The sequence below is a fragment of the Janthinobacterium sp. GW823-FHT01H08 genome (genome assembly GCF_058797855.1).
In genome coordinates, this window is the sequence record NZ_CM179504.1 from 286,397 (window position 1) to 398,890 (window position 112,494).

Consider the following 112,494-nt stretch of genomic DNA (forward strand, 5'->3'; position numbering starts at 1 on the left):
TATCGCTGCTGACGGGCGAGAGCGCGGCGCAGCGCCGCAAACTGGGCGAGCGGGTGCCGGGCGGCGCAATCAATGCCAGCGCGGCACTGATCTTGCGCGTACTGAAACCGGCGCGCGAAAGCACCTTGTCCGACCTGTTGAAGCTGATCGAGCGGGCCGGCAGCGGCAAGCCGCAGATCGCGCAGTGGGCCGACAAGGTCGCCGCCTGGTTCGTACTGGGCCTGCTGCTGTTTGCCGTCGCCGTGTTCGCCTTCTGGAGCTGGCACGACCCGTCGCAGGCGTGGCCCGTGGCCATTGCCGTGCTGGTTGTCTCGTGCCCGTGCGCGCTGTCTCTCGCCACGCCGACGGCGCTGGCGGCCGCCACCGACAGCCTGCTGCGGCGCGGCGTGCTGATCGTCCAGCCGCACGTGCTGGAAACCCTGCACCGCGCCACCCACATCGTCTTCGACAAGACGGGGACATTGACCCTGGGCCGGCCCGTGCTGAAACAGATCGAGGGCCTGGACGGCATGACGGAAGACGACTGCCTGCAGGTGGCCGCCGCGCTGGAGGCGGGCAGCGCCCATCCGCTGGCACAGGCGATCCTGGCAGCAGCGGGAGAAACACCGCGCACGCATGCGGAACAATTACAGGAAGTGCAGGGGCAGGGCCTCGAGGGCCTCGTCGACGGCGTGCGCTACCGCCTGGGCAATGCGGCCTTTGTCGCCGCCATCGCGGGTCCGCCGCTGGGTGACACGGCCGTCGGCATGCAGGGAATGACGCCGCTGTACCTGGGCACGCAGGGGCGCTGGCTGACGCGCTTCCTGCTCAGCGACGCGCTGCGCCCGGAAGCGCGCGACGTGGTCGCGTATTTCCACCGGCACGGCAAGCAAGTCGTGCTGCTGAGCGGTGACCAGGAAGCGCTGACGCAAAGCGTGGCGGCGGAGCTGGGCATCGCCACGGCCTGCGGCGAATGCCTGCCCGATGAAAAGCTCGATTTCGTGCAGCAATTGCAGGCGACGGGTGCCGTGGTGGCGATGGTGGGCGACGGCATCAACGACGCCGCCGTGCTGAGCGGTGCCGACGTGTCCTTCGCCATGGGCTCCGGCGCCGCGCTGGCGCAAGCGCATGCGGACACGGTGCTGCTGTCGAGCCAATTGGTGTCCGTGCTCGACACGGCCAAGACGGCCGCGCGCAGCATGCGCATCATCCGCGAGAACCTGGGCTGGGCCACGCTGTACAATCTGACGGCCATCCCGGCCGCCGCGCTGGGCTTCTTGAACCCCTGGCTGTCCGGCGTCGGCATGGCTGCCAGCTCGGCCGTCGTCATCGCCAACGCCCTGCGCCTGCGGAAAGCCTGAACATGGAAGCACTGTATCTCCTCATCCCCCTGAGCGTCGTGGTCGTCTTCATCGCCCTGTGGGTGTATTTCACGGCCTCGGACAGCGGCCAGTTCGACGACCTCGTCGGACCGGGCCTGCGCGTGCTGCAGGACGACGATACGACGGTCAAGCCGGCGCCCGGCGAACCGCATCCCTGACTTCATCGCCCGGCCGGCGTCCCGCACGCCATGGCCGGCGCGTCTGCTCCACATGCCCTTTTTGCAGGGATCTTGTACGGCTTTTTTGATCGAAATATCACTTTATTTCGATGCCAGTTCGCTACGCTTATTTCATCCGGGGAATTTTGATCCACATCAAAGTTTTTTCGCGGTCAAACACTTACTCTCTGGCCACCATCATAAATAGTAATTCCAGGGAGAGTCTTTGTGGATCAATCGCTGAACTATAACTACAAGATCGTGAAGCAATTCGCGGTCGCTACTGTGGTATGGGGCATCATCGGCATGCTGGTTGGCGTTATCATCGCCGCTCAGCTGGCCTGGCCTGCCCTGAACCTCGACATACCATGGCTGACATACGGACGCTTGCGTCCGCTGCACACGAATGCGGTGATTTTCGCCTTCGGCATCTGCGGCCTGTTCGCCACCTCGTACTACGTCGTGCAACGCACCTGCCAGGTGCGCCTGTTTTCCGACAAACTGGCCGCCTTTACCTTCTGGGGCTGGCAAGCGGTAATCCTGTGCGCGGTCGTCAGCCTGCCCATGGGCCTGACCCGCGGCAAGGAATACGCCGAGCTGGAATGGCCTATCGCCATCCTCATCGCCGTCGTCTGGATCGCCTACGCCATCGTCTTCTTCGGCACCCTGATCAAGCGCAAGGTCAAGCACATCTATGTGGCCAACTGGTTCTTCGGCGCCTACATCCTGGCCGTGACGATTTTGCACGTGGTCAATGGCGCCGTCATGCCAGCCTCGTTCACCAAGTCGTATTCCGCGTATGCGGGCGTGCAGGACGCCATGATCCAGTGGTGGTACGGCCATAACGCGGTGGGCTTCATCCTGACCGCCGGCTACCTGGGCATGGTCTACTACTTCATCCCGAAACAGGCCGAGCGCCCCGTGTACTCGTACCGTCTGTCGATCGTCCACTTCTGGGCGCTGATCTTCACCTACATGTGGGCGGGCCCGCATCACCTGCACTACACGGCATTGCCTGACTGGACGCAATCGATCGGCATGGTCTTCTCGCTGGTCCTGCTGGCACCAAGCTGGGGCGGCATGATCAACGGCATCATGACCCTGTCGGGCGCCTGGCACAAGCTGCGCACCGATCCGATCCTGAAATTCATGATCGTCTCGCTGTCGTTCTACGGCATCGCCACCTTCGAAGGTCCGATGATGTCGATCAAGACCATCAACTCGCTGTCGCACTACACCGACTGGACCGTTGCCCACGTGCATGCGGGCGCCCTGGGCTGGGTGGGCTTCATCACCATGGGTTCGATCTACTACCTGCTGCCGCGCCTGGCGGGCCGCACGCAGATGCACAGCACGCGCCTGGTCGACGTGCACTTCTGGGTGGCCACCATCGGCATCGTGCTGTACATCGCCGCGATGTGGATCGCCGGCGTGATGCAGGGCCTGATGTGGCGCGCGGTCAATCCGGACGGCACCCTGACCTACACCTTTGTCGAGAGCGTGAAAGCAACGTATCCGTACTACGTGGTGCGCGTGGCCGGCGGCCTGCTGTACCTGTCGGGTATGTGCATCATGGGCTACAACACCTGGATGACTCTGCGCGGCAGCAAACTCCCCGTCGCCCGCATTCCGGAACTGAACGCGGCGCACGCCTGATAGGAGCGAAAGCAAATGAAATTTTCACATGCATGGATTGAGAAAAACCCCTGGCTGCTGATCGCCCTGGTCACGGTGGTGATCAGCATCGGCGGCGCCGTCGAGATCGTCCCCCTGTTCTTCCAGAAGAGCACGACGGAGCCCGTCGCCGGCCTGAAGCCGTATTCGCCGCTGCGCCTGGCGGGCCGCGACATCTACGTGCGCGAAGGCTGCTACAACTGCCACTCGCAGATGGTGCGTCCGCTGCGCGCGGAAACGGAACGCTATGGCCACTATTCGGTCGCCGGCGAGTTCGTCTACGACCGTCCGTTCCAGTGGGGTTCCAAGCGCACGGGGCCGGACCTGGCCCGCGTGGGCGCCCGCTACAGCGACGAATGGCACCGCACGCACTTGAACAACCCGCGCGACGTGGTGCCCGAGTCGAACATGCCGGCCTACCCATGGCTGGCGAAGACCAAGCTGGTGCCTGACGACATCATGCCGAAGATGCGCGCCCTGAAACGCCTGGGCCAGCCGTACAGCGACGAAGAGATCGCCGCCGGCCCCGCGCAGCTGCAGGACAAGACGGAAGAAGACGCCCTGGTCGCCTATCTGCAAGGCCTCGGTACATTAATCAAAACAAGGAATTAGCATGGCAATCGAAAACCTGTTTGACAGCGCCAGCAGCGTCATGACGGTGGTTTCCTTTATGACATTCGTGGGCATCCTGTGGTGGACGTTCAGCCGCAGCAATGGCGACTTCGACGCGGCGGCACGCCTGCCGTTCGCCGACGAGGCGCTCGACTATCCGGCCGATGCCGCGCCGGCACAAGGGGAGCGCAACCATGGCTGACTTTACCAATGGCTTCTGGAATATCTACATCGTCGTGCTGTCCCTGCTGGGCATCATCGGCTGCGGCGTGCTGCTGTACTCGCAGTCGAAAGTGAAAGTGGCCGCCGGCGCCCCCGCCGACGGCACCACGGGCCACGTGTGGGACGAGGACTTGAAGGAACTCAATACGCCGATGCCGCGCTGGTGGATGTGGCTGTTCTACATCACCATCGTCTTCGCGCTGGCCTACCTGTTCCTGTACCCGGGCCTGGGCACCTACGCCGGCAGCCTGGGCTGGAAATCGACGGGCCAGTACGAGGAAGAGCTGAAGAAGGCGGAAGCCGACTACGGCCCCCTGTTCAACAAGTACCTGAGCCAGGACTTGAAGACGGTGGCCGCCGATCCGCAGGCGCAAGCGATCGGCCAGCGTCTGTTCCTGACCTACTGCGCGCAGTGCCACGGTTCGGATGCCCGCGGCAACAAGGGCTTCCCCAACCTGACGGACAAGGACTGGCTGTATGGCGGTGATCCCGACATCATCAAGACCACCATCATGCATGGCCGCAATGGGCAGATGCCGCCGATGGGCGCCGCGCTCGGTTCCGAAAAAGATGTCGAGAACGTGGCCCATTACGTGCTGAGTCTGTCCGGTTCCACGTCGGACCCCGTCAAGTCCGTGCTGGGCAAGGCCAAGTTCGGCGCCTGCATGGCCTGTCACGGTGCCGATGCGAAGGGCAACCAGATGCTCGGCGCGCCTAACCTGACGGACAAGATCTGGCTGTACGGCGGCAGCGCCGATACCATCATGGAAACCGTGCGCAAGGGTCGCAACAACACCATGCCGGCCTTCAGCGACTTCCTCGGCGAATCCAAGGTACACGTGCTGTCGGCGTATGTCTGGAGCCTGTCGAATCCCCAGACGCCCGTGAAATGATGTAATGGAACCTCAAGTCATCAAGATGTATGCGGCCCGCGAGCAAATCTACCCTCGCGAGGCCAAAGGACGCTACGCTACCTGGCGATGGGTATGCGTATGGCTTACCCAGCTCGCGTTCTACGGCTTGCCGTGGTTGACCTGGAATGGCAGGCAAGCCCTGCTGTTCGATTTGACCACGCGCAAGTTCTACATTTTCGGCGTCGTGCTGTGGCCCCAGGATTTCATCTATCTGGCGGCCCTGCTGATCATCTGTGCGTATTTGTTATTCCTCGTCACGGCCATTGCCGGGCGGGTGTGGTGCGGGTTTTCTTGCCCGCAAACGGTATACACGGAAATCTTCCTGTGGGTCGAACGCCGCATCGAGGGCACGCGCAGCGCGCGCATGGCCCTCGACAAGCAGGGCCCCTCCGTGCGCAAGGCGTTCAAGAAGACGGCCAAGCACCTGGTATGGGGCGCCATCGCCCTGTGGACGGGCTTTACCTTTGTCGGCTACTTCACGCCGATCAAGGAACTGGCGCGCGAGGTGACCACCCTCAATTTCGGTCCCTGGGAATGGTTCTGGGTCTTGTTCTACAGCCTGGCAACCTACGGCAACGCGGGCTGGCTGCGCGAGCAGGTGTGCAAATACATGTGCCCCTACGCGCGCTTCCAGAGCGCCATGTTCGACCAGGACACGCTGATCATCACCTACGATGCCAAGCGCGGCGAACCACGCGGCGCCATGAGCAAGAAGGCCGGCAACAACGACAAGCTGGGCGACTGCATCGATTGCACCCTGTGCGTGCAGGTGTGTCCGACCGGTATCGATATCCGCAACGGCCTGCAGTATGAATGCATCGGCTGCGCCGCCTGCGTCGATGCCTGCAATACGGTGATGGACAAGGTCGAGCGGCCGCGTGGCCTGATACGCTACAGCACCGACCATGCGATGGAAAACAACTTCAATTCGAAGCAGATCCGCCAGCGCGCCATGCGCCCGCGCGTGCTGATCTACACGTCCATCCTGGCCCTGATCATCATCGCCGTGTGTACCTCGCTGGCCCTGCGCACGCCCCTGAAGATGGACGTGATCCGCGACCGCGGTTCGATGGGACGCGAGGTGGAAGACGGCATGATCGAAAACGTCTATCGTCTGCAGATCATGAACACCTCGGAGCAAAGCCAGCATTTCAAAATCAGCGCTTCCGGCTTGCCGGGTCTGACCTTGCTGACGCGCGACGAAGTGACCTTGCAGCCGACGGAAACGCTGGGCTGGCCGATCCGCCTGCGCGTGCCGCACGGCGTCGGCGAGAAGGGCTCGAACAAGATTGCGATCGAATTGCACTCGCTGGACGACCCGTCGCTGCATGTGCGCGAAAGCGCGGTGTTCATCGTGCCGCGGTGACGTTGATTTGGGGTCGGCCCCTCCGGGTCCGACCCCGTTATTTCGCCGTAGGGGTATCATCAATCATGCGTTAGGGTCACTTGATTTTCAACCCGGAAGCAAAAGCTGGAGTCGGACCCAAAGGGTCCACCCCCAAGGAGAACACAATGTCCGACAGTCTGAAACTGCAACCTCCCGTTGCCCCCTGGTACAAGCATCGCTGGCCATGGCTGCTGATGATCGGTCCCGGCCTGTCCGTGGTCGTCGGCAGCTTCATGGGCTATATCGCGTTTACGCAGCCCGACGCGCTGGTGGTGGGCGACTATTACAAGCAGGGCAAGGCGATCAACCAGGATTTGAAGCGCGACACGATCGCCAGCGACCTGGCCATGGATACGACCCTGTCGTATGACGTCGCTGCAGCGCGCCTCAGCGGCTCCGTGCACAGCTTCGGCAAGGCGTACCAGGGGCCTTTGCAGCTGCACCTGGCGCATGCGACCCTGCCGGAAAAGGATATCAAGCTGCTGGTGCAACCCGATGCGGCCGGCAATTTTTCCGTGACGCTGCCGATGCTCGAGCGCAGCCGCTGGCAAGTGCTGGTGGAAAACGACAAACGCGAGTGGCGCCTGTCCGGCATCTGGACCTGGCCTGTGCAACGCAGCATCGCGCTGCACGCGGATGAAGAGCTATAACGTACAGCGCCGGGAAAAAACCGTAGCGAGCGGCAGTGATTTGTGGCTGAGAAGCACAGCTGTGCTATAGCACAGCGAGCATCGCAGGCCGCAAAGCACGACGCGCAGTAGGTTTTGACGGTGCTGTTACTTGCAGACGTCGGTGCCGGCTGTAATAGCTTTTAACTTGGCCGGCTGCAAGATCTCGATCTCACGGTTGGAAACGCGCAGCCAGCCTTCCTTCTTGAATTTCGACAATAAACGGCTGACGCTTTCGATGGTCAGGCCCAGGTAGTTGCCGATTTCCTCGCGCGACATGCGCAACTGAAATTTGCTGGCCGAATAGCCGCGCGCTTCATAGCGCGACGCCAGGTTGACGATAAAGGCGGCAAAACGCTGCGTCGCCTGCATGTTGCCCAGCAACAGCATGACACTTTGCTCGCGCGTGATTTCCTGGCTCATCATGCGGTGGAAATGGCGCAGCAGGGTCGGCATATTGCCCAGCAATTGTTCCAGGCTGGAAAACGGGATTTCACACACTTCGCTGTCTTCCAGCGCCACCGCATTACAGTGGTGGCGGTCGGCGCTGATGGCGTCCATGCCCAGCAGTTCGCCCGCCATCTGGAAACCCGTCACCTGCTCTTCGCCGCCCGGATTGATCTGGTAGGTCTTGAAGTGGCCCAGACGGATCGCATACAGGTTCTGGAACGAGTCGCCGATGCGGAACAGCGAAGCGCCGCGCACGATCTTGCGGCGGCGGCCAATGATCTGGTCCAGTCTGTCCATGTCGCCCACGTCGAGGCCCATCGGCAGACACAATTGATGCATGCTGCAGGTCGAGCATCGCGCACGCAACGCTTCCACGGTCACTGTGGGCGAGGTTGGAGTGAGTAGCGCTTCAGTCATGTCGGTACCTTTTAGAAAATGCAACAACAAGTTTACTGCATACAGGGTTGCCGTGTGCCAATTTCACCGCAATTTCGCTGAATAAACGACGTTCCGACTTTAATTATATGGCAACATCGTCAAAAGCCCATGCGGAGAGGGCAATTTGCGTGGCGGCGCTTGCCAAGCTGGGGTATTGATAGGAAAATTCCTGACAGCATTATCTGCCGCCTGTGCCGCCCGGTACTGAAAAGGAAATCATGAAGCCTCTCGGCATCAAAGCAAAAGTCGCGCTGGCCACCAGCCTGACCTCGATCGCCATGATCGCGCTGGTCACCATGATCCAGGTGCAGCACATGCGCGACGATTTCACCAAGGTACTGTTGAGCCAGCAGTCGTCCCTGATCAGCCGCACCGCCGCCGAGCTCGACGACAAGCTGGGCATGCTGCTGCAGATCGTCACCCTGACGGCCCGGCAGCAGCCGCCAGAACTGATCACCCAGCCCGCCCAATTGCGCGAATACTATTCGCGCCGCTCGATGCTGGTGCTGTTCGACGACGTGCTGGTGCTCGACGCGCACGGCGCCGTCGTGGCCGACATGCCGGAAGTGGCGGGGCGCGCCGGCATCAACGTCGCCGAGCGCGAGTATTTCCAGACCGTGCTGCGCACGCGCCAGCCCATGATCACCGAGCCGATGCTGGGCAAATCGAGCGGCATGCCCATCGTGCAGATGGTCGCGCCCGTGCTGGGCGCCGATGGCCAGGTGGCCGGCGTGGTGATCGGCGTGCTGCGCCTGTACAAGGATAACCTGCTGGGGAGGTTGCGCTCGGAAAAGATCGGCAAGAGCGGCTATTACTTCGTCCTCACGCGCGGCGCCGTGCCGCGCTATGTGCTGCATCCCGACACCAGCCGTTTGCTGCAGCCGCGCCTGCCGAACGCCAACCTGACGACCACCCGGCTGCTGAAGGACGATGGCGAAGGCACCATGGTCAGCACCAACAGCCGCGGCATCACGGCCGTCAACAGCTTCAAGCGCCTGAAATCCGTAAATTGGCTGCTGGCCGCCTCGCTGCCCCTCGACGACGCCTTCGAACCGTTCGACGGCGTGCTGTACCGGCTGGTGCTGTGGAGCATCCTCGCCTCGCTGCTGGCGGCAGCCGTGCTGGGCTGGGTCACCGTGCGCCTGCTCTCGCCGCTGGTGCGCCTGCGCGACACCCTGCAGGCGCTGCGCACCAGCGGCAGCCGTTTCACTCCCGTGCCCGTGCAGCAGCGCGACGAGATCGGCGAGCTGACGGAAGCGTTCAACGGCCTGATGAGCGAGCGCGACCGCTTGCAGCAGGAGCTCGAATCGCGCGCGGCGGAGCTGGAACAGGAGCGCGACCGGGCCGAGGCGGCCAACCGCGCGAAGAGCGATTTCGTGGCGAACATGAGCCATGAAATCCGCACGCCCCTCAATGCCGTGCTGGGCATGGTGTATTTGCTGGGCAATACCAAGCTCGATACGGAACAGCGCAAGTATCTGACCATGGTGCGCGTGGCGGGCCAGTCGCTGCTGGGCATCCTCAACGACGTGCTCGATTATTCGAAGATCGAGGCACGCCGCATGGAATTGTCGCCCGTCGAATTCGACCTCGACGAAGTCATGAACACGCTGGCCACGACGATGACGATGAATGCGGGCGAAAAGGAGCTGGAACTGGCGATTGCCGTCGAGCCCGACGTGCCGCGCCGCCTCATGGGCGACGCCCAGCGGCTGCAGCAAATTCTCGTCAACCTGGCCGGCAACGCGATCAAGTTTACCGAGAGCGGCGAAGTGGTGGTGGCCGTCAGCCTGGCCGAGAAAGACAAGGGCCGCGCCTGGCTGCGCTTCGAAGTGCGCGACACGGGCATCGGCATGACGGAGTTGCAGCAACAGCAGCTGTTTGCCGCGTTTTCGCAGGGCGACCAAAGCATCACGCGGCGCTTCGGCGGCACGGGCCTGGGCCTGGCCATCAGCAAACAGCTGATCCACATGATGGGCGGCGACATCGCCGTCGCCAGCAGCGAAGGCAAAGGCAGCCGCTTCTGGTTCAGCGTGCCGTTCGAGATGCTGGCGCAGCCGGCCGAAACGCGGCGCACGCCCACCCTGGGCCAGCTGCGCCTGCTGGTGGCCGACGACAACCGCACCACGCGCGAACTGATCGTCAAGCTGATCGAGGCGTGGGGCTGGCTGGCCGACGAAGTGGACTCCGGCTTTGCCGCTATCGAACTGTACCGCGAGCGCCTGGCGCAGCAGCAGCCGTACGACGTGGTGCTGGCCGACTGGCACATGCCCGTGATGGACGGCCTGGCCACGGCCAAGGCCATCCGCCAGGCGGCCAGCGGCCAGCGCCAGCCCATCGTGGTGATGGTCAACGCCTTCGCCCGCAACCACCTCGAGGAAATCTCCAGCGCGGCCGAGGCCGACGTCGTGCTGATGAAGCCCATCACGGGCTCGAGCCTGTTCGACGCCCTGCACCAGGCGCTGATTACCAAGCACGACGGCGGCGAGCAGCGCATGCTGCAACAGCCGCTGGGCACGGAACTGGCCGGCGTGCATTTCCTGCTGGTGGAAGACAACCATTTGAACCAGGCCGTGGCGCGCGGCATCCTCGAACACATGGGCGCCACCCTCGACGTGGTGGGCGACGGCCTGCAAGCGGTGGAACGGCTGCGCACGGAAGCGCTGCGCTACGACATCGTGCTGATGGACATGCAGATGCCCGTCATGGACGGCTTCAGCGCCACCCACATCATCCGCACGGAACTACGCTTGAGCCTGCCCGTGATCGCCATGACGGCCGGCGTGCTGGCGTCCGAGCGCGAGCGCTGCATGACGGCCGGCATCAGCGATTTCATCGCCAAGCCCGTGGTGGTGGAAGAGATGATGGAAGTGATCCTGCGCCACCTGCCCAAGCGCCCGCCAGTGCAGACGGCCGGGCCGGCGCCCGTCGCCGATGAGGAAGTGTTTTCCATGGCGCCGCTGATGCGCGTGATGGGGCGCGACGCGAAAGGGCGCGGCGTGCTGCGGCGCATGGTGGAAGACGCGCTGAACAAGGGCATGACGCCCATGCGCGACGCCGAAACAGCATTGCAGGCAGGCCGCCACAGCGACGTGGCGCGCATCCTGCACAGCGTGCGCGGCTCCGTCGGCACCCTGGGCACGAAACGCCTGATCCGCACCGCGTTCGCCACCGAGGAAGCCATCGATGCGGGCCGCCTCGACGCAGTGCCGGCGCTGCTGGCGCAGACGGCGCAGGAACTGGAGCAGGCGCTGGCGGCGGCGGCCGATTGGTTGTCCAGGCTGAAGGATTAAGCCTGCAACGTAAAACTGGGGTCAGACCCGCCGGGTCTGACCCCGGAACCTTGTCGGATTACGCGCTTGCGCGCTAATCCGACCTACCCCATTTACGCTGGCACGCCCAGGATCACGCTGGACGCCTTGAAAATCGCCGTCACACTGCTGCCGATCTCGATGCCCAGCTCGGTGCTGCTCTGGTTGGTGATGATGGCGGCGATGGTGCCGCCGCGCGGCAAGTCCAGCACCACTTCCGTGTTGACGGCGCCCGTCTGCACCCGCGTCACCAGCCCGGCCAGCTGATTGCGTGCGGAAAAGCGCGCGCCTGCGCTGTCGGCCACGAGGATGATCGACGATGCCTTGATCAGCGCAAACGCTTCCGCGCCCGGCACCAGGCCCAGACTTGCGCTGCTGCCTTGCGTGACGATGGCCACGATGTGCTGGCCACCGGGCAATTCCAGCGTGACTTCGTCGTTGACGGCGCCCTGTTTCAGTTCAGCCACCTTGCCCAGGAATTGGTTGCGTGCCGTGGTTTTCATGGCCATTCTCCGTATGAGTAAAAGATCGTCGGCGATGCCTTCGGCCTGGCTGCCCAGCTGGCGCAGGTAGCGCGCATGCTCGCGCTCGATGATGCGGAAATTGTCGACCAGCTGGCGTCCCCGTTGCGTCAGCCGCGTGCCGCCGCCGCCCTTGCCGCCCGTCAGGCGTTCGACCAGCGGCTCGCCCGCCAGATTGTTCATCGCGTCGATCGCGTCCCAGGCCGCCTTGTAGCTCATCTTGACGAGCTTGGCTGCCTGCGTGATGGAGCCGCACTCGGCGATGGCGCCCAGCAATTCCACCCTGCCGGCGCCGCCCAGGTGCTCTCCGCCCACCGTCATCCATACCGAGCCTTGCAGGCCGATTTCCGCTGCCGCTGATTTATCCAATGCGTTCACCCAATGCCATGTGTTCTTCCCTGTTATCGATCTGTCCGTCGCGCAAGTACAGCACATGCTCGCCCAGGATGCGCGCATCTTCCGGATCATGGGTGATCAGGATCATGGGCACGTCCAGGCGCTGCTGCCACTGGCTCAGTTCCAGGCGCATTTTGACACGCAGGGCCGGATCGAGGGCGGCGAACGGCTCGTCGAGCAGCAGCGCGTTCGGCTCGGCCACGAGCGCCCTCGCCAGCGCCACCCGTTGGCGCTGGCCTCCGGACAACTCGTCGGGAAACTGGTGCGCCAGTTCCTGCAAGTGGAAGGCATCGAGCCAATGCTCGACCCTCTGCAATTTTTCGCGCGCACGCGGATTGAACCAGCCCCGCGCCAGGCCGAAGCCCACGTTCTGGCGCACCGTCAGGTGCGGGAACAGCGCGTAATCCTGGAACAGGTAGGCGACATTGCGCTGCTGCGGCGGCAAGTTGATGCCGGCGGCCGAGTCGAACAGGGTGCGCCCGTTCAGGCGGATATGGCCCGCATCCGGTGTAAACAGTCCGGCAATGGCTTTGAGGGTCATGCTCTTGCCGGCGCCGGACGGGCCATACATGGCGATGCGCTGGCTGCCTGAGGTGCATTGCACGTGCAGGTCGAAACGGCGTTTGCCGGAGCGCAAGGTAGCGCGAATGTCGAGGTCGAGTTGCATGGACGTCATCATAGGCCTCATTTGTGCGCGACGCGCCCCGGCGCCAGGCGGCCAGCCGACAGCAGCACCACGATGCAGACAGCGGAGGTGATCAGCACGAGGGTGTTGGCCACGTCGTCCTGGCCCGCCTGCACGGCTTCATACACGGCCACCGACAGGGTCTGCGTCTTGCCGGGAATGCTGCCGGCCACCATCAGGGTGGCGCCGAACTCGCCCAGCGCGCGCACGAAGCCCAGCAGCACGCCCGCGAGGATGCCGCGCCAGGCCAGCGGCAAGGTGACGCGAAAGAAAATCGCCAGCTCCGAGATGCCCAGCACGCGGGCCGCCTGCTCGAGCTGGCCGTCAACGGCCTCGAAGGCGGCGCGCGCGGGCTTGAAGACGAGGGGAAAGGCGACCACCGTGGAAGCGATCACGGCGCCCTGCCACGTAAAGATCAGGTTGATGCCGAAGTTGTCCTGCAGCCAGACGCCCAGGGTGCCGCGCCGGCCCAGCAGCACCAGCAGGTAATAGCCAAGCACGGTGGGCGGCATCACCATCGGCAGGGTCAGCAGGGCGTCGAGCAGCTCGCGCCCGGGAAAACGCGTGCGCGCCAGCAGATAGCCCGTACCGATGCCGAACAGCAAATTGAGCGCCGTGGCCCAGGCCGCCACTTTCAGCGACAGGGCCAGCGCGGTCCAGGCGATATCCATGCGGGCGCGGTGGCGTTAGGGTTTCTTGAAGCCGTACTTGGCCAGGATGGCTTGCGCCGGTGCCGTCTGCAAATAGCTGACGAAGCGCTTCGCTTCGGCGGCATTGCCGCTGCCCTTGATGGTGGCGATCGGGTACAGCACGGGCGCGTCGAGCGGCACGTCCAGCACCACGTTCACCTTGTCTTTCATGATGGCCGCGTCGGTGGCGTAGACAAAGCCCGCATCGACTTCGCCGCGCGCCACATAGTCGAGCGACTGGCGCACGTTTTGCGTGCCGATGGCTTTCGGCTGCACGGCTTCCCACAGCTTCGCCTTCTTCAGCGCGCCTTCCGAATAGCGGCCGACGGGCACGCTGGCCGGGTTGGCGATGGCCACGCGGGTCACGCCCTTGTGCGTCAGGTCGGCCAAAGCTTTGATGCCCAGCTTGCTATCGTGCGGCACGATCAGCACCAGGCTGTTGCCGACGAAGTCCATGCGGTCGGCCGGCAATACCAGGCCCTGCTTTTGCGCCGCATCCATGGTTTCCTGGTCGGCAGAGGCAAACACGTCGACGGGCGCGCCCTTGACGATCTGCTGCAGCAGCACGCCCGAGGCGGCAAAGTTCAGGGACACCTTGCTGCCCGGATACTGCGCCTCGTAGCTTTGCGCCGCATCCTTGAACGCGTTCGTCAGGCTGGCTGCGGCCGACACGACCACTTCGCCGGCAAGGGCGGAGGTAGCGGCAGTGGCGAGCAGGGTGACGCCAAGCAGGCGGGCGAGGGAGGTGAGGCGCATGATCGTATCCTTGATGAGAAGAGAACCAGGCCCGTAATATACACCGATATATAGCGTTCTGCCATTGCACAGATCAAGCCGGTATCAGGCCGATTCCCTGATATACTGTATATAAACACAGTATATCGAGGTGAGCCATGGAATTGACGGACAAGCTGGAAATCCTGGCCGACGCGGCCAAGTACGACGCTTCCTGTGCCAGCAGCGGCGCGCCGAAGCGCGATTCCATCGGCAAGGACGGTTTTGGCGCCACCTCGGGCATGGGCATTTGCCACAGCTACACGCCGGACGGACGCTGCGTCTCGCTGCTGAAGATACTGTTGACCAATTACTGCCTGTACGATTGCCAGTACTGCGTCAACCGCCGTACCTCGAACGTGCCGCGCGCGCGCTTTACGGTGGCCGAAGTGGTGAAACTGACCAGCGACTTTTACCTGCGCAACTACATCGACGGCCTGTTCCTCAGTTCCGGCATCATCCAGTCGGCCGACTACACGATGGAGCAACTGGTGCAGGTGGCGCGCGAGTTGCGCGAGGTGCACCAGTTCCGCGGCTACATCCACCTGAAAACCATCCCCGACGCCGATCCGGCCCTGGTCGCGCAGGCGGGCCGCTATGCCGACCGGCTCAGCGTCAACATCGAACTGCCGACCCAGGACAGCGTGCAGAAACTGGCGCCGGAAAAGAGCGTGCACACGATCAAGCTGGCCATGGGCGCCATCCGCCGCAAGCTCGATGAAAAGGCGGAAGAACCGCGCTCGCCGCGCTTCGCGCCGGCCGGGCAAAGCACGCAGATGATCGTCGGCGCCGACGCCAGCGACGACCAGCAGATCCTCGCCACGGCCGAAACCCTGTACGGCAGCTATAAACTCAAGCGCGTGTACTACTCGGCCTTCAGCCCCATCCCCGACAGCCCGAAAAGCGTGCCGCTGGCGCCGCCGCCGATGCTGCGCGAACACCGGCTGTACCAAGCCGATTTCTTGCTGCGCAGCTATGGTTTCCAGGCCAGCGAACTGCTGCCCGCCAGCGGCGGCAACCTGGCGCTCGACATCGATCCGAAACTGGCGTGGGCGCTGGCGCACCGCGAACATTTTCCGCTGGACTTGAACCGCGCGGCGCAGCACATGATCGCGCGCGTGCCCGGCATCGGCCTGCGTAACGCGCAGCGCATCGTCGACCTGCGCCGTTTGCGGCAAGTGCGCTATGCCGACCTGTCGCGCCTGCGCTGCAGCATGAAAAAGATTGCCCCGTTCATCATCACGGCCGATTACTTTCCCGCACGCGACACCACCGCCTCGGAACAATTGCGCCGCGCCATGGCGGACGCACCGCAGCAATTGAACTTATGGCCGGAGCTGCAGGCAGCATGAGCAGTGTCGTCCGGCTGGCGCAATCGTTCGACGCGTGGCGCGCGGCCGCGCGCGAACTGATCGCGCGCGGCGTGCCGCCTGCCGATGTGGCCTGGCAATCGCAGCCCGGCGACGGCGACCTGTTTTCCTCCACGCCAGAGGCCACGGATACCGGCGCGCCACCGCTGCGCCTGCCCCGCCAGCTGGTGGAACTGCTGGAGAGCGCCGCCTGTTTCAACGTGCATGACCGCTGGGCCTTCCTGTATCAGGTGCTGTGGCGCTGGCAGCAGGGCCAGCACGACGTGGTGTCGCCGGCCGACGCGGACGGCGCGCGCCTGCACGCCATGGTCAAGGCCGTGCATCGTGAAGAGCACGACATGCATGCGTATGTGCGCTTCCGCGAACGCAGCGAGGCCGAGGGCGCGCCCCGTTTTGTCGCCTGGTTCGAGCCCACGCACGAGGTGCTGCCGCAGGTGGCGCGCCACTTCGCGCGCCGCATGGGAAAGGCCAGCTGGCTGATCGCCACGCCCGGCGCCAGCATGCTGTGGGATGGCGCCACCTTGCACGCGGGACCGGCCCTGCTGCGTGGCGCGGCCGACATCGACGATGCGGGCGAAGCGCTGTGGCTGACGTATTACCGCAGCATCTTCAACCCCGCGCGCGTGAATGCGGACTTGCTGCACAGCCATATTCCCTCGCGTTTCTGGAAAAATTTACCCGAAGGCGCCATCGTGCCCGCCATGCTGAGCGGCGCGGCGAACGGCGAGCGGCGCACGGGCCAAACGGCCAGCGTGGGACAGCGGCAGGGTGCCGCCATGATCTCGATCAGCGCAGAGCGGGCCCAGCCGATGCGCGAGGTAGCAACTACCCTGGACCAGTGCCGACGCTGCGCGCTGTGGCAGCACGCCACGCAAGCGGTGCCCGGCATAGGCCCGCTCACCGCCCGCATCATGCTCGTCGGTGAACAACCGGGCGACCAGGAAGACCTGGCCGGACTGCCGTTCGTCGGCCCGGCCGGTACACTGCTGGACCAGGCCATGCAGGAAGCGGGCCTGGCGCGCGACAGCATCTATCTGACCAATGCCGTCAAGCATTTCAAGTGGGAACCGCGCGGCAAGCGCCGCCTGCACAAGACGCCTGCGCAGCGCGAGATCCTCGCCTGCCATGGCTGGCTGGAAGAAGAGATCGAACGTGGCAAACCACAGGTGATCGTGGCGCTGGGCAGCACGGCATTGAAATCCGTGCTGCAGGATGGCGCGGCCTGCATGACGCCGCTGATCGGCACGCCCATCGAACACGACGGGCGCTGGGTGGTGACCGTGTATCACCCGTCGTACGTGCTGCGCGCAGCCGATGCGGCGAGCCGGCGCCAGGCCTACGCGGTGATTGTCGATGGCTTGCGGCAGGCGCTGCGGCTACTGCAGGAGCCGCATCACGGCGTCGCCGCCGGCACTTCCTGCGCCTCGTCGCGCCGCGCATAGCGCTGCGCAATCACGGCGCAGATCATCAATTGAATCTGGTGGAACAGCATCAGCGGCAAAATCACCATGCCCAGCGAGTGCGTGGCAAACAAGACCTTGGCCATCGGTACGCCGCTGGCCAGGCTTTTCTTCGAACCGCAGAAAACGATGGCGATTTCATCTTCCTTGCTAAAGCCCAGGCGGCGGCTGATGAACGTCATCAGGCCCAGGACCAGGGCCAGCAGCACGATGCTGAACACGCCCAGAGCGACCAGGGTTTCCACCGAGATCGTGTGCCACAGGCCTTCACTGACGGCTTCGCTGAAGGCCGTGTAGACCACCAGCAAAATGGAACCCTGGTCGACGAACTTGAGCATGGCCTTGTGGCGGTCGACCCAGCGGCCTATCCAGCGGCGCAGAAATTGGCCGGCCAGGAAGGGCAGCAGCAATTGCATGACAATCGACAATACCGCGTCGACCGACGACTTGCTTTCCGCGCCTTTCGCCACCAGCAAGCCCACCAGGATGGGAGCAAGGAAGATGCCGATGAAATTCGAGGCCGAAGCGCTGCAGATGGCGGCTGGCACATTGCCGCGCGCCATGGCGGTCAGCGCGATCGATGATTGCACGGTCGACGGCAAGGCGCACAGGAACAGGATGCCCACGTACAGCTCGGGCGTGAGGAAGGTCAGCGCCAGCGGCCGCAGGGCCAGGCCCAGCAGGGGAAACAAAATGAACGTGCTGGCCAGCACCAGCAAATGCAGGCGCCAGTGCATGATGCCGGCCACCACGGCTTCGCGCGACAGCTTGGCGCCATGCAGGAAGAACAGGGCGCCGATGGCGACGGTGGTGATATTGCCGAAGACCACGGCCGTCTGGCCCGTGCAGGGCAGGAAGCTGGCCAGCGCCACGGTGACGAGCAGGGCGATGGTGAAGTTGTCGGGTTTCAGATTGCGCAGCAGGGCGGCGGAAGAAAAAGAAGACATGCGGTGGCCTGGTAGCGGCCCAGCCTTGCAACACTGCGCCATGGATGACAAAAAGCGCCGGAATCGGCGCCAGTGCTGGCTATTCTAACCCTATCGCCGGACTACCTGCCTGGAAGCAAGCGTGGCTTGTGGACACAATGGCACAAAAAAAATGCCCTGTCCGCAGACAGGGCAACCCGGAGTAAAGTACAGCGCGAGGGATTAACCGGCGGCTTTGACTTTCAGCTCGTTCTTGATTTCTTTCACGCCGCTCACGGAAGCGACGATCTGCACGACGCGGTCACCCGCTTCGGCGCTCGGCACGTCGCCCGACAGGACGACCACACCTTGCTGGGTTGCTACCTTGACTGGCAGGGCAGCGGCTTGCGCATCGGCGCTCAGGGCGGCCTTGGCCGAGGAAGTGATGGTTTCATCAGGGACGGCAGCGGCGGCGTTGGCGGCCACGACGGTGTCAGCAGGAGCTTGTGCTTTTGGGGCGGAGTCAGCTGCATGCGAAGCGGTGATCGAGGCGCCCGACAGTACGATAGCGGCAACCAGGGTATTGAACAGTTTCGATGTTTGCATGGTAGTTCCTCTCAATGAAGTTAAAAGCTTCTTACTTGGATAAAGCAACACTTTGAAGCGTCACATCTACCCATACAGCAAGCACCGTGCCAGCTTTTAAATTTCATTAAAAATCAACGACTTACATGCAAACTCGATTTTTCCAGCCCGTTTCCGCCGGATCCGGCCCGAAAAACGGGGCTTTTTGTCGCCTGTCAGCGACAGAATGTGGCAACAATATCAATGTTTCAGGCTAAGCCGCTGATTTTTAACGCTTTATTTTTGTCGCTAATCAGCGACAGGGTCGCCGTCGGCCCGGAACAGGGCCGGCGTCAGCTCGTATTTCTGCAATAAACGGTAGAACTCCGTGCGGTTGCGGTCAGCCAGGCGGGCCGCGTCGGCCACGTTGCCGTCCGTCAGGCGCAGCAATTGGATCAGGTAGTCGCGCTCGAAGCGCTGCTTGGCTTCGTTATAGCTGAGCGCTTCGAGCGACGGCACGCGCAAGGCCCGTTGCACCAGCGACAAGGGCACCAGCGGCGCCGTGGCCAGCGCGCAGACTTGCTCGACGACATTGACCAGCTGGCGCACGTTGCCGGGCCATGGCGCGGCCACCAGGGCCGTGAGGGCGTCGGGCGCGAAGCCGTTCAGGGTTTTTTGGTACTTGGCGGCCAGTTTCTGCAGAAAATGGTTCGCCAGCAGGGCGATGTCTTCGCGGCGCTCGGCCAGCGGCGGCAGGGTCAAGGTCACGACGTTGAGGCGGTAATACAGGTCTTCGCGGAATTGCCCTTCCGCCATGGCCACATCGAGGTCGCGGTGCGTGGCGGACAATAAGCGCACGTCGACGGGCCGCGTCTGGTCGGCGCCCACGGGCCGCACGGCCCGTTCCTGCAGTACGCGCAGCAATTTGACTTGCAGCGGCAGCGGCATGTCGCCGATCTCGTCCAGAAACAGGGTGCCGCCATCGGCCGCCTGAAACAAACCTTCGCGGTTGCCCACGGCGCCCGTAAACGAGCCTTTCACGTGGCCGAACAGTTCCGATTCCAGCAGTTGTTCGGGGATGGCGCCGCAGTTGACGGCGATGAACGGCGCCTTGGCGCGGCGGCTGGCGTTGTGCAGCGCGCGCGCCAGCAATTCCTTGCCCGTGCCGCTGGGACCGCGGATCAGGATGCTGGCGTCGGACCCCGCTACCAGCTTGGCTTCGGCCAGCAGCTCGGCCATCTGCGCACTGCGGCTGATCAGTTCGGCACGCCAGCTTTCATCGCCGGACGCGGGCGCCGGCATGACGGTGGACAAGTTGATGGCGTACGCCACCTTTTCCATCAGCAACTTTCCGTCGAACGGCTTCGTCAGGTAGGCAAACGCGCCGCGCGCCGTCGCATCGACGGCATCGGGAATGGTGCCGTGCGCCGTGAGCAAAATGACGGGCAGGGCAGCATGCTGGCGGCGGATCTCATCGAACAGGGCCAGGCCGTCGCGGCCCGGCAATTGCACATCGGTAATAACCAGGGCCGGCAATTCCACGGCCAGGCGCGCCAGCGCCGCTTCCGCGCTGCCCACGGCCGTCACGCGGTAGTTGCCCGCCTTCAAGCGGATGGTCAGCAAACGCAGCAGGTCGGGATCGTCGTCGACCAATAAAATGTGGGCGTGCTCGCTCATTTCGCCGCTCCCGCGGCAGGGCGCACGGACAGGCTGCGCTCGATGTTTTTCAGTGCTTCCAGCTTTTCATTGAGCTGGTCGATGCGGCGCTGGGCATCGCGCAGCTGCGTGTTGAGCTTGTCGATGCTGTCTTCCTGGCGGCGCAGTTCCGCATACTGGCTGCCCAGCAATTGCGCCAGCGGCGCCAGCAGTTGCGCGTCCTTGCCCGTGGCCGTGGCCAGCGGTTCCAGCAAGGCTTGCGCGCGGGCCAGGTCGCCGGGGCCGCGCACGGTCGCCTGCAGCATGGCGCGGCGGATCGTGTTGTGCGGCGCGTGATCGGCCTTGGCCAGGTCCAGCTGCGCTTTCGCCAGTTCCGACGGCGTCATCAGGCGCAAGGCGCTTTGATACGCGAGCAGTTCGGTCAGCTGGGGATCGGCCACCACCACCACGCGCGGCGGCGTCTGCACCAGCACGGGCGTCTGGGTGGGGGGCTTGGCGGCGCAAGCGCCCAACAGCAGCGCGCAGGCGGCCATGCCGGCCAGGGAAGTTCTCGTCATCATAAGGGCAGTTCTATCCGAAAATGCGCGCCAGCCTGGCGCGGTAAAAGAGTGACGCTGCCGTCGTGGGCGGCGATATATTCGCGCACGATGGACAGGCCGATGCCATTGCCGTTGCGCGCGCCGGCCGCCTGGCGCACTCCCTGGTAAAACGGTTCAAAAATGCGCGCGGCATCCTCGGGCGCCACGCCGGCCCCCTCGTCGATGCAATCGATGCGCACACGGCCGCCTTCGCAAGCCAGGCTGAAGCGCACGGTGCCGCCTTCCGGGCTGAAGCGCACGGCATTCGACAGCAGGTTTGCCAGGGCGGTGGCCAGCTTGTCGCGGTCGGCCTGCACGATCAGGGACTCGCCCTGCACCTCGACCGTCAAACGGCGCGCCAGCCATTGCAGGCGCTGCGCGGCCACCACATCTTGCAGCAAGACCAGCAAGTCGACCTTGCTGTGCGCCAGATGCTGGGCGTCAAAAGCGGCGGTATTGTAGCGCAGCAAGTCTTCGATCTGATTTTGCAGCGAGGCCGTGTTTTGCTGCAGGATGCCGGCGATTTCGCGCTGGCCATCGCTGAGCTTGCCGGCCACCTCGTCTTCCAGCAAGGCCACGCCTTCGCGCAGGGCCGCCAGCGGCGTTTTCAGCTCATGCGAGATATGGCGCAGAAAACGTTCCTTGTCGGCATCGAGGTCCGCCAGGCGCTGGCGCAGCCAGTCCAGCTGCTGGCCCAGGCGGCGCGTGTCGGCCGGGCCGCCGACGACGATGGGCTGGTCGTAGCGCTTCTCGCCCAGGCGCTCGATGGCCGTCTCGATGCGGCGCAGCGGGCGCGACAATAGAAAACCGAAGCAGGTGGCCAGCACGGCCGCCAGCAGCACGGCGCCGCCCACCAGCATGCCCAGCACGCGGCGCTGGCGTTCCAGCTCGGCCAACAGGGCGTCGTTGCGGCTGCCGATTTCCGTCTTGCTTTCGCGCGCCAGGCTGTCATTGATCTGCGTCATGCGGGCAAACGCGCGGTACACGACGGCGTGGCCATCGCGCTTGCGGCGTTTTCCGGCCTGCAACACTTCCCACGCCGATTGCGCCTGCGCCGTCCACTCGTCGGCCAGCTGCGAGGCAAACTCGGGCGTGGCGCGGTTCAGCACTTGCAGCGCCGCCGTCGCTTCGTCGCGCGCCGCCGCGTAGCGCTCGCGGAACACGGGGTCGTCCAGCACGAGGAACTGGCGCGCGCTGCGCTCCATGGCCAGGGTGCGCTCGGACAGGCGCTGCGACTGTTCCGTGAGGGCAATCGCCTGCGCCGCCGTCTCGCGCCCCAGCCGGGCCAGGTGCTCCAGGGTCAGCAGGGCTTGCACGGAAGTAGCCGTCAAGATACCCGTCGTCAAAATGAAGGCGGCAAATAACAGTTGGCGAAAGGAAAGTCGGGACAAGGTAGGCGCCTTCGGTTCAGTCTGGAGTGCAAAAGGCGCATGGTACGCTAAGCCCCCATCCCGGGGCGCCACCTGTCCAAAAATAGTTTATTTTGCAACATTGTTGCTTTTCCGGCGAACAAGCGGGGCCCGGCGGCGGCGCACGAATACTCCTAGTACAATAGGGAAAAACTTCACGCAGGCATCAAAGTGGCCCCGCCCCTGGCATTGCGCCACTTTGCCCCCACATGTGATGCAGCCCCACCGACACTCCGAATCACCTACCGCAGAGATCCCATACCGCATGAGCACATTTGAAAAAGTCAGCAGCAACTTCATTCCAGTCTTGCAGGCAACCATCGAGCAATATGTCGAGCCAGCAACGGGCATGCGCCATATCCACATGCATACCGAGCAGGCTGAGATGGTGTTCCTGGTGGCATTTCCCACTGTGCCGGAAGTGAGCGACGGACGCGCCCACATCCTCGAACACCTGGCCCTGTGCGGTTCGTCGCGCTACCCGGTGCGCGACCCGTTCTTCTCGATGCTGCGCCGCTCGACGGCCACCTTCATGAATGCGATGACCTATCCGGACCGCACCGTGTACCCGTTCGCCAGCACCGACCGCAAGGATTTCTTCAACCTGCTCGACGTGTACCTCGACGCCGCCTTCTTCCCGAATCTCGATTACCTGAATTTCCGCCAGGAAGGCTGGCGCCATGCGTTCGAAGGCGACAAGCTGGTGTACCAGGGCATCGTCTTCAATGAAATGAAGGGCGCCTTCAACAGCCCCATGCGTGCGCTCGACAGCGGCATCGCCAGCGCCTTGCTCAAGGGCACGACGTATGAAGTGGAATCGGGCGGCGATCCGCTCGACATCCCCGAGCTGACGCATGCCATGCTGAAAGAATTCCACGCCAGTCACTACCATCCTTCGCAAGCCGTGATCATGACCGCCGGCAATATCGAAGCGTCGGCCGTGCAAGAGCAAGTTGCGGAACGCGTGCTGTCCAAGCTCAGCGGCTTTAGCCCGCGCCGCCTGCCGCAGCTGGCGCCCGCGTGGACGGCACCGCAGGAAAACATCGTCAAGATTCCGTCGCAGGAAGCGCGCGACGATGAATTCGGCCTGCAATTTGCCTGGCTGATGGGCGAGTCGAGCGACCCCATCGCTTACTACCACGCGCATTTGCTGTCGCACGGCTTGCTCGGCGAATCGTCGGCGCCCGTCATGCGCGCCATGGAATCGGCCGGCTATGGCCGCCCATCGGACATGAATGGCCGCGACGCGGGCATCCGCCAGATGGTGTTCCACATCGGCATGGAAGGTTTGACGCAGGAACAGATCGCCGATGCGCACCAGCGCATCTGGACGGCCTTGGAAGAAACGGCGGAAGAGGGCATACCCGCCGCCGTGCTGCACGCGGCCTTGCGCGACATCAAATACAGCCAGCGCGAAATCAGCAGCGGCCGCATGCCTTACGGCCTGGGCCGTTTGCTGCACGCCTTGCCGCTGGCCATGTACGACGGCAACGTGATGGATGCCTTCGACAATGCGGCCATCCTGGAAACCCTGGAACAGCAGATCGAAGACCCGGCCTTCTTCAAGCAGCTGGTACGCGAGCTGATCGCCAACCCGACCCGTTTGACGACGCACGTGGTGCCCGATGCCGCCTATTTCACGGACCGCGCCGCGCAGGAAGACGCCAAACTGGCGGCCCTGCAGGCAAAGCTGACGGATGCCGAGCGCGAACACATCGTGGCCGAGTCGGCGGCGCTGGAAGCGCATCAGCAGCTGCCGTCAAATTCGGAAGTGCTGCCGCGCATCCGCCCTGGCGATGTCAGCGCCGCGCCGCGCCCGGCCCTGCCGATTCCACCGGCCGTCGATGGCGCCGTGGCGTTCAGCATTGCCTCGAACGGCATCAGCTATGCCAACGTGCTGTACGACGTGTCGGGCTTGCCGGAAGCGTCGTGGCCATGGCTGCGCCTGTACACGGACCTGGCGCCGGAACTGGGCGTGGGCGACATGTCGTTCGATGACGCCAGCGCCTGGCGCCAGAGCATGGTGCCGTCGTTCCACATCGGCCTGGAAGCCATCCCGCGCCCGCAGCAAGCGATGCGCGTGGAATTGTCGTTCTCGGCCAGCGGCTTGCGCGAAGAACACGCGGCGATCGCCGCCGTGCTGTCGGCCTGGATCGCCAAGCCACGCTTCGATGAAGAAGAGCGCCTGGCCTTCCTGATCGAAAGCCTGGTGCAGGACAAACTCTCCAGCCTGGCCGAATCGGGCAACCGCTACGCCATGCTGGCGTCGGCGGCCCCGCTGTCGCCAACGCGCCGCTTCGACGACATCGTCGGCGGCCCGGCAGCTTTGCCGTTCTACCGCCGTTTGCAGCAGTTGAGCAAGACGTCGGCAGGCTTGCAGGAAATCGCGCGCGAACTCGACACCCTGCATGCGCACATCATCGCCCAGCCGCCGACCGTGCTGTGCGCGGGCCTGGAGCAGGATGGCATCACCCTGGCACGTCTGCTCGAGTTGCCAGCGGCCAGCAAAGATGCGGCCGCGCCAGCCGTTGCCGCCGCTCCGGCTGCCTTGCCACTGGCCAACACGGCCCTGCATGCGACGAGCCAGATCAACCATTGCTTCGTTTCCTGGGCCGTGCCTGGCGTACACAATCCGGACGCGTCCGCCCTGGCCGTCGCCGCCGAACTGATGACCAACCAGGTGCTGCATACGGCCCTGCGCGAAAAAGGCGGCGCGTATGGCGGCAGCGCCAGCTACGCGGCCGGCGCCGGCACGTTCACGCTAAGCTCCTACCGCGATCCGCGCCTGGCCGGCACGTTCGCCGACTTCGGCACGACGCTCGACCAGATCCTCGACGGCGATTTCTCGCAAGAGCAGGTGGAAGAAGCCATCATCTGCGTCATCAAGGGCCTCGACAAGCCGCACTCGCCGTACGCGGAAGCGCTGACGGCCTGGAACATGCAGCAGCGGGGCACGACGGAAGCCGTGCGCCAGCAGTTCCGTACCGGCGTGCTCAATTGCACCCTGGCGCAGATCAAGGACGTCACGCGCACCTGGCTGAAAAACGGCCAGCAAAGCCGCGCCGCGTTTGCGGGCAATACGACGCAAGACCTGGCCGGGCTGGACGTGGTCGATCTGCTGGCGCTGGCTTCCTAAGCTGGCCGGAGACGTCGGATTACGCGCGGCGTTGCCGCGCTAATCCGACCTACCCGATCTGCCTGAGCCGTAGCGTAGGTCGGATTAGCGGCGGCACGCCGCGTAATCCGACACCACCACCGATCAGCCAGGTACGGCGCCTGCTTCCATGTACATCAATTCCCACTGATGCCCATCGGGGTCCTGGAAACTGTGGCCATACATGAAGCCGAAATCGATCGGCTCCTTGTAGATGCTGCCGCCCGCCTGGACGGCTTTTGCCACCAGCGCATCGACTTCGCCCCGGCTCTCGCCCGACAAACACACGAGCACTTCCGTCGCCACCTTGGTGTCGCACAGCTGCTTGGGCGTGAATTGCTTGAACTTGTCGTGCGTCAACAGCATCACGAAGATATCGTCGGCAACGATCATGCACGTCGCCGTTTCATCCGTGAAATGGGCATTGAAACTGAAGCCCAGCGCCGTGAAAAACGCCACGGAGCGTTCCAGCGACTGGACGGGCAGATTGACAAAGATTTTGCGGGCCATCATGTCTCCTTGTGGGTCGTAGTTATGGATGCTGCCCGCCGATTCTACACCGGCTTTTTACGCGCCCGCGCGTCCCACGGTCTTCGGCGCGTAGCCGAAATAGCGGCTGAAGGCGGCACTGAAATTGGCCGGGTGACGGTAGCCCGTTTGCCAGCCCGCCTGCGCCACCTGGCAACCATTTTCCAGCAGTAACTTTGCCCGCTGCATGCGCAGCGCCAGCAGGGTACGCTGGGGGCTGTCGTTGTAGCGGTAGCGCCATCCCTGCTTGAGCTTGAACAAACTCAAGCCCGCTTGCGCGCACAGGTAATCGAGCGTGAGTGCCTGCGCCATCTGCTCCTGCATCAGCGCGTAGACGCGTTCCAATTTGACGATGTCGGCCTCGGACCAGCGCGGTACAAGAACGGGCGCAGGCCGCAGTCCCCGCAACTGTTCCGCCAGGATACTGAGCACGCTGATATGCACGGCCAGCGGGTCCGTCGCGCGCAGCAGCGAACGGGCGTGCAGGGCGGAAGTCGCCGTGGTGGTGGCATGCGCCAGCTGGCGCGCGCCGCCGTGGGGCAGCAGGGACGCCAACCCCTCGGGCCAGTAGCGCGCCAGCGCGTCTTCATCGACCAGCACGCGCAACTGCGCCGCCCGTTGATGCGCCTCGAAACGGCGCTCGCCGCTGACGTGGCGAAACACCGTCATCGTCGTATGGCCGCCCTGGAAGCGCAATTGTTCGCCATCGCGCGTGGCGTAGGCGGACGCGCCTTCCAGGCCGATGGTGATCACCATGCCGCCCCCGTCGTCATGCTGCGATGGCTCGACGAGCGCAAGCCGTGGCCGGTAGTCGGAATGCACGAGCAGCAAACCCTGGTCGACCTGGCGCTGGTCGGCGCGGCACTCTTTCAACCCCGGGTCCAGCTGGCGCCGCGTCCAGCCTGCCGCTTCCCTCTCCTGTCCCCTCATCGCTCCTCCCCGTTTTCCCGCGCGCCGTCCCGCATACGAAATACGCCGCCGCGCATACAAATGCAAATGATAATTATTCTCATTGTTGCATAAAATGATGCTGATGCCCACCTCGCCGAAAGGAAGATCATGTCATTCGATACGCAACACGCTTTGCAACCGTACTGGGACCTGGCCGTCGCGCCCGTCCAGGCCGATGGACTGGCCGCCGCCCTGGAACTGGGTATTTTCGAGGTGCTGGCAACGCCGCACACGCCGGCGCAACTGGCGGACGTCCTGTCGCTGCATGGGCCGCACACGGCCTTGCTGCTGGAATTGCTTTGGAGCATGCAGGTGCTGGAGCGCGACGGCGCCGATACTGAGGCACTACGCTACCGCTGCACGGCCACCACCTTGCAGTATTTCTGCCGCGACGCTGTTGCCTTTTGCGGCGACGCCTGGCTGTACCGGCTGCACGCGCTGCGCCATTTCGCCACACAGCTCAACACCCTGGTGCGCGACGGCGGAAAAGTAACGCCCTACAGCACGGCGAGCGGGGTCAACTGGGCCGCCGCCGCGCAGCAGCAGATCGGCCAGGAGCAGCGCGCCGTCACCATGCGCGCCGCCCTGTGCGTGATGCAGCGCGTCGCCCCGTTTGCGGACGGCAACACGCCGCTGCGCCTGCTCGACGCGGGCGGCGGTCCCGGCTGGGTGGCCATTGCGCTGGCGCAAGCCCATGCGGGCGTGCACGGCTGCGTTTTCGACTGGCCGGAAACGGTGGCCGTGGCGGCCGCGAACATCGCCCATGCGCAACTATCCGACCGCCTGGAGACCCTGGGCGGCGACCTGGACAGCGACGATATCGGCGGCGGCTACGACCTCATCTGGTGCTCGTCCGTGCTGCATTTCGTGCCAGACATGGCGGCTGCCTTGCGCAAGATGCAGGCAGCCTTGAAGCCAGGTGGCGTGCTCGTCTGCATACAGGCGGAAATCGCGGCGGCGCCGGGCGACGCGGCGCGCGTGCTGCCGTATTACTTGCCAATGCGCATGCTGGGCCGCACGGTGACACGGCACGGTGAATTGGCGCAGCTGCTGCGCGACACGGGCTGGCGGCAAGTGGAGCAATATGGCGCCAGCGATTTTCCCATGGCCCCCGTGCAGGTGCTGATTGCTCGTGCCTAACAATTACCATTTAGCAATTATCTTTTTTATAGCAAAAAAGGACGCAAATGCGCTAAGCTGTGCCGGCATTGATCGATGTCATCCGCAGCACTGTGCTGCCTTCACAAGGAACCCATCATGAGTCAAGCTATTGCAGGGAAAGTCGTCCTCATCACCGGTGCCAGCAGCGGCCTGGGCGAAGCCACCGCGCGCCATCTGGCCGCGTTGGGCGCCTGCGTCGTGCTCGGTGCGCGCCGCATGGATTTGCTCAATACCATCGCCGAGGAAATCACGGCCGCCGGCGGCCAGGCCGCCATTGCCCAGACCGACGTCACTCAGGCGGGCGACCTGAAGCGCCTGGTCGACACGGCCCTGGCCGTGTTCGGCAAGGTCGATGTGATGATTAACAATGCGGGGCTGATGGCCATCGCGCCGATGAGCGCCTTGCAAGTCGACGAGTGGAACAACATGATCGATATCAACATCAAAGGCGTGTTGAACGGCATCGCCGCCGTCCTGCCATACTTCCAGGCGCAAAACAGCGGCCACTTCATCAATATCTCGTCGGTGGCGGGACAAAAAGTCTTCAGCCCGGGCGGCACCGTCTACAGCGGCACCAAGTTTGCCGTCAGCGCCATTTCGGAAGGCTTGCGCCACGAGCTGGCGGCCAGCGGCGGCACCATCCGCACCACCGTCATTGCGCCGGGCGCCGTCGACACGGAATTGAGCCAGGGCAGCAGCCACGCCGAGAGCGCCAAGGCCGTCAAGGAGTTCTACCAGATCGCCATTCCCGCCGATGCCGTGGCGCGCGCCATCGCGTATGCGATCGAGCAGCCGGCCGACGTGGCTATCAATGAGATCGTGCTGCGCCCGACGGCGCAGGCGTTTTAAGCGGCATCCTGTTGCAGCGATTCGATGATCAAGCCGGCCAGGCGCTCGACGGGCGGCCTGGACACGCTTGAGGCGCGCAGCAATTCCAGCGACAGCGGAGGCAGGGCGGGCAAGCCCGCTTCCACGTGATCGAGCGCGCGCACGGTCGAGGGCAAGCCCAGGCCCGTGCGCACCGTCACGCCCAGCCCGGCCGCCGCCGCCGCCCACAGTCCCGCCAGGCTAGGACTGGTAAACGCCGTGCGCCAGGCGATGCCGGCCCCATCGAGCGCCTGCGTGGCGCAGCGCTGGAACAGGCATTCGCGGTCGAACGTAATGAGCGGCAAAGGCTCGCCCGACTCGGGGCGCCAGGCCAGGCTGGACGAGGCGATCCAGCGCATGGACGGTTCGGCAATATGCTGGCGCTGCTGCTGCGGATATTCGGCCACGTCGGCGATACAGGCGCCGCCCCACAGCAGGGCCAGGTCCAGCTGGCCCATTGCCAGCCCTTCCATCAAGGCCGTGTTGCGCGCCACGTGCGCCTCGATGCGCACTTTCGGATGCGCGCGGGCAAAACGCCCCAGCACGTCGGGCAGCAAGGCTTCGCCAAAATCCTCCTGCAAGCCCAGCCGGATCCACCCTTCCAGCTCCGCGCCGCGCAAGGCGACGGCTGCCTCATCGTTGAGTTCCAGCAGGCGGCGCGCATAGCCGAGCAGCACGTCGCCGGCCGGCGTCAGCGCCAGGCCCCTGCCATCCTTGCGGAACAGGGGCATGCCCGCCTGCTCCTCGAGTTTTTTCAGCTGCGCGCTGACGGCCGAGGTGGAGCGGCCCACCTTGTCGGCCGCGCGGGCAAAGCTGCCCAGCTCGATGCCAGCCACATAGCTGCGCAGAAAGGCGATGTCGAAATTAAGCAGGCTCATGGCGTGGAAGCAATCGTCCGGTTTTTTGGGATGGCACAGCGTAAATTATCTGATATTCAGAATGATCGTAGCGCGCGACACTGTCAGGGTCAACCACTTTTCTCTCCCTGCCATGAACACCAGTTGCCAAGCCATTCCTGTTCCTGTCCCCGTCACCGCGCCCGTGCTGGGCGACGCCCACCGCTGGAAAGTGCTCGCCGTCGGCGTGGCGGCCAATGCCAGCTTTTCCGCCGCCGCCAACGGCATGCCCACCACGGCCATCTGGCTGCGCAGCGGCTATCACCTGAGCAATACAGAACTGGGGGTGGCGCTGGGCGCCATGGGCCTGGGCGTGGCCCTGACCGAATTGCCATGGGGCATGGCCACCGACCGCTGGGGCGACCGCCCCGTGCTGCTGACCGGCTTGCTGGGCACCATGCTGGCGCTGCTGGCCTTGCTGCTGTGGATTACGCCCGCTGGCGGGTCCGTGCCGCCCTTATGGGCGCTGGCGGCGGGGCTGGCGCTGGTCGGCGTGCTGGGAGGCAGCGTGAACGGCGCCAGCGGCCGCGCCGTGATGCGCTGGTTCGGCCCCGGCGAACGGGGTTTTGCCATGAGCATCCGCCAGACGGCCGTGCCGCTGGGCGGCGGCCTCGGCGCCCTCATCCTGCCCAGCCTGGCATCGCGCTACGGCTTCATGCCCGTGTTTGGCGCCCTGGCCCTCGTATGCGGCCTGTCGGCGTTTTTTACGTGGCGCTGGATGCATGAGCCCGATTTCTCTGCCGAGGCCGCCAAGGGGCCGCACAATGCGTCCAAAAGCCTGTCCGGGGTCAAGCCACTGCCACCGTTACGCAATCGAAAGGTCTGGCGCATGGTGGCCGCCATCGGCTTGCTGTGCGTACCGCAGTTTGCCGTGCTCAGCTACGCCACCGTCTTCCTGCACGACCATGGCGGCCTGGGCCTGGCGGCCATCACGGCCGTGATGGTGGCCCTGCAGGCGGGCGCCATGGTGATGCGCATCTGGAGCGGACGCCATACGGACCGCCACGCGAACCGGCCCGCCTACCTGCGCGGCTCGGCCCTGGTGGCGCTGGCTGCATTCATTTTGCTGGGATGCATCGCCTGGCTGGAGTCGCCGGGCTGGCTGCTGATGGCCGCCGTGGTGCTCGCCGGCATCGCCGTGTCCGCCTGGCATGGCGTGGCCTACACGGAGCTGGCCACGGAAGCGGGCGGCGCCAACGCGGGCACGGCCCTGGGCATGGCGAACACGGCCGTCTACGTGGGGCTGTTCCTCACGCCGATGGCCATCCCGCACCTGCTGGCGGCCAGCAACTGGCCCGTCGTATGGTGGCTGGCGGGACTGGTGGCGCTGCTGACCTGGCCGCTGTTTCCGAAGCCTTAAGAAAGCGGCGAAATCCTGTAAACGCAGCGCATCGCGTTCGCCAGCACGTGCTGCTCGCGCACGATGCTGGCGCTTGGCCCCACCACTTCCTGGAACAGCTGCAGTTCGGAGCGGCAAAAGCCCTGGCAGGTGCGCGCCGCGGCGCAGATGGGGCAGTGGTCTTCGATCAGCAGCCAGTCGTCGCCGTCCACTTCCACGCGCGCCATATACCCCTCTTCATCGCGCACGGCGGCCAGCTGCTGCAGCCGCGTGGGCAAGTCCGGCGCCGAACACGCCAAGGCGTACGCGCTGCGGCTTTCCTCTTCGCGCTGCGTGATCAGTTTATCCAGCCCCGCCTCGCCGAACAGCTGGCGCACGGAACCGATCAGCTTGATCGTCAGCTGCGCATGCGTGTCGGGAAAGCGCGCATTGCCCGCTTCCGTCAAGACCCAGTTCTGGCGCGGCCGTCCCGCGCCCGCCTGCGCCTCCTGGCGTCCTTCGATCAGGCCCGCCGCCACCAGCTTTTGCACTTGCTGGCGCGCCGCCTCGCCCGTCATGTCCAGGGTCTTGGCCAGGGTCGCCGTGGAGACGGGTCCCTTGGTCTTGATGAAATACAGGATGCGCTCCGTCGTTTGCGGCGCTTCGCTATTATCCAAACGTTTACTTGTGTAATTCATTTCGCTCAACTATCATGGGGCCAGTTAACCAACTAATTGCTTGCATAATAGGCCGGTAGCTCCCCGCTGTCGAGGAGTTTCCACGTCCGCTTGCCGGCAAGACACTCTTTTGGACTGGAATCCCATGCAGCTGCAACACTCGATCTGGCTGTTTCACGCCATCCTCGCTACCGGCCTGGCCACTTGGCTGACCCTGGCTGCCATCAACAACCTGCACGCCTTCCACGGCTCCGTCTGGGCCATCGGCAACACCATGCGCATGGACCCGCTGCGCCAGGACCCGACCATCCAGACGCCGCTGCTGCGCCGCGCGCTCACCTCATTGACCTTGCACCGGCTCTCGCTGGGCGTGGTGCTGGCGCTGCAACTGCTGGCCGCCATCGCCGCCTGGACGGGCGTGGCGCTGTTGTTCGGCGGCGGCCTGGCCGCTGGCTTGCCCTGGCTGAACCTGGCCTTGTGCGCGATGGCCACCTTTTTGCTGCTGATGCACCTGGGCGGCCTGTGGTTCGGCTACTGGATCGCGCAGGAAGGCTTGCAGACGACGCACCTGGTGCTGCTGCTGTGGACCATAGCCCTGTTTGTACTCTTCAACGCGCAGCGGACCTGACCAGCCTCCGCTGCGCCTCTTCTTCCCTTTGTACTTTTCCCTCTTTGTACTTTTCCCTTTGTACTGCTGTAAAGGACTTCATCATGAATACGAAAATCGTCGGCGCCTCCGCGCTGGCCATCGCCCTGGCCGTCGCCGGTGCCGCGCTGTATCCCCGCGCAGACTCGCATGCGGCCGATGCCGCCGCCTCCCCCGCCACCAAGGTGGCGCTGGTCCCTGTCGTGCTGGGCACGCAGGAACGCTTTTTTGCGGGCGTGGGCGAGCTGGAAGCGGCGCGCCAGGTGCAGGTGGCCGCCGAAACGGGCGGCCGGATCACGCACATCCGCTTCGAATCGGGCCAGAACGTGGCGGCCGGCGCCGTGCTGGTACAGCTCAATGACGCCCAAGAACAGGCAATGCTGCTGCGCCAGCGCGCGCAGCTGAAAAACGCGGAAAGCAGCCATGCGCGCACGCTGCAGATGGTCAAGGAAAAGGCGGCCACGCAGGAGCAATTGGATAGTGCCCTGGCCGCGCGCGATGCGGCCCTGGGCGACGTGCGCCAGACGGAGGCGCTGATCGCGCAAAAGACCATCCGCGCGCCGTTCGCGGGGCAGCTGGGCATCCGCAAGGTGCACGCGGGCCAGTACCTGAACGCGGCCGACACGGTGGCCAGCCTGATCGACAAGAAGTCGCTGATGGTGAACTTCGCCCTCGATGAACAGAGCAGCGCCAAGCTGGCGCCGGGCCAGGCCGTGCAAGTGCTGGTGGACGCGTATCCGGGCGACGTCTTTACGGCGAAGATCAACGCCATCGACCCGCTGATCGCCCGCTCGCGCATGGTGCAGGTACAGGCGGCGCTCAGCAATCCGCGCGGCGCCCTGAAAGCGGGCATGTACGCGAATGTGCGCGTGGCGCGCGAAGCGGGCCAGCAGCTGACGGTACCGGAAACGGCCGTGACCTACAGCGCGTATGGCGATACGGTGTTTGTCGCGCAGCAGGAGGGCAAACAGCCGCTCACCGTCAAGCGCGTGGGCGTCAAACTGGGCGAGCGGGCAGGGGGCCGTGTCGCCATTATCGATGGCTTGCGCGAAGGGCAGCGCGTGGTCGCTTCGGGCCAGCTGAAACTGGCCGACGGCATGGCCGTGCAAGCCGTGGCCAACACCCTGGACGAGGCCAAGCGCGCCGCGCCCAAGGCCGGTTCGTAAGGAAAGGCCGCCATGAAATTTACCGACCTATTTGTGCGCCGCCCCGTGCTGGCGCTGGTGATCAGCACCCTGATTTTGATGCTGGGCGTGATCGCCATCCTGCAACTGCCGATACGCCAGTATCCGATGCTCGAATCATCGACCATCACGGTGAAAACCACGTATCCGGGCGCCTCGGCGGAACTGATGCAGGGTTTTGTCACGCAGCCGATCGCGCAAGCCGTGTCGTCCGTGGAAGGCATCGATTACCTGACCTCGTCGTCGGTGCAGGGCAGCAGCACCGTCACCGTGCGCATGGAACTGAACCGCGATTCCACGCAGGCGTTGACGGAAGTGATGGCCAAGGTCAACCAGGTGCGCTACAAGCTGCCCGAAGGTGCTTTTGACCCCGTCATCGAGCGCTCGGCCGGCGATTCCTCGGCCGTGGCCTACGTCGGCTTTGCCAGCGAGAGCGTCTCGGCGCCCGCACTGACGGACTACCTGGCGCGCGTGGTGCAGCCGATGTTCGCCACCATCGACGGCGTGGCCAAGGTCGACGTGTATGGCGGCCAGCAGCTGGCCATGCGTTTGTGGATCGACCCGGCAAAATTAGCGGCGCGCGGCTTGACGGCAGCCGACGTGGCCGACGCCGTGCGGCGCAATAACTACCAGGCGGCGCCGGGCAAGGTGAAGGGACAATTCGTCGTCTCCAACATCAGCGTCAACACGGATCTGACCAGCGTGGCCGAGTTCCGCGACATGGTCATCCGCAAGGGCGGCGATGACAGCGCGTCGCTCGTGCGCCTGAAGGACGTGGGCACGGTGGAACTGGGCGCGGCCGCGACGGAAACGAGCGGCATCATGGATGGCGTGCCGGCCGTGTACCTGGGCCTGTCGCCCACGCCGGGCGGCAACCCGCTGGTGATCGTCGACGGCATCAAGAAGCTGCTGCCCGAGATCCAGAAAACCCTGCCACCCGGTGTGAAAGTGGAGCTGGCGTTCGAGACGGCGCGCTTCATCCAGTCATCCATCGACGAGGTGGCGCACACCCTGCTCGAAGCGCTGCTGATCGTCGTCATCGTCATCTACCTGTGCATGGGTTCCCTGCGCTCCGTGCTGATTCCCGTCGTGACGATTCCGCTGTCGATGCTGGGCGCGGCGGCGCTGATGCTGGCCTTCGGCTTCAGCATCAATCTGCTCACCCTGCTGGCGATGGTGCTGGCCGTGGGCCTGGTGGTCGACGACGCCATCGTCGTGGTGGAAAACGTGCACCGGCATATCGAGGAGGGCAAGACGCCCGTGGCCGCCGCGCTGGTCGGTGCGCGCGAAGTGGCCGGCCCCGTGATCGCCATGACGATCACGCTGGCGGCCGTGTATGCGCCCATCGGCATGATGGGGGGCCTCACGGGAGCGCTGTTCAAGGAATTCGCGCTGACCCTGGCCGGCGCCGTGGTGGTGTCGGGCGTGGTGGCATTGACCCTGTCTCCCGTGATGAGCTCCTTGCTGCTGCAGCCGAAACAATCGGAAGGGCGCATGGCGCGCGCCGCCGAGCATTTCTTCGAAGGTTTGACCAGCCGCTATGCGCGCCTGCTGGACCGCTCGCTGCACCACCGCTGGCTGAGTGCCGGTTTCGCCGCGCTGGTGATGGTGAGTCTGCCGTTCCTGTACCTGCTGCCGCAGCGCGAACTGGCGCCGGCGGAAGACCAGGCCAGCGTGTTGACGGCGATCAAGGCGCCGCAGCACGCCAACCTCGATTACGTCGAGCGCTTTTCGTACAAGCTCGATGCCATCTACAAGCATATCCCCGAAACGCACTCGCGCTGGATCATCAACGGCGGCGAAGGTCCGGCATCGAGCATCGGCGGCATCAACCTGACGCCGTGGGCCGAACGCGCGCGCAACGCGGCCGTCATCCAGGCGGAATTGCAGCACGCCGTGGGCGACGTGGAAGGCACCAGCATCTTCGCCTTCCAGCTAGCGCCCTTGCCCGGATCGAGCGGCGGCTTGCCCGTGCAGATGGTGCTGCGCAGCGCGCAGGATTACGCCACCCTGTTCCGCACCATGGAAGACGTCAAGCAGCGCGCGCGCGACAGCGGCCTGTTTGCCGTCGTCGACAGCGACCTCGATTACAACAACCCCGTGGTGAAAGTGCGCGTGGACCGCTCGAAGGCGAACAGCCTGGGCATCCGCATGCAGGACATCGGCGAATCGCTGGCCGTGCTGGTGGGCGAAAATTATTTGAACCGCTTCGGCATGGATGGCCGCGCCTATGACGTCATCGCGCAAAGCCCGCGCGAACAGCGACTCACGGCGCAAGCCCTGACGCAGCAGTACGTGCGCGCCGACGATGGCAGCCTGCTGCCCCTGTCCGCCGTCGTCTCGGTGAGCGAACAGATCGAGCCGAACATGCTGACGCAGTTCAATCAGCAAAACGCGGCCACCTTCCAGGGCGTGCCGGCGCCCGGCGTGACCCTGGGCGACGCCGTCGCCTTCCTCGATAGCGTGGCGAAAACCCTGCCGCCCGGCTTCAGCTACGACTGGCAATCAGATGCGCGCCAGTTCGCCACGGAAGGCAATGCCCTTCTGCTGGCCTTCCTGGCGGCCGTCGTCGTGATTTACCTGGTGCTGGCGGCCCAGTACGAAAGCCTGACGGACCCGCTGATCATCCTGATCACGGTACCGCTGTCGATTTGCGGCGCCCTGATTCCGCTGGCGCTCGGCTACGCCACCATCAACATCTACACGCAGATCGGCCTGGTGACCCTGATCGGCTTGATCAGCAAGCACGGCATCCTGATGGTGGAATTTGCCAACGAATTGCAGGTGCATGAACAGCTCGACCGCATCACGGCCATCCGCAAGGCGGCGCAGATCCGCCTGCGCCCGATCTTGATGACGACGGCCGCCATGGTGGTGGGCCTCGTGCCGCTGCTGTTCGCTTCCGGCGCGGGTGCCAACAGCCGCTTCGGCCTCGGTGTCGTGATCGTCTCGGGCATGTTGATCGGCACCTTCTTCACCCTGTTCGTGCTGCCCACCGTGTACACCTTTCTGGCCCGCCGCCACACGGCCGACCATGCCACGCCGCGCGCCCGCGACCTGTCGCAGGCGCTGAAGGAATCCCCATGAAAAATTACCGCTATCTTATTGCCCTTTTCCCCGTGCTGGCCGGCTGCGCCGTCAGCCCCGCCTACGTCATGCCGGGCACGCCCGCCATCACCCTGGCCAGCCCGCAGCAAGCGCAATTCGCAGCTGGCACGGGCGCCGTCAGCGAGGCCGCTTGGTGGACGTTTTTCGATGATGCACGGCTGTCGCAGCTGATCGCCAGCGCGCTCGAACACAACCTCGATATCGCCCAGGCGCAGGCCAACCTGCTGGCCGCGCGCGCCGTCTTCGACGAACGTCGGCTCGACGAACTGCCCACTGTCACGGGCCAGGCCGGCTGGCAGCGCACGGTGCAGCAAAACACGCCCGACAGCCGCACCGCCAGCGCCAGCACGCGCGTGGGATTCGACGCGCAATGGGAGATCGACCTGTTCGGCCGCCTGGCGCACATGAGCCGTTCGGCGCAGGCGCGCGCCGATGCGGCGCAGGCGGACTTGCGGCAAGTGCGGCTGACGATCGCCGCCGAGGTGGCGCGCAATTATTACGAGGCGCTGGGCTACCAGCAAAACCTGGCGCTGACGCAGGCGCAGGTGCAAAGCTGGCGCGACACGGTGGCATTGATCGACGCGCGCATCCGTGCCGGCAGCGGCTTGCCGGAAGAACGCCACAACGCACTGGCCAACCTGGCGCGCAGCGAGGCGGCATTGCCACCGTTGCAGGCGGGCCTGCGCCAGGCGCAGTACCGGCTCGATGTGCTGAGCGGGCAAGTGCCTGGCGCCATCGCGCTGGCCACCAAGCCCCAGCAACAGGCGCCGCTGGCGGGCCAGCTGCCCCTCGGCGACGTGAATCAGCTGATCAAGCAGCGGCCCGACGTGGTGCGCGCCGAGCGCCTGCTGGCCGCCTCCAGCGAAGACGTGGGTGCCGCCACGGCCGACCTGTATCCGCGCCTCAGTCTCGGCGGCTTTCTGGGCTTCTTCGCACTGCGCGGCAGCGGCGTGTTCGACGGCGGCGCGCGCGCCTTTGAGGTGGCACCCTCCGTCAGCTATCCGGCCTTCCGCCTGGGCAGCGTCAGGGCACGCTTGCGCGGCACGCAGGCCGAGGCGCAGGGCGCGCTGGCACGCTATGAACACACGATGTTATTGGCGCAGGAAGACGTGGAAAACGCCGTCACGCAGCTGGCGGAAAACCAGACGCGATTGGCCTCCCTGCTGGAATCGGCGCGCCACGGCAACGCGGCCCTCGGCATCGCCAGCACGCGCTATGCGGGCGGTGCCGGCAGCTATCAGGCCGTGCTGGAAAACCAGCGCGCCTTGTACGATATCCGGCGCGAAGCGCTGCTGGCGGAGACGGCATCCTACATCGATGCGATTGCCCTGTACAAGGCGCTGGGATGGGGGCAAACTATGTAGCATTTTTCGATCAGGAGGAAATCCGATGTTCACGCAAGGCAGCTGGCTCAATCCACCGGAAAACTGGTCCGCCGACGGCGCGCAATTGCGCGTAACGACGGATGCGAACACGGATTTCTGGCGCAAGACCTCGTATGGTTTTATCCGCGACAGCGGCCACTTTTTCGGCACGGAAGTCGATGGCGATTTCACGGCGCAGCTGCACGTGGCGGCACAGTATTCCGCACTGTACGACCAGGCCGGCATGATGGTGCGCATCGACGAGCAACACTGGATCAAATGCGGCGTCGAATTTTCCGACGGCCAGCTGCTGTTGAGCACCGTGCTGACGGTGGATAAATCGGATTGGGCCGTCAGCATCGCGCCCGCCATGCCGGACGGTTTCTGGCTGCGCGTGACGGTGGAAAAGGGCGTCATCCGGGTGCAGTATTCGACCGATGGCAAGCTGTGGCCGCTGCTGCGCCTGGCGCCGTTTCCCGAGGCCAGCCACTACCGCGTGGGGCCCATGTGCTGCACGCCGGAACGCGGTGGCCTGGAAGTGGTTTTTTCGCAGTTTTCCACCGGTCCCGCGCTGCAAAAAGCGTTGCATGATTTAAGCTGATTTTCCAGCATAAAATCACGGCTGTTTATTCGTGCTGGTTGAGCGACCGGTGCACGTTTTTCGACTCGTTGCGCCCCGGCCTGTCATCTGCCAGCTTGCCCGCTTCGCTGTGCGGCTGCTGGGCCACGCCCTTGACGTGGTCGCGGTGTTCCGGCTGTCCCAGGCCAGGCAGGTTTTCCTGCTCCACGGCATCGGGCGGGCTCTGTGGCGTAATCACATTGTTCGCCCAGTGGCCGCTGGCGACATTGCCGCTGGCGGGCTTGCCGCCGCCCTGGTTGGCATAGGCGTCGCCATCCGCTTGCGCGGCAGCGGTCTTGTCCATGCCGCTATTGCGGGCCTGGTCTGCGGGCTTCGAGGGGGTATCGTTCATTGCGCTTCTCCTGCCAATAGTCGATAAAATCCCATCTTGAACCGATAATTCCTACTGCGCATCCAGCGCACGGCTAGTCTTCCTGTAGGAAAATGCCGCGCGCGGTGCTGCTTTACGCGGCCGCCGGCGCCACCCATGTCTCGTGCAAATGGCGCCACAGCAGGGTGCCGCTGGCCGCTTTTTCATACACGACGGTGGACCAGCGCTCGGTGTTTTCCGCGCCGGGCAGCGACTGGAATTCGCGATAGGACACGGTGGCGCCGGCCGCACTTTCCTGTATCAGAACGAGATCCGAAATGCGCATCTGCAAGCCCGGACGGCTGCCGCCGGCGGCGCGGAAAAACGCCGCCAGGCCAGCGCCATCGAGCTGCTTGCCACCCGGTGACACCATCGTGAAAGCGGGCGAGAAACGCGCGAGCAAATCAGCGCAATGTTCGGGCGCCGCGGCTGCGCCGGAAAGCCATTCGCGGATCAGCACATGCGTGGATAAAACGTCGTCAAAATAAAGATTTGTAGCATTCATTTTTTGCTTGCTCCATGGTGATGTAAAAGGTCGAGAACGGCGCGGTTATCGATGCGCAGGCACAGCGCCAAAGGCAGCACGCACGCGCTGGCGGCCAAGGCAAAGCACCAGTGAAACACCTGCGCCGCGCGCGCATGCAGGGCAGGGTCGTCCAGCGATGCGATACCGTGCGCCGCCAGCAAGCCATTGAGCAGTACGCTGAGCAGCGCCACGCCCAGGCAAAAGCCCAGCTGGCGGTTGATATTCCACACGGCGCTGGCCTGGCTCAGCTGCGCGTCCGGTGTGCGCAAAAACGCCGTGCTTTGCGCCGTGCTGCTGCACAAGCCGCCGCCAAAACCCATCACGGCATACGCGCCGGCCAGCCAGAATAATTGATCTGCAGAGTCCACCCGCAGCAGCATCAGCATGCCCGCCGCCTGCAGCAGGGCGCCCGCGATGAACAGCGGCTGCGGCCCCACGCGGCGGTAGCTTTTGCCGGTGAGCGAAATGGCCGCAAACGAGGCCAGCGCCCACGGCAGCATCAAGGCGCCCGCCGTCGATGCCGGCATGCCCAGCACGCCCTGCAGATACAGCATGGCCAACAGGCTCACGCCCATGAAGACGCCCGGCACCAGCAGATACATCAGCATGGCAATGCGCAGCAGCGGCTCGGCGGCCAGGCGCAGGTTGAGCAGCGGCGTCGACTTGCGCAGCGCGCCGCGCACGTAGGCCCACGCGCAGGCGGCGCCCAGCGCCAGCACGCCGGCGCCGGTCAGCAACTCGCCCGGCGTACCGAGCATGGTCAAGCCCAGCAGCAGCAGCAAAATCGCCGTGCTGCCCGCCAGCAGGCCGCCCACGTCGAGACGGGGCACGGCCGCGCGCGGCGGATCGGGACGCAGCCAGCAGGCGGCCAGCAGCAGCGCCAGCGCCGCGAACGGCACGTTCAAATAAAAAATCGCCCGCCACGACAGGCTGTCGACGATCACGCCGCCCAAGGCGGGCGACAGCGCGGGCGCCAGCAAGCCCACCAGCATGATGACGGAGGACAGGCCGGGGCGCTCCGCAGGTTGATATAGCTGGTAGGTCATGCTTTGCCCCAGCGGAATGAGCAAGCCGCCACCGAGGCCCTGCACGCAGCGCCAGGCGATCAGCGCCTCGATCGAGGGGGCCAGACCGGCGCCGACGCTCGCGCATAAAAAAGTTAGCAACGATGCCATGAACACGGTTTTGCCGCCATAACAGGCAGCCAGCCAGGCACTGGCGGGAATGACGATGGTCAGGCCGAGGATGTAGGCGGTGCTGATCCAGGCCAGCTGCGCCACCGAGGCGTGCAGGGCATGGCCGATGTCGGGGTAGGCGACGCTGGTGATGAACATGTTGATCAGGTCGACGAAAAACCCCAGCAGATAGATGGCCGCCACTTTTTTGCGATAGTCCATGGTGCTCCGAATGGCAAACGGCCAGCTTAAGCGCCCATCGTCATTTGCGTAACGGGCCAGCGCCGATTACACTGTCAAACCCATTTTGACAAAGCCCCGCAACCCGCATCTCTTCTTATTTATGATCAGTCTTGACCGCCTGGGTATTTTCATTGCCATCGTCGATGCCGGTTCGCTGACGGCCGCCGCCGCCGTGCTGGGCCAGAGCAAGGCCGTCGTCAGTTTTAATTTGAAACAGCTGGAGGCGGAGCTGGGCGTGTCGCTGCTCACGCGCAGCACGCGCAGCCTGGCGCTGACGGACGTGGGGCGGCGCTTTTACGAGGATTGCCAGCGCGTGCTGAGCGAAGCGCACGGCGCCATCGAGACGGCGCGCCAGGGCCAGCAAGGCTTGCGCGGCACCCTGCGCCTGACCACCACCGTCGAATACGGCAGCCGCACGGTGATCCCCGCACTGATCGCCTTTGCCGCCGCCCACCCGCAGCTGCAGATCCAGCATTCGTCTTCATCGTCGCACGAAGACCTGATCTCGGGCCGCTATGACCTGGCCATCCGCATGGGTTCCCTCAACGATTCGAGTTACCGCGCCGCGCTGATCGAGCCGTACGCGATCTGGCCCGTCGCCTCGCCCGCCTACCTGGCCAGCCGGCCCGGCACGAAGATCGCCACCTTGGACGACTTGCAGCGCGCGCGCTGGCTGGCGCACAGCCGCCTGGCCTCGCCGCTGCGCTGGGACGTGCAGACACCCGACGGCCCCGCCGCCTTCGCCGTGCAGGATGACGCCGCCATCCATTCCGACTCCGCCTCGGCGCTGCTGGGCTTTGCCCTGGGCGGCTGCGGCGTGGCCCTGCTGCCGCAGTGGCTGGTGGAAGGGGACGTGCGCGCGGGACGCCTGCGCCGCCTGCTGCCCGACGTCGTCTTCCCGGAACAGGGCGTGTATGCCGTGTATCCAAACACCCAGCATATTGCGGAAAAAGTGCGCGCCTTTATCGACTTTTTGCGCGCGTTCGTGGGCGCGCCCGACTGAGATTTCAATTCGTCAATATTTGATCACTGCAACGATTTCCAAGGGGCAAACGGGCGCCCCTTTCGGTGTGTACGGCCTACACTGAAGGGACGTTGTTCATCGAATGGAGACCATCATGGCACATACATTGGCAGCAGTTTTCGCCGTGCGCGACATGGCCGAGCGCGCCCGGCACGACCTGATCACGGCGGGATTTCCCAGCGCCAACATCCGCCTGCACGATGCGGGCAGCGACGAATTTTCCGCCACGGAAAATATCCGCCGCGACGACAGCGACAGCCTGCTCGACAACATCAAGCATTTCTTCACGGACCTGTTCGGCAGCCACGCCGACCGCCACATCTATGCGGAAGCCGTGCGACGCGGGCATGTCGTGCTGACCCTGGAAGGAGCGAGCGACGCCGATATCCAGCGCGCCACCGACCTCGTCGAGCGCTACGCGCCGCTCGACATCGATGCGCACGCCGAGCACTGGCGCGCCGGCGGCTGGCAAGGCGCGCCGCAAGACGACAGCGCGAGGCGCCAGGGCGCCAGCATGCAGTCCGGCGCGCCATCGCAGCAAGGCACGTCCGCCGGCAATATGAACGAGGCGCCAGGGTCGCAGCAGTTTGCCAGCGACATGGCGTCGCCGCCGCCGTCGTCCGGCGCGGGCGCCAACGTGCGCCGCTATCCCGGTGCCGATAACCTGCCCGGCACCAGCTACGACGACGAGCAGTACTACCGCAGCCACTGGAGCGCCACCTATGTCGCCACCGGCGCGCGCTTCGAGGACTACGATCCCGCCTACCGCTATGGCCATTCCATGGCCAACAGCGACAGCTACCGGGGCCGCCCATGGGACGAGGTGGAAGCGGACCTGCGTTCCACGTGGGAGCACACGTATCCCCAGTCGGCGTGGGACAACTTCAAGGCGGCCATCAAGCATGGCTGGGAACGCATGACGTCCTGACGCGCTGAGGGGTTTGCGCCCCTCAGCGCCCCTCTTGCGTGAGCTTGAGGAAGTGGTTCAGGATGTGGAAGTGGTCTTCGAAGAATTGCTCTTCCATGGCCGGCAGCGACGCCACGGGCACCCACTGCGCCAGCGCCGCATCGTCGGCCGCCGTCACGGCCGGCAACTGGCGCGTCTTCAGGTCGAAATAATGCGCGTGCGTGATGGTGCGCCCGCGCTGGCTGCGGTCCGGGTGGTCGAACACGGCCACGCCCACCAGCGCCTCGACGAGGGTGGGCGCCAGCACGCCCAGCTGGGTTTCTTCCGCCAGCTCGCGCAACGCCCCCTGCAGCAGCCGTTCGCGCGGCTCGAGGAAGCCGCCCGGCAAGGCCCACAGGCCCTTGCCCGGATAGCCGCCACGGCGCACGAGCAGCACGTGGCCGCCCGTCTGCACCAGCGCATCGACGGTCGTGAAGATGGGCGCATACGGCGCCACTTTCCAGCGCGCCTTGTAGGCCTCGATGGCGCGGTATTCCTGCACCAGCGGCGCGTACCACGGCAACAAGGTCCACGCTTTCAGATACTGGCCGATGGCCGGCGGCAGCAGCTGCGCCACGGCGCTCAGCGACACGTCGACGTCTTCCGCCTCGAACAGCACGTTGCGGATCGCCGTCGCGCCTATCGGTGCGCCAGGGTCGATCTCCAGATTCAGTAACTGCCAGTGGGGGAAGTGGTGCAGGTAATAGCTGGTGGCGTCCTTGAAGCAGGCCACCAGGGCGATGCGCTGCGCCGTGGCCACGGCGCCCGCCACGGCGCGCCGCACGGCGTCGGCCCACAGGCCATCGTCGTAGTAATCGCGCACGGCCACGTAATGCACGCGCGCGCGCTGATCCTCGGGCAGGGTGGCGGCGATCATGGCGGCCCGCTCTTGCCACGTAAACGGGTTCTTCGGGCTGCGCGCATGGAAGGCGGAACCGAGCACCACCACCACTTGCGCGGCCGTCGTCAGCGCCTTTTGCAGCAAGCCGGCATGGCCGTTATGAAAAGGCTGGAAACGGCCGATCAGGATGGCCGCGTCGGCGCCATAGGATAAGGTCATGCGTCGTCTCCGGTCGGGTAGTGGGCGGCGATCGGCAATTGACGCCCGCTGCCAAAGGCGCGCGAACGCACGCGGATGATGGGCGCCGCCTGGCGCCGTTTGTATTCGTTGCGGGCGACCATGCCGAGGATGCGCGTCACGAGCGCGCGCCCCTCGTCCGTCTCGCGCAGCTGGTCAACCAGGGTCAGCGCCTGTGCGCTTTCGGCCGCCGGCAAACGCCGTCCCTCGATATGCCACTTCAGAATTTCATCGAGCACGGGATACGGCGGCAAGCTGTCGGTGTCGCGCTGGCCCGGCGCCAGTTCCGCCGACGGCGGTTTATCGAGCACGGCCACAGGAATCAGTTCGCGCCCGGCGCTGGCGTTGATGTGGCGCGACAGGGCGAAGACCTCCGTTTTATACAGGTCGCCAATCAAGCCCAGTCCCCCGTTCGTGTCGCCGTACAGGGTGCAGTAGCCCACCGAGATTTCGCTCTTGTTGCCGGTGGTGAGCAGCAGGGCGCCGAACGCGTTCGAGTATTCCATCAATATCGTGCCGCGCACCCTGGCCTGCAGGTTTTCCAGCGGCAGTCCTTGCAGCTTGCCGTCGAAGGCGGCCGCGTAGCCGGTTTCGTATTGCGCCACGATGTCGCGGATGGCATGCGTGTACAGGGCGATGCCGAGGTTGGCGCACAGGGCGACGGAATCGGTGACGGAGCCGGCGCTGGAAAAGACGGATGGCATGGTGATCGCCACCACGTTATCGGCACCGAGCGCCTCGACGGCCAGGGCCAGGGTCAGCGCCGAATCGATGCCGCCCGAGCAGCCGACGACGACTTGCGTAAAGCGGCAGCGGTGCGCATAGTCGCGCAGGCCCAGCACGATCTGGCGGCGCGCAAATTCGACGGCGGGGATGCCGTCCGGGTCCGGCACGGGAAACGCTGCGCCGTCCTTCTGCGCGAAACGCCCATCGGCAAAACGCAGCAATTGAAAATCCTCGACGAAGCGGGCCGCCTCGAATTGCACGCCGACGCCCGGCGAGATGGCGAACGAGGCGCCGTCGAACACGAGCTGGTCCTGGCCGCCCACCTGGTTGACGAACAGCAGGGGCAGGTTGACGCGCTGGCAGGCGGCGCCAAACACAGCGTGGCGCTGCGCGCGCTTGCCGATGTCGGACGGGCTGGCATTGATGCTGACGATGAGATCGGGCCGCGCCGCATGCAGGGCCTCGAACGGGTTGACAGCGTAGGCGCGGCCGTCGTCGTTCCAGCCATCCTCGCAAATCATGAAACCGACCTTGCAGCCGGCGATATCGAGGGTACAGGCGCCGGGCGGGCCCGGCTCGAAATGGCGGCCCTCGTCGAAGATGCCGTAGGTCGGCAGCAGCTGCTTGTAGTATTCGGCCACGATATGCCCGTCGCGGATGGCCAGCAAGGCGTTGTAGAGGGGCTTGCCGACGCCGGGGTTGGGCCGCGCCGTGCCGATGACGGTGACCAGCGCCGGCCAGCGCGTGGACGCTTGCAGCAGCTTGTTCAGCGCCTGCTGCAGGCCGCGCAGGAAGGCGGCATCTTCGAACAGGTCGCCCGGGTAGTACGCGCACAGCGACAGTTCGGGGCACACGAGCAAGTCGGCGCCATCGCTGCTGGCGCGGGCCATGCGCGCGGTGATGGCGCCGACATTGGCGTCGAAGTCGCCCACGGTGGGATTCATCTGGGCGAGGGCGATGGTCAGCATGGTGATCCTTCAATTGGTTCCGCTTGAAACCACTATCCTGCCTGAAAAGTTTTCTGAGCGTACTGATGCAATCGTGCAAGCCTGCCGGTCGCTGCGCTACAAGGTCTTGCGCCAGGCCCGCAAGCGCGTGCACGCGTTCGCATACGGCGACGCCGTATTGAACTGGATCATGCGCCCCATCGTGTAATGCGTGTACCAGGGCTGGCCATATAATTGCGCGTCGTCGTGCGCGTCGACCAGCGCCAGCAGCTGGTTTTTCGCCTGCTCCAGGCGCTGCAGCAAGTCGTCCATGCCCAGTTCAGCATAGTCGGCATAAAAGCGCTGCGCCAGTTTCCCCAGAGCGTTCCACGTGAAACCTTCGGCGGGAAAGGCGATATCCTCGATGCGTTTGCCGTCGCGCAGCTGGGCGTGCCAGTGCAAGACCAGCTCGTTCCAGCCCACCAGATAGGCAAGCAGATCGCACACGCTCATGCGCGTGCCTTTCACTTGCCCCTCCAGCACGGGATCGCGTTCCAAGGCCGGCGGCACGCGTGCCAGCTCCTGCATCAGCTTGGCGTACGTGCTGTTGATGGCGTCGACCAGTTCCTGCTTGCTGTTCGGAATCGCCATTATGCCGCCTTCACAACAGGCAAGCCGGCCGCCTGCCAGTCGTCGTAGCCGCTGCCCAAACGGCGCGCCTGCAAGCCGTGCTGGCGCAGGGCCGCCACGGCTTGCACGGACAGCACGCAGTACGGGCCGCGGCAGTAGGCGGCGATCTCCGCGTTCGCGGGCAATTCGCCCAGGCGCCGCTGCAAGTCGTCAAACGGAATATTGATCGCGCCGGGCAAGTGGCCGGCGGCAAATTCCTGCGCGGGCCGCACGTCGAGCACGGTGATGCTGGCTTCCTGCATGCGTTCCCGCAGTTCGTCGCCCGTGATCGCTTCCACATGGTCGCCCCGGCCCAGCGCCTGCAGCTCGCTGCGCTGGTGCTGCGCATACACGTCCAGCGCAGCGAGCAACTGCATGACAGGACCGTTACCGAGCCGGTACAACACGCGCTTGCCGTCGCGTCGCGCCTGCACGAAACCGGCGCGCCGCAACTGTTGCAAATGCTGCGAGGTATTCGCCACGGACAAACCCGTCAACTCCACCAGCTGCTCCACCGCATACTCGCCGTGCGCGATCTGCTCGAGCAGGCGCAAGCGCGGCGCGCTGCCTAAAATATGGGCAAACCCGGCAGAACCGGTAAGCAATTCAATATCGGCATTTTTCATTGACACAATGCTAGCACCCTTATAACATTCAAGCAATCAATTGAATGTTATAAGGGAGACACGATGCAAATACTCTGGCTCGATGCCCTGGCGATCGGCGTGGGCGCGACGGCAGTGATGGATGTGTGGGCGGTGGCATTAAAGCGCTTCTGGTGCATACCCTCACTGAACTTGGCGATGGTGGGACGCTGGCTCGGCCATCTTCCGCGCGGTACCTTCACCCACGTCAACATCGCCCAGGCGGCGCCCGTACGCGATGAAGCCATCCTGGGCTGGACGGCCCATTACGTGATCGGCGTGCTGTTTGCGGCCGTGCTGCTGGCGCTGGTGGGACGGGAGTGGGTGCAAGGGCCGACGTTCGCGCCGGCCTTGCTGGCGGGCCTGGTGAGCGTGGCCGCACCGTTTTGCATCTTGCAGCCGGGCATGGGCGCCGGCCTGGCCGCCAGCAAGACGCCGCATCCGGCGGCCGCCCGCCTGCGCAGCCTGATGGCCCACACGGCGTTCGGCATCGGCCTGTACCTGGCGGCCCTGCTGTGGTCGACCGTGCGCTGACTTGTCCGGCTAGCTCGTCAGCGGCGGCACGGGCGCCGGTGCCGGTGCGGCGGCCACCGCTGACATGGCCGGCGCCTCGGGCTGCGCCGGCAAGGTGCTCAGCACCATCGTGCTGGGCTTGGCGATCGCGATGTGCGCATCGTCCAGGCGCTTGAGCAGTTCGAACAGCAGCGCGCTGCGGATGCCCGATGTCAGGCGCGGCGACGAGGCAAAGCCGGTGGCGTTGAACAACAACAGGCCATTGTCGATGCCATCGAGCTGTACGCTGGGCGCCGGCGTATCGAGCACGTCGGGATTGTCGACAAAGACGGACAGGATCAGCGCGCGCGCCTCCTGCGCATCCGTGCCCAGCGGCAGCGGCAGCTTGACTTGCACCAGGCCCAGCGGATTGGCCAGCGTGACATTGCGCACCGTCTTGGTAATGAATTCCGAGTTCGGCACGATCACTGTCGAACGGTCGCTCAGCTGAATTTCCGTGGCGCGCACATTGATGCGGCGGATATCGCCCTCCACGCCGCCGAGCGAGACCCAGTCGCCCACTTTCACAGGGCGCTCGGCCAGCAGGATCAAGCCGGAAACGAAGTTCTGCACCACCGCCTGCAAGCCGAAACCGATACCCACCGACAAGGCCGACGCCACCCAGGCGATGCGTTCCAGGCCGATGCCGGCCGCCGACAGGGCCAGCGCCACGGCCAGCACGCCGCCGATGTAGCCGAACAGGGTGATGAACGATACTTGCATGCCGGTATCGAGATTGGTGGTCGGCAAATAACTGTTTTGCAGCCAGCGCTTGAACAGGCCCAGCGCGATAAAGCCGACGACCAGCACCAGCAGCGCCTGGATCATGGCGGCCGGGCGGATCGCCACCTCGCCGATGGCCAGGCCATCCTGCAGCTTGCCCACGCGCTGGAACAGCTCGCCCGGACCTTCGCCAAACGGCGCCAGCAGCAGCATCAGGGCCAGCAGCACGACGATGGCGCGGCCGATGCCCGACAGCAGCACGGCCGCCTGGTCGCGTGCCTTGGGCGTGGCCAGCACAGGATGGGCGGCGTCCGGCGGCGGCGGGGTCGAGGCCAGCAGCATGCAGATATCGTCGACCAGCACCGTCAGCAGATAGGTGCTGCACAGCACCACGATGACCCAGGCGATTTGCTTGGCAATAAAACTGCCGAACGCCACATAGCCGACCAGCAAGCTGATGACGCTCGATGCCAGCGCCAGCCACAGCAGCACCGTGACGCAGCGCAGCCACAGCGGCGTGACCAGGGTGGCGGGATCGGCCTCGCGCAACTGGCGCCAGCAGCGCTCGGCGCGCATCAGGCCGTAGGCGATGGTCGTGCTCATCACCAGGGCGACGATGCAGTTGACGGCCACGGCCGTCGACAAACCCGCATTGATGACGATGGTGACCCGCTCCGTGGCCCACACGAGCACGACGATGAAGGAAAACATCGATGGAAAATTGCGCATGCGGTGCGCCAGCGCATCGGGCAGGGGCAGCAAGCGCCACGATACGCGGCGCGGCGACAGCAGCGCGTGGCCGAGCCCTGCCGTAAAGCCGGCAAAACAGATGATGCCGATCAAGCTGCTGAGGAAAGTCGAGGTTTTTTCGGACAGACCGCCATCCCAGCGCAGCCCCATGGCCAGCAATTCGGCCACCAGGCCCGGCGTGGCCGCCGCCAGCACCAGCACGGCCAGCGCATGCAGCGAACGGCGCAAACGGCCATGCGGCACGCGCGTGGCCGTGATCACCAGCAGATAGCGCGAAGCCCAGAGGCTGGCGCCGAACACGGCCACGATGCCGGCCAGCAAGCCACCCCAGGCCGACCACGGCGTGGCGCTTGCCGCGTTCGTCAATTCCCCCTCCAGCGCCCGCAGGCGCTGCAGATTTTGCGGCAATTCCGCATGCAGTTGCTTCCAGAACGAGCCGGCCAGTATCGACGCCGTGCGTTCACCCAGGCGCGCCTGCAACTGCGCGCGGCGCACCGTCGACACTTGCTCCGACGCCTGCGTCGCTTCCACGGCCAGCAAGCGCGCCAATTTCACCTGCGCATCGAGCGCGCTGCTGGTGCGGTCCAGCTGGCTGCGCTGGGCCGCCACGTCGGGGGCGTCTTTCGTGCCCGCCACCGGCTTGCCCAGCTCGGCCAGCCGCGCCTGCACGCTCGACAGCGTGGGCACGAGCGCATCGGCCACCTTGTCGGCCTCGGCGCTGGCCGCCAGCGCATCGGCGCGCATCTGCGACAGGGTCGCGTCATCGAGTTCCGCCTCGCCATCGAGCGCCTTCTGGATGGTTGTAATCTGCTTGCGCAAGCCGTCGAGGCGCTGGTCGGCCGTGGCGGCGTCATCGACTGGTTGCGCCCAGGCGGGCGGCGCGGTCAATGAGCACGCCAGCAACAACGCCAGCAGGAAGGGAAAGCAATGGAGACGGAAAGAAGTCATGCGGACCTAAGGCTGAAAATGGGAAAAATTGCCGAATCGGCGGCGACGCCGGTCATGGCGTGCCGCCCGGCGGGTGCCTGCCAATATAGCTGAAAACACGCGCAAGCCGCAGAACAGGCGGAACCGGCGTGCATCCAAGGGGCGACTAGGCATATTGCCCTATGGAAATATCACATAAAAAGGTCTAGGATCGTCCTCCGCTTGGCGGCGCGGCCCCCAATCCGCAGCCGCCGACCTTTTGACCATTCCCTCCGTATTGAGACCGCCATGAAGTTTTTATCCAACCTGACCATCGGCACCCGCCTCGCCGTGGGCTTTGGCGCCATCGGCGCCATGCTGATCATCATCTCTTGCCTGGGCATTGCCATGCTGGGCAAGATCAACCAGGGCACCGGCCACATCGTGCATGACAGCATGCCCAAGATTGCGCTCGCCAACAGCGTGTCGGCCAACATCAACGACATCGCCATTGCCCTGCGCAACATGATGCTCAGCGCCGATCCCGCCGACCAGCGCAAGCAAACGGACGCCATCCTGGCCGCGCGCCAGGCGGCGGCCGGCAATCTCGGCAAGCTCGCGAACATGCTCGATTCGGACCGTGAACGCGCGCTGATGGCCAAGATGAACGACGCCAACACGCGCTACGCGCAGGGGCAGGAGGTGCTGCTGGCGCTGATCAAAAGCGGTACGCCGGACGACAGCAGCGCCTACCTGTACGGCCAACTGCGCCCCGTCTTGCTTGTCTACAAGCAGTTGATTGCCGAACAAATCAGCTTGCAAAACACCCTGGCCACCACGGCGGGCGACAACGCCAACACCACCTATGCCAATACGCGCACCTTGCTGATCGGCATGTCGCTGGCGGCGCTGGCCATCGCGGCGGCTTTGGCATACGGTATCACGCGCTCGATCACCGGTCCCGTCGCCACGGCGCTGCAGGTGGCCAACACGGTGGCCGCAGGCGATTTACGCAGCCGTATCACCGTGCAGTCGAGCGATGAAATGGGGCAACTGTTGCAAGCGCTCAAGCGCATGAACGACAACCTGGCGCACACGGTGGGCACGGTGCGCGCCGGCACGGAAACGATCGCCTCGGCCTCGTCCGAAGTGGCGGCGGGCAGCCTGGACCTGTCTGCGCGCACGGAGCAGCAAGCCAGTTCGCTGGAAGAGACAGCCTCATCCATGGAAGAGCTGACCTCGACCGTCAAGCAGAATGCCGACAATGCGCGCCAGGCGCACGTGCTGGCCGACACGGCCTCCGGCGTGGCGCAGCGCGGCGGCGCCGTCATCGCGCAAGTGGTGGCGACCATGCGGCAAATCGACGCCTCGTCAAACAAGATTGCCGACATCATCGGCGTCATTGACGGCATCGCCTTCCAGACCAACATTCTGGCCTTGAACGCGGCCGTGGAAGCGGCGCGCGCGGGTGAGCAGGGCCGCGGCTTCGCCGTGGTGGCCACGGAAGTGCGCAGCCTGGCGCACCGCTCGGCGGCGGCCGCCAAGGAAATCAAGACCCTGATCGACGACTCGACCCAAACCGTGGCGGCCGGCAGCGAACTCGTGCACCAGGCCGGCGACACCATGAGCGACCTGGTCGACAGCGTGCGCCGCGTCACCGACATCATGCAAGAGATCACGTCCGCCAGCGCGGAACAGACGGCCAGCATCGAGCAAATCAACCAGGCCATCAGCGAGATGGACAACGTCACCCAGCAAAACGCGGCCCTGGTGGAAGAATCGGCGGCAGCGGCGGCGGCCATGCAGGAGCAGGCGGCGACCCTGGCGCAGGTGGTGAGCGTATTTAAACTTGACGCCGGCAAGGCGCAGACCAAAGCGGCAGTCGCCACGCCAACCGCACCGCGCCAGCAAGCCGTCGCCTTGCGCGTGCCGGCGACAAGGAAAGCTGCGCCGGCAACAGCGGCGTCATCCGACTGGGAAGAGTTCTAAGACAGCAACGCTACAGGTGCCTCTCGGCACCTGTGGCGTCATGCAGCATAGGCTGCTTCTTGTTACGCGACCTGATCCATGTCAATAAACGATCAAGTTTGACACGGCGCGGCTAGGCCGAGATTTCTCTGCGGATGATCTCCGCGCCGGCACTGAGCGCATGCAATTTCCCTCTTGCCACGCCACGCGCCAAGGGCGCCATGCCGCAGTTGGTGCTCGGGTAGAGCTTGTCGGCATCGACAAAGCGCAGCGCCTTGCGCAGGGTGTTGGCCACTTCCTCCGGCGTTTCAACGGCATTGCTTGCCACGTCGATGGCGCCGACCATCACTTTTTTGCCGCGTATGAGTTCAATCAGGTCGATGGGCACGCGCGAGTTGTGGCATTCGAGCGAGATGATGTCGATATTCGATTGCTGCAGCTTGGGGAACGATTCCTCATATTGACGCCACTCGGACCCCAGCGTATTTTTCCAGTCCGTATTGGCCTTGATGCCGTAGCCATAGCAAATATGCACGGCCGTTTCGCATTTGAGGCCTTCGATCGCCCGCTCCAGGGTGGCGATGCCCCAATCGTTCACTTCATCGAAGAACACATTGAAAGCGGGTTCGTCAAACTGGATGATGTCGACGCCGGCCGCCTCCAGTTCCCGCGCTTCCTGATTGAGGATCTTGGCGAATTCCCAGGCCAGTTTTTCGCGGCTTTTATAGTGGCTGTCATACAGCGTATCGATCATCGTCATCGGACCTGGCAGCGCCCATTTGATCGGCTGCGTGGTCTGCTGACGTAAAAACCTGGCGTCGTCCACAAACACCGGCTTGGTGCGGCTCACGGCGCCCACGACGGTCGGCACGCTCGCATCGTAGCGGTCACGGATTCGGACGGTCTCGCGTTTGTCAAAATCGACGCCGCTCAGATGCTCGATAAACGTGGTGACAAAATGCTGGCGGGTTTGCTCGCCATCGCTGACGATATCGATGCCTGCCTGCTGCTGTTCCTGCAGCGACAAGCGCAAGGCATCCTGTTTGCCCTCAATCAATTCCTCGTCCTGTAATTTCCACGGAGACCAGAGTTTTTCAGGCTGCGCCAGCCAGGAAGGTTTGGGCAAGCTGCCGGCGGTTGATGTAGGCAATAATTTTTTCATGATCAGCGATTTCGTGTATTTGGATTAATCAGCGAGCGTGGCGGCAGCCCATTGTTCAAGAACATGCTTGTACGGCTTGATGAAGTGCTCTTCCGTATATTTGCCCTGCTTGACAGCCAGCTGGCTGCGCTCTTCCCGGTCATAGACAATTTGCGTCAACGAATAATCCTGATTCTTCAGGCTGGGCTGATAGCATTTCCCCGCCGCGGCATTGGCGTTGTAAATTTCGGGCCGGTAAATCTTTTGAAAGGTTTCCATCGTGCTGATGGTGGCGATCAGTTCAAGATTGCTGTAGTCGGCCAGCAGGTCGCCGATAAAATAGAAAGCCAGTGGCGCGGCGCTGTTTGGCGGCATGAAATAGCGCACCTGCATGCCCATTTTTTCGAAATAGGCATCCGTCGAGGAGAACTCGTTTTGCTGATACTCGACGCCCAGGATGGGGTGCTGGTTTTCCGTGCGCTGATAGGTCTTGCTGCTCGAAGCGCTGAGGCAAATGACCGGCGGCTTGCTGAAACGCTCTTGATAAGCATCGGATCTGACAAAGTGCTTGAACAGCTTGCCATGAAAATCGCCGAAATCATCGGGTGCACTGAATGCGGATTGATTATTGTTGTGCTCTGGCAGCACCACGCTGAAGTCGTAATCGCGCACGTAAGAGGAGAAGTTATTCCCCGCAATGCCGTCGATGCGTTGGCCGGTTTTTTTATCCAGGATATTCGGCTTCAATATCTCGATCAGCGGGATATTGCCGCCTTTGACATCGATATTCAACTCGACGGAAATGATTTCGAGTTCGACCGAGTAGCGGTCAGCGTTCGGGTTGTCCCAGTGCGCCAGGCTGTTGAAGCGGCTGTCGATCATTTTCAGGGTGTTGCGCAAGTTCTCCTGGCGGCTCTTTCCCCTGGCCAGATTGGCAAAGTTGGTCGTCAGGCGCGTAGTGTCCGATGGGTGATAGTTTTCATCGAAAACAATGCTCTTGATGCTGAATACAAAGTCGTTGCTCATGGTGATCTGCTGTCCTGATTTCTGCGAAAAGGTGAATGTGTTAATTGCTTGGTACCCGCGGTGATGCGTCTCAGGCTGCGGCCAGCTCGTCAGCCGTGGCCGAGCTCGCATGGCGCGTCAATCCGATCAAGGGCAAGGCCCGTTGCACCGCCAGTGCGGCCCGCTGGAGCAGCGCCTCGTCCTGCAGACGGTAGTCGAGGAAATCCTTGTCGGTCGCATAGACGCCCAGCGGCAAGGTGCGTGCCTGGAAAAAGCTGAACAGCGGCCGCAACTGGTGGTCGATCATCAGGGCATGGCGCTCGCTGCCGCCGGTGGCCGCCAGCAGGACGGGCTTGTCGATCAAGGCATCCTGATGAATGAAGTCGAAGAAGTGCTTGAACAGTCCCGTGTAGGCGCCGCGATAGACCGGGGTTGCCACCACCACGATATCAGCTTGCTCGACCGCCGCAAGTTCCCGCTCCACCGTCTCGGGCAGCTGCGAGCGCCAGACGGCGCCGGCCAGCTGCGGCGCCAGCTGACCCAGTTCGACCAGCCGTTGTTCGCACAGCACTTCGTCGGCGATCAGGTCCATCAGGTGCTCGGCCAGGGCTGCCGCCTTGGAAGGGCCTTGCAGCCCGCCGGAAACGGCGACTATACGCAATGGACGTGTCATGGTTGCTTTCATAGGGATGGATGCGCGAAGGCCGGTCAATGCCGGCAACAGGGAAGTGGATGATAGCGGGAGGAATCGATGAAGTATAATGGTCATATTTCATACATCCATGAATATGGCTCATTCTAATGCTTGAACGCATCCACCTCAGCATCGTCCAGCAGGTCGAAAAACAGGGCTCGTTGACGGCCGCCGCAGGCGTGCTGCACCTGACCCAGTCGGCCTTAAGCCACAGCATGAAGAAGCTGGAACAGCAGCTGGGCACCGACGTCTGGCTGCGCGAAGGGAGAAATTTGCGCCTGACGCAGGCCGGCCAGTATCTGCTGGCGGTGGCGAACCGGGTACTGCCGCAACTGGACCTGGCCGAAGAGCGCCTGGGCCAGTTCGCGCAGGGCGAGCGCGGCGCGCTGCGCATCGGCATGGAATGCCACCCTTGCTACCAATGGCTGCTCAAAGTGGTGTCGCCGTATCTGACCGCTTGGCCCGACGTGGATGTGGACGTCAAGCAGAAGTTCCAGTTCGGCGGCATCGGCGCGCTGTTCGGCTACGAAATCGACCTGCTGGTCACGCCCGACCCGCTGTACAAGCCGGGGCTGGCCTTCGAACCCGTGTTCGACTACGAGCAGGTGCTCGTCGTGGCCAAGGGCCATGCGCTAGCTGGGGCGGCATATGTGCAGCCCCGGCAACTGACGCAGGAAGTGCTCATCAGCTACCCCGTCGACATCGAGCGCCTGGATATTTACAATCAATTCCTCTTGCCGGCCGGTGTCACACCCAAGCGCCATAAAGCCATCGAAACGACCGACATCATGCTGCAGATGGTGGCCAGCGGCCGCGGCGTGGCCGCCCTGCCGCGCTGGCTGGTCGAGGAATACGCGGCCAAGATGGACGTGGTGCCGGTGCGCCTGGGCGCGCGCGGCATCGCCAAGCAGATCTTCCTGGGCGCACGCGAGACGGACACCGCCATCGACTACGTGCGCGCCTTCATCGCACTGGCGCGCCAGCCTGTCGTTGCGCCGGGAAGCTAAGCACGCGCGCGTGTTCACTGGGGCCGGCTACCGCGCGCCTTCCATGGCTTCCACGGTGTCGAACATATGCGCCAGCGCGCTTTCCATGGCGCCGGCCGTAGCGTCGCCGCTCTGATTGGTGATGATGAAGACGCCAAGCTGATATTTGGGAACGACGTAGGCGTAGCTTTGCGCACGGGGCACGCCGCCATGGTGGACATAATGCGTGCCCAGCTGGCGATTGCTGCCGATGTTCCAGAAATAGCCGATGCTGAAGTCGTCCTGAAAGCGCGCCAAAGGCTTGTGCGATTCAACGACGGCAGGATGGGCGCTCAATTGCAGGCGCAGGTATTTCGCCATGTCCGGCATCGTCGACTTCAGGTTGCCTGCCGCCCCCCAGGGCAGTTGCGGCATCGGCGTGGTGACGACGGGATTGTCGCTGTGGTAGCCCGGCGCCAGCCGGCCGGCATCCGCGGCGGTGATGCTCAGCCTGGTATCCTGCATGCCCGCTTCGCGCGCGAGCCATTGCGTGAGCAGGACGTCATAGGGCATGCCATAGATTGTTTCGAGCGTGTGCGCCACGAGTTCGGTACCGGCGCTGGAATAGGCGTAGTCCTTGCCGAGCGGCCCCTTGATGCTGACGGTGTGCAAGTCCTGCCAGAATTGCCGTTGTCCGTAGTTGGCATAGGCGGCATTGAGCTTTGCCGGCGTGGCATGTGCCGTGAAATCCTTCAGGACCGTGTTCACCTGCAAGGGCAGCATGCCCGGCATATTGCTCGTGTGCGTGACCAAATGGCGCAAGCGTATGGGCTGCCCCTGCGACTGCAGGTTCGGGTAGGCGGCCGGCAGGTACGTTTGTATGGGATCGTCGAGCGCCGCCTTTCCGTCGAGCACGGCATTCGCCAGCAGCAGGCCGGCAAAAGTCTTGCTGACCGAGCCGATTTCATACAGCGTCGTATCGTTCGGCGGATTGGCTTTGCCGGTCTCCAGCTCGCCTTGATGCAGCATGAATTGCTTGCCGCGATACACGACAGCAATCGAGGTCGCGTGCAGCAATGTCGACTGCAGCAGGGTGGTCGCGGTCTGGCGCATGGCCGCAGGAATATCGTGCGCAGGTGCCGTGGCTGCGGGCTTGCAAGCTGCCAGCACGAGTGTCATTCCAGTCATGATTGCGGCGAGTTTGGTCATCATGCGCACCATCGAAGGGGGACGGGCATTCTCGCACAATGGCTTCGGCGGCGGCAGAAAAAAGTCACGCGCATGGTTTTTCCAGACTAAAAGAAAACGCCACCCGGAGGTGGCGTTTTCTTTCTATTCCCGGCGGCCCGGGGCGGCCCCCGCCAGGCTTACTCCACCGTCACCGACTTGGCCAGATTCCTTGGCTTGTCCACATCCGTGCCGCGCGCCAGCGCCGTGTGGTAGGCCAGCAATTGCAGCGCGACCACGTGCAGGATAGGCGACAGGTCGCCGTAGTGCTCGGGCAGGCGGATCACGTGCAGACCTTCGCCGGAGCTGATGCGCGAGTCGACGTCGGCAAAGACGTACAACTGGCCGCCGCGGGCACGTACTTCCTGCATGTTCGATTTGAGCTTTTCGATCAGGGCGTCGTTGGGCGCGATGGTAACGACGGGCATTTCATTCGTCACCAGGGCCAGCGGGCCGTGCTTCAGTTCACCTGCCGGATACGCTTCGGCGTGGATGTACGAGATTTCCTTCAGTTTCAAGGCGCCTTCCAGGGCGATCGGGTAGTGCATGCCGCGGCCCAGGAAGAGGGCGTTTTCCTTGCGCGCGAATTCTTCGGACCAGGCGATGATCTGCGGCTCGAGCGCCAGCACGGACGCGATGGCGACGGGCAGGTGGCGCATGGCTTTCAGGTGCGCCGCTTCCTGCTCTTCGGAGAGGTGGCCATTGACTTGCGCCAGGCACAGCGTCAGCAGGAACAGGCCGGCCAGCTGCGTCGTAAACGCCTTGGTCGACGCCACGCCCACTTCCACGCCGGCGCGCGTGATGTAGGCCAGCGCGCATTCGCGCACCATGGCGCTGGTGGCCACGTTGCAGATGGTCAGGGTGTGCTGCATGCCCAGGCTGCGCGCATGTTTCAGGGCGGCCAGGGTGTCGGCCGTTTCGCCGCTTTGCGAAATGGTCACGACCAGGGTGTTCGGATGCGGCACGCTGTCGCGGTAGCGGTATTCGCTGGCCACTTCCACGCTGACGGGCACCTTGGCGATCGACTCGATCCAGTACTTGGCCGTCATGCCCGCATACGAGCTGGTGCCGCAGGCGAGGATCAGCACGCGGTCGATCTGCTTGAAGATTTTATACGCGTCGTCGCCGAACAGTTCCGGCATGATGCCCGTCACGCCTTCGAGCGTGTCGCCGATGGCGCGCGGCTGCTCGAAGATTTCCTTCTGCATGTAGTGGCGGTACGGGCCCAGCTCGGCCGCGCCCGTGTGGGCGTGCACGGTTTTCACTTCGCGCTCGACGGGCTTGCCGTCGACGTCGACGATCCAGCAGCGCGACAATTGCAGGTCGACCACGTCGCCTTCTTCCAGGTAGATGATCTGGTCCGTCGTGCCGGCCAGCGCCATGGCGTCCGACGCGACGAAGTTTTCACCGTTGCCCAGGCCGACGATCAGGGGCGAGCCCTGGCGCGCGGCGACCACGCGGTGCGGCTCGTCGCGGCAGAAGACAGCGATCGCATACGCGCCGTCGAGGCGTTTCACGGCCTGCTGCACGGTCTCGAACAGGTCGCCGTTATACATGTGCTCGACCAGGTGGGCGATCACTTCCGTGTCCGTCTGGCTCTGGAAGACGTAACCGAGGGCCGTCAGTTCGGCGCGCAGTTCGTCATGGTTTTCGATGATGCCGTTATGCACCAGTGCCACGCGGGCGTTCTCTTCCGTCGGGGAAAAGTGCGGGTGGGCATTGAACGAGACCGGGGCGCCATGCGTGGCCCAGCGCGTGTGGGCGATGCCCGTAAAACCGCTCAAGCCTTCTTCGGCGATCTGCTTTTCCAGCTCGGCCACACGCGCGGTGGAACGCGAACGCTGCAGCCGGCCATCCGCATGCAGGGCGATGCCGCAGGAATCGTAGCCGCGGTATTCCAGGCGCTTCAAGCCTTCGACCAGGATGGGAGTGATATTACGTTGCGCTACCGCGCCGACGATGCCGCACATGGAAACCTCTGTCTAAAATTTAATCAATGCACGCATGCTAATGCAGAGTGCGTGAAATATGCTTTCTAAATCCTTATATTTTTGACCGAATATTTCATGACTATTTCATGGTGAAATATTATTTCATTTATACTCGATATATTTTCCAATTCATCAAAATTATGAGCGAGCACAATATTACCCTCGATGAAATCGATCGTCGCATCCTGAATGCCCTGCAAATTGATGCGTCGCAAACCAACAGCGAGCTGGCGCAAGCCGTACACGTCTCGGCGCCCACATGTTTGCGGCGGGTCAAGCATTTACGGGAAAGCGGCGTCATCGAGCGGCAAGTGGCCATCGTCGCGCCGCAGCTGGTGGGCGCGCGCCTGACGGCCATCGTGGAAATCACGCTCGACGTGCAGGCAGCGGAACGCATGGCCGAATTCGAGCAACTCGTGGCGGACGAGCCCGCCGTGCTGCAATGCTACCGCGTCTCGCCCGGGCCCGACTTCGTGCTGATGGTGCAGGTGGCCGACATGCCCGCCTACCACGCGCTGGCGCACCGCCTGTTTGCCGCGCACGCGAATGTGCGCAACGTGAAAAGCTATTTTTCCACGTTTCGCAGCAAGTTCGAGACGCGCATCGCTGTGTGAAGCCGGCGGGCAGAAAAGTTATCCCCGCTTATCCCAGCCTTTCTGCCCGCTTATGCACAAGTTTATCCACAGTATGAACATCACGGATTTCCACGGCCGCCGCCATCCAGCCTCGCATGAGGCCTTTCAATAAATAGACATCAGTTCCCGGATAAAACTTATCCCGGCTTATCCAGCGTTTGCCCACGCTTTAATCACAGGCTTTTGCACAGCTTTACCCACAGCAAGGCTTTACAAATTTGTCTTAAATATCCTTGCAATACAATGACTTATAAGTTATTCATGACTTATTCGCCAATTACGCACAAGCTTATCCACAATCCGGGCAGGCAAAAATCTGAGGCTACTTTCGTCGTCTGCGAGACGAGCGTGTCTGCTGGGGCACCAAACTTCGCCAGATAACTTATCCCGTCTTTTCCACAGGTTTTTCACCATTTATACGCAGCTTATACCGGGCTTATCCATCGCTTGTCCGCCTGCTTGTTCACATGTTTATCCACACACCAAAATACAGCAGAAATACTTGATGGAAATAAAGCTGCGACTTATCCCGGGTTACCAGCCAGCTTTCCACAGGATTATCCACAGGCGTAAAAAAACGCCGCCAGCCCGGACAGGCTGGCGGCGTCATGCCGGGTGAGGGCGATATCGCTTACTTGGGGATTTTCACGGGACGCGTCCAGCCGTCGATGGTCACCTGCCGCGCGCGCGACACCGTCAGCTTGCCGGCCGGCGCATCTTTCGACAAGGTCGTGCCGGCACCCAGGGTGGCGCCCTTGCCGACGGTGACGGGCGCGATCAGCTGGCTGTCGCTGCCAATGAAGGCGTCGTCTTCAATCACCGTGCGGAACTTGTTCACGCCATCGTAGTTGCAGGTGATCGTGCCGGCGCCGATGTTGACCTTCGAGCCGATGGTGGCGTCGCCGATGTAGGCCAGGTGGTTGGCCTTGCTGTGCGCGGCGACCTGGCTGTTTTTCACTTCGACGAAGTTGCCGATGTGCACGTCTTCCGCCAGAACCGTGCCCGGGCGCAGGCGCGCGTAAGGGCCGATGATGGAAGCGGCGCCGACGACGGCATCCTCGAGATGACAGAAGGGCTTGATGTGCGCGCCGGCGGCCACGGTGGCATTGATGATGACGTTGTTGGCGCCCACGCGCACGCCGTCGCCCAGTTCCACGCGGCCTTCAAATACGCAGCCGACGTCGATGGTGACATCGCGGCCGCAAATGAGTTCGCCGCGCACGTCGATGCGGGCCGGGTCCAGCAAGGTCACGCCGCGCTCGAGCAAGGCTTGCGCGATATTGTTCTGGTGGATGCGCTCCAGCTGGGCCAGCTGCACCTTGCTGTTGACGCCCGCCACTTCCCACACGGCCGCCGGGTGGGCCGAGGTGACTGCCACGCCGTCGGCGACGGCCTGGGCAACGATATCGGTCAGATAGTATTCCCCTTGGGCATTGTCATTCGACAAGGCCGACAGCCATTGCTTCAGCTGCACGGTGGGCGCGACCATGATGCCGCTGTTGATCTCGCGGATGGCGCGCTCGTCTGGCGTGGCATCTTTTTCCTCGACGATGCGCACGATGGCGCCGTGCTCGCGCACGATGCGGCCCAGGCCGAAGGGATCGTCCTGTTCCACGGTCAAAATGGCCAGCTTGTCCTTGCCGGCCGCCTGCACCAGTTGCTGCAGGGAAGCGGCGCTGGTCAGCGGCACGTCGCCGTACAGGATCAGGGTGGGCACGCTGTCATCCAGCAACGCCACCGCTTGCTGCACGGCATGACCGGTGCCCAGCTGCTGCGTTTGTTCCGCCGCGTCGATCGCCAGGTCCTGCTTGGTCTTGTAGCCGTCCAGCAACTTCAGCACCGCTGCGCCCCCATGGCCGTAAATCACGCATAATCGGGACGGCGCCAGGACGCGCGCCGTGTCGATGACGTGCGACAACAGCGGCTTGCCCGCCAACGGGTGCAATACCTTGGGCAGTGCCGACTGCATGCGTTTGCCCATACCGGCAGCGAGAATGACAACGTTCATAGACCGTAATTTTATAAGTTAAGAATATGAAAAAGTTTAACACGCAGGCCCCGTCTTCCACGTCCTTCCAGCGGTTTACTTATGCCGTGCTGGCCATCATGCTCGTCGTCATGGCCGGCTGCAGCGGCTTGCGCTTGGCCTACAACAACGGCGATACCGTGCTGTACTGGTGGCTGAACGCGTATGTCGACCTCGACCGCGACCAGAAGGGCTGGGTGCGCGAAGACATCGACAAGCTGTTCGACTGGCACCGCAAGACGCAATTGAAGGATTACGTGGAAATCTTGCGCACGGGCCAGAAACAGCTGCAAGGCAATATCACGCAGGCAGACCTGATGGCCGACTACGGCGAGATCAAGCAGCGCACCCAGGCGCTGCTGCTGAAGGCGGCGCCCGACCTGGCCGACCTGGCGCGCTCGCTCAAGCCCGACCAGATCGCGCAGATGGAAAAGAAGTTCAAGTCGAACAATGACGATTACCGCAAGAAATACCTGAGCGGCGACCAGGACAAGCGCCAAAAACTGCGTTACAAGAAAGCCATGGAGCAATTCGAACTGTGGTTCGGCAGCTTCAGCAGCGCGCAGGAAGCCATCATCCGCAAGGCGTCCGACGCGCGTCCGCTGAACAATGAGATCTGGCTCGACGAACGCATGCGGCGCCAGCAGAATGTGTTGACCCTGGTCAAGAAAGTCCACCAGGAAAAACTCGGCAAGGAAGCGGCCGCGGCCTTGATCACGACCCTGATCAAGGACAGTTTCGAGCGCCTGGAACACTCGGAACGCAAGGCCTTTTTTGACGCCTACGAAAGCAGCACGGCACAGATGATCTTGACGGTGATCAAGATCGCCACACCGGCGCAAAAAGCCCATGCCGTCAAGCGCATGCAGGGCTGGATCGACGATTTCAATTCCCTGGCCACGCAAGCCAAATAGACAGCCAGCGCCAGCAGGGGGGGATGGGGCCATATGCTATAGTGGTCGCCATCGAATTGAAGAAATCCACATGCAAAAAAAGATCAAGAAACCCGCCAAAGTCCCCGTCCACCACGCGCCGCCACCGAACCAGGTGCGCATCATCGGCGGCCAGTGGAAGCGCTCCGTGCTGCCTGTTTTGCAGGCACTGGGCTTGCGCCCGACACCGGACCGCGTGCGCGAAACCGTGTTCAACTGGATCAACCACTTGCGCGACGGCGACTGGGCCAACGCCCAGGTGCTGGACCTGTTCGCCGGCAGCGGCGCACTGGGTTTTGAAGCGGCCAGCCGCGGCGCCGCATCCGTCACCATGGTCGATACGCATACGCCCGTGATCCGCCAGCTGGAAGAAAACAAGACGAAATTGCGCGCCGACAATGTCCAGCTGCTGCGCGGCGACGCCCTGCTGACGGCGCAAGGCCTGGCAGCGCGCGGCCAGCGTTACGACCTGATCTTCCTCGATCCGCCTTACCAGCAGGATTTCCTGGCGAAAGTGTTGCCGATGTGCGCCAACCTGCTCAAGGAAGGCGGCATCGTGTACGCGGAATCGGGCTTGCCGCTGGTCTTCGATGAAGCCAGCGCACTGGAAAAGCCCGAGTGGATGGCGCCATGGGAAGTCATCCGCGCCGACAAGGCGGGCACCGTTTATTATCATTTGCTAACTTACAACAAAGTGCCGGCAACTGCCTGAATCTGCCTATAAATGAGGCAAAAAGGCTCCCTGGCCCGAGGCGCAGCACCAAGGTGGTCACCAATTTCAGGCATAATGCGCGTCTATATTGGTGCATCATCAGGGAGCCGCAATGGTTGTAGCCGTTTATCCAGGAACATTCGATCCGCTCACGCGCGGTCATGAAGATTTGGTGCGCCGCGCATCGGGTCTGTTTGACAAGCTGATCGTCGGTGTGGCCGACAGCAAGAACAAGCAGCCGTTTTTCTCGCTCGACGAACGCCTGGAAATCGCCAACGAAGTGCTCGGTCACTATCCGAATGTGCAAGTGGAAAGCTTTTCCGGCCTGCTCAAGGATTTCGTGCGCAAGCATGAAGCGCGGGTCATCGTGCGCGGCTTGCGCGCCGTCTCCGACTTCGAATACGAATTCCAGATGGCGGGCATGAACCGCTACCTGCTGCCCGATGTCGAAACCATGTTCCTGACGCCATCCGACCAGTACCAGTTCATTTCGGGCACCATCGTGCGCGAAATCGCGGCGCTGGGCGGCGACGTCTCCAAGTTTGTCTTCCCCTCGGTGAACCGCTGGCTGCAAAACAAGATTGCCGCCAACGCTGCCTCATCGCAATAAGTAAGAGTGAAATCATGGCATTACTGATCACCGACGAATGCATCAATTGCGACATTTGCGAGCCCGAGTGCCCGAATGACGCGATCTACATGGGCGCGGAAATCTACGAAATCGATCCCAACAAGTGCACTGAATGCGTGGGGCACTTTGACGAGCCGCAATGCCAGCAAGTGTGCCCTGTCAGCTGCATCCCCTTCAATCCCGCCTGGCGCGAAAGCCCGGAGCAATTGATGGCCAAGTACGAACGCCTGCAGGCGGAACTGCCTGCCGCCAAACCCTAAGCATTTCTTCCTCGCCACTTCTGCGTGGCGCCAGCTTCTGCCAACTGTTCTACACTGTGTGCTTGTGCGGACTTATCCACAGCACATGTTTCTCTACGGAGGCAGAAGATGCAAATACGCACATCCCGTTTGGGCCGCTCCCTGGCCGTCGCCTGCCTGTGCGCGGGCTTGTGCGCCGCCCTGGCGCAACCTGCGCTGGCCGTCGAAGTGGGCGGCGTCAAGCTGGACGACACGGTGCAGCTGGCCAGCCGCGAGTTGAAACTCAACGGCGCCGGCGTGCGCTACAAGGTCATCTTCAAGGTCTACACGATTGCGCTGTACCTGCCGGAAAAGAAAACCCAGCTGGCCGACATCCTGGCACTGCCCGGGCCGCGCCGCCTGGAAATCGTCATGCTGCGCGACATCACGTCCGACGAGCTGGGACAAGCGTTCATGCAGGGCTTGAAGCGCAGTTCCGACCAGGCCGACCGCACGCGCCTGCTGAGCCAGACGATGCAGTTCGGCGCCATGTTCGAAACGGTGCCCGGGCTGAAAAAGGGCGACATCCTCACCGTGGACTGGCTGCCGGAAGAGGGGACCTTGTGCAAGCTGAACGGCAAACAGGTGGGCGACATGGTGCCGGACCTGGCTTTTTACAATGCGCTGCTGAAAATCTGGATCGGCGCCCATCCGGCCGACACGGTGTTACGCGCGCATTTGCTGGGCGACGTGGCGTGATCAGCTGGCGGCGGGCGTAAAAAAAGCCGGCGCAGGCCGGCTTATCATTTGCAACAGTTGACCGCTCAGGCGCGCGTCGACAGGGCGCGCAATTCTGCGGCGTTGCTTGGCGACACGCCATCCATCTTGCCCAGAGTGCGTTGCAAGGCTTGCGCTTCGCGCATCTGCTGGCGCGCCAGGCGCTCTTCACGGCTCAGCTTGGGACGCACCACCAGCACCATGGCGCGGGCAATGCCCACCAGCAATGGCTTGAACAGCAGGGCGAAGGCGCCCACGGCGACGATCACCAGCACGAGTTGCAGGGCGTTCAGCAGGGAAATCTCCAGCACGGGTGCGGATACTGCGTACAGGGCGGAGGCGAAGGTAGACATACTGTTCCAGTGCATTATAGAATTTGCCAGTACTATAGTGCAGTGCAACATATAAATCTAATTCCATTTCTTGATACCAATTATATGAATCGTGAATGGAAAACTGTAATATTTTTTAACGAGTGAAAATATTCGTGCCCGGCGCGGTTTACACTCCTAAGTAATCAATTTTAAGTAATCAATTCAACTTTTATCTTGGGCTTTCCATGAGTTTTCTGACGCTGGATCTGAACTTGCTGCGTGTTTTCGACGCCGTCATGACGGAACAAAACCTGACGCGCGCAGCGGGCCACCTGGCGATGACGCAGCCGGCGGTATCGAACGCCATCAAACGGCTGCGCGAGAGCCTCGGTGACGAATTGCTGATCCGCACGGCGTATGGCGTGAAACCCACGCCCCGCGCCGAAGCGCTGTGGCCGTCCGTACGCTCGGCCCTGGCCAGCCTGGAAGCGGCCGTCACGCCGGAAACCTTCGACGTGTCGAAGACGCACGCCACCTTCCGCATGGCCATGGCCGACGCGACGGCCGCGTTCTGGCTGCCTTCATTGATGCGCTCGATCGAACGCGAAGCGCCTGGCGTCAACGTGCGCATGATGCCGCTGACGACGCGCGAACCGCGCCCGATGCTGCTGCGCGGCGATATCGACCTGGCCGTGGGCTTCTTTCCGGGCGTGGCGGCGCAATTGTCGAGCGAGACGGGTTCGCCCATCCGCCACGAGCGCCTGTATTCCGGCAAGTATGTATGCGTGATGCGGCGCGGCCATCCGCTGGCCGACAAGGAATTGACCCTGGATAACTATTGCGCGGCCAACCATTTACTGGTGAGCTTTTCCGGCCGCGCGCATGGCTTGATCGACGAAGCGCTGTCGCAGATCCACCGCGAACGGCGCATTTTGTTGACGGTCAACCAGTTCTTCACGGCCGGGCGCGTCGTCGCCAATTCCGACCTGATCACGGTCTTGCCGCGCCATCTGATCGCCTCGACGGGCATGACGGAGTCTCTGCTGTACAAGGATTTGCCGTTGACCTTGCCGGCCGTCCACCTGGACATGCTGTGGCACGAACGCGACGCCCGCAGCCCCGCCCACAAGTGGCTGCGCAACCACCTGGAAAGCATGAACACGCCCACGTTACGGACGGCCACGGCGGCCGGCGGCGGCGTGGCACCGAAGCCGCACGTCGAATAACACCTGTACGTAACAAAAAAACGCCTGATGTCTCAGGCGTTTTTTTTATGCGTGATTGCTGGACCGATAACCGATTCTGAAACCGCCCCAGTGCTTGCCCTCGACGTGAATCGGCACGGATAAATCGTGCATGACTTCGCCCGTGTCGCGTTTATAGGTCTGCAACAGGAAGGGCTTGGTGTTGCTGCCGCAGCGCTTGCCCGTACGGTCGCTGAAGATGCGCTTGGTGCGGTTATTCACGATATCGGTGGCGTAGTCGCCCGTCAGCGGCTGGGAAAACTTCTTGTTATGCGTTGGAAAATAGCCATTGTTGTCGACGGCGCCCGCATACGCGAGATGGGGTAACGCGGCCAGCACGCCTTCCTGCAGGTCGGGCAGCACCTTGTCCGTAAAGGCATCGAACTTCGTGTTGTGCTTGGGCGGATTGGTGTTCGGGATGGGGCGGTAGTGGCGGTCGAACAGGGCTTCGCGCGTGATGCGGCCCGAGGCGATCGCCTGCTCGAACAGTTTGCCTACCTCGCGCGCGGCGCGCTGGGCCGCCTCGCGGATCTCGTCGTGCGGCGTGGCCACGCTCGATTCGCCCAGCGCGCCGGCGATCACTTCGGCCCGCTCGGCCAGGGCCATGGCCGACTGTGTGGCACGCGGCAATTCCGCATTCGTCGACAACATGCTGTCGCGGATTTGCAGGATGGCGTCGGCGATCAGCTGCGTCGTGTCGACGTGCTCGCGCGAGGCGCGGGCGATTTGCCCGATCTCGTCCTCGGACTCGCCCGACGATTCCTCGATATGGCTGAGCGAGGCATGCACGCTTTCGACATTGCGCGCCGCTTCCGTGACACCGGTCGCCAGCGAACTCATGCCACGTGCGGCTTTTTCCGCCTGTTCATTGATTTCGCGCACCATCACGCTGATTTCATCGGACGCTTCCTTGGTGCGCTGCGCCAGTTGCCGCACTTCGCCGGCCACCACGGCAAAACCACGGCCGTGCTCGCCGGCGCGCGCCGCTTCGATGGCGGCGTTCAGCGCCAGCAAGTTGGTGCGCGCGGAAATATCGGAAATGGCTTCCGTAAAGCCCGTGATGCGTTTGGATTTTTCCTGCAAGCTCAGCATGTTGCTGGAGGCGCCTTGCGCTTCCTCGCGTGCATGATTGATGCGGCGCAAGCCCTGGTCCACTTCGGCGCGCGCCGCCACGCTTTCCACACGCACACCGGCGGCCACCTTGGCGGCCCGTTCCGCATTGGCGGCGATCTTTTCCGTCATCGCGGCATTTTGCACGGAGCTATCGGCAATGTCGCTGGCCGTGCGCACGTCGAGTTCCACCTTCTGTTTGACGGAATCGACAAAATACGAAGTTTCCGCCGCGCCGATCATGATGGCGTCGATGGCGTTGCCCACGGTGCCGGCGAACTCGTGCAAACCCGGCTCGCCGCGCGCATGGCTGGCGAACGCCAGCAGCGCGGCACCGATGGCGGCGGCCACGCAAGCGATCAGATACGGATGGTCGCCGCCCGAGAGCAGCAACAGATAGGCCAGGCAACAGGCGATGGCCATGGCCAGGATCGTGAATACAAAGAAACGCACCAGCTGATGCTGCAACTGCTTCATTTGTCCCCCGCTGCGCGAACCCGTCACGTCCCGTTGAAGGGACGTGCTGTAACCGTATGCGGGTGGGCACGATTGCCCGCCTTGCACCCTGAACGTCACGTCTATGCGGCGTTTCAGGCGGCTACCGGATAGCAGATTTGTAGTTCTACCCTACAACATTTGTTCCGATAGCTCAATCAGAAAAGTGGGGCGGCTGCACCAAGGTCACTTAATTGGCAATTTGGTGGTGTTTTTGACCTCTTCCATGACGGCATAAGTGTGGGTTTCCCGCACACCTTTTTGCAGCAAGGTCTTGCCCAGGAATTCGCGGTAGGCGGCCATGTCCTTGACGCGCGCCTTGACCAGGTAATCGAAGCCGCCGGCCACCATATGACATTCCAGTACCTCTGGAATGATTTGTACGCTATGCTTGAAGGCGTCGAACACTTCCGGTGTTGTGCGATCGAGCACCACTTCGATGAACACCAGCAGCGACACGTCGAGCAACTGCGGGTTCAACTGGGCCGTATAGCCCATGATGTAACCGGATTCGTGCAACTTGCGCACGCGCTCCAGGCAGGCGGCCGGCGACAGGTTCACGCGCGCGGCCAGCTCCACATTGCTGATGCGTCCATCGCTCTGCAATTCCATCAAGATTTTCTTACTGATCTTGTCCAGCATTCCTATCACCCCCAAATTAATATTATTTGGTTAAATTGTCGCATCAAAAACTATCTATTGCTAGTCCCCTGTATTACCAGAATTAATCCATAAGAATCCCCTTTACAATCGAATCATCTTAACGTCCGACTTTCTGTATTTTTTTGCACCAAAAAAGAGCAAGAATTACGTCAGTTTTCGTCCCCTTTTTCCTTGTAAAGAGCACTTATGCACCCTGCAGGCCCCTCGGCTTTTACCCCGATTCCTTTTGCTGCGTTCCAGGCAGAAATCCTGCCCGAAGCGACACCACAACGCGCCGCCATCACTGCCGCCTATAGGCGCGATGAGGTTTCCGCCGTGCAGTGGCTGTTGCAACAAGTGCGCCCCAGCAGTACCGAAACGATCACCGAAGGACAAGCGCTGGCGCATCGCCTGGTCTCGAACGTGCGCCAAAAACGCACACGCGCGTCCGGTGTCGATGCACTGATGCACGAGTTCTCGCTATCGTCGGAAGAGGGTGTTGCATTGATGTGTCTGGCTGAAGCGCTGTTGCGTATACCCGACAGTCAAACGGCCGACCGTTTGATCGCCGACAAAATCAGCAAGGGCGACTGGAAGAAGCACCTGGGCGAATCGCCGTCGCTGTTCGTCAATGCCGCCACCTGGGGCTTGCTGATTACGGGCAAACTGGTCAGTACCAGCAGCGAATCGGGCCTCGGTTCGGCCATGACCAAGCTCATCGCCAAAGGCGGCGAACCGCTGATCCGCAAGGGCGTCGACCTGGCCATGCGCATGCTGGGCAACCAGTTCGTGACGGGGCAAACCATCGAGGAAGCGTTGAAGAACAGCCGCGAGAATGAAACGCGCGGCTACCGTTACTCGTACGACATGCTGGGCGAGGCGGCCCTGACACAAGCCGACGCGGCCAACTATTACGCCTCGTACGAAACGGCGATCCACGCGATCGGCAAGGCATCGAACGGGCGCGGCATCCGCAACGGCCCCGGCATTTCCGTGAAACTGTCGGCCCTGCATGCGCGCTACAGCCGCGCCCAGCGCGCCCGCGTCATGGAAGAATTGCTGCCGAAGGTCAAAGCGTTGCTGTTGCTGGCCAAACAGTACAACATCGGCTTCAATATCGATGCGGAAGAAACGGACCGCCTGGAACTGTCGCTCGACCTGATGGAAGCACTGGCGTTCGATGCGGACCTGGCCGGCTTCGACGGCATCGGCTACGTGGTGCAGGCGTATCAAAAGCGCTGCCCGTTCGCCATCGATTTCCTGATCGACCTGGCGCACCGCAGCGGACGCAAGTTCATGGTGCGCCTGGTGAAAGGCGCGTACTGGGATGCGGAAGTCAAGCGCGCGCAAGTCGACGGCCAGGAAGGCTATCCCGTCTACACGCGCAAGGTCTACACGGACGTCTCTTACCTCGTGTGTGCGCAAAAACTGCTGGCTGCCAGCAGCCTGATCTACCCGCAGTTTGCCACGCACAACGCGCAAACCCTGTCGACCATTTATACCTGGGCAAAACGCGACGGTATTACCGACTATGAATTCCAGTGCCTGCACGGCATGGGCGAAACCCTGTACGACCAGGTCGTCGGCCCCGACAACCTGGACAAGCCGTGCCGCATCTACGCCCCCGTCGGCTCGCATGAAACCCTGCTGGCCTACCTGGTGCGCCGCCTGCTGGAAAACGGCGCCAACTCATCGTTCGTCAACCAGATCGTCGACGAAAGCGTGGCCATCGATAGCCTGATCCGCGATCCGCTGGAACAGGCACGCCTGCAGGGCGGCTTGCCGCACCCATCGATTCCGCTGCCGCTGGACATGTTTGGCAGCGAGCGCAGGAACTCGGCCGGCCTGGACCTGTCGAATGAAGACACCTTGCGCACCCTGGCCACCGGCCTGGCGCAGCAGCAGACATGGCAGGCGGCGCCGCTGATCGATGGCGCCGTCAGCCTGAATACGCCGATGCAAGTCATCCACAATCCGGCCCAGCACGACGATGTCGTGGGCAAGGTCATGGAAGCCGGCCCGGCCGACGTGGAAACGGCGCTGGCCAGCGCCAGCGCGTATGCCATGGATTGGCAAATGACGGAACCGTCGGTCCGCGCGCAAGCGTTGCTGCGCGCCGCCGACCTGTTCGAGGAACACCATATTGAGCTGATGGCCCTGGCCGTGCGCGAAGCGGGCAAGTCGCTGCCGAACGCGATCGCGGAAATCCGCGAAGCCGTCGACTTCCTGCGCTACTACGCGGCGCAGGTGGAACACGCGCCAAACACCCTGGCGCTCGGTCCCGTCACCTGCATCAGCCCGTGGAATTTCCCGCTGGCCATCTTTACGGGCCAGCTGGCCGCCGCGCTTGCCGCCGGCAACGTGGTGCTGGCCAAGCCGGCCGAGCAAACGCCGCTGATCGCCCACCGCGCCGTGCAATTGCTGCATGCGGCGGGCGTGCCGCGCGGTGCGCTGCAATTCTTGCCCGGCAGCGGAGAAGTGGTCGGGGCCGGCCTGTGCAATGACGCGCGCGTGAAAGGCGTGATTTTCACGGGCTCGACTGAAGTGGCGCAGTTGATCAACCGCAACCTGGCCGCGCGCGCCGTGGCCGAAGGCATCGACATTCCCCTGATCGCCGAAACGGGCGGCCAGAACGCGCTGATCGTCGATTCGTCCGCCTTGCCGGAACAGGTGGTGCAGGACGTGATGTCGTCCGCTTTTGACAGCGCCGGCCAGCGCTGCTCGGCCTTGCGCGTGCTGTTCCTGCAAACGGAAATCGCCGACAAGACCATCCATATGCTGAAAGGTGCCATGCAGGAATTGCGCGTTGGCAATCCTGACCGCCTGGCGACCGATATCGGTCCCGTCATCGATGCGGAAGCGCAAGGTAACTTGCTGGCGCATATCAACAAGATGAAAACCATGGCCATCGACCATTATTCGCTCGATTTGCCGACCGTCAAAGGCACGTTCGTCGCCCCGACCGTGTTGGAAATCAAGTCGCTGGCGCAATTGACGCAGGAAGTCTTCGGCCCCGTGCTGCACGTGATCCGCTACAAGCGGGCCGAACTGCCGCAACTGGTGCAATCGATCAACGACAGCGGTTACGGCTTGACCCTGGGCATCCATACGCGCATCGATGAAACCATCGCTTTCATCACCCAGCGCGCGCACGTGGGCAATATTTATGTGAACCGTAACATCGTTGGCGCCGTCGTCGGCGTGCAGCCGTTCGGCGGCGAAGGCAAATCGGGCACGGGACCGAAAGCCGGTGGCCCCCTGTATCTGAAACGCCTGCAGCGCAATGCGCCGGCCGGCGCGCAGCACCAGCGCCAGGCGCCGCCCGCGCTCGACGCGCTGACCGTGTGGGCGAAGATGCATGGCCACGACAAGGTCGAGCAACTGGCGCAGGAATACGCACGCACCACCTTGCTGGGCAGCACCACCGTCTTGCCAGGCCCGACGGGCGAGCGCAATACCCTGAGCTTTGCCGCACGGGGCACGATTCTGTGCGCGGCGGCCACCTCCGGCACCTTGATGAACCAGCTGGCGGCCGTCCTGGCCACCGGTAACCAGGCCCTGGTGCTGGCGCAAGCGCCGGAGCTGATCCCGGGTGATTTGCCGGCCGCGCTGAAGGACCGCATCCAGATCGTCAGCAGCCTCGAGTCGGTCAAGCAGGATTTCCAGATCGCCATGATCGAGCCTAGCCTCGATGGCCAGCTCAAACCGCTGCTGGCGGCACGGGAAGGGGCCCTGGTGGCCACCATCGCCACCACGCAAGACGGTGCCATCCCCCTGTGGCGCCTGGTCGCTGAGCGGGCGCTGTGCGTGAATACGACGGCGGCCGGTGGTAACGCGAGTTTGATGATGCTCAGCGTCTAATATTTAAGCAGGTCATCAACGCAAAAAGGGCAGAACCAGTGGTTCTGCCCTTTTTTTATGCACGCTAGCTGAAACATCAGCCAGCCAGGCGCTGGCATAGCTGCTGAATCACTGCAAACGCATACGGCGAAGCGACGGATTGCACGAAACGCATGAAGTCGACGGCCGCCTCCTCATTCGCGTTGTCGGAAATGGTGCGCATGACCGTAAACGGCACGCCGAGTTCAAAACACACTTGCGCCACGGCGGCGCCTTCCATTTCGACGGCCAGCAAATCAGGGATATCCGCTTTCAGCTGGTTGATATGCGCGGCGCTGCTGATGAACTGGTCGCCGCTGGCGATCAGGCCGCGGTGTACTTTGGCGTGCTGCAAGCCAAATGCCGCGATATCGGCCGCCTTGAGCACGCTGGAAACATCGTCACGCAGGAAATCTTCCGCGGCAGCTGCCAGTTGCGTGCTCAATTCCAGATCCGTGGCGAAGCGCTGCAGTCCCGTCAGCGGCACTTCGAAGCGGGGAAACAAAGGTCGGGCGTCCATATCATGCTGCAGCAGCGATTCGGCCACCACGATGTCGCCCACTTTCACGTGTTTATCCCCACTGCCGGCCACGCCGGTGAAGACGATGTGGGTAACTCCGTACTTTTCCACAAGGATAGAAGCTGTCATGGCAGCGGCAACCTTGCCCAGACGCGACAGGACGCACACAGCGTCGATATTCCACAGGGTTCCCAGGGTGTAGTCACGCATGCCGTGCGAACGCCTCTGGGGGCCTTGCATGGCTTCTACCAGCCCCTGCTGTTCTTCGTGCAAGGCACTGATGATGCCTAAACGCATTTTTTTGTGTGAATTCATGCTGTTTTTACAGGTTTTTGAGATTGCAAAACGGTTTACAGGGTGAAAACAGCCGTTTCGGTGACTTTTCCACCGTGCGCGTTTGTCTCTGTGTTTTAAATAAAGATGTATACATAAAAATAGTAGTGATAGTAAACGGCCATTTTTTTGTGGATAAGTCGGTATACCATCGAAAAATCATCAACTTAGCGCACAAAAAAGTAGGCGCACAAGCATTGTATCCAGCGAGGACTTGTTTGGGATAAAAATTGGCTTGTGGACAAAGATCGACTTTTCCCACATCTCATCCTGTGGATATGCAGGCACTTATCCACACCGGCAAGCAAAAATCGCGTTTTTTCTTGCTGCAGTGACATGTTTGACGGGATTTGTGTGTACTGACTCCTGTCTGGCAATCGAAGCTGAGCGATCATGAACGCTGTTCTTTCACGAACATCGGCCTCCAGGTGATTCCTGGAAGACGGTTTGGCAGTGGGTAGCACTGTTGCCGTTGGCTTTTTTTCTGACGGTTTTTGCATGCTTTTTGGAAATATCCCCGGACTTCCGCTTTTTTTGTCGTTTTACAATAGAGCTATATATAAAAATAGTAGTAATAGTAAACGCGTTTTTTTCTGTGGATAAGTCACTTTTTTTCAACAGGATCAACCGTTTACGCGCAAAATAAAGCGTGCATAATCGCTGTATCCCGCGAGGAGCAAAATTGTATAAAATGCGGGCCTGCGCAAAAGTTCGTGTTTACTCACAAGTCATCCTGTGGATATCAAGTGACTTATCCACAATCGTCTCAAATACCCCCTCTTTTCGACATCGCACCGTCTCTTGGCCGAATACCTGGCCAGGACGGTTGACGTTTCCATTTTGCAAAACGGTTTGGCAGTGCAGTGCGCGTGATGCCGGCCGTGCCGGTTTTCGTCGCTCAGTTGTTGGCGCGATTTTTTTTTGTCAGTGAAAGCAGGTCGCCGTTTTTTTTTGAAGACAGGTTTGTGAATCTTCCCGAAGGAAAGGGCAGACAAAGCGCGCGTTGTCCGGTTTACCTTAACAAGATCGTATACAAGAATAGTAATAGTAGTTAACGGCGACATCTTCTGTGGATAAGTCCTGATTTATCCTTGTAAACAATCGCTTGGCGTACGGATAAACGCTGAGTAAGGGTTGTATCTGCCGGGGATGGTTTTGGGATAAAAAAAAGCGTCCAAAAAAATTTTCGTTTACTCACATATCGTACCTGTGGATATCCATACGGTTATCCACAGCTTGGCGGCCTTGTTTTTGAGCTTAGCGTGACGCTCGCCCATATCGCTGGCCACGATTAATGTCGCCCTGGCCCGGCACTGGTGGTAATCTCAAGGCGGCTCAGCAGCCATGCATGCATGAAGAAAGACAGACTCTGGTAAAGGGACGCGGTGGGGAGACACGCCGCGCGACAGCTTGATGGCATACCGAAAGGAGCTTCATTGGAATCGGCAGGCGAATACGACTACATCATCGTGGGCGGCGGCACGGCAGGTTGCGTGCTGGCCAACCGGCTCACGCGCGACAAGGATGCCAACGTTTTGCTCGTGGAAGCGGGCGGCAAGGACGATTACGTGTGGATCCACATCCCCGTCGGCTATCTGCATTGCATCGGCAACCCCCGCACGGACTGGTTGTATACCACGCAGGCGGACGCGGGCCTGGGCGGGCGCAGCCTGATCTATCCGCGCGGCAAAGTGCTCGGGGGCAGCTCTTCCATCAACGGCATGATCTACATGCGTGGCCAGGCCGGCGATTACGATCACTGGGCCGACCTGACGGACGACGCTTCGTGGCGCTGGGACAAAGTCTTGCCGCTATTTAAACAAAGCGAGGATTATTACGGCGGTGCCTCGGAAAACCATGGCGTCGGTGGCGAGTGGCGCGTGGAAAAACAGCGCCTGTCGTGGGATATTTTGAATGCGTTCCGCGACGCGGCGCAGCAGGTGGGCATCCCGAAAACCAGCGATTTCAATGGCGGCGACAATAGCGGCAGCGCGTATTTCGACGTCAATCAGCGCCGCGGCATTCGCTGGAATACCTCGAAAGCGTTCTTGAAACCGGCCGCGCGCCGGCCGAACCTGACGATCATGACGGGCTGCCACGTGGAACGTCTGCTGCTGGAAACGACGGAAACGGGGCCGCGCTGCACGGGCATCGTGTTTACGGGCGGCGGCACGCAGTGGCAGGCGACGGCCAAACGGGAAACCTTGCTGACGGCGGGTGCCATCGGTTCGCCCCAATTGCTGCAATTGTCCGGCATCGGCCCGGCCGCCTTGCTGCGCGAACACGGCATCACGCCCGTGCTGGACTCGGCTGGCGTGGGCGGCAATTTGCAAGACCATTTGCAGCTGCGTATGGTGTACAAGGTGCAGGGCGTCAAGACCTTGAACGTGATGGCCAGCAATATCGTCGGAAAAATGCAGATCGGCTTGCAATATGCGCTGTTCCAGAGCGGGCCCATGTCGATGGCGCCGTCGCAGCTGGGGGCGTTCGCCAAGTCCGACCCGCAGCAAGCCACGCCGAATCTGCAATACCACGTGCAGCCGCTGTCGCTCGACAAATTCGGCGAACCCTTGCATGCGTTTCCCGCGTTTACGGCCAGCGTCTGTAATTTGCGTCCCACCTCGCGCGGCCATGTGCACATCGCCAGCGCCGACAGCTATGCGGCGCCGAAGATCGTGCCCAATTACCTGAGTACCGAGCAGGACCGCGCCGTGGCGGCCGACGCCTTGCGCCTGACGCGCGCCATCGCCGCCGCGCCGGCCCTGAAAAAATTCGCTCCCGAAGAATACAAGCCGGGCGTGCAATTCCAGAGCCAGGAAGAGCTGGCGCAGGCGGCCAGCCAGATCGGCACCACCATCTTCCACCCGGTGGGCACCTGCCGCATGGGTCTGGCCAGCGAGGCCTCTAGCGTGGTCGACAGCTCCCTGCGCGTGATCGGCGTAGATGGTTTACGTGTCGTCGATGCCTCGATCATGCCGTACATTACTTCTGGTAACACGAACTCGCCCACCGTGATGATCGCGGAAAAAGCGGCGCAAATGATACACGCGGCCTGGAAATAGCGGGGCAAGCGTGCGAGTTTGCGCCATTCGGGCTGGCGAAAAATCCCCGTAGTTATACTGTATTGTGCGTTAAATTTAAGTTGTGTATTATAAAAATGACTAAGTAGTACAAAAAGTACAACTAGGAGACACGATGTCAAACGTAATCTTGGAAACAAGAAATTTGACCAAGGAATTCAAGGGTTTCACCGCTGTGAGCGAGGTGAACCTGAAGGTAGAGCGGGGCCATATCCACGCCTTGATCGGTCCTAACGGCGCCGGCAAGACCACGTGTTTCAACTTGCTCACCAAATTCCTGGTCCCCACATCCGGACAGATCCTGTTCAATGGGAAAGATATCACGGCCGCCAAACCGGCCCAGATCGCGCGCATGGGCGTGATCCGTTCCTTCCAGATTTCCGCCGTCTTCCCGCATCTGTCCGTGCTGCAGAATGTGCGCATCGGCTTGCAGCGCCAGCTCGGTACCTCGTTCCATTTCTGGCAAAGCGAACGTGCCTTGAACCAGCTCAACGACCGCGCCATGGCCTTGCTGGCCGAAGTCGACCTGACGGAGTTTGCCGACACCATCACGGTCGACATGCCCTACGGACGCAAGCGGGCGCTGGAAATTGCCACCACCCTGGCGATGGAGCCGGAAATGATGCTGCTCGATGAACCGACGCAAGGCATGGGCCACGAAGACGTGCACCGCGTCACCGAGCTGATCAAAAAAGTGTCGGCCGGCCGCACGATTTTGATGGTGGAACACAATATGAGCGTGGTCTCTGGCATCTGTGACAAGATTTCCGTCCTGCAGCGCGGCGCCATGCTGGCCGAGGGCAGTTACGCGGAAGTGTCGCGCAATCCGCAAGTGATGGAAGCCTACATGGGCACCACCCACGCCGAACTGGAAGGGGCGCATTGATGGCGACACAAGTGAATGGTGGCGCACCCGCGCTGGAAATTACGCAACTGCACACCTGGTATGGCGAATCGCACATCCTGCACGACGTCAACCTGAAAGTGGAGCAGGGCGAAGTGGTGACTTTGCTGGGCCGCAACGGCGCCGGCCGCACGACCACCTTGCGCGCCATCATGGGGCTGACGGGCGCACGCACGGGCTCCATCAAAGTCAATGGCAGCGAAGCGATAGGTTTGGCCACGCACAAAATCGCCCACCTGGGTATCGGTTACTGTCCTGAAGAGCGCGGCATTTTCTCGTCGCTGTCGACCGAGGAAAACCTGCTGCTGCCGCCGACCCTGGCCAGCGGCGAGAAGGGCATGTCGGTGGAGGAAATCTACGCCATGTTCCCGAATTTGCAGGAGCGCCGCCACAGCCAGGGCACGCGCCTGTCGGGCGGGGAGCAGCAGATGCTGGCCGTGGCGCGCATCCTGCGCACGGGCGCCCGTTTGCTGCTGCTCGATGAAATTTCCGAAGGCCTGGCACCCGTCATCGTGCAGGGCCTGGCGCGCATGATTACCACCCTGAAGGCAAAGGGCTACACCATCGTCATGGTGGAACAGAATTTCCGGTTTGCCGCGCCGCTGGCGGACCGGTTTTATGTGATGGAGCACGGTCAGATCGTCGAGACTTTTGCTGCATCCGAACTGGAAGCCAAGATGCCGGTATTGACCGAGCTGCTTGGCGTGTAATGCCCATGTAGTTCCGTATCGTCGTCGAGCAATCGTTTAAATAGCAAACAATAATCCCAACGGAGACACTATGAAACGTAACGCTATCGCCATTGCCACCGCCACTCTTTGCGCCCTGGGCTTTTCCGCCGCCGCGCACGCCCAGGTATCGGGCGATACCATCAAGATCGGTTTTATTTCCGACATGTCAGGCGTGTATTCCGACGTCGACGGCCTCGGTGGCGCGGAAGCCATCAAGATGGCGATCGCCGATGCCGGCGTGGTACTGGCCGGCAAAAAGGTGGAATTCATTTCCGCCGACCATCAAAACAAGGCCGACATCGCCGCCTCGAAGGCACGCGAATGGTTCGACCAGCAGGGCGTCGACATGCTGATCGGCGGCACCAATTCCGGCGCCAGCCTGGCCATGGCCAAGGTCGCGGCGGAAAAGAAGAAAATCTTCATTGCCATCGGTGCCGGCTCCTCGCGCCTGACGAACGAAGAATGCACGCCGTACACCGTGCATTACGCCTACGACACAGTGGCGCTGGCGCGCGGCACGGGCGGCACCATCGTCAAGCAGGGCGGCAAGAACTGGTATTTCATGACGGCCGACTATGCGTTTGGCCATTCGCTGGAAAAAGACACGGCCGAGGTCGTCAAGGCGGCCGGCGGCAAGGTGCTGGGCAGCGTCAAGCATCCGCTGGGCGCCTCGGATTTCTCGTCCTTCCTGCTGCAGGCGCAAGCGGCCAAACCGCAGATCCTCGGTCTGGCCAATGCGGGTGGCGACGCCATCAACAGCATCAAGGCGGCCAACGAGTTCGGCCTGACGAAATCGATGAAACTGGCCGGCTTGCTGATCTTCATCAACGACATCCATTCGCTGGGCCTGAACCTGACGCAGGGCATGTACCTGACCGATGGCTGGTACTGGGACTTGAATCCTGAAACGCGCGCCTGGTCGAAACGCTATTTCGCCAAGATGAAGAAGGAGCCGTCGATGCTGCAGGCGGCCGACTATTCGGCCGCGGCGAACTACCTGAAAGCCGTCAAGGCGATCGGCACGGATGACACCGAGAAAGTCATGGCGTATCTGAAGAAGACCAAGATCAACGACATGTTCACCCAGAATGGCGAAGTACGCCCCGATGGCCGCATGGTGCACGATATGTATTTGATGGAAGTCAAGAAACCGTCCGAGTCGAAATACCCATGGGATTACTACAAGGTGGTCGCCACCGTGCCCGGTGCACAGGCGTATGTGACCAAGGCCGAATCGAAGTGTTCGCTGTGGAAGTAACGCTGTAGCAATCCCTGTGGATCGCCCGCCGCCGCGCGGGCGCTCTGTCCTGCATGCGCTTCGCTCGCAGGGTTCGCCTTGCGCCGCCGCACCCGTTTGCGGTGGCGCGTTTCCCTTGATACCACACCGCTACCCGGCGGTGCTTTTTATACTGTGATGCCATGGAAATTTTCGGCGTTCCATTACAAGCGATGATGAGCCAGCTGCTGCTGGGTCTCGTCAACGGCTCGTTCTATGCCATGTTGTCTCTCGGTCTGGCCGTCATCTTCGGCTTGCTCAACGTTATTAATTTCTCGCACGGCGCCATGTATATGATGGGTGCCTTCCTGGCCTGGATGGGCCTCAGCTATTTCGACATCAATTACTGGGCCATGCTGGTCATCGCCCCGATCCTCGTCGGCCTGCTCGGCATCCTGATCGAAAAGACCATGCTGCGCTGGCTGTATAAACTCGACCACCTGTATGGCTTGCTGCTGACCTTCGGCATCACCCTGATCATGGAGGGCGTGTTCCGCTCGTTTTATGGCGTCTCGGGTCAGCCGTATGCCGTACCCGAAGCGCTGGCCGGCGCGACGGACCTCGGCTTCATGATCTTGCCGAACTACCGCGCCTGGGTGGTGATCGCCTCGCTCTCCGTCTGCCTGGCCACCTGGTTCGTCATCGAGAAAACCAAGCTCGGCGCCTACCTGCGGGCCGGCACGGAAAACCCGAAACTGGTGGAGGCGTTCGGCATCAACGTGCCGCTGATGGTGACCTTGACCTTCGGCTTCGGCGTGGCGCTGGCCGGTTTCGCCGGCGTGCTGGCGGCGCCGATCATCCAGGTTTCGCCGCTGATGGGCTCGAACCTGATCATCGTCGTATTTGCCGTGGTGGTGATCGGCGGCATGGGTTCCATCATGGGTTCCATCCTGACGGGCCTGGGCCTGGGCGTGATCGAGGGCCTGACCCGCGTGTTCTACCCGGAAGGCTCGGCCACCGTGGTGTTCGTGGTGATGGTCATCGTGCTGCTGCTGCGTCCCGCCGGCCTGTTCGGCAAAGAAAAGTAATCCTCATCAGTCATGTATTGGAGCTACCACGATGAATAAGAATGTAGGCTACGCCATTGCCCTGCTGCTGGCGTTGGCGGCCCCGTTTTACGGCTACCCCGTCTTCCTGATGAAGTTGCTGTGCTTTGCCCTGTTTGCCTGCGCTTTCAACTTGTTGATCGGCTACACGGGTTTGCTGTCGTTCGGCCACGCGGCATTTTTTGGCGGCGCCGGCTATGTCACCGGTTATGCGCTGCGCACCTGGGGCTGGCCGACGGAACTGGGCTTGCTGGCGGGCGTCGCCACGGGCGCCTTGCTGGGCCTGGTGATCGGCGGCCTGGCGATCCGCCGCCAGGGCATCTACTTTACGATGATCACCCTGGCGCTGGCGCAGATGGTGTACTTCCTGGCCTTGCGCCTGCCGTTCACGGGCGGCGAGGACGGCTTGCAGGGTGTTCCACGTGGAACCTTGCTGGGTACGATAGACCTGGCCAACGACACGGTACTGTACTACGTCGTGCTGGCCATTTTTGTCGCCGGCTTCGCCCTGATCGTGCGCACCATCCATTCGCCGTTCGGACAGGTGCTCAAGGCGATCAAGGAAAACGAACCACGCGCCATCTCGCTCGGCTACGACGTCAACAAGTACAAGCTGATGGCCATCGTGCTGTCGGCGTCGCTGGCCGCCCTGGCCGGCGCCACCAAGACCCTGGTGCTGGGCTTTGAGACCTTGACCGATGTGTACTGGGGCATGTCGGGCCTGGTCGTGCTGATGACCTTGGTGGGCGGCATGGGCACCTTGTCCGGCCCCATCCTCGGCGCCGTGCTGATCATCGCGCTGGAAAACAAGCTGGGCGATGTCGGCACCTACCTGGCCACGCACACGGGCATCGAGTGGTTCGGTACCCTGGGCGAATCGGTGGGCATGGTCACGGGCGTGATCTTCGTCATCTGCGTGCTGCTGTTCCGGCGCGGCATCGTCGGCGAAGCCATCGCGCGCTTCGGCGGCAGGGCGGCCAAAGCCGCTGTCTGATTTTCAAGCAACGCCGGACGATTCGTCCGGCGTTTTTCATTGTGCGTCCACTGTTACTTCAACGGAGAGAACCACCATGCAAATGACGATCACGCGCGCGGGCACTGTTGGCACGAGCCTGTGCACCCTGCTGGCGTTGGCAGCCTGCGGCAGCAACCATGCGCCGGAAGAGCTGAACCAGATGCCCGGCTACCTGGGCACCATCACGCGCGCCGACTACGACGGCAAGACGAACGATCTGCTGACGGCCGGGCTGGGCAAGACTGGGCTGGCGGGCGCCACGCCCGCGTATGCGAATGCGGAACAGCCGACGCCGCTCGAGCTGCGCCGCAATGCGATCTATGCCAATTACCGCGCCGTGCTCGACATCGCCGCCAACAGCGGCTACGGCACCCTGTACGGGCCGAACGTGGATGCAGCCGGCAACGTGGGTAGCGGCGAGGGCCTGGTCGCGGGCAGCGAATACATCGCCTATGCCGATAATGGCACGGGCAAGAAAAACGTCACCCTGATGGTGCAGGTGCCGGCCAGCTTCGACCCGGACCGCGCCTGCATCGTCACGGGCACGTCCAGCGGCTCGCGCGGCATTTACGGCGCCATCGGCAGCTCGGGCGAATGGGGCCTGAAAAAAGGTTGCGCCGTGGCGTATGCGGACAAGGGTTCCGGCACGGGCCTGTATGTGTTCGAGGACGACAGCGTCAACCTGCAGAACGGCGTGCGCGCGGGCAGGGTCGCCGCCGGCAAGAACGCGCTCTTCGCGCCCGACTTGAGCGACGCGGACCGGCTGGCCTGGTCTGGCGCCTATCCGAACCGCATCGCCTTCAAGCATGCGCACTCGCAGCAAAACCCGGAGAAGGACTGGGGCAAGGTCACCTTGCAGGCGGTCGAGATGGCGTTTTACGTCTTGAATGAACGCTACGGCGTGCTGGCCCGCGACGGCAGTTCGCGCATCGTGCGCCTGACGCCAAAGAACACCATCACGATCGCCTCGAGCATTTCCAACGGCGCCGGCTCGGCCTTGCTGGCGGCGGAACAGGATACGAAAGGCTTGATCAGCGGCGTGGCGGCCAGCGAACCGCAAATCCAGCCGGCGGCATCTAACGCTTACAGCGTGCGCCAGGGCGGGGCGGTGGTGGCCAATCCGGGCCGCGCGCTGTTCGACTACGCCACCTATGCGGCCCTGTATCAGCCGTGCATCGCTTCCGTGCCCGGCAATGCGGGACGCTGCACGGCGCTGGTGGCCAAGGGCTTATTGAACGGCGCCGACCTGGCGGCGCAGCAGGCGGACGCGAAGCAGCGCTTGCGCGCGTATGGCTGGTTGGTCGATTCCGATCCGCTGCAGGCTTCGCACGCGGGCACGAACATCCTCGTAGCCGTCACGTATGCGTATGCCTACGGGAAATTTTCCGTGACCGATAAAGTGTGCGGTTTCACGTTTGCGCAGACGGATGGCAGCGGCAATCCGATCGCGTTCACGTCGGCGCAAAAGGCTGCCAGCTTTGCCGCGCAAAACGGCATCCTCGGCAATGTCGTGTACGACAACAGCGTGGGCGGCGCCAAAGTCTACACGGCCGGCGTGTCGCCATCGACCAGCCTGGCGGACCAGTCGCTCGACGGCTTCCTGTGCCTGCGCAGCCTGGCGACGGGGCGCGACGCCGTCAGCGGCGCCAACTTGCAGGGCACCCTGGGCGGGCAGAGCGTGCGCGTGCGGGCCGGCATGGCCGAAGTCGCGGCCAGCGGAAAGTTGCAGGGCAAGCCGGCCATCATCGTGCATGGCCGCAGCGACACCTTGATTCCCGTCAATCACGCCTCGCGCGCCTATCTTGGCCTGAACGCCGCCGTGGAAGGGGCCGCCAGCCGGCTACGCTATATCGAGGTGACCAATGCCAACCATTTCGATTCCTTCAGCAGCGCCTTGCCGACCCTGATCGTACCGCTGCACGTCTACCTGAACCGGGCGCTGGACGCCATGTATGCGCACTTGAACGCCAAGCAAGCCTTGCCGCCATCGCAGGTAGTGCGCACGGTGACGCGTGCCGATGCGTCGACCCTGATCACGAATGTCAACGTGCCAGCGATCGCCACGGCGCCGGCGCCCGCCAATGCCGTCAGCGTGACGGGCACGCAGGTGGATATTCCGAACTAGGCTGTATCGCTTGTGAAACCTGCGGCCACGTTTCACGTGGCCGTTTTTATTCCCAGGCCGACTCGGCGATCTGGCCCAGTCCCTGGAAGACGGGCTTGGAAAACCAGTAGCCCTGCATCAGTGAAATGCCGCAGCTGGCCAGGAAGTCGCGCTCGGCGCGTGTCTCGATGCCTTCGGCCAGCACGCGGATACCGAGCTCACGGCACAGGCTGGCGATGGCGCGCACGATGGCCTGGCGCGGCGCCTGCGTATCGATGCCGCGCACCAGGTCCATGTCGATCTTGATGATGTCGGGCTGATATTCGGCCAGCAGGTTCAAGCCCGCATAGCCGGCGCCGAAATCATCGATGGCCGTCTGGAAACCGAAGCGCCGGTAGGCGCGGAAGATCTCGACCAGGTGGGGACGGTCTTGCACCCGTTCGCCTTCCGTCACTTCAAAGATGATCTTGTCGGTAGGGAAGCGGTGCAGCCTGGCCGCTTCCAGGGTGCTGCGGATGCACACTTCCGGGCGGTAGACGGCGTTGGGCAAAAAATTGATCGACAGGAAGCCCTGCATGCCGAGGCGCGCTGCACCGGCCACGGCCTTGACGCGGCACGCCTGATCGAAGCGGTAGCGGTTGGCGTCGTTGACTTGCGCCAGCACGCTGGCCGCGCTTTCGCCGTTCGGGCCACGCACCAGCGCCTCGTGCGCATAGATGCTGCGCGTGGCCAGGTCGACGATGGGCTGATAGGCATACTCGAAGGCAAACGGCAGCGGCGCGCTGTCATGGCAGCCGGCACAGGCACCGTAGGGAAAGTGGGTGCTGTCGGGATGAATGGGGATGTCGGGAGGCGTCATGGCGTCAGTGTAGCTGGGCGGGTTGGCAGATTCCGTCTGCTGGTTCACAGTGCGGCCGCATAGATGGCGCGCGCATCGGCGCGCATGAGGGGACGGGGATTGTTGCCCAGCAAGCGCGTTTGCAGCATGGCTTCATCGGCCAGGCGGTCCAGGTCGCCGGACGTGATGCCCACTTCGCGCAAGGTGCGCGCGATACCGGTAGCTACGGCAATGTCCTGCATGGCGTCGATCAGGGCCTCGGCCCGCGCTTCCTCGCTGCCCGTGATGCCGGGTTCCAATACGGTCGCCAGTTGCGCATACAGGGGCGCCGCATGGGATAGATTAAAACGCAGCACGTGCGGCAACACCAGCGCGTTCGACAGGCCATGCGGCACGTGGAACAGGCCGCCGATGGGATAGGCGAGCGCATGTACGGCAGCCACGGGTGCGTTGGCAAACGCCTGGCCGGCCAGCATGGCGCCCAGCAGCATGGCTTGCCGCGCCGGCAAGTTGCTGCCATCGCGGCAGGCTGCGAGCAAGTTGCTGGAGAGCAGCGACAGTGCCTGGGTAGCCAGCATGTCGGACAAGGGATTTTTCAGCAGGCGGCTGGTGTACGCTTCGATCGCATGCACCATGGCATCGATGCCGGTGGCGGCCGTCACTGCGGGCGGCAAGCCCAGGGTCAGGCTGGCGTCGAGGATGGCCAGGTCCGCATACAGTTGCGGCGCGACGACGCCCATCTTGCTGGTGGCGCCCGTGGTGACGATGGCGATGTGCGTGACTTCCGAGCCCGTGCCGGCCGTCGTCGGCAATTGCACCAGCGGCAGGCGCTGACCGTGCACGTTGCCGATGCCGTACAGCTGGGTCAGTTCCTGGTGGCCGGGCGCCAGCACGGCGATCAGCTTGGCCACGTCCAGCGAGCTGCCGCCTCCAAGGCCGATAATCAGTTCCACGTGAAACATCTGGGCCTGGGCCACGCCAGCCAGCACGACGGCTTCGGGCGGATCGGCTTGCACGTCGGAAAAGACATGCATCTCGATGCCGGCCGCTTGCAAGCTGCGCAACGGTGCATCGGCCAGACCCGTGCGTAAAAAGCCCGCGTCGGTGACGACCAGGGCGCGGCGCACGGCGGGGAAGTGGTGGGCGATATGGGCGCCCAGTTGGGCCGCGGCGCCCGGTTCAACGATCAGATGCGGCACGGTACGGAACTGGAAGGCGGACATGCATGCTCCTGACAGTAAAGACAGAAGTCCAGCATACTCCGCTTTCCTGTCACGTGCCTGTTTCACGTGGAACCAAAAGCGGCGCTTACTCCCACTCGAGCGCGCCGCGCTTCCATTCATAGGCCAGGCCAATGGCCAGCACGCCGAGAAAGCCCATGACGGCCCAGAAGCCGGGCAAGCCCAGTTCGTTGACGTTGGCCGCCCACGGCATCAGGAAGAGCACCTCGATATCGAACAGGATGAACAGGATGGCGACCAAGTAGAAGCGGATGTTGAACTTCACGCGCGCATCGCCGAACGCCTCGAAGCCGCATTCGTACGGTGACATTTTTTGCGGATCGGGCTTGTGCGGCCCCAGTACGCGTCCCAGCAGCATGGGCACGATGCCGACCAGGATGCCGATCAGAATGAACAGCAGGACGGGAAAATAGTGTTCGAGGAGCATGGGGATTCCTCTCAGTGGCTCGATGACAGTTTCATCAGCACGATACCGCACACGATGAGGACGGCGGCGAACACGCGCATGGTATTGACTTGCTCGCCCAGAAAGACGATGCCAACGATAAAGGCGCCGACGGCACCGATGCCCGTCCAGATGGTGTAGGCCGTACCCAGGGGCAGGGTGCGCATGGCCAGCGACAGCAAGCCGAAGCTGGCCATCATCATGAGCACGGTAATCACGGAGGGAGTGAGTCTGGTGAAACCCTCGGAGAGTTTCATCGAGTATGCCCACACGACTTCAAACATGCCGGCAATTATTAAAAGTATCCAGGCCATGGCGGCTCCTATACAGAGCGGGCCGTCCCGGTGTGTTCCCATGATGGGGGAGGCCGTCCTCCTGGATGATCGTCGCGCTGGCCACTGGCGTGAACATGGGGCGAACGATGCGGCAATTGTAGCAAACATTGCCGGACCCCGCAGCGCGGCGCGGGCCTGTCCTGGCGCCTGGGCGTGTTCCACGTGAAACAAAAATCGCTGTCGACTTGCCCTCACTGAGTAAAAATTAAGCAAAAATTGGCCCATGGAAGGTTGCGTTCGCAAAAAGACTCTATAATCGGAGCTCTCTTCCCGCATTTTTACTTGCACTGTTACCTATTTATCATGTTATTTCCTACAGAATTCGACGTCATCGTTGTCGGTGGTGGTCACGCCGGTACCGAGGCGGCCCTCGCTTCGGCCCGCATGGGGCAGAAGACGCTATTGCTCACGCATAATATTGAGACACTGGGCCAGATGTCGTGCAACCCCTCCATCGGCGGCATCGGCAAGGGCCACCTGGTCAAGGAGGTCGATGCCATGGGCGGCGCGATGGCGATTGCCACCGACGAGTCCGGCATCCAGTTCCGCATCCTGAATTCCTCGAAAGGCCCGGCAGTCCGCGCCACGCGCGCCCAGGCCGACCGTATTTTGTACAAGGCCGCCATCCGTACGCGCCTGGAAAACCAGAGCAACCTGTGGCTGTTCCAGCAAGCGGTCGATGACCTGATCGTCGAAGGCGACCGGGTCGTCGGCGCCGTGACGCAGATCGGCCTGAAGTTCCTCGCGCGCGCCGTCGTGCTGACGGCCGGCACTTTCCTCGACGGCAAGATCCACGTGGGCTTGAATAATTATTCGGCCGGCCGCGCCGGCGACCCGCCCGCCATCTCCTTGTCGGCCCGCCTGAAAGAGCTGAAACTGCCGCAAGGGCGCCTGAAAACGGGCACGCCGCCGCGCATCGATGGCCGCACGATCGACTTTTCTGTGATGCAAGAGCAGCCGGGCGACCTCGATCCCGTGCCCGTGTTTTCCGTGATGGGCAACACGGCCATGCATCCGCGCCAGGTGCCGTGCTGGGTCACGCACACGAATAGCCAGACGCATGACATCATCCGCGCCGGCCTGGACCGCAGCCCCATGTACACGGGCGTCATCGAAGGCGTGGGCCCGCGTTACTGCCCCTCGATCGAAGACAAGATCCACCGTTTCTCGGGCAAGGAATCGCACCAGATCTTCCTCGAGCCGGAAGGTTTGACGACGCATGAGTTCTATCCGAACGGCATCTCCACGAGCCTGCCGTTCGACGTGCAGATCGCCCTGGTGCAATCGATGAAGGGCATGGAAAACGCGCATATCCTGCGTCCCGGCTACGCCATCGAATACGATTATTTCGACCCGCGCGGCTTGAAGGCGTCGCTGGAAACGAAGGCCGTCGCGGGCCTGTTCTTCGCCGGCCAGATCAACGGCACCACCGGCTACGAAGAAGCGGCCGCGCAAGGCATGCTGGCGGGCCTGAATGCGGCCTTGCTGACGCAGGACAAGGAAGCCTGGGTACCGGGCCGCTCCGAGGCCTATCTGGGCGTGCTGGTCGACGATCTGATCACCCAGGGCGTGCAGGAACCGTACCGCATGTTCACCAGCCGCGCCGAGTACCGTTTGAGCCTGCGCGAAGACAATGCCGACATGCGCCTGACGGAAATCGGGCGCGCGCTGGGCTGCGTGGGCGACGCCCAATGGCAAGCGTTCGAGACCAAGCGCGAAGCGGTGGCGCGCGAGCTCGAACGCCTGCGTTCCACGTGGGTCAATCCGCGCATCCTGGCGGCCGCCGAATCGGAACGCATCGTGGGCCAGGCCATCGAGCGCGAGTACTCGCTGGCGGACCTGCTGTGCCGCCCGAACGTGGCCTACGACACCCTGATGAGCATGACGGGCATGGAAGGCCAGGCCCTGGCCGGCCCCGGCGTGGAAGACCCCGCCGTGCGCGAGCAGGTGGAAATCCAGCTCAAATATGCGGGCTACATCGAGCGCCAGAGCAAGGAAATCGAGCGCCACGAACACTATGAAAACCTGGCCTTGCCGGAAGGTTTCAATTACCTCGATATCGGCGCGCTGTCGGTCGAAGTGCGGCAAAAACTCGACAAGCAGCGCCCGGAAACCCTGGGCCAGGCATCGCGCATATCGGGCGTGACGCCGGCGGCGATTTCGCTGCTGCTGGTGCATCTGAAAAAGCGCGGTTTTGGCGCAGGGCAAGCCGAAATACAGACCACCACTTTAAAGGACGAGGTTGTTGAATGAAGCAGTTTGACCGGGCCGCATTGGCCCCCATTTTGAATGAAGGCATCGCCGCGCTGGGGCTCGACCTGAGCGCGGATCAGACGGAAAAACTGCTCGATTACCTGGCCTTGCTGGCCAAATGGAACAGCGTGTACAACCTGACGTCGGTGCGCGATCCCCTGCAGATGCTGACCCTGCACGTGCTCGATTCGCTGGCGGCCGTACCGGCGTTCGCGGATGCAAAGCATGTGCTCGACGTGGGCGCCGGCGGCGGCTTGCCGGGCATGGTCCTGGCCATCGCGCGGCCCGATGTGAAGGTGTCGATGATCGACACGGTGCATAAAAAGACGGCTTTTCTGACGCAAGTGAAGGCGGAACTGGGCCTGGCCAACGTCACCGTGTACACGAAACGGGTGGAACAGCTGGAAGTGGCGCAAAAATTCGACGTGATCACCTCGCGTGCCTTTGCCGACCTGTCCGACTTCGTCAACTGGTCGCACCACGTGCTGGCCGAGGGCGGGCAATTCATCGCCTTGAAAGGGGTGGCGCCGCCAGACGAGAGAGAGCGACTGCCGGCAGACTGGAAAGTGACGGAATTACGGGCGATCCAGGTGCCAGGGCTAAATGCAGAGCGTCATCTGGTCTTTATAGCAAGAATTTAAAGGCCGCGGAATTAAACGGTATAAATCATATAAACAGTTTATACGGTATAAATAATATAAACCGTATAAACGATTTATATCGTATAAATAAAATAAACAGTATAAATCGTTTCGGCCAGATGCCGGGGCGCACGATGAAGTTTGCATCTCTTTACAACTAGAAGATACATGGCCAAAATTTTTTGTGTAGCAAATCAAAAGGGTGGTGTTGGTAAAACCACAACGAGCGTCAACCTCTCCGCCGGTCTGGCCAAGTTGAACCAGCGCGTGCTGCTGGTCGACCTCGACCCGCAGGGCAATGCGACCATGGGCGCCGGCATCAACAAGGCCGGCCTGAAGGCGTCGACCTATGAAGTCATGCTGGGCGAGTCCGATGTGAAGACGGCACGCCAGCGTTCGGAAGCGGGGCGCTTCGATGTCTTGCCGTCGAACCGCGAGCTGGCCGGCGCCGAAGTGGAGATGGTCGAACTCGACAACCGCGAACGCCGCCTGAAGGATGCGCTGGCCGAAGTGGACGGCGAATACGATTTCATCCTGGTAGATTGCCCACCGGCATTGTCGATGCTGACCCTGAACGGTCTGTGCGCCGCGCATGGCGTGATCATCCCGATGCAGTGCGAGTACTACGCGCTGGAAGGCTTGTCCGACCTGGTCAACACCATCAAGAAGGTGCATGCGAACCTGAACCCGGATTTGAAGATCATCGGCTTGCTGCGCGTGATGTTCGATCCGCGCATGACATTATCGCAACAAGTGTCGGCGCAGCTGGAACAGCACTTCGGCGACAAGGTCTTCAATACCATCATCCCGCGCAACGTGCGCCTGGCCGAAGCGCCGTCGTACGGCTTGCCCGGCGTGACCTTCGACCCCAGCTCGAAAGGTGCCCAGGCGTATATCGCCTTCGGCGCCGAGATGGTCGAGCGCATCAAACATATGTAAACAAGAGGCGGGCGCCTGCACGGTTTGATGTAAGCGCTTACTCTGAAAACACGATTAGGACAGCATGGCTACGAAAAAATTAAAAGGACTGGGTCGCGGACTCGACGCCCTGTTGGGCGGCGGCAGCGATTTTGCCAGTCCGGACACGACACAACCGTCGAACTTGCCCGTATCACAAATGCAAGCCGGCAAGTACCAGCCGCGCACGCGCATGGACGAGGGGGCCTTGAATGAACTGGCCGCTTCGATCAAGGCGCAAGGGCTGATGCAGCCGATCCTGGTGCGCCCGATCGGGCAGGACAGCCTGAGCGGACTTGTCAAATATGAAATTATCGCGGGCGAACGCCGTTTCCGCGCCTCGCAGCTGGCCGGCCTGACGGAAGTGCCGGTGCTGGTGCGCGACGTGGACGATCTGGCCGCCGCGGCCATGGCGCTGATCGAGAACATCCAGCGCGAAGACCTCAATCCTTTGGAAGAGGCGCAGGGCATCCACCGCCTGATCGCCGACTTCAGTTTTACGCATGAGCAAGCGGCCACTGCGCTGGGACGCTCGCGCAGCGCCGTGTCGAACCTGTTGCGTTTGATGAACCTGGCCAGTCCCGTGCAAACCATGCTGATGGCCGGCGATATCGACATGGGCCATGCGCGCGCGCTGCTGGCCGTCGATGCGGCCAGCCAGATCACCCTGGCGAACCAGGTCGTGGCCAAGCGCCTGTCGGTGCGCGAAACGGAAAAGCTCGTCACCCGCACGCTCGAGGAAGCGGCCAACCCGGTCGAGCCGCGGCAAAAGGAAAAGTCGGGCGACATCGCGCGCCTGGAAGAAGAGCTGTCCGATGCGCTGGCTACGCCCGTGGTGTTCAAAATGGGCAACAAAGGCCGTGGCCAATTGGTCATCGATTTTGCCGATCTTGACGTGCTCGATGGCTTGTTGACACGTTTGCGTGGTTAAATAGCAAGCTGCAAAGACAGGGGCCATGCGGGTGTGGCCGATCCGGCCATGCTTTCCGGATGCACCACGTGATTCCTTGATAACACGGCTGGAAGCGGCCAGACAAGCGACTTTGCCATATAGTGGTGCAAATGGCGGCGAATAGTCGGTAAAGCGTCAGTTTCACGCAGCAATTGCCCTGCTGCGGTGCACCAACGTTTGACTCTATAGATCAAAGCCAACTATAATCCCGTGTCTTTGCGTGTGTAGATTTTTCTGGGAACTTGGCAATTGAGTGATTCACAACAAAGTATTGCCAAGCCAGTCTACAAAGTAGTTGCATTGCAGCTAGCAATCGCTATCAGTTTTGCCACGGTTACCCTGTTTTTTGGTGGCAGTGTCAGAGGCTGGTCCGCCGCATACGGCGGCGCTATCGCAGTCATCGGTAGCCTGGTGTATGCCCTGTTGGTGGTTCGCGGTTCTAGCGACGCCAATAAGGCATTCCGGGCGCATTTGCGCGCAGAAGTGGTGAAAATATTTATCACAGCGGTGCTGTTTATATTGGCACTGGTGTTGTTTCAGTCGGCCGCCTGGTTATGGCTGATCTTGGGTTTCGCGGTGGCAACCTTAGCATACTGGTTTTCATTGCTCGCTGTTTAATCATTGGTTTTGGGGCCTGTTGAGCTCTGAAACGACAAATCTAAATTCATTATGACCACAGAACACGCTATTGAAGCGGGCCATGCTGCCCCGGCCAACGCCACAGAATACATCAGTCACCATCTGGCCCACCTGAGAAGTGCCGACGGCATGATCAATCTGGATACGTTCTGGATTTCGGCCATTCTGGGCTTTGTTTTCCTGGCTGTTTTCTATATGGCGTCGCGCCGCGCGACGGCTGGTGTCCCTGGCAAGTTGCAAAACTTCGTCGAAATGGTCATGGAAATCGTCAATGACACTATTAATGGGGCCTTCCACGCGAAAAGCAAGGTCATCGCGCCGCTGGCCATCACTATTTTTGTGTGGGTCTGGTTGTTGAACGCGATGGACTTCCTGCCGGTTGACCTGTTGCCGAAGATCCTGAGCTGGTTTGGCGTGCATAAACTGCGCGCCGTGCCGACCGCCGACGTCAACCACACCTTCGCCATGTCGCTGTCGGTCGTGCTGTGCGTGATCGCCTTCTCGATCAAGGCCAAGGGCCTGGGCGGCTGGATCAAGGAACTGTTCACGGCACCGTTCCATGCGAGCGGCCTGATCGGCACGATCGCCCTGGCACCTGTCAATTTCTTGCTGCAAATGGTTGAGCTGGTTGCAAAACTGATCTCCCTGTCGCTGCGACTGTTCGGCAATATGTATGCCGGCGAACTGATTTTCATCTTGATCGCGTTGTTGCCTTGGTGGGCACAGTGGGCGTTGGGTGGTCCATGGGCAATTTTCCATATCTTGATTGTAACTTTGCAAGCTTTTGTGTTTATGGCGTTGACGGTTGTGTATCTGAGCCTCGCGGTTGAGAAACATTAATCATTAACTTTATATTTTGTTTTTTTAGTATCTTTCGTTTTTAAATTTAGGAGAATTTTATGCAAGCTCTGATCGCACAAGTACAAAGCATGACCGTTCTGGCAGCAGCAATCATCATCGGCCTGGCCGCAATCGGCACCGCTCTGGGCTTCGCTATCTTGGGTGGCAAATTCCTGGAAGCTTCGGCACGTCAACCAGAACTGATGCCACAACTGCAAACCAAACTGTTCGTTATCGCTGGTCTGCTGGATGCTATCTCGATGATCGGCGTTGGTGTTGCTCTGCTGTACACGTTCGCTAACCCGTTCCTGTCCGCTCTGACGGCTGTTGCTCAGTAATTCGCTCCAACCCTAGGAGAAACTTTTAGTTAGGAGCAAAGGTATGGACATCAATATGTCGCTCATCGGCCAGATGATCACCTTCGCGGTGTTGGTCTGGTTCTCGATGAAGTTCGTATTTCCAGCGCTGAACAACGCGCTGGATGAGCGTGCCAAACGAATCGCGGATGGATTGGCTGCGGCCGATCAAGGTCAGGCTTCGATGGCAGTCGCTGAAAAGCGTGCGCAAGAGGCATTGAACAGTGCACGTGAAGAAGCGTCGCAGCGCGTTGCGGACGCTGAAAAGCGCGCGCAGCTGGTTGCTGAAGAGATCAAGCAAAATGCACAAGCTGAAGCTGCGCGTATCATTGCGCAAGCCCAGTCGGACGCCGAACAGCAACTGTCGAAAGCACGCGAACAATTGCGCGCTCAGGTGGCTGACCTGGCTGTCAAGGGTGCCGAGCAGATCCTGAAGCGTGAAGTCAACGCTACGGCTCACGCCGAAATGTTGCAGCGTCTTGCTGTCGAGCTGTAATCATGGCAGAACTCGCAACCGTCGCCCGTCCCTACGCGGAAGCTTTGTTCCGCGTAGCCCAAGCTGGTAAGGAGTCAAGCAACCTCGCGGCGTGGTCCGAGCTGGTGTCCGAACTGGCACAGATCGGTAGCCACCCCGAGGTACAGGCGTACGCGCGCAATCCGAAGGTTTCGGAAAGCGACGTCGCCGCCACCATCCTGTCGTTGTTGAAATCGCCGCTCAATGAGGAAGTGAAAAACTTCGTCACGATGTTGATCGAAAATGGCCGCATCAGCCTGCTGCCGGAAATCGGCGCGCAATTCCATGCCTTGAAAAATGGCCTGGAAGGTGCGGCTGACGCCGAGATCACGAGCGCTTTCGATCTGAGCGAAGGCCAAACGGCCGAGCTGGTCGCAACGCTGGAAAAGAAATTCAGTCGTAAGCTCAACCCTGCCGTCACAGTGGATCCATCGCTGCTCGGCGGCGTGCGCGTGGTTGTTGGCGACCAAGTGCTCGATACCTCGGTGCGCGCCAAGCTGCAGCAACTGCACGCTGCACTGGTGTCGTAAGACACGCGCTTCGGCAGGCCAGCTTAGACAGACCCTTACCCCTCGCGCAAGCTGAGAGAAACACTTTTAGGAGTTAGTATGCAACTCAACCCATCTGAAATCAGCGAGTTGATCAAGAGCCGGATCCAAGGTCTTGACGGCGGCGCTGAAGTGCGTAATCAAGGCACGGTTATTTCCGTTGCCGACGGTATCTGCCGCATCCACGGTTTGTCGGACGTGATGCAAGGCGAGATGCTGGAATTCCCAGGCAACACGTTTGGCCTGGCAATGAATCTGGAACGCGACTCCGTCGGTTCCGTGATTCTGGGTGCCTACGAGCACATCTCCGAAGGCGACACGGTGAAATGCACCGGCCGCATTCTGGAAGTGCCAGTCGGTCCTGAGCTGCTCGGCCGCGTTGTCAACGCGCTGGGCCAGCCGATCGACGGCAAAGGCGCCATCGAGACCAAACTGACGGCCGCGATTGAAAAAATCGCTCCGGGCGTGATCGCCCGTGAATCCGTTTCGCAACCGATGCAAACCGGCCTGAAGTCGATCGATGCGATGGTTCCCGTTGGCCGCGGCCAGCGCGAACTGATCATCGGCGACCGTCAAACCGGCAAGTCGGCCGTGGCGATTGATGCGATCATCAATCAAAAAGGCCAGGGCATGAAATGTATCTACGTCGCGATTGGCCAAAAAGCCTCGTCGATCAAGAACATCGTGCGCTCGCTGGAACAGCACGGCGCGATGGAATACACCATCGTTGTCGCCGCTTCCGCTTCGGAATCGGCCGCCATGCAATACATCTCGCCGTACTCCGGTTGCGCCATGGGCGAATACTTCCGTGACCGCGGTGAAGATGCACTGATCGTCTACGATGATCTGTCCAAACAAGCTGTTGCATACCGTCAAATCTCGCTGCTGCTGCGCCGTCCACCAGGTCGCGAAGCGTACCCAGGCGACGTGTTCTACCTGCACAGCCGCCTGCTGGAACGCGCAGCACGCGTGAACGCCGACTACGTCGAGAAGTTCACCGACGGCGCCGTCAAAGGCAAGACCGGTTCCCTGACGGCACTGCCGATCATTGAAACGCAAGCTGGCGACGTGTCCGCATTCGTTCCAACCAACGTGATTTCGATTACCGACGGTCAGATCTTCTTGGAAACCTCGCTGTTCAACGCCGGTATCCGTCCTGCGATTAACGCCGGTATTTCCGTATCGCGCGTCGGTGGCGCCGCCCAGACCAAGGTCATCAAAAACCTGTCCGGCGGTATCCGTACCGACTTGGCGCAGTACCGTGAACTGGCCGCGTTTGCGCAGTTCGCTTCGGACCTGGATGAATCGACCCGCAAGCAGCTGGACCGCGGTGCCCGCGTAACGGAATTGCTCAAGCAAGCCCAGTACTCGCCACTGTCGATCTCGCTGATGGCCGTATCGCTGTTCTCGGTGAACAAAGGCTTCATGGACGACGTGCCAGTCAAGCAAGTGCTGTCGTTCGAAGCTGGTGTCCACGCTTACATGAAGACCAAGCAAGCTGCTCTGCTGGCCAAGATCGAAGAAACCAAGCAACTCGACAAAGACAGCGAAGCAACTCTGTCGGCGGCCATTGCTGATTTCAAGAAATCCGGCGCATATTAAGCGGCCAGGCGGCGCCCACCTCGAGTGAGGCGCCGCCCTACGCGCAGAAGGAGTAAGGACTCATGGCATCAAGCAAAGAGATACGAGGCAAGATCAAGAGCGTAGAGAATACGAAGAAGATCACCAAGGCGATGGAAATGGTCGCCGCGTCCAAAATGCGCAAGGCGCAAGACCGGATGCGGGCCGCTCGTCCCTACAGTGACAAGATTCGGAATATCGCCGCCAATCTGGCGAACGCCAATCCGGAATACACGCACCCGTTCCTGGCAGTTGCCCAGGGTACGCAAGCGAAGGCAGTGGGTTTCATCGTTGTCACGACCGACAAAGGTCTGTGCGGCGGCATGAACACCAACATCCTGCGCCAGGTGACGTCGAAGTCGCGCGAGCTGGAAGCAGCTGGCAACCGGATTGAAGCAGTTGCCATCGGTAACAAGGGTTTGGGTTTTTTGAATCGCATCGGCGTCAAGATCGTCGCCTCTGCCATTCAAACCGGTGATACGCCGCACCTGGATAAATTGATCGGACCTGTCAAGGTCATGCTCGAAGAATTCCAGGCTGGCAAGCTCGACGCAGTGTACCTGTGCTACACCAAATTCATCAACACGATGAAGCAGGAACCAGTGGTCGAACAGTTGCTGCCGTTGACGGCTGACAAAATGGTCGCCGACAAGAGCGCACACTCGTGGGATTACATCTACGAGCCGGATGCACAAAGCATCATCGACGAATTGCTGGAGCGCTATGTAGAAGCGCTGGTGTACCAGGCAGTCGCGGAGAATCTGGCGTCCGAGCAATCGGCACGGATGGTCGCGATGAAAGCTGCAAGCGACAACGCGGGTAGTGTGATCGGCGAATTGAAGCTGATCTACAACAAGACCCGCCAAGCTGCGATTACCAAAGAACTCTCCGAAATCGTCGCCGGTGCGGCTGCGGTTTAAACGAATTTAACTATATTGAAGGAACGAACATGGCTGATGGCAAAATCGTTCAGTGTATCGGCGCTGTGGTGGACGTTGAGTTTCCCCGCAACGCGATGCCTAAGGTATTTGATGCCTTGAAGATGGCAGGCTCGGAACTGACCCTGGAAGTACAACAGCAGTTGGGCGACGGCATTGTCCGTACCATTGCACTCGGCTCGTCCGATGGCCTGCGTCGCGGCATGATGATTCAAAATACCGGCAAACCTATCATGGTGCCAGTCGGTAAAGCAACCCTGGGTCGCATCATGGACGTGCTGGGCAACCCGATCGACGAATGCGGCCCCGTGTCGCACGAGCAGATCGCGTCGATCCACCGCACCGCTCCCGCATACGACGAACTGTCGCCATCGCAAGAACTGCTGGAAACCGGCATCAAGGTGATCGACTTGGTGTGCCCGTTTGCAAAAGGCGGTAAAGTTGGTCTGTTCGGCGGCGCTGGCGTAGGCAAGACCGTGAACATGATGGAACTGATTAACAACATCGCCAAAGCGCACAGCGGCGTGTCCGTGTTCGCCGGCGTCGGTGAGCGTACCCGTGAAGGTAACGACTTCTACCACGAGATGGCTGACGCGAAAGTGGTCGATCTGGAAAACCCAGAGAACTCCAAAGTGGCGATGGTCTACGGTCAGATGAATGAACCGCCAGGTAACCGTCTGCGCGTCGCGCTGACCGGCCTGACGATCGCTGAATCGTTCCGTGATGAAGGCAAGGACGTGTTGTTCTTCGTCGACAACATCTACCGCTTTACGCTGGCCGGTACCGAAGTGTCGGCACTGCTGGGCCGTATGCCGTCGGCTGTGGGTTACCAACCGACCCTGGCGGAAGAAATGGGCCGTCTGCAAGAGCGTATTACGTCGACCAAGACCGGTTCGATCACCTCGATCCAGGCCGTCTACGTTCCAGCCGATGATTACACCGATCCGTCGCCTGCTACCACGTTTGCTCACTTGGATTCGACCGTTGCGCTGTCGCGTGACATCGCTTCCCTGGGTATCTACCCAGCCGTGGACCCACTGGATTCGACCTCGCGTCAGCTCGATCCGTTGATCGTTGGTCAAGAGCACTATGACACCGCGCGTGCCGTGCAAACGACCCTGCAACGCTACAAGGAATTGCGCGACATTATCGCGATTCTGGGTATGGACGAGCTGGCACCGGAAGACAAACTGCTGGTTGCCCGTGCACGTAAGATGCAGCGTTTCCTGTCGCAGCCTTTCCACGTCGCTGAAGTCTTTACCGGCGCGCCTGGTAAATACGTTTCGCTCAAAGACACGATCAAGGGCTTCAAAATGATCGCTTCGGGCGAACTCGATCACCTGCCGGAACAAGCGTTCTACATGGTCGGCACGATCGAAGAAGCAATCGAAAAAGCCAAGAAACTTAACTAAGTTAAGTCTGGGCCTAACCCCGCCCGTTAGACGGCGGGGTTCTTCAACCCGATAGGACACACATGGCACACACAATTCACGTTGACGTGGTTTCCGCTGAAGAACTGATTTTTTCAGGCGAAGCAGAATTCGTCGCGTTGCCGGGTGAACAGGGCGAGCTGGGTATCTACCCACGCCACACGCCTTTGATTACCCGCATCCGTCCGGGCGCGGTCCGCATCAAGGTAGTCGGCCAGGCTGAAGAAGAGTTCGTCTTCGTTGCCGGCGGCCTGCTGGAAGTGCAACCGGATACCGTGACCGTCCTGGCCGATACCGCGATCCGCGGTCACGACCTAGACGAAGCGAAAGCGCTGGAAGCGAAGAAGTTGGCGGAAGAAAATATCCACAACAAGGATTCGGGCATCGACTACGCGCAAGCGCAAGCCGAGCTGGCCAGCGCGATTGCGCAGCTGGCAGCGATCCAGAAGCTGCGCAAGCATTAATTTGCTCGCACGCAGTAATACAAAAAGGCAGCCTGCGGGCTGCCTTTTTTTATGCTTCAGCCGCCTGGCTTATTCGCAGCTTGGCTTCCAGGCGCTATCGCGCAACTGGGCAGCCAGGCTGGCATTGCCCTCATTGACCAGCTTCAGGCTAGCCTGCCTGCCAGCCGCTGACTGGTCCGCGCCCGCCGGTGTCTTTACCGCATATTGAAACTGCAGCAGGCCACCACAGGCGGCAGCGCCATGAAAGCTCTTGCTGACGTTCGATTCATACACGGGATTGGCCGCATCCGGTTCATATACCGACCGCATCAGCACGTGGCCGTTCTCGACAGTGACGGAGGAAATGGGTTCCGGCTTGGTGGCTGCCAGCGACTTGAGCAGGGCGGCCGAGAAGTCCAAGGGATCGGTCTTGGAATTGCCTTCGTAGAGTATGGTAATCAGGCTGCTCCATTTTTCCACCGCTTCGCCATTCGTCGTATATTCATACAAGGCCCGTTTGCTGTTGCGACCCTGCGGCGCGGTAAACGCCAGCGTGTAGACTTTGTCGGCATGGTGAATCTCTTGCGGCACGATCAGCTTCTGCGCGAACAGCGAGCTGCTGGCGAACAGGCAAGCTGACAATGTACTCAGTAGTAAAACGGTTTTTCCCTTGAACACAGTGCATCCTCATGTCATGGCTGGCGGACCGCGCGCATTGCGTGCGGGGCATCTCTGTTGGTAGTGCATTTGACTATACCTTGCATATTTCTCAATTGCAACTTTGATATATTCCAGCATCCTGGCTGCGGCTCGGCTGTTCACGCCATTCCATCCTTGTCACGTTGCCTGAAGGCCTTCATCGTCACTTTCCACTTGGCGCGCGCGGCAATGCGCTCGAGCGGCGTCTCCTCGCTGCGGCGCGCGTCGCGCAGCAGCTTGTGATAGTTGCGCAGGCGATCCGCATCGACGGCGCCACGCACCTGGCAACCGGGTTCGCTGGCATGCTGGCAATCGCGAAACTGGCACGTTGCGGCAAGCGCCGCGATGTCGTCGAACGTGGCCGCCAGGGTCTGCGCATCGGCGTCGGCGCGCCAGCTGCGCAAGCCCGGCGTGTCGATGATGCAGGCGCCATCCGCACACAGGTGCAGCGAGCGGGCCGTTGTCGTGTGCCGGCCGCGGCCGTCGCCGTGGCGCACGCCGTTGGTCGCTTGATCCGCCGCGCACAAGGTATTGGTCAGGCTGGACTTTCCCGCGCCCGATGAGCCGAACAGTACCAGGGTCTGGCCGGCACCCAGCCAGGGTTCCAGGATGGCCACGTCATACGCGTGGCGCGTATCGATGGCGAACAGCGGCACGTGGGGCGGCAGGCGCTGCCTGAGCTGGGCCAGTTTTCCCGGCACGTCGTCGGCCACGTCGGCCTTGCTCAGCACCACCACGGGCGTTACGTGCGCCGCCAGCACGATGGCCAGGTAACGCTCCAGGCGGCGCGGATTAAAATCCTCGTCGAGTCCCATCACCAGCAGGGCCGTGTCGATATTGCTGGCCAGCACCTGGCGCCGGCCGTCATTGCCGCGCCGGGCGATCTGCGTGACTGGGGATAAGTGCGCCGTTATCCACAGCGTGCCGTGAAGATCGGGTTCGGCGGCGATCCAGTCGCCGACAGCAAGGATGGTGTCGTGTTCCAGCAGCGCGTGCAGCAGGCGTGGCAGGATCTGCGCCGGCTGTTCCAGGCTGCCGTCGTGCACGCCGATGCTGTCGCGGTGCACGGCGCTCACGCGCATCAGCTGCGCGGTGGTGGAAGATACGTTGAGTTGGGTGGCCGCGCCGGCGATAGCCTGCTGCAGTCCGATAAGGCGTAGTTGCGCAAAATCGAATGCGATCATGGTAGCGTGATTCCAAATTCTGTCGTCCGCATGCGGACGTATAGCCTGCGCGTGCAGGCACCGCCAGTCGCGATGACTGGCACGAAAGAAGGGAAGTCGGCTACGCGATCACGCGTATGGGGAATGGCGAGCTAAAAAGGCTTAGCAGGGGAAAACAGTGATCAGGCAGCCGACAGCACGGCAGTATCCGAATGGCGCATGTTGTCTACTCCTGTTGTGTGATGGAAAACGCCAGTGTGCCAGCGGCATGCGCCGCCGTCAATGGATGGTGTGGCTCAGCTGCACATGCCGTATGCCTGGCGTTCGGGGAAATAGCGGTACGTAAACGTGCGTACCGGATAGTGCTTGCCGCCGACGAGCATGTCGGGCATGGACAGATCAAAGCGCTGCGGCAGCTGGCGCGGCAGTTGCAGGCGCAAGCGCCACTGGGTTTCCTTGCTGTTGCCGACGGCGGCAAACATGATGGGCAACTGCTCGATGACGTCGACGATCTCCGCCTTCTGGTTCATGCCGCGCTGGTAAATGGTGAGTATCTTGGCTTCCGCGAAAGGCGGCTTTTTCGGTTCTTCCAGCAGGAAGGACAGGCGCGTAAAACTGGCTTGGGTGCCGACGGGCAAGGTAAAAATCAGCGCCAGCTCCGTGCCGCCTTCTTTCAGGGTGACAGGTGGCGTGGCGTAGATGCTGATACCGCGCGGCAGTTCGAAACGCGAGCCATCCGTCCACGTCTTGCACTCGGGCGTGGTGGCCTGGTACAGGCTGGGCGCCGTGTAGTCATCGCAGGCGGAAACCAGCAGCAGCAGGGGCAGGGCAAGGAGGGCGGAACGGCGCATGGGAGTCACGGTTGGGGGATCAGCCGACAGTGTAAGCGATCCCCGCGCGATCCACCAGCGACGCCAGGCCTATCCGGGCGGGGCGCGCCGCACGGACTGCAGCTGGCAATGCGCCGGTTGTAGCGCCGCCTGGATGATGTCCAGCGCCAGCTGCGGCCGGGCCGCGCCGCACATGAAGATATCGACGGCGGCAAAGCCCACTTCGGGCCAGGTATGCAGCGAGATGTGCGACTCGGCCAGCAGCAGCACGCCCGTGACGCCCTGGCCCGGGCCAAAGCTGTGGAAATGGCCGTGCAGTACTTGCGCGCCGGCCGCGACGGCCGCCTCGCGCAGCAGGCCTTCGAGCGCGGCGCAATCGCGCAGGCGTTCCGGCGCGATGCCCGACAGGTCGGCCAGCAGATGGATGCCCAGGGGCAGATGCGGTGCGGACGCCATGCTTATTTGTGGCTGCCGCCGCTGGAGCCGCCGCCATAGCTGCCGCCGCCGCTGCCCGTGCGCGAACTCCAGCTGCTGCCGCCGCTGCTGCCGCTGCTGCCGCTGCCGGCCACCTTGAACATGCGCACCCAGTTGGCGGCCGTGACACTGAAGGTCACCATCAGGGCGTAGATCACGTATTTACTCATGGGGATTCTTTGCATTCTTGTCGAGGAAAACGGCGGGCAGGAACAGCGCAAGGCAGCCCAGCAAACTCCACATCAAGGTGCTGGAGAACGACACGAACATGGGGATCGCATTCAAGACCAGTACGATGACGATGAAGACCTTGGCGATGCCGCGGTGACTGAGCTGGATATTCCGCACCTGGTCGCCGCCATGGAAGGCGGCGCCGAACCAGGCGGCCATCTGGTCGTAGGCGACGGGCACGGAGCGCGACCAGGTCATTTCCTCGCCCGTGAGTTCCGCCGCCAGCTTGGTCTGTCCCTGCTCGAATTCAAACACACGCGTGCTGTCGCCGACGGCCACCTTCCAGTTGAAGGCGCCGGCCGCATACACGACCTGCGAGCCGTAGTCATACAGTTTGCGGTAGGTGGCGCCATCGAGCGTGCAGCTGGCGGCGTCCAGCGAGGCCCAGCTGGGCCAGTTCGGCAGCACGTTCGAGCGCGACCAGCCGTCGTCCGTCTCCACCAGCCAGAAGAAGCCGGCACGCGCGTTGTACAGCAGGTATTCGTTCCACTCGCTGCCCTCGTCGTCGGCGCGGCGCATCATGCCGATCACCGTGAAATCCACATTGCTGATCTTCGCGCTGGCGCCCAGCTCCAGCGTGATGTCGGCGTTCTCGTGCACCTGCTTGCCGATGGCCAGCACTTGCGCTTCCGGGCCGCTGGCATCGAGCTGCGCATGGCAGGCGGGACACACGAGCTGCGCCGCGGCGCCAGGGACGTACTGGATGCCGCTGCCGCAGGAGGGGCAGTCGAGCGCATCGAGCTTGCCGCGGTACTTGCCGGCGCTCCTGGCGATGGCCTCGTCGTCGCGCAGCAGCTGGCATTGCAAACTGTCCAGGGTGACGGCGACGCCCTGGTAGACGACCGGTTGCGGGCCATCCGTGTAGTCGAGCGTGACGAAGCTCGCGTAGTTGCGGAAGTCCGCCACCTGGATGCGCCAGCCGGCGCCCACCTTGAACGGCAATTCGCCCTGGCCGGCGATGCATTCGGCATTGCGGATCTCGGCGGCCGTGTATGGCTCGCCGCAGATCGTGTAGCGCCTGCCCGGCGCCAGCTCGCCAAAGGCGGGCAGGGCATCCTGCGTGCCGCGCTCGCGCGTCAGCGTGTACAGGCCGGACGAGTCGCCCAGCCACGCCGTGCTGGCGTCGTCGAACAGCAGATACCACTCGTTCCACGTGCCGGCGCTGTAGCGCTGCTGGATGCGCCCGACGACGGTGAAGTGCACGCCGTCGTGCACGCCGGCCGTGCCGATCTGGATCGGTGAATAGTCTTCCAGGACGGCCGACATCTTGCCCACGTCCCTGACGGAATCGGCGTCCTTGAGGATGGTGCTGTGGCAGTACTCGCACACGGCGAGCACGGAAGCGTGCGAGCGGAAATGCACTTCCGCGCCGCAGCTGGGACAGGAAACAGTTTGCATGCAGTCGTATTTCGCCCTAATCAGCCGATCAGTTTTTTCAGCAGTTCAGCCTTGGCGCCATCGTAGTCGGCGGGCGAAATGAGTCCCTTGTCCAGTAAACCCTTGAGTTTTTCCAGGCGCGCCTCGATCGGTTCCTCGGCAGGTGGCGCCGCCGGAGCGGGGGCCGGGGCGGGCTGCTGCAGCGCACCGCCCATGCTTTGCGCCATCACCTGGCCGATCGACAGCCCGGCGCCGAGGCCCGCGCCGATGCCGGCCATCCCGCCCTCGTTCTGCGCCGCCAGCGGGATCGCGTTGGCCACCTGGAATTTGGTGTAGCCGCTCATCTTGTCTGCGCCCAGGCCGCCCTTCATGCCGGCGGAAATACGCTCGTCGAGCGCCGCCTGCAATTCCTCGGGCAGGCTGATGCTGGCCACGTTGAATTCATCGAGGCCCACGCCGTAGCGGGCAAACGCCTGCGCCAGGCCATCCTTGACCTCTTGCGCCATCAGCGCCTGGTTGGCCGCCATGTCGAGGAAGGGGACATTCGCGCCGCCCAGCGAGCTGGCCATACTCGACATCAGAATGCCGCGCAACTGATCTTCCACCTCGTCGCGCGTATAGACTTCGCGCGTGCCGCTGATCTCGGTGAAGAAGGTGCGGGCGTCGGCGATGCGGTACGAATACATGCCGAAGGCGCGCACGCGGATCATGTCGAAATCCTTGTCGCGGATGGTGATCGGCTGCGGCGTGCCCCACTTGCGGCCGGTCTGCACGCGCGTGCTGAAGTAATACACGTCCGACTTGAACGGCGAATCGAACAGCTTGTCCCAGTTTTTCAGGTTGGTCAGCAACGGTAACGTTTGCGTCGTCAGCTTGTGCGTGCCGGGACCGAAGACGTCGGCGATCTTGCCTTCATTGACGAAGACGGCGACCTGCGATTCGCGCACATTCAGGATGGCGCCGTTCTGGATCTCGAAATCCTGCATGGGGAAGCGCCAGGCCAGCACGCCTTCCGTCTCTTCGTTCCACTGCAGTACGTCGATAAACTGCTTCTTGATAAAGCTGCCGAGGCTCATGATGGATGTCCTTGAATAAATAAAGCGGTGTCAGGAAATGCAGGCGGCGTTGATGGCGCCGATCGACAGCGAAATGGCGCCCAGCAGGCCGCCGAAGGCGCTGTTGTTCGATTCGATCTGATCCCTCGACATGCGCAGCAGGCGCGTGGTGACCACATACGCGAGCAATTGCACCACCATGGCGCCGAAGGCCCAGGCGAAGAATTGCTGGTAGTCGGCCGTGTGCATCAGGGACGAGGCGATGGTGGCGGAAAAGCCCAGCAGCGCGCCGCCCAGCGACAGGGCCGCCGCCTGGTTGCCCTGTCGGATCAGCAGCACTTCGTTATACGGCGTGACGCGCGTGTAGATGATAAAAAATACAATCAACAGCCCGGCGGCCAGTAAAAGATGGATCAGATAGTTTAGGATGGCGGGCACGGCTTTCCTCGCAATGAGTATTTGATAACGTCAACGCATATTAGAACAAAAAAAAGTCCAATGAACAAAAAGATTCTGATTTTGTCCGTCTTCGTGGTCGCCTCCTGCGGCCTCGCGTATGAACTGATCGCCGGCGCCATGTCCAGCTACCTGCTCGGCGATTCCATCCTGCAGTTTTCCACCATCATCGGCTGCTACCTGTTTGCCATGGGGGTGGGCGCCCACTTTTCCAAGTATGTGCGGGACGACGACGTGCTCTCGCGCTTCGTCGACATCGAGCTGGCCGTGGGCCTGATCGGCGGCCTGTCGGCCGCCATCCTGTTCATGACGTTTTCGTGGATGGCCGCGCCCTTTCGGACCTTATTGTATGTGATGGTGTTCCTGATCGGCGCACTGGTCGGCATGGAAGTGCCGCTGGTGATGCGCGCCCTGAACTCGCGCCAGACGGAGTTTTCCGAGCTGGTCAGCCGCGTGCTCACCTTCGATTACCTGGGGGCGCTGGCCGTCTCCCTGCTGTTTCCGCTGGTGCTGTCGCCCTACCTGGGCCTGGTGCGCACGGGCTTTTTGTTCGGCATGCTCAACGTGGGCGTGGGCCTGTGGACGATTTACGTGTTCCGCGCGGAGCTGAAGAACCTCACGGGGCGCTTCCTGCGCGCCTGCGCCGTGATGCTGGTGCTGGTCGCCGGCTTTGCCATGTCCGACCGCCTGGTGGCCTGGGGCGAGCACGGCCTGTTCGGCGACCAGATCGTGTATTCCACCACGACGCCTTACCAGCGCCTGGTGATCACGCGCTGGAAGGACGATACGCGGCTCTACATCAACGGCAATCTGCAGTTTTCCTCGCGCGACGAGTACCGCTACCACGAGGCGCTGGTGCACCCCGTGCTCGAAGCGCTGCCGTGGGCGCGCCGCGTGCTGGTGCTGGGCGGCGGCGATGGCCTGGCGCTGCGCGAAATCCTCCGTTATCCACAGATCGAACACGTCACCGTGGTCGACCTCGATCCTGCCATGACGGCCGCGTTTACCACGCGCCCGGAACTGGCAAAGTTAAATAACAACGCGTTCTCGGACAAGCGCGTCACCGTCGTCAATGCCGATGCCGCCGTCTGGCTGCGCAACAACGGCGACATGTTCGACGCGGCCATCGTCGATTTCCCCGATCCGTCCAGCTTCGCGCTCGGCAAACTGTACTCGGTGCCGTTCTACGACCTGGTGAAAAAGCATCTGGCGGCCAAGGGACTGATGGTGGTGCAATCGACGTCGCCGTTCTTTGCCCCGCACGCCTACTGGACCATCAATTCGACCCTGCGCGAAGTGGGCATGCGCACCTGGCCCTACCACGCCTACGTGCCTTCGTTCGGCGAATGGGGTTTTATCCTTGCCTCGCCCCAGCTCGACTACGCACCGCCGACGCAATACCGCCTGCCGATGCGCTACCTGAATGCGGACACCACGCGCGAGATGTTCATCTTCCCGCCCGACATGCAGCCGCTGCCCATGGCGCCGAACCGCTTGAATACCCAGTCGCTCGTGCATGAATTCGAGCAGGACTGGAACCGGGTGATCCGCTGATGCAGCGCCGCTCCTTCATGCTGTGGGCCGCCGGCGGCACCGCGGCGGCAGCCGCCGGCATCGGCAGCATCGCCGCGTATCTGCGCTGGCAGGAAATCACGCCCAAGGTGCTGTATCCGGGCCGCAGCGAGGGGCATTATTTGCGCAAGCTGCTGCGCGAGGGCACGGCGCTGCCGCCGCCTGCACGCACCTTGACGACCGACGTGGCCATCCTCGGCTCCGGCATCGCGGGCCTGACGGCCGCCTGGCGCCTGAACAAGCTGGGGCACGGGGACTTTCTCATGATCGATGGCCCGCAGCCGTATGGCAACGCGGCCGGCGGCCACTTCGGCGACCTCGCTTATCCGACCGGTGGCCATTACCTGCCGTTGCCGTCGCCCGAATCGACCCATGTGCGCGAGATCCTGTTCGACCTGGGGATTATCCAGCGCGATCCGCAGGCGGAAAAGCCATATTACGACGAGCGCTACATCCTGCACGCGCCGGAAGAGCGATTGCTGTTCAACGGCCACTGGCAGGACGGCTTCATTCCCACCGAAGGCGTGCCGCCTGCGGAACTGGCGCAGCATGAGCGCTTCTTTGCCGAGGTGCGGCGTTTGCGCCAGGCGCATGGCAACGATGGCAAGCGCGTCTTCGTTTTTCCTACCGTGGAGTCGTCGCAAGATCCGGCCTGGCAGGCGCTCGACACCATCACCTTGAAGCAGTGGATGGAGCGCGAAGGCTATACCTCGCCCACCCTGCACTGGTATCTGAATTACTGCTGCCGCGACGATTACGGCACGCGCTACGACCAGGTCTCGGCCTGGGCCGGCCTGCATTACTACTGCAGCCGCTGGGGCCAGGCGGCCAACGCGGGCAATGGCGCCTGGCTGACCTGGCCGGGCGGCATGCAGCCGGTCGCCACGGCCATGGAACAGGCGTCCAAGGTCCGGCGCCATGCGGGCACCGTGGTGTCCGTGACCACCACAAAACAGGGCGTGGAAGCGCTGTGCCTGGAGCTGGTCGACGGCCAGCCGCGTACCTACCTGGTCAAGGCGCGCAAGGCCATCTGCGCCATGCCGCTGTACGTGGCGGCGCGCGTGGTGAAGAACATCGCCGATTATGGCTTCGACGCGCAGCGCGATACGCCCGCGTATGCGCCGTGGCTGGTGGCGAATTTTCTACTGAAACGCTTTCCCGACGAACTGCCGCATGCGCCCCTGTGCTGGGACAACGTGGTGTACCAGGAACCGGGCCTCGGCTATGTCGTCTCCACCCACCAGGACATCCGCGTGCGCCCGCCCGAGAAAACCGTCTTCAGCGCTTACGTGGCCCTGTCCGACCGCACGCCGCAGCAAGCGCGCAAGTGGCTCGACACGGCCAGCCCCGAAGAACTGCTGGCGCTGGCCAGCGTCGATTTAAAGACGGCGTATGGGCGCGATTTTGCCAGCTGCGTCGAGCGCGTCGACATCACCGTGCGTGGCCACGCCATGGCGGCACCCTTGCCGGGATTTCGCAGCAACGCGGGCTTGAAGGCCTTGCGCGAGCACGACGGCGCCATCCTGTTCGCGCATGCGGATTTGTCGGGCTTTTCCGTGTTCGAGGAGGCGGCATGGTGGGGGGATAGGGCGGCGCGGCTGGCGGCTGTCTGACGCGATGCAAAAGTCGCCTTAGATGATTTCTGTCAACCTCTTCATTTTTTTCCAAAACATAATAAATAGCTGTACCGCTTGTGCGGACAGCTTTCTTTTTGTGTTAACAATGGAGCGAAAATGAAGCAGACAAAGCATCGGTTTGAGGACGGCAGGATGGAAAAAATACGCCGTAGTGTCACGTCTATTTTCTTTCCGCTAGCAAAGTGGCGCTACTTTGTGCTGTTTCAATCCAAGGCCCAGGCAACTTCCTGGATCGTTACCCTGCTGATATGCATGGTAGCCATCACTTATCTTTTTTCTCTGGATCGTGAATCGAAGGCGCCACTTGAGGTGGTATTGCTGGGGGCGGGGATAGGATCGTCGTTCTCGCTGATAGCCGTCCTTCCGGCCGCATTCAAGGTACGGGATAATGGACTTGGCATGCTTGGGGAAATAGAAGTGCGTCTGTTAAAAATGCATTATGTCGAGGAAGCGCGCCATACTGGCATCGTTATCTATCGGCAGAATTTGCCGCGCTTGCTGCGCTGGGATGAGGGCAATATCGAGATCAGGAACGAGGAAGGTGTTTTCGTGGTCAGTGGTGGGTATCTTTCGTTGCGAAAGCTTCGTGGTGGCTTGCTGAAATCATATTGATGATGTGAATGGAATAAAAAAGGCCGGCGCGAACGCCGGCCAGAGCCCCCTAAGGCTCGAACCTGTGCTTCCTTGTTCTTCTCATTTATTTTTATTAATCACGTCAATGAACACGGCCGCCAGCAGCACCAGGCCTTTGATCACTTGCTGGTAGTCGATGCCGATGCCCATGATGGACATGCCGTTGTTCATCACGCCCATGATGAAGGCGCCGATGACGGCTCCCATCACCTTGCCCACGCCGCCCGAGGCCGAGGCGCCGCCGATGAAGCAGGCGGCGATCACGTCCAGCTCGAAGCCCGTGCCCGCCTTCGGCGTGGCCGTGTTCAGGCGCGCCGCGAAGATCAGGCCGGCCAGCGCGGCCAGCATGCCCATGTTGACGAAGGTGTAGAAGCTGACCCGCTCCGTCTTGATGCCCGACAGGCGCGCCGCCTTTTCGTTGCCGCCCACGGCGTACACGCGGCGGCCCAGCACGGTGCGGTTGGTGATGAAGGTATAGGCGACGATGAGCAGCGACATCACGGCCAGCACGTTGGGAAAGCCGCGGTACGACGCCAGCAGATAGCTGAAATACACCATCACGGCGGCGAAGATGGCGTTTTTCAGCAGGAAGAAGGCGCGCGGCTCGTTTTCCATGCCGTGTTTCAGTTGCTTGGCGCGGCTGCGCAGCGAGGTGACAATCAGCGCCGCGGCGGCGATCACGCCCAGCAGCAGCGACAGGCCGCGCAGGTTGTCGCCGCCGAACGGGTCGGGCAGGAAGCCCGAGCTGAGCATCTGGAAGCCTTCCGGGAAGGGGCCGACCGACTGGCCTGCCAGCAGCGCCAGGGTCAGGCCCTTGAACACCAGCATGCCGGCCAGGGTGACGATGAAGGACGGGATTTTAAAGAAGGCGACGAAATAGCCTTGCGCGCCGCCGATGACGGCACCGGCCAGCAGGCAGAGGATGCTGGCGGCGACAAAATGCATGTGGTAGTTGACGATCAGGACGGCGGCCAGCGCGCCGACGAAGCCGACCACCGAGCCGACGGATAAATCGATATGGCCGGCCACGATGACCATCAGCATGCCCAGCGCCATGATGACGATGTAGCTGTTTTGCAGCACCAGGTTCGTCAGGTTCAGCGGCTGCATCAGGGTGCCGTCCGTCATGTACTGGAAAAAGCCCATGATGACGATCAGCGAGAGCAGCATGCCGTAGTCGCGCATATTGTTTTTCAAGAAGCCGGCATAGCTTTTCGCTTGCGGCGCGGCCGCTGGCGCTGCTGCCGGCGCGCCTGCTGTCAGTTTATTGTCCATTGTTTTCTCCGTGTGTAACGATCGCGCGCATGATGCGTTCCTGCGATGCTTCTGCCGCGCTCAGTTCTGCCGCGAAGCGGCCTTCGTTCATGACATAGATCCGGTCGCACATGCCCAGCAATTCCGGCATTTCCGAGGAAATCATGATGATGCATTTGCCTTCGGCGGCCAGCTCGCTGATGATGCTGTAGATCTCGTACTTGGCGCCCACGTCGATGCCGCGGCTCGGTTCATCGAGGATCAGCACGTCGGGGCGCGAAAACAGCCATTTCGCCAGCACCACTTTCTGCTGGTTGCCGCCGGACAGGTTGACCACCTTCTGCGCCACGCTCGAGCAACGGGTCTTGAGCTTGCGGCGGAACTCCTCGGCCACGCCGAATTCACGCTGTTCGTCGATCACCATGTGCCGCGAAATCGCGTCCAGGTTGGCCAGGCTGGTGTTCTTCTGGATGTCTTCCTCGAGGATCAGGCCCAGGCCCTTGCGGTCTTCCGTGACATAGGCGAGGCCGTGCGCGATCGCCTTGCCGATGGTGCTGACGTCGATCTCCTGGCCGTGCTTGAGCACCGTGCCGCTGATGCGCTGGCCGTAGGCGCGGCCGAACAGGCTCATCGCCAGTTCCGTGCGCCCGGAGCCCATCAGGCCGGCGATGCCGATGATCTCGCCCTTTTTCGCGTGCATATTGATGCCCTTGATGACGGGGCGGTCGGCATGCTCGGGATGGAAGACGCGCCAGTCGCGCACTTCGAAAATGGTCTCGCCGATGGTGGGCGTGCGCGGCGGATAGCGGTCGGCCATTTCGCGCCCGACCATCTTTTCGATGATGCGGTCTTCGCTGACGGGCTCCGTGCGGCAGTCGAAACTGTCGACCGTGTTCCCGTCGCGCAGCACCGTGATGGCATCGGCGACCCGTGAAATTTCATTGAGCTTGTGCGAAATCAGGATCGAGGCGATGCCCTGGGCTTTCAGGCCCAGCAGCAGGTCGAGCAGGGCCGCGCTGTCGCTCTCGTTCAGGCTGGCCGTCGGCTCGTCGAGGATCAGCAGCTTGACGTCCTTGCACAGCGCCTTGGCGATCTCGATCAGCTGCTGCTTGCCCACGCCCAGATTGGTGATCAGGGTGTCCGGGGACTCCTTCAGGCCGACTTTCTGCAGCAGTTCGCGCGTCTTCGCTTGCGCGTATTCCCAGTCGATGACGCCCATGCGGGACGGTTCGTTGCCGAGGAAGATATTCTCGGCGATCGACAGCTGGGGCACCAGCGCCAGTTCCTGGTGGATGATGATGATGCCGATTTCTTCGCTGTCCTTGATGCCGCGGAAGTGCCGCGTCTGGCCCAGGTAATCGATGTCGCCCGTATAGCTGCCATGGCCGTAGACGCCGCTCAGCACTTTCATCAGGGTCGATTTGCCGGCGCCGTTTTCGCCGACGATGGCGTGGATCTCGCCGCTGCGTACCCGCAGGTTGACATTGTCGAGCGCAACGACGCCCGGGAATGTTTTGCGTATCCCGCGCATTTCCAGGATAGTGTTCGTCATATAACCTCTCTGGCACGGCCGCGCTGGTGGGCAGCGGCCGTGCGGCAGTCTTGTTCTTGATCGTGCGTGAAGCGAAAGGCCCGGCAGTGCCGGGCCTTCAGTACCTTGGATGCTTATTTCACTTGCGCTTCCGTGTAGTAGCCGCTGCCGGTGACGAGCACCTGCTTCCAGTTCGCCTTGTCGACGGTGACCGGTTTCAGCAGGTAGGACGGCACGACCTTCACGCCGTTGTTATAGGTCTTGGTATCGTTGACGGTCGGCGTCTTGCCGCTCATCATCGCGTCGACCATGTTCGCCGTCACCTTGGCCAGTTCGCGCGTGTCCTTGAACACGGTCGATGCCTGTTCGCCGCGGATGATCGATTTCACCGACGGGATTTCCGCATCCTGGCCCGTCACGACGGGGAACGGTTGCTTCGGCGTGCCGTAGCCGACGCCCTTGAGCGAGGACAGGATGCCGATGCTCAAGCCGTCATACGGCGACAGCACCGCGTCGACGCGCGCATTGCCGTAGTAGGCGCTGAGCAGGTTGTCCATGCGGGCCTGCGCCACGGCGCCGTCCCAGCGCAGGGTGGCGACCTTTTCCATGCCCATCTGCTTCGAACGCACCACCAGCTTGCCGCTGTCGATGTACGGTTTCAGGACCGACAGCGCGCCGTTGTAGAAGAAGTGCGCATTGTTGTCGTCGGCCGAGCCGCCGAACAGTTCGATATTGAACGGACCCTTGCCTTCCTTGAGTTTCAGCGCCGATTCGATATAGCCCGCTTGCAGCACGCCGACCTGGAAGTTGTCGAAGGTGGCGTAGTAATCGATGTTTTTCGTGCCGCGGATCAGACGGTCATACGAAATGACCTTGATGCCCTTGTCGGCCGCCTTTTGCAGCACGTTCGACAAGGTGGTGCCGTCGATGGCGGCGATCACCAGCACCTTGGCGCCCTTGGTGATCATGTTTTCCACCTGCGCCAGCTGGTTCGGGATATCGTCGTCGGCAAACTGCAAGTCCGTCTTGTAGCCGCGCTCCTTG

103 protein-coding genes (2 of these 103 only partly in view) are annotated in these 112,494 nt (G+C 62.4%); 56 read left to right on the top strand and 47 right to left on the bottom strand.

Going from position 1 to position 112,494, the window contains the following annotated elements; genetic code table 11:
- The 8 genes from AC3RCG_RS01205 to AC3RCG_RS01240 all read left to right on the top strand — a co-directional run.
- Positions 1–1,340, top strand: the 3' portion of a protein-coding gene (locus AC3RCG_RS01205) for a heavy metal translocating P-type ATPase (protein ID WP_492402508.1). 1,090 nt of this gene lie to the left of the window's left edge; the window shows 1,340 of its 2,430 coding nt (coding positions 1,091–2,430); its start codon lies off the left edge, out of view; it ends in the stop codon at positions 1,338–1,340.
- 2 nt (positions 1,341–1,342) lie between these two features.
- Positions 1,343–1,519, top strand: coding sequence for a cbb3-type cytochrome oxidase assembly protein CcoS (gene ccoS, locus AC3RCG_RS01210; RefSeq protein WP_046681774.1), 177 nt, complete (start codon positions 1,343–1,345; stop codon positions 1,517–1,519).
- Between the two features lie 228 nt (positions 1,520–1,747).
- Complete coding sequence (gene ccoN, locus AC3RCG_RS01215; protein WP_046681775.1) at positions 1,748–3,175, top strand: cytochrome-c oxidase, cbb3-type subunit I; 1,428 nt, start codon at positions 1,748–1,750, stop codon at positions 3,173–3,175.
- A 15-nt stretch (positions 3,176–3,190) separates the two neighbouring features.
- A complete protein-coding gene (gene ccoO / locus AC3RCG_RS01220) occupies positions 3,191–3,805 on the top strand; it encodes a cytochrome-c oxidase, cbb3-type subunit II (RefSeq protein ID WP_070223252.1) in 615 nt (204 codons plus the stop codon).
- A gap of 1 nt (position 3,806) precedes the next feature.
- Positions 3,807–4,007 (top strand): cbb3-type cytochrome oxidase subunit 3, encoded by a 201-nt coding sequence (locus tag AC3RCG_RS01225; RefSeq protein WP_070223255.1) that lies wholly within the window; start codon positions 3,807–3,809, stop codon positions 4,005–4,007.
- Positions 4,000–4,920, top strand: a complete 921-nt coding sequence (gene ccoP, locus AC3RCG_RS01230; RefSeq protein WP_046681778.1) for a cytochrome-c oxidase, cbb3-type subunit III — start codon at positions 4,000–4,002, stop codon at positions 4,918–4,920. Before AC3RCG_RS01225 ends, ccoP begins: the two co-directional genes overlap by 8 nt.
- A gap of 4 nt (positions 4,921–4,924) precedes the next feature.
- On the top strand, positions 4,925–6,307 hold the full coding sequence (ccoG, locus tag AC3RCG_RS01235) for a cytochrome c oxidase accessory protein CcoG (RefSeq protein WP_121670761.1): 1,383 nt from the start codon (positions 4,925–4,927) through the stop codon (positions 6,305–6,307).
- Between the two features lie 146 nt (positions 6,308–6,453).
- Complete coding sequence (locus AC3RCG_RS01240) at positions 6,454–6,978, top strand: FixH family protein (protein ID WP_492402504.1); 525 nt, start codon at positions 6,454–6,456, stop codon at positions 6,976–6,978.
- 126 nt (positions 6,979–7,104) lie between these two features.
- Here the strand turns inward: AC3RCG_RS01240 and fnr are convergent, their stop codons facing one another.
- Positions 7,105–7,863, bottom strand: a complete 759-nt coding sequence (gene fnr / locus AC3RCG_RS01245) for a fumarate/nitrate reduction transcriptional regulator Fnr (RefSeq protein WP_070223259.1) — start codon at positions 7,861–7,863, stop codon at positions 7,105–7,107.
- 239 nt (positions 7,864–8,102) lie between these two features.
- Between fnr and AC3RCG_RS01250 the strand changes: the two genes are divergently transcribed.
- Positions 8,103–11,177 carry a response regulator gene (locus AC3RCG_RS01250; RefSeq protein WP_492402503.1) on the top strand — a complete coding sequence of 1,025 codons (3,075 nt, stop codon included), beginning with the start codon at positions 8,103–8,105 and terminating at the stop codon, positions 11,175–11,177.
- 92 nt (positions 11,178–11,269) lie between these two features.
- On the opposite strand, the gene AC3RCG_RS01255 is transcribed toward AC3RCG_RS01250, so the two are convergent.
- Genes AC3RCG_RS01255 through modA form a run of 4 tightly spaced genes read right to left on the bottom strand, consistent with a single transcriptional unit; the run spans position 11,270 to position 14,242 of the window.
- Positions 11,270–12,037 (bottom strand): TOBE domain-containing protein, encoded by a 768-nt coding sequence (locus AC3RCG_RS01255; protein ID WP_070223263.1) that lies wholly within the window; start codon positions 12,035–12,037, stop codon positions 11,270–11,272.
- Between the two features lie 40 nt (positions 12,038–12,077).
- Positions 12,078–12,788 carry a sulfate/molybdate ABC transporter ATP-binding protein gene (locus AC3RCG_RS01260; protein WP_492402565.1) on the bottom strand — a complete coding sequence of 237 codons (711 nt, stop codon included), beginning with the start codon at positions 12,786–12,788 and terminating at the stop codon, positions 12,078–12,080.
- Between the two features lie 8 nt (positions 12,789–12,796).
- The gene (gene modB / locus AC3RCG_RS01265; protein WP_492402502.1) at positions 12,797–13,468 is read right to left on the bottom strand and encodes a molybdate ABC transporter permease subunit; all 672 of its coding nucleotides are present in this window, start codon (positions 13,466–13,468) and stop codon (positions 12,797–12,799) included.
- Between the two features lie 15 nt (positions 13,469–13,483).
- On the bottom strand, positions 13,484–14,242 hold the full coding sequence (modA, locus tag AC3RCG_RS01270; protein WP_492402501.1) for a molybdate ABC transporter substrate-binding protein: 759 nt from the start codon (positions 14,240–14,242) through the stop codon (positions 13,484–13,486).
- A gap of 137 nt (positions 14,243–14,379) precedes the next feature.
- On the opposite strand from modA, the gene AC3RCG_RS01275 reads away from it, so the two are divergent.
- Together AC3RCG_RS01275 and AC3RCG_RS01280 are read left to right on the top strand one after the other, a co-directional pair.
- Positions 14,380–15,612 (top strand): putative DNA modification/repair radical SAM protein, encoded by a 1,233-nt coding sequence (locus AC3RCG_RS01275; RefSeq protein ID WP_492402500.1) that lies wholly within the window; start codon positions 14,380–14,382, stop codon positions 15,610–15,612.
- Positions 15,609–17,072 (top strand): UdgX family uracil-DNA binding protein, encoded by a 1,464-nt coding sequence (locus tag AC3RCG_RS01280; protein WP_492402499.1) that lies wholly within the window; start codon positions 15,609–15,611, stop codon positions 17,070–17,072. Before AC3RCG_RS01275 ends, AC3RCG_RS01280 begins: the two co-directional genes overlap by 4 nt.
- On the opposite strand, the gene AC3RCG_RS01285 is transcribed toward AC3RCG_RS01280, so the two are convergent.
- From AC3RCG_RS01285 to AC3RCG_RS01305, 5 genes are all read right to left on the bottom strand, one after another.
- Complete coding sequence (locus tag AC3RCG_RS01285) at positions 17,024–18,037, bottom strand: bile acid:sodium symporter family protein (RefSeq protein ID WP_070312682.1); 1,014 nt, start codon at positions 18,035–18,037, stop codon at positions 17,024–17,026. The genes AC3RCG_RS01280 and AC3RCG_RS01285 overlap by 49 nt on opposite strands.
- Before the next feature lie 201 nt (positions 18,038–18,238).
- Entirely contained in the window at positions 18,239–18,601 is a 363-nt protein-coding gene (locus AC3RCG_RS01290; protein WP_034752546.1) for a BON domain-containing protein, read from the bottom strand.
- 267 nt (positions 18,602–18,868) lie between these two features.
- Positions 18,869–20,236, bottom strand: a complete 1,368-nt coding sequence (locus AC3RCG_RS01295; protein WP_121670765.1) for a sigma 54-interacting transcriptional regulator — start codon at positions 20,234–20,236, stop codon at positions 18,869–18,871.
- Positions 20,233–20,775, bottom strand: a complete 543-nt coding sequence (locus tag AC3RCG_RS01300; protein WP_492402498.1) for a hypothetical protein — start codon at positions 20,773–20,775, stop codon at positions 20,233–20,235. The genes AC3RCG_RS01295 and AC3RCG_RS01300 overlap by 4 nt, the downstream gene beginning before the upstream one ends.
- Positions 20,772–22,184 (bottom strand): HAMP domain-containing sensor histidine kinase, encoded by a 1,413-nt coding sequence (locus tag AC3RCG_RS01305; RefSeq protein WP_492402497.1) that lies wholly within the window; start codon positions 22,182–22,184, stop codon positions 20,772–20,774. The genes AC3RCG_RS01300 and AC3RCG_RS01305 overlap by 4 nt, the downstream gene beginning before the upstream one ends.
- 283 nt (positions 22,185–22,467) lie before the next feature.
- Between AC3RCG_RS01305 and AC3RCG_RS01310 the strand changes: the two genes are divergently transcribed.
- The gene (locus AC3RCG_RS01310) at positions 22,468–25,338 is read left to right on the top strand and encodes an insulinase family protein (protein ID WP_492402496.1); all 2,871 of its coding nucleotides are present in this window, start codon (positions 22,468–22,470) and stop codon (positions 25,336–25,338) included.
- A gap of 123 nt (positions 25,339–25,461) precedes the next feature.
- Here AC3RCG_RS01310 and AC3RCG_RS01315 read toward each other — a convergent pair whose 3' ends face one another.
- Both AC3RCG_RS01315 and AC3RCG_RS01320 read right to left on the bottom strand, forming a co-directional pair.
- Positions 25,462–25,866 (bottom strand): VOC family protein, encoded by a 405-nt coding sequence (locus tag AC3RCG_RS01315; protein ID WP_492402563.1) that lies wholly within the window; start codon positions 25,864–25,866, stop codon positions 25,462–25,464.
- 57 nt (positions 25,867–25,923) lie between these two features.
- Entirely contained in the window at positions 25,924–26,814 is an 891-nt protein-coding gene (locus AC3RCG_RS01320; RefSeq protein ID WP_492402495.1) for a helix-turn-helix domain-containing protein, read from the bottom strand.
- 129 nt (positions 26,815–26,943) lie between these two features.
- Between AC3RCG_RS01320 and AC3RCG_RS01325 the strand changes: the two genes are divergently transcribed.
- Positions 26,944–27,975 (top strand): methyltransferase domain-containing protein, encoded by a 1,032-nt coding sequence (locus AC3RCG_RS01325; protein ID WP_492402494.1) that lies wholly within the window; start codon positions 26,944–26,946, stop codon positions 27,973–27,975.
- Positions 27,976–28,092: 117 nt separating this feature from the next.
- A complete protein-coding gene (locus tag AC3RCG_RS01330) occupies positions 28,093–28,845 on the top strand; it encodes an SDR family oxidoreductase (RefSeq protein WP_070223291.1) in 753 nt (250 codons plus the stop codon).
- Here the strand turns inward: AC3RCG_RS01330 and AC3RCG_RS01335 are convergent.
- A complete protein-coding gene (locus tag AC3RCG_RS01335; RefSeq protein ID WP_070223293.1) occupies positions 28,842–29,741 on the bottom strand; it encodes a LysR substrate-binding domain-containing protein in 900 nt (299 codons plus the stop codon). The genes AC3RCG_RS01330 and AC3RCG_RS01335 overlap by 4 nt on opposite strands.
- 112 nt (positions 29,742–29,853) lie before the next feature.
- Here AC3RCG_RS01335 and AC3RCG_RS01340 point away from each other — a divergent pair, with 112 nt between their 5' ends.
- Positions 29,854–31,119, top strand: coding sequence for an MFS transporter (locus AC3RCG_RS01340; protein ID WP_492402493.1), 1,266 nt, complete (start codon positions 29,854–29,856; stop codon positions 31,117–31,119).
- Here the strand turns inward: AC3RCG_RS01340 and AC3RCG_RS01345 are convergent.
- Positions 31,116–31,775, bottom strand: coding sequence for a helix-turn-helix transcriptional regulator (locus tag AC3RCG_RS01345; protein ID WP_492402492.1), 660 nt, complete (start codon positions 31,773–31,775; stop codon positions 31,116–31,118). The two genes, AC3RCG_RS01340 and AC3RCG_RS01345, sit on opposite strands and share 4 nt — an antisense overlap.
- A 124-nt stretch (positions 31,776–31,899) precedes the next feature.
- Between AC3RCG_RS01345 and AC3RCG_RS01350 the strand changes: the two genes are divergently transcribed.
- From AC3RCG_RS01350 to AC3RCG_RS01370, 5 genes are all read left to right on the top strand, one after another.
- The gene (locus AC3RCG_RS01350) at positions 31,900–32,382 is read left to right on the top strand and encodes a DUF2165 family protein (RefSeq protein ID WP_492402491.1); all 483 of its coding nucleotides are present in this window, start codon (positions 31,900–31,902) and stop codon (positions 32,380–32,382) included.
- An 83-nt stretch (positions 32,383–32,465) separates the two neighbouring features.
- Positions 32,466–33,566, top strand: a complete 1,101-nt coding sequence (locus tag AC3RCG_RS01355) for an efflux RND transporter periplasmic adaptor subunit (protein ID WP_492402490.1) — start codon at positions 32,466–32,468, stop codon at positions 33,564–33,566.
- 12 nt (positions 33,567–33,578) lie between these two features.
- Entirely contained in the window at positions 33,579–36,671 is a 3,093-nt protein-coding gene (locus AC3RCG_RS01360; RefSeq protein ID WP_492402489.1) for a MexW/MexI family multidrug efflux RND transporter permease subunit, read from the top strand.
- A complete protein-coding gene (locus AC3RCG_RS01365) occupies positions 36,668–38,056 on the top strand; it encodes an efflux transporter outer membrane subunit (protein WP_409027505.1) in 1,389 nt (462 codons plus the stop codon). Before AC3RCG_RS01360 ends, AC3RCG_RS01365 begins: the two co-directional genes overlap by 4 nt.
- Positions 38,057–38,081: 25 nt before the next feature.
- A complete protein-coding gene (locus AC3RCG_RS01370; RefSeq protein ID WP_492402488.1) occupies positions 38,082–38,657 on the top strand; it encodes a DUF1349 domain-containing protein in 576 nt (191 codons plus the stop codon).
- A 25-nt stretch (positions 38,658–38,682) separates the two neighbouring features.
- Here the strand turns inward: AC3RCG_RS01370 and AC3RCG_RS01375 are convergent, their stop codons facing one another.
- The 3 genes from AC3RCG_RS01375 to AC3RCG_RS01385 form a co-directional block, all read right to left on the bottom strand.
- A complete protein-coding gene (locus tag AC3RCG_RS01375; RefSeq protein WP_492402487.1) occupies positions 38,683–39,027 on the bottom strand; it encodes a hypothetical protein in 345 nt (114 codons plus the stop codon).
- A gap of 112 nt (positions 39,028–39,139) precedes the next feature.
- Positions 39,140–39,550 (bottom strand): DUF4440 domain-containing protein, encoded by a 411-nt coding sequence (locus tag AC3RCG_RS01380; protein WP_492402486.1) that lies wholly within the window; start codon positions 39,548–39,550, stop codon positions 39,140–39,142.
- The gene (locus tag AC3RCG_RS01385; RefSeq protein WP_492402485.1) at positions 39,547–40,968 is read right to left on the bottom strand and encodes an MFS transporter; all 1,422 of its coding nucleotides are present in this window, start codon (positions 40,966–40,968) and stop codon (positions 39,547–39,549) included. The genes AC3RCG_RS01380 and AC3RCG_RS01385 overlap by 4 nt, the downstream gene beginning before the upstream one ends.
- A gap of 121 nt (positions 40,969–41,089) precedes the next feature.
- Between AC3RCG_RS01385 and AC3RCG_RS01390 the strand changes: the two genes are divergently transcribed.
- Positions 41,090–41,992 (top strand): LysR family transcriptional regulator, encoded by a 903-nt coding sequence (locus AC3RCG_RS01390; RefSeq protein ID WP_492402484.1) that lies wholly within the window; start codon positions 41,090–41,092, stop codon positions 41,990–41,992.
- A 115-nt stretch (positions 41,993–42,107) separates the two neighbouring features.
- Positions 42,108–42,941, top strand: coding sequence for a hypothetical protein (locus AC3RCG_RS01395; RefSeq protein WP_162995800.1), 834 nt, complete (start codon positions 42,108–42,110; stop codon positions 42,939–42,941).
- 22 nt (positions 42,942–42,963) lie between these two features.
- Here AC3RCG_RS01395 and AC3RCG_RS01400 read toward each other — a convergent pair whose 3' ends face one another.
- The 4 genes from AC3RCG_RS01400 to AC3RCG_RS01415 all read right to left on the bottom strand — a co-directional run bounded on the left by AC3RCG_RS01400 (position 42,964) and on the right by AC3RCG_RS01415 (position 46,984).
- Complete coding sequence (locus AC3RCG_RS01400) at positions 42,964–44,019, bottom strand: bifunctional nicotinamide-nucleotide adenylyltransferase/Nudix hydroxylase (protein WP_230504378.1); 1,056 nt, start codon at positions 44,017–44,019, stop codon at positions 42,964–42,966.
- Positions 44,016–45,731 carry an NAD+ synthase gene (locus AC3RCG_RS01405; protein WP_492402483.1) on the bottom strand — a complete coding sequence of 572 codons (1,716 nt, stop codon included), beginning with the start codon at positions 45,729–45,731 and terminating at the stop codon, positions 44,016–44,018. The genes AC3RCG_RS01400 and AC3RCG_RS01405 overlap by 4 nt, the downstream gene beginning before the upstream one ends.
- A gap of 96 nt (positions 45,732–45,827) precedes the next feature.
- Positions 45,828–46,340 carry a ClbS/DfsB family four-helix bundle protein gene (locus tag AC3RCG_RS01410; protein WP_492402482.1) on the bottom strand — a complete coding sequence of 171 codons (513 nt, stop codon included), beginning with the start codon at positions 46,338–46,340 and terminating at the stop codon, positions 45,828–45,830.
- On the bottom strand, positions 46,340–46,984 hold the full coding sequence (locus AC3RCG_RS01415) for an ArsR/SmtB family transcription factor (RefSeq protein WP_070223320.1): 645 nt from the start codon (positions 46,982–46,984) through the stop codon (positions 46,340–46,342). Before AC3RCG_RS01415 ends, AC3RCG_RS01410 begins: the two co-directional genes overlap by 1 nt.
- 63 nt (positions 46,985–47,047) lie before the next feature.
- Between AC3RCG_RS01415 and AC3RCG_RS01420 the strand changes: the two genes are divergently transcribed.
- Positions 47,048–47,536, top strand: a complete 489-nt coding sequence (locus tag AC3RCG_RS01420; protein WP_492402481.1) for a DUF2938 domain-containing protein — start codon at positions 47,048–47,050, stop codon at positions 47,534–47,536.
- A gap of 9 nt (positions 47,537–47,545) precedes the next feature.
- Here AC3RCG_RS01420 and AC3RCG_RS01425 read toward each other — a convergent pair whose 3' ends face one another.
- Positions 47,546–49,975 carry a DUF3772 domain-containing protein gene (locus AC3RCG_RS01425; RefSeq protein WP_492402480.1) on the bottom strand — a complete coding sequence of 810 codons (2,430 nt, stop codon included), beginning with the start codon at positions 49,973–49,975 and terminating at the stop codon, positions 47,546–47,548.
- Between the two features lie 267 nt (positions 49,976–50,242).
- Here AC3RCG_RS01425 and AC3RCG_RS01430 point away from each other — a divergent pair, with 267 nt between their 5' ends.
- Positions 50,243–51,922, top strand: a complete 1,680-nt coding sequence (locus tag AC3RCG_RS01430; protein ID WP_492402479.1) for a methyl-accepting chemotaxis protein — start codon at positions 50,243–50,245, stop codon at positions 51,920–51,922.
- Positions 51,923–52,034: 112 nt separating this feature from the next.
- Here AC3RCG_RS01430 and AC3RCG_RS01435 read toward each other — a convergent pair whose 3' ends face one another.
- From AC3RCG_RS01435 to msuE, 3 genes are all read right to left on the bottom strand, one after another.
- Entirely contained in the window at positions 52,035–53,063 is a 1,029-nt protein-coding gene (locus tag AC3RCG_RS01435) for a methionine synthase (RefSeq protein ID WP_492402478.1), read from the bottom strand.
- A gap of 24 nt (positions 53,064–53,087) precedes the next feature.
- Positions 53,088–54,068 (bottom strand): DUF1852 domain-containing protein, encoded by a 981-nt coding sequence (locus AC3RCG_RS01440; protein WP_070288918.1) that lies wholly within the window; start codon positions 54,066–54,068, stop codon positions 53,088–53,090.
- 70 nt (positions 54,069–54,138) lie between these two features.
- Positions 54,139–54,720, bottom strand: coding sequence for an FMN reductase (msuE, locus tag AC3RCG_RS01445; protein ID WP_492402477.1), 582 nt, complete (start codon positions 54,718–54,720; stop codon positions 54,139–54,141).
- Between the two features lie 128 nt (positions 54,721–54,848).
- Here msuE and AC3RCG_RS01450 point away from each other — a divergent pair, with 128 nt between their 5' ends.
- Complete coding sequence (locus AC3RCG_RS01450; protein WP_492402476.1) at positions 54,849–55,748, top strand: LysR family transcriptional regulator; 900 nt, start codon at positions 54,849–54,851, stop codon at positions 55,746–55,748.
- 27 nt (positions 55,749–55,775) lie between these two features.
- Here AC3RCG_RS01450 and AC3RCG_RS01455 read toward each other — a convergent pair whose 3' ends face one another.
- A complete protein-coding gene (locus AC3RCG_RS01455; protein WP_205602310.1) occupies positions 55,776–56,894 on the bottom strand; it encodes a serine hydrolase domain-containing protein in 1,119 nt (372 codons plus the stop codon).
- 179 nt (positions 56,895–57,073) lie between these two features.
- Positions 57,074–58,903 (bottom strand): glutamine--fructose-6-phosphate transaminase (isomerizing), encoded by a 1,830-nt coding sequence (gene glmS / locus AC3RCG_RS01460; RefSeq protein ID WP_070288915.1) that lies wholly within the window; start codon positions 58,901–58,903, stop codon positions 57,074–57,076.
- 161 nt (positions 58,904–59,064) lie between these two features.
- Between glmS and AC3RCG_RS01465 the strand changes: the two genes are divergently transcribed.
- Positions 59,065–59,538 (top strand): Lrp/AsnC family transcriptional regulator, encoded by a 474-nt coding sequence (locus tag AC3RCG_RS01465; protein WP_070217697.1) that lies wholly within the window; start codon positions 59,065–59,067, stop codon positions 59,536–59,538.
- A 652-nt stretch (positions 59,539–60,190) separates the two neighbouring features.
- Here AC3RCG_RS01465 and glmU read toward each other — a convergent pair.
- The gene (gene glmU / locus AC3RCG_RS01470) at positions 60,191–61,567 is read right to left on the bottom strand and encodes a bifunctional UDP-N-acetylglucosamine diphosphorylase/glucosamine-1-phosphate N-acetyltransferase GlmU (RefSeq protein WP_070288914.1); all 1,377 of its coding nucleotides are present in this window, start codon (positions 61,565–61,567) and stop codon (positions 60,191–60,193) included.
- A gap of 26 nt (positions 61,568–61,593) precedes the next feature.
- Between glmU and AC3RCG_RS01475 the strand changes: the two genes are divergently transcribed.
- From AC3RCG_RS01475 to AC3RCG_RS01495, 5 genes are all read left to right on the top strand, one after another.
- On the top strand, positions 61,594–62,499 hold the full coding sequence (locus AC3RCG_RS01475) for a DUF6279 family lipoprotein (RefSeq protein WP_492402475.1): 906 nt from the start codon (positions 61,594–61,596) through the stop codon (positions 62,497–62,499).
- 70 nt (positions 62,500–62,569) lie between these two features.
- Positions 62,570–63,229, top strand: coding sequence for a 16S rRNA (guanine(966)-N(2))-methyltransferase RsmD (gene rsmD, locus AC3RCG_RS01480; protein WP_121670785.1), 660 nt, complete (start codon positions 62,570–62,572; stop codon positions 63,227–63,229).
- Positions 63,230–63,341: 112 nt separating this feature from the next.
- Complete coding sequence (gene coaD / locus AC3RCG_RS01485; protein WP_034752633.1) at positions 63,342–63,839, top strand: pantetheine-phosphate adenylyltransferase; 498 nt, start codon at positions 63,342–63,344, stop codon at positions 63,837–63,839.
- 14 nt (positions 63,840–63,853) lie between these two features.
- Complete coding sequence (locus AC3RCG_RS01490; RefSeq protein WP_070218911.1) at positions 63,854–64,120, top strand: YfhL family 4Fe-4S dicluster ferredoxin; 267 nt, start codon at positions 63,854–63,856, stop codon at positions 64,118–64,120.
- A gap of 108 nt (positions 64,121–64,228) precedes the next feature.
- Positions 64,229–64,837, top strand: a complete 609-nt coding sequence (locus tag AC3RCG_RS01495; RefSeq protein WP_492402474.1) for a chalcone isomerase family protein — start codon at positions 64,229–64,231, stop codon at positions 64,835–64,837.
- A gap of 65 nt (positions 64,838–64,902) precedes the next feature.
- Here the strand turns inward: AC3RCG_RS01495 and AC3RCG_RS01500 are convergent, their stop codons facing one another.
- Positions 64,903–65,208, bottom strand: coding sequence for a hypothetical protein (locus AC3RCG_RS01500; RefSeq protein ID WP_070218913.1), 306 nt, complete (start codon positions 65,206–65,208; stop codon positions 64,903–64,905).
- Positions 65,209–65,414: 206 nt separating this feature from the next.
- Between AC3RCG_RS01500 and AC3RCG_RS01505 the strand changes: the two genes are divergently transcribed.
- Positions 65,415–66,395, top strand: coding sequence for a LysR family transcriptional regulator (locus AC3RCG_RS01505; RefSeq protein ID WP_034783859.1), 981 nt, complete (start codon positions 65,415–65,417; stop codon positions 66,393–66,395).
- Between the two features lie 45 nt (positions 66,396–66,440).
- Here the strand turns inward: AC3RCG_RS01505 and AC3RCG_RS01510 are convergent, their stop codons facing one another.
- On the bottom strand, positions 66,441–68,000 hold the full coding sequence (locus tag AC3RCG_RS01510) for a methyl-accepting chemotaxis protein (RefSeq protein WP_492402473.1): 1,560 nt from the start codon (positions 67,998–68,000) through the stop codon (positions 66,441–66,443).
- A 204-nt stretch (positions 68,001–68,204) separates the two neighbouring features.
- Positions 68,205–68,660: an Lrp/AsnC ligand binding domain-containing protein gene (locus AC3RCG_RS01515; RefSeq protein WP_010393827.1), complete on the bottom strand. Its 456-nt coding sequence runs from the start codon at positions 68,658–68,660 to the stop codon at positions 68,205–68,207.
- Positions 68,661–68,867: 207 nt separating this feature from the next.
- On the opposite strand from AC3RCG_RS01515, the gene putA reads away from it, so the two are divergent.
- On the top strand, positions 68,868–72,521 hold the full coding sequence (gene putA, locus AC3RCG_RS01520; protein WP_492402472.1) for a trifunctional transcriptional regulator/proline dehydrogenase/L-glutamate gamma-semialdehyde dehydrogenase: 3,654 nt from the start codon (positions 68,868–68,870) through the stop codon (positions 72,519–72,521).
- A gap of 76 nt (positions 72,522–72,597) precedes the next feature.
- Here putA and AC3RCG_RS01525 read toward each other — a convergent pair whose 3' ends face one another.
- Positions 72,598–73,374 (bottom strand): 5'-methylthioadenosine/adenosylhomocysteine nucleosidase, encoded by a 777-nt coding sequence (locus tag AC3RCG_RS01525; RefSeq protein WP_492402471.1) that lies wholly within the window; start codon positions 73,372–73,374, stop codon positions 72,598–72,600.
- A gap of 1,454 nt (positions 73,375–74,828) precedes the next feature.
- Here AC3RCG_RS01525 and AC3RCG_RS01530 point away from each other — a divergent pair.
- The 7 genes from AC3RCG_RS01530 (at position 74,829) to AC3RCG_RS01560 (ending at position 83,569) form a co-directional block, all read left to right on the top strand.
- Entirely contained in the window at positions 74,829–76,454 is a 1,626-nt protein-coding gene (locus AC3RCG_RS01530; protein WP_492402470.1) for a GMC family oxidoreductase, read from the top strand.
- Between the two features lie 133 nt (positions 76,455–76,587).
- On the top strand, positions 76,588–77,358 hold the full coding sequence (locus AC3RCG_RS01535; protein ID WP_035823437.1) for an ABC transporter ATP-binding protein: 771 nt from the start codon (positions 76,588–76,590) through the stop codon (positions 77,356–77,358).
- A complete protein-coding gene (locus AC3RCG_RS01540; protein WP_070218917.1) occupies positions 77,358–78,086 on the top strand; it encodes an ABC transporter ATP-binding protein in 729 nt (242 codons plus the stop codon). Before AC3RCG_RS01535 ends, AC3RCG_RS01540 begins: the two co-directional genes overlap by 1 nt.
- A gap of 70 nt (positions 78,087–78,156) precedes the next feature.
- Positions 78,157–79,365 carry an ABC transporter substrate-binding protein gene (locus tag AC3RCG_RS01545; protein WP_492402469.1) on the top strand — a complete coding sequence of 403 codons (1,209 nt, stop codon included), beginning with the start codon at positions 78,157–78,159 and terminating at the stop codon, positions 79,363–79,365.
- Between the two features lie 161 nt (positions 79,366–79,526).
- Positions 79,527–80,411, top strand: coding sequence for a branched-chain amino acid ABC transporter permease (locus tag AC3RCG_RS01550; RefSeq protein WP_070218919.1), 885 nt, complete (start codon positions 79,527–79,529; stop codon positions 80,409–80,411).
- A 31-nt stretch (positions 80,412–80,442) separates the two neighbouring features.
- Positions 80,443–81,423 carry a branched-chain amino acid ABC transporter permease gene (locus tag AC3RCG_RS01555; protein ID WP_070218920.1) on the top strand — a complete coding sequence of 327 codons (981 nt, stop codon included), beginning with the start codon at positions 80,443–80,445 and terminating at the stop codon, positions 81,421–81,423.
- Between the two features lie 82 nt (positions 81,424–81,505).
- Positions 81,506–83,569 (top strand): 3-hydroxybutyrate oligomer hydrolase family protein, encoded by a 2,064-nt coding sequence (locus tag AC3RCG_RS01560; RefSeq protein ID WP_492402561.1) that lies wholly within the window; start codon positions 81,506–81,508, stop codon positions 83,567–83,569.
- 46 nt (positions 83,570–83,615) lie between these two features.
- Here the strand turns inward: AC3RCG_RS01560 and AC3RCG_RS01565 are convergent, their stop codons facing one another.
- From AC3RCG_RS01565 to sugE, 4 genes are all read right to left on the bottom strand, one after another.
- Positions 83,616–84,407, bottom strand: coding sequence for an EAL domain-containing protein (locus tag AC3RCG_RS01565; protein ID WP_070219104.1), 792 nt, complete (start codon positions 84,405–84,407; stop codon positions 83,616–83,618).
- A 44-nt stretch (positions 84,408–84,451) separates the two neighbouring features.
- Positions 84,452–85,609, bottom strand: a complete 1,158-nt coding sequence (locus AC3RCG_RS01570; RefSeq protein WP_070218922.1) for an iron-containing alcohol dehydrogenase — start codon at positions 85,607–85,609, stop codon at positions 84,452–84,454.
- 85 nt (positions 85,610–85,694) lie between these two features.
- Positions 85,695–86,054, bottom strand: coding sequence for an NADH-quinone oxidoreductase subunit A (locus AC3RCG_RS01575; RefSeq protein WP_070312715.1), 360 nt, complete (start codon positions 86,052–86,054; stop codon positions 85,695–85,697).
- A gap of 11 nt (positions 86,055–86,065) precedes the next feature.
- Positions 86,066–86,386: a quaternary ammonium compound efflux SMR transporter SugE gene (gene sugE / locus AC3RCG_RS01580; RefSeq protein WP_070312716.1), complete on the bottom strand. Its 321-nt coding sequence runs from the start codon at positions 86,384–86,386 to the stop codon at positions 86,066–86,068.
- Between the two features lie 324 nt (positions 86,387–86,710).
- Here sugE and mnmG point away from each other — a divergent pair, with 324 nt between their 5' ends.
- From mnmG to AC3RCG_RS01645, 13 genes are all read left to right on the top strand, one after another.
- On the top strand, positions 86,711–88,660 hold the full coding sequence (mnmG, locus tag AC3RCG_RS01585) for a tRNA uridine-5-carboxymethylaminomethyl(34) synthesis enzyme MnmG (RefSeq protein WP_492402468.1): 1,950 nt from the start codon (positions 86,711–86,713) through the stop codon (positions 88,658–88,660).
- Positions 88,657–89,301 carry a 16S rRNA (guanine(527)-N(7))-methyltransferase RsmG gene (rsmG, locus tag AC3RCG_RS01590; RefSeq protein ID WP_492402467.1) on the top strand — a complete coding sequence of 215 codons (645 nt, stop codon included), beginning with the start codon at positions 88,657–88,659 and terminating at the stop codon, positions 89,299–89,301. The genes mnmG and rsmG overlap by 4 nt, the downstream gene beginning before the upstream one ends.
- A 168-nt stretch (positions 89,302–89,469) precedes the next feature.
- A complete protein-coding gene (locus AC3RCG_RS01595) occupies positions 89,470–90,240 on the top strand; it encodes a ParA family protein (RefSeq protein WP_034752687.1) in 771 nt (256 codons plus the stop codon).
- Positions 90,241–90,304: 64 nt separating this feature from the next.
- Positions 90,305–91,189, top strand: coding sequence for a ParB/RepB/Spo0J family partition protein (locus AC3RCG_RS01600; protein WP_492402466.1), 885 nt, complete (start codon positions 90,305–90,307; stop codon positions 91,187–91,189).
- Between the two features lie 270 nt (positions 91,190–91,459).
- Entirely contained in the window at positions 91,460–91,828 is a 369-nt protein-coding gene (locus AC3RCG_RS01605; protein ID WP_034752692.1) for an ATP synthase subunit I, read from the top strand.
- A gap of 51 nt (positions 91,829–91,879) precedes the next feature.
- On the top strand, positions 91,880–92,689 hold the full coding sequence (gene atpB / locus AC3RCG_RS01610; RefSeq protein ID WP_046681851.1) for a F0F1 ATP synthase subunit A: 810 nt from the start codon (positions 91,880–91,882) through the stop codon (positions 92,687–92,689).
- A 59-nt stretch (positions 92,690–92,748) separates the two neighbouring features.
- The gene (atpE, locus tag AC3RCG_RS01615) at positions 92,749–93,027 is read left to right on the top strand and encodes a F0F1 ATP synthase subunit C (protein WP_034752695.1); all 279 of its coding nucleotides are present in this window, start codon (positions 92,749–92,751) and stop codon (positions 93,025–93,027) included.
- A 43-nt stretch (positions 93,028–93,070) separates the two neighbouring features.
- Complete coding sequence (locus AC3RCG_RS01620; protein ID WP_034752697.1) at positions 93,071–93,541, top strand: F0F1 ATP synthase subunit B; 471 nt, start codon at positions 93,071–93,073, stop codon at positions 93,539–93,541.
- A gap of 2 nt (positions 93,542–93,543) precedes the next feature.
- The gene (locus AC3RCG_RS01625; protein WP_034752699.1) at positions 93,544–94,089 is read left to right on the top strand and encodes a F0F1 ATP synthase subunit delta; all 546 of its coding nucleotides are present in this window, start codon (positions 93,544–93,546) and stop codon (positions 94,087–94,089) included.
- 78 nt (positions 94,090–94,167) lie between these two features.
- On the top strand, positions 94,168–95,709 hold the full coding sequence (atpA, locus tag AC3RCG_RS01630; RefSeq protein ID WP_034752701.1) for a F0F1 ATP synthase subunit alpha: 1,542 nt from the start codon (positions 94,168–94,170) through the stop codon (positions 95,707–95,709).
- A gap of 62 nt (positions 95,710–95,771) precedes the next feature.
- Positions 95,772–96,647, top strand: coding sequence for a F0F1 ATP synthase subunit gamma (gene atpG / locus AC3RCG_RS01635; RefSeq protein WP_070218929.1), 876 nt, complete (start codon positions 95,772–95,774; stop codon positions 96,645–96,647).
- Positions 96,648–96,676: 29 nt separating this feature from the next.
- Positions 96,677–98,077 carry a F0F1 ATP synthase subunit beta gene (gene atpD, locus AC3RCG_RS01640; RefSeq protein ID WP_034752705.1) on the top strand — a complete coding sequence of 467 codons (1,401 nt, stop codon included), beginning with the start codon at positions 96,677–96,679 and terminating at the stop codon, positions 98,075–98,077.
- 62 nt (positions 98,078–98,139) lie between these two features.
- On the top strand, positions 98,140–98,559 hold the full coding sequence (locus AC3RCG_RS01645; RefSeq protein ID WP_065307860.1) for a F0F1 ATP synthase subunit epsilon: 420 nt from the start codon (positions 98,140–98,142) through the stop codon (positions 98,557–98,559).
- A gap of 69 nt (positions 98,560–98,628) precedes the next feature.
- Here AC3RCG_RS01645 and AC3RCG_RS01650 read toward each other — a convergent pair whose 3' ends face one another.
- The 8 genes from AC3RCG_RS01650 to AC3RCG_RS01685 form a co-directional block, all read right to left on the bottom strand.
- The gene (locus AC3RCG_RS01650; RefSeq protein WP_492490404.1) at positions 98,629–99,216 is read right to left on the bottom strand and encodes an HI_0983 family protein; all 588 of its coding nucleotides are present in this window, start codon (positions 99,214–99,216) and stop codon (positions 98,629–98,631) included.
- 140 nt (positions 99,217–99,356) lie between these two features.
- The gene (rsgA, locus tag AC3RCG_RS01655; protein ID WP_492402464.1) at positions 99,357–100,421 is read right to left on the bottom strand and encodes a ribosome small subunit-dependent GTPase A; all 1,065 of its coding nucleotides are present in this window, start codon (positions 100,419–100,421) and stop codon (positions 99,357–99,359) included.
- A gap of 275 nt (positions 100,422–100,696) precedes the next feature.
- Complete coding sequence (locus AC3RCG_RS01660; protein WP_492402463.1) at positions 100,697–101,251, bottom strand: hypothetical protein; 555 nt, start codon at positions 101,249–101,251, stop codon at positions 100,697–100,699.
- A gap of 69 nt (positions 101,252–101,320) precedes the next feature.
- On the bottom strand, positions 101,321–101,686 hold the full coding sequence (gene speD / locus AC3RCG_RS01665) for an adenosylmethionine decarboxylase (RefSeq protein WP_492402462.1): 366 nt from the start codon (positions 101,684–101,686) through the stop codon (positions 101,321–101,323).
- Between the two features lie 2 nt (positions 101,687–101,688).
- Positions 101,689–101,874, bottom strand: coding sequence for a hypothetical protein (locus AC3RCG_RS01670; protein ID WP_492402461.1), 186 nt, complete (start codon positions 101,872–101,874; stop codon positions 101,689–101,691).
- Positions 101,867–103,333: a DUF4178 domain-containing protein gene (locus AC3RCG_RS01675; RefSeq protein ID WP_492402460.1), complete on the bottom strand. Its 1,467-nt coding sequence runs from the start codon at positions 103,331–103,333 to the stop codon at positions 101,867–101,869. The genes AC3RCG_RS01670 and AC3RCG_RS01675 overlap by 8 nt, the downstream gene beginning before the upstream one ends.
- Positions 103,334–103,353: 20 nt before the next feature.
- Positions 103,354–104,388: an SPFH domain-containing protein gene (locus AC3RCG_RS01680; protein WP_070218935.1), complete on the bottom strand. Its 1,035-nt coding sequence runs from the start codon at positions 104,386–104,388 to the stop codon at positions 103,354–103,356.
- A 30-nt stretch (positions 104,389–104,418) separates the two neighbouring features.
- Complete coding sequence (locus AC3RCG_RS01685) at positions 104,419–104,805, bottom strand: DUF350 domain-containing protein (protein WP_492402459.1); 387 nt, start codon at positions 104,803–104,805, stop codon at positions 104,419–104,421.
- 60 nt (positions 104,806–104,865) lie between these two features.
- Between AC3RCG_RS01685 and AC3RCG_RS01690 the strand changes: the two genes are divergently transcribed.
- The 3 genes from AC3RCG_RS01690 to AC3RCG_RS01700 all read left to right on the top strand — a co-directional run bounded on the left by AC3RCG_RS01690 (position 104,866) and on the right by AC3RCG_RS01700 (position 108,644).
- Positions 104,866–106,377, top strand: a complete 1,512-nt coding sequence (locus AC3RCG_RS01690) for a polyamine aminopropyltransferase (RefSeq protein ID WP_492402458.1) — start codon at positions 104,866–104,868, stop codon at positions 106,375–106,377.
- Positions 106,377–108,008 (top strand): NAD(P)-binding protein, encoded by a 1,632-nt coding sequence (locus AC3RCG_RS01695; RefSeq protein ID WP_492402457.1) that lies wholly within the window; start codon positions 106,377–106,379, stop codon positions 108,006–108,008. The genes AC3RCG_RS01690 and AC3RCG_RS01695 overlap by 1 nt, the downstream gene beginning before the upstream one ends.
- Before the next feature lie 120 nt (positions 108,009–108,128).
- Positions 108,129–108,644: a hypothetical protein gene (locus tag AC3RCG_RS01700; RefSeq protein ID WP_070288890.1), complete on the top strand. Its 516-nt coding sequence runs from the start codon at positions 108,129–108,131 to the stop codon at positions 108,642–108,644.
- 81 nt (positions 108,645–108,725) lie between these two features.
- Here AC3RCG_RS01700 and mmsB read toward each other — a convergent pair whose 3' ends face one another.
- From mmsB to chvE, 3 genes are all read right to left on the bottom strand, one after another.
- Entirely contained in the window at positions 108,726–109,940 is a 1,215-nt protein-coding gene (gene mmsB, locus AC3RCG_RS01705) for a multiple monosaccharide ABC transporter permease (RefSeq protein ID WP_492402456.1), read from the bottom strand.
- Positions 109,930–111,471: a multiple monosaccharide ABC transporter ATP-binding protein gene (gene mmsA, locus AC3RCG_RS01710; RefSeq protein ID WP_230504318.1), complete on the bottom strand. Its 1,542-nt coding sequence runs from the start codon at positions 111,469–111,471 to the stop codon at positions 109,930–109,932. The genes mmsB and mmsA overlap by 11 nt, the downstream gene beginning before the upstream one ends.
- Positions 111,472–111,584: 113 nt before the next feature.
- On the bottom strand, positions 111,585–112,494 hold the 3' portion of the coding sequence (gene chvE, locus AC3RCG_RS01715) for a multiple monosaccharide ABC transporter substrate-binding protein (RefSeq protein WP_223278970.1). Its footprint extends 113 nt past the window's final position; the window shows 910 of its 1,023 coding nt (coding positions 114–1,023); its start codon lies off the right edge, out of view; the stop codon is at positions 111,585–111,587.

Excerpts from the sequence above, each read along its gene's own strand:
- AC3RCG_RS01515 (WP_010393827.1), bottom strand. The coding sequence starts at position 68,660 with ATGCTGGACAAGATCAGTAAGAAAATCTTGATGGAATTGCAGAGCGAT.
- AC3RCG_RS01415 (WP_070223320.1), bottom strand. The coding sequence starts at position 46,984 with ATGAAAAATGCCGATATTGAATTGCTTACCGGTTCTGCCGGGTTTGCC.
- AC3RCG_RS01435 (WP_492402478.1), bottom strand. The coding sequence starts at position 53,063 with ATGAAAAAATTATTGCCTACATCAACCGCCGGCAGCTTGCCCAAACCT.
- ccoO (WP_070223252.1), top strand. The coding sequence starts at position 3,191 with ATGAAATTTTCACATGCATGGATTGAGAAAAACCCCTGGCTGCTGATC.
- glmU (WP_070288914.1), bottom strand. The coding sequence starts at position 61,567 with ATGAACGTTGTCATTCTCGCTGCCGGTATGGGCAAACGCATGCAGTCG.
- AC3RCG_RS01450 (WP_492402476.1), top strand. The coding sequence starts at position 54,849 with ATGCTTGAACGCATCCACCTCAGCATCGTCCAGCAGGTCGAAAAACAG.
- AC3RCG_RS01400 (WP_230504378.1), bottom strand. The coding sequence starts at position 44,019 with ATGACCTTATCCTATGGCGCCGACGCGGCCATCCTGATCGGCCGTTTC.
- AC3RCG_RS01320 (WP_492402495.1), bottom strand. The coding sequence starts at position 26,814 with ATGAGGGGACAGGAGAGGGAAGCGGCAGGCTGGACGCGGCGCCAGCTG.
- AC3RCG_RS01335 (WP_070223293.1), bottom strand. The coding sequence starts at position 29,741 with ATGAGCCTGCTTAATTTCGACATCGCCTTTCTGCGCAGCTATGTGGCT.
- AC3RCG_RS01675 (WP_492402460.1), bottom strand. The coding sequence starts at position 103,333 with ATGCAAACTGTTTCCTGTCCCAGCTGCGGCGCGGAAGTGCATTTCCGC.
- AC3RCG_RS01455 (WP_205602310.1), bottom strand. The coding sequence starts at position 56,894 with ATGACTGGAATGACACTCGTGCTGGCAGCTTGCAAGCCCGCAGCCACG.
- atpA (WP_034752701.1), top strand. The coding sequence starts at position 94,168 with ATGCAACTCAACCCATCTGAAATCAGCGAGTTGATCAAGAGCCGGATC.
- modB (WP_492402502.1), bottom strand. The coding sequence starts at position 13,468 with ATGGATATCGCCTGGACCGCGCTGGCCCTGTCGCTGAAAGTGGCGGCC.
- AC3RCG_RS01370 (WP_492402488.1), top strand. The coding sequence starts at position 38,082 with ATGTTCACGCAAGGCAGCTGGCTCAATCCACCGGAAAACTGGTCCGCC.
- AC3RCG_RS01280 (WP_492402499.1), top strand. The coding sequence starts at position 15,609 with ATGAGCAGTGTCGTCCGGCTGGCGCAATCGTTCGACGCGTGGCGCGCG.
- AC3RCG_RS01420 (WP_492402481.1), top strand. The coding sequence starts at position 47,048 with ATGCAAATACTCTGGCTCGATGCCCTGGCGATCGGCGTGGGCGCGACG.
- AC3RCG_RS01430 (WP_492402479.1), top strand. The coding sequence starts at position 50,243 with ATGAAGTTTTTATCCAACCTGACCATCGGCACCCGCCTCGCCGTGGGC.
- AC3RCG_RS01440 (WP_070288918.1), bottom strand. The coding sequence starts at position 54,068 with ATGAGCAACGACTTTGTATTCAGCATCAAGAGCATTGTTTTCGATGAA.
- atpE (WP_034752695.1), top strand. The coding sequence starts at position 92,749 with ATGCAAGCTCTGATCGCACAAGTACAAAGCATGACCGTTCTGGCAGCA.
- AC3RCG_RS01500 (WP_070218913.1), bottom strand. The coding sequence starts at position 65,208 with ATGTCTACCTTCGCCTCCGCCCTGTACGCAGTATCCGCACCCGTGCTG.
- AC3RCG_RS01285 (WP_070312682.1), bottom strand. The coding sequence starts at position 18,037 with ATGTCTTCTTTTTCTTCCGCCGCCCTGCTGCGCAATCTGAAACCCGAC.
- AC3RCG_RS01325 (WP_492402494.1), top strand. The coding sequence starts at position 26,944 with ATGTCATTCGATACGCAACACGCTTTGCAACCGTACTGGGACCTGGCC.
- ccoS (WP_046681774.1), top strand. The coding sequence starts at position 1,343 with ATGGAAGCACTGTATCTCCTCATCCCCCTGAGCGTCGTGGTCGTCTTC.
- AC3RCG_RS01405 (WP_492402483.1), bottom strand. The coding sequence starts at position 45,731 with ATGCTGACCATCGCCCTCGCCCAGATGAATCCCACCGTGGGCGACTTC.
- mmsB (WP_492402456.1), bottom strand. The coding sequence starts at position 109,940 with ATGGACAATAAACTGACAGCAGGCGCGCCGGCAGCAGCGCCAGCGGCC.
- AC3RCG_RS01355 (WP_492402490.1), top strand. The coding sequence starts at position 32,466 with ATGAATACGAAAATCGTCGGCGCCTCCGCGCTGGCCATCGCCCTGGCC.
- AC3RCG_RS01425 (WP_492402480.1), bottom strand. The coding sequence starts at position 49,975 with ATGACTTCTTTCCGTCTCCATTGCTTTCCCTTCCTGCTGGCGTTGTTG.
- rsgA (WP_492402464.1), bottom strand. The coding sequence starts at position 100,421 with ATGATCGCATTCGATTTTGCGCAACTACGCCTTATCGGACTGCAGCAG.
- AC3RCG_RS01345 (WP_492402492.1), bottom strand. The coding sequence starts at position 31,775 with ATGAATTACACAAGTAAACGTTTGGATAATAGCGAAGCGCCGCAAACG.
- AC3RCG_RS01595 (WP_034752687.1), top strand. The coding sequence starts at position 89,470 with ATGGCCAAAATTTTTTGTGTAGCAAATCAAAAGGGTGGTGTTGGTAAA.
- AC3RCG_RS01250 (WP_492402503.1), top strand. The coding sequence starts at position 8,103 with ATGAAGCCTCTCGGCATCAAAGCAAAAGTCGCGCTGGCCACCAGCCTG.
- AC3RCG_RS01680 (WP_070218935.1), bottom strand. The coding sequence starts at position 104,388 with ATGAGCCTCGGCAGCTTTATCAAGAAGCAGTTTATCGACGTACTGCAG.
- coaD (WP_034752633.1), top strand. The coding sequence starts at position 63,342 with ATGGTTGTAGCCGTTTATCCAGGAACATTCGATCCGCTCACGCGCGGT.
- AC3RCG_RS01410 (WP_492402482.1), bottom strand. The coding sequence starts at position 46,340 with ATGGCGATTCCGAACAGCAAGCAGGAACTGGTCGACGCCATCAACAGC.
- fnr (WP_070223259.1), bottom strand. The coding sequence starts at position 7,863 with ATGACTGAAGCGCTACTCACTCCAACCTCGCCCACAGTGACCGTGGAA.
- mnmG (WP_492402468.1), top strand. The coding sequence starts at position 86,711 with ATGTTATTTCCTACAGAATTCGACGTCATCGTTGTCGGTGGTGGTCAC.
- atpD (WP_034752705.1), top strand. The coding sequence starts at position 96,677 with ATGGCTGATGGCAAAATCGTTCAGTGTATCGGCGCTGTGGTGGACGTT.
- AC3RCG_RS01575 (WP_070312715.1), bottom strand. The coding sequence starts at position 86,054 with ATGCTCCTCGAACACTATTTTCCCGTCCTGCTGTTCATTCTGATCGGC.
- AC3RCG_RS01505 (WP_034783859.1), top strand. The coding sequence starts at position 65,415 with ATGAGTTTTCTGACGCTGGATCTGAACTTGCTGCGTGTTTTCGACGCC.
- AC3RCG_RS01385 (WP_492402485.1), bottom strand. The coding sequence starts at position 40,968 with ATGGACTATCGCAAAAAAGTGGCGGCCATCTATCTGCTGGGGTTTTTC.
- AC3RCG_RS01695 (WP_492402457.1), top strand. The coding sequence starts at position 106,377 with ATGCAGCGCCGCTCCTTCATGCTGTGGGCCGCCGGCGGCACCGCGGCG.
- AC3RCG_RS01315 (WP_492402563.1), bottom strand. The coding sequence starts at position 25,866 with ATGGCCCGCAAAATCTTTGTCAATCTGCCCGTCCAGTCGCTGGAACGC.
- AC3RCG_RS01490 (WP_070218911.1), top strand. The coding sequence starts at position 63,854 with ATGGCATTACTGATCACCGACGAATGCATCAATTGCGACATTTGCGAG.
- mmsA (WP_230504318.1), bottom strand. The coding sequence starts at position 111,471 with ATGACGAACACTATCCTGGAAATGCGCGGGATACGCAAAACATTCCCG.
- sugE (WP_070312716.1), bottom strand. The coding sequence starts at position 86,386 with ATGGCCTGGATACTTTTAATAATTGCCGGCATGTTTGAAGTCGTGTGG.
- AC3RCG_RS01360 (WP_492402489.1), top strand. The coding sequence starts at position 33,579 with ATGAAATTTACCGACCTATTTGTGCGCCGCCCCGTGCTGGCGCTGGTG.
- AC3RCG_RS01390 (WP_492402484.1), top strand. The coding sequence starts at position 41,090 with ATGATCAGTCTTGACCGCCTGGGTATTTTCATTGCCATCGTCGATGCC.
- AC3RCG_RS01535 (WP_035823437.1), top strand. The coding sequence starts at position 76,588 with ATGTCAAACGTAATCTTGGAAACAAGAAATTTGACCAAGGAATTCAAG.
- msuE (WP_492402477.1), bottom strand. The coding sequence starts at position 54,720 with ATGACACGTCCATTGCGTATAGTCGCCGTTTCCGGCGGGCTGCAAGGC.
- AC3RCG_RS01380 (WP_492402486.1), bottom strand. The coding sequence starts at position 39,550 with ATGAATGCTACAAATCTTTATTTTGACGACGTTTTATCCACGCATGTG.
- atpG (WP_070218929.1), top strand. The coding sequence starts at position 95,772 with ATGGCATCAAGCAAAGAGATACGAGGCAAGATCAAGAGCGTAGAGAAT.
- AC3RCG_RS01295 (WP_121670765.1), bottom strand. The coding sequence starts at position 20,236 with ATGAGCGAGCACGCCCACATTTTATTGGTCGACGACGATCCCGACCTG.
- AC3RCG_RS01375 (WP_492402487.1), bottom strand. The coding sequence starts at position 39,027 with ATGAACGATACCCCCTCGAAGCCCGCAGACCAGGCCCGCAATAGCGGC.
- modA (WP_492402501.1), bottom strand. The coding sequence starts at position 14,242 with ATGCGCCTCACCTCCCTCGCCCGCCTGCTTGGCGTCACCCTGCTCGCC.
- speD (WP_492402462.1), bottom strand. The coding sequence starts at position 101,686 with ATGGCGTCCGCACCGCATCTGCCCCTGGGCATCCATCTGCTGGCCGAC.
- AC3RCG_RS01300 (WP_492402498.1), bottom strand. The coding sequence starts at position 20,775 with ATGATGACGAGAACTTCCCTGGCCGGCATGGCCGCCTGCGCGCTGCTG.
- AC3RCG_RS01550 (WP_070218919.1), top strand. The coding sequence starts at position 79,527 with ATGGAAATTTTCGGCGTTCCATTACAAGCGATGATGAGCCAGCTGCTG.
- AC3RCG_RS01510 (WP_492402473.1), bottom strand. The coding sequence starts at position 68,000 with ATGAAGCAGTTGCAGCATCAGCTGGTGCGTTTCTTTGTATTCACGATC.
- AC3RCG_RS01330 (WP_070223291.1), top strand. The coding sequence starts at position 28,093 with ATGAGTCAAGCTATTGCAGGGAAAGTCGTCCTCATCACCGGTGCCAGC.
- AC3RCG_RS01690 (WP_492402458.1), top strand. The coding sequence starts at position 104,866 with ATGAACAAAAAGATTCTGATTTTGTCCGTCTTCGTGGTCGCCTCCTGC.
- atpB (WP_046681851.1), top strand. The coding sequence starts at position 91,880 with ATGACCACAGAACACGCTATTGAAGCGGGCCATGCTGCCCCGGCCAAC.
- AC3RCG_RS01260 (WP_492402565.1), bottom strand. The coding sequence starts at position 12,788 with ATGACGTCCATGCAACTCGACCTCGACATTCGCGCTACCTTGCGCTCC.
- AC3RCG_RS01540 (WP_070218917.1), top strand. The coding sequence starts at position 77,358 with ATGGCGACACAAGTGAATGGTGGCGCACCCGCGCTGGAAATTACGCAA.
- AC3RCG_RS01225 (WP_070223255.1), top strand. The coding sequence starts at position 3,807 with ATGGCAATCGAAAACCTGTTTGACAGCGCCAGCAGCGTCATGACGGTG.
- AC3RCG_RS01525 (WP_492402471.1), bottom strand. The coding sequence starts at position 73,374 with ATGAATTCACACAAAAAAATGCGTTTAGGCATCATCAGTGCCTTGCAC.
- ccoP (WP_046681778.1), top strand. The coding sequence starts at position 4,000 with ATGGCTGACTTTACCAATGGCTTCTGGAATATCTACATCGTCGTGCTG.
- AC3RCG_RS01395 (WP_162995800.1), top strand. The coding sequence starts at position 42,108 with ATGGCACATACATTGGCAGCAGTTTTCGCCGTGCGCGACATGGCCGAG.
- putA (WP_492402472.1), top strand. The coding sequence starts at position 68,868 with ATGCACCCTGCAGGCCCCTCGGCTTTTACCCCGATTCCTTTTGCTGCG.
- rsmD (WP_121670785.1), top strand. The coding sequence starts at position 62,570 with ATGCAAAAAAAGATCAAGAAACCCGCCAAAGTCCCCGTCCACCACGCG.
- AC3RCG_RS01275 (WP_492402500.1), top strand. The coding sequence starts at position 14,380 with ATGGAATTGACGGACAAGCTGGAAATCCTGGCCGACGCGGCCAAGTAC.
- rsmG (WP_492402467.1), top strand. The coding sequence starts at position 88,657 with ATGAAGCAGTTTGACCGGGCCGCATTGGCCCCCATTTTGAATGAAGGC.
- AC3RCG_RS01365 (WP_409027505.1), top strand. The coding sequence starts at position 36,668 with ATGAAAAATTACCGCTATCTTATTGCCCTTTTCCCCGTGCTGGCCGGC.
- AC3RCG_RS01350 (WP_492402491.1), top strand. The coding sequence starts at position 31,900 with ATGCAGCTGCAACACTCGATCTGGCTGTTTCACGCCATCCTCGCTACC.
- AC3RCG_RS01340 (WP_492402493.1), top strand. The coding sequence starts at position 29,854 with ATGAACACCAGTTGCCAAGCCATTCCTGTTCCTGTCCCCGTCACCGCG.
- ccoG (WP_121670761.1), top strand. The coding sequence starts at position 4,925 with ATGGAACCTCAAGTCATCAAGATGTATGCGGCCCGCGAGCAAATCTAC.
- AC3RCG_RS01560 (WP_492402561.1), top strand. The coding sequence starts at position 81,506 with ATGACGATCACGCGCGCGGGCACTGTTGGCACGAGCCTGTGCACCCTG.
- AC3RCG_RS01475 (WP_492402475.1), top strand. The coding sequence starts at position 61,594 with ATGAAAAAGTTTAACACGCAGGCCCCGTCTTCCACGTCCTTCCAGCGG.
- AC3RCG_RS01600 (WP_492402466.1), top strand. The coding sequence starts at position 90,305 with ATGGCTACGAAAAAATTAAAAGGACTGGGTCGCGGACTCGACGCCCTG.
- glmS (WP_070288915.1), bottom strand. The coding sequence starts at position 58,903 with ATGTGCGGCATCGTCGGCGCGGTAGCGCAACGTAATATCACTCCCATC.
- AC3RCG_RS01255 (WP_070223263.1), bottom strand. The coding sequence starts at position 12,037 with ATGACGGTGGGCGGAGAGCACCTGGGCGGCGCCGGCAGGGTGGAATTG.
- AC3RCG_RS01545 (WP_492402469.1), top strand. The coding sequence starts at position 78,157 with ATGAAACGTAACGCTATCGCCATTGCCACCGCCACTCTTTGCGCCCTG.
- AC3RCG_RS01570 (WP_070218922.1), bottom strand. The coding sequence starts at position 85,609 with ATGTCCGCCTTCCAGTTCCGTACCGTGCCGCATCTGATCGTTGAACCG.
- AC3RCG_RS01240 (WP_492402504.1), top strand. The coding sequence starts at position 6,454 with ATGTCCGACAGTCTGAAACTGCAACCTCCCGTTGCCCCCTGGTACAAG.
- AC3RCG_RS01660 (WP_492402463.1), bottom strand. The coding sequence starts at position 101,251 with ATGCGCCGTTCCGCCCTCCTTGCCCTGCCCCTGCTGCTGCTGGTTTCC.
- AC3RCG_RS01290 (WP_034752546.1), bottom strand. The coding sequence starts at position 18,601 with ATGCAAACATCGAAACTGTTCAATACCCTGGTTGCCGCTATCGTACTG.
- AC3RCG_RS01620 (WP_034752697.1), top strand. The coding sequence starts at position 93,071 with ATGGACATCAATATGTCGCTCATCGGCCAGATGATCACCTTCGCGGTG.
- AC3RCG_RS01565 (WP_070219104.1), bottom strand. The coding sequence starts at position 84,407 with ATGACGCCTCCCGACATCCCCATTCATCCCGACAGCACCCACTTTCCC.
- AC3RCG_RS01465 (WP_070217697.1), top strand. The coding sequence starts at position 59,065 with ATGAGCGAGCACAATATTACCCTCGATGAAATCGATCGTCGCATCCTG.
- AC3RCG_RS01645 (WP_065307860.1), top strand. The coding sequence starts at position 98,140 with ATGGCACACACAATTCACGTTGACGTGGTTTCCGCTGAAGAACTGATT.
- AC3RCG_RS01555 (WP_070218920.1), top strand. The coding sequence starts at position 80,443 with ATGAATAAGAATGTAGGCTACGCCATTGCCCTGCTGCTGGCGTTGGCG.
- AC3RCG_RS01670 (WP_492402461.1), bottom strand. The coding sequence starts at position 101,874 with ATGAGTAAATACGTGATCTACGCCCTGATGGTGACCTTCAGTGTCACG.
- AC3RCG_RS01700 (WP_070288890.1), top strand. The coding sequence starts at position 108,129 with ATGAAGCAGACAAAGCATCGGTTTGAGGACGGCAGGATGGAAAAAATA.
- AC3RCG_RS01495 (WP_492402474.1), top strand. The coding sequence starts at position 64,229 with ATGCAAATACGCACATCCCGTTTGGGCCGCTCCCTGGCCGTCGCCTGC.
- AC3RCG_RS01625 (WP_034752699.1), top strand. The coding sequence starts at position 93,544 with ATGGCAGAACTCGCAACCGTCGCCCGTCCCTACGCGGAAGCTTTGTTC.
- AC3RCG_RS01310 (WP_492402496.1), top strand. The coding sequence starts at position 22,468 with ATGAGCACATTTGAAAAAGTCAGCAGCAACTTCATTCCAGTCTTGCAG.